This is a genomic window from Vibrio cyclitrophicus, from assembly GCA_023206055.1.
Lineage (GTDB): Bacteria > Pseudomonadota > Gammaproteobacteria > Enterobacterales > Vibrionaceae > Vibrio > Vibrio cyclitrophicus_A.
On record CP065366.1, the window covers coordinates 2,249,184 to 2,364,526 of the forward strand.

Genomic DNA, 115,343 nt, shown 5'->3' on the forward strand with positions numbered 1-115,343 from the left:
CGCCATACCACCAAATACTGACATCCAGATGATAGTCACTGTCGTCGGTACAATCAGTACTGCTGTGATGAACTCACGAACTGTACGACCTTTAGAAACACGTGCGATAAACATACCTACGAATGGTGACCATGAGATCCACCAAGCCCAGTAGAATACTGTCCAACCGTGCATCCACGTTTCATCTTCACGACCATGAGGGTTACTCAATGGAATGATGTTTTCGATGTACGCCATCAATGTTGTTGGGATAGAACCTAAAGTCACCGCGTAGCCGATTAGAGCCACTAATATAAGCAGCAGGAAAGCAACCAACATGTTGATGTTACTGATAACTTTAACGCCGCCATCAATACCACGAAGTACTGATACTACCGCTAATAAAGTCACCGCTGTAATCACAATAACTTGCAGCCCTAAGCCTGCTTCAATGCCGAATACATGTTGAATACCACTCGCGGCTTGCTGTGCACCTAAGCCTAGCGATGTTGCCAAACCAAACAGGGTTGCAAGAACAGCAAGAATATCAACAATGTGACCTGCCCAGCCCCAAGCTCTATCACCTAAAATTGGGTAAAATATAGAACGGATAGAAAGAGGCAATCCCTTGTTGTAAGAGAAAAACGCAAGTGACAATGCTACTACGCCATAAATCGCCCAAGGGTGTAGACCCCAGTGATACATGGTTGCACCTAATGCCAGTTTTGCAGCTTCTGGTGTGTTTGGCTCTACGCCAAGTGGCGTTTCAAACCAACCCGTGAAGTAAGCAGCTGGTTCAGCCACACTCCAGAACATTAAGCCGATACCCATACCTGCGGCAAACAACATTGATAGCCAAGAGATGAATGAGTAATCTGCCGTCGCATCAACACCACCAAGACGGATTTTGCCGTATGGAGAAACAATCAAGCCCAAGCAGAAAATTACGAAAATATTACCCGACCAGATGAAAAGCCAATCAAACGAATTGATAATCTGGCCTTTAACGCCATCTAGTGCAGCCTTTGCTGAAGCGGTATCTGTAATAAGAACACCGATCAGGAACAAAGCGATAAGTCCCGCACTGATACCAAATACTGGGTTATGAACATCAAAACCCCATTTTTGGACGTTATCTTGACCGACAGTGTAATCCGTACTGTCGATACTGTATTTATCTATACCTTTAGTCATTATCCCTCTCTACGGAATACTAATAGGGTCTATTGACCTCGTATTCCTTACTTACCTGCGACTTAATTGCAAACTCGAACCTACAATCCAAGTAGTACAAGCTGTTGTCACAATAATTCAAATACTTGGATGTCTGAAGTTTAGCAGGTTAACTTGTTGTTTTCAGTAAAGCAGAATCGGTTCGGTGGAATTTCAAACAAAATTCACGTAATTACTCAAGCTTGTGACGAAAAAAAGGTCGACCCTGTCGACCTTTTTATCAAAGATAATTTTAGCTCAAAGTATTTTGATGCCTAACCAATTGATTTTCTGTTCGTAAACCTAGCAATAAGCTTAGGCACATAAGCAATAATATGAAGGCAAATGGTAGCGCCATTGATACCGTTCCGGCTTGCAGTGCTTGGATAGATTCCGTACCACCAACCCACAATAGAACCGCTGCAATCGCACCGCCCATCAACGCCCAAAATACGCGTTGTGGAACAGGTGCATCGACTTTACCACCAGAGGTAATGCTATCGATAACCAGTGAACCAGAATCAGACGAAGTGATAAAGAACACCATAATCAAACCAATTGATACCACTGAAAGCACAGAGCTCATTGGCAGTGCATCGTAAGTATGGAAAAGAGAAAGGGTAATATCTTGCAAACCATTCACACCAATCTCACCGACCTTGTTCGCCACCTGATCAATCGCGATGCCACCGAAAATAGCCATCCAGATAATGATCACTGTCGTCGGGATGAACAGTACAGCCACGATGAATTCACGAATTGTACGACCTTTAGAGATACGAGCAATAAACATGCCCACGAACGGAGACCAAGACATCCACCATGCCCAGTAGAATACCGTCCAGCCTTGCATCCAAGTTTCATCATCACGACCATGTGGATTACTTAGAGGAATAAAGTTTTCAATGTAGCCCATCAGTGCTGTTGGGATGGCTTTAATGCCCGCCATACCACCCGCGATCGTTACGAAGATCAGCAGACCCAAAGCCACCAGCATGTTGACGTTACTTAGAACCTTAACACCACCGTTAATACCACGAATAACCGACATTGTTGCCAATAGCGTTACTACTGCGATAACGATAAGCTGCATGCCAATACCACCATCGGTACCAAACACATGATTAATACCACTTGCTGCTTGCTGAGCACCTAAGCCAAGTGACGTTGCAAGGCCAAACAGTGTTGCCAGTACCGCGACGATGTCGACAATGTGGCCAAACCAACCCCAAGTTCTATCACCCAAAATAGGGTAGAAAATAGAACGGATTGAAAGAGGCAGACCTTTGTTGAAAGTGAAGAAGGCAAGTGCTAGAGCAACAACAGCGTAGATAGACCAGCCGTGTAAACCCCAGTTGTAGATGGTTGCCCCCAGTGCCAACTTAGCCGCTTCAGGTGAGTAAGCTTCGACACCTAATGGCGTTTCATACCAACCGGTGAAGTAAGCCACTGGCTCAGCAACACCCCAGAACATCAAACCAATACCCATTCCCGCGGCGAATAACATCGACATCCAAGATAGGTTGGAGTGCTCTGCTTTGGCATCATTGCCACCAATACGTATCTTGCCATACGGGGAGACAATGAGGGCAAAACAGAAAATAACAAAGATGTTGGCTGCCCACATGAAGAAACCATCGAAGTTACCGATGACCTTCCATTTAATTCCATCAAGAGCCGCTTTTGCGGTGTCCGGATCTGCGACTAGAAGTGCAACCAGGAAGATAATGATCGCCCCTGCACTGATTCCAAATACTGGGTTATGAACATCAAAACCCCATTTCTGAACGTTATCTTGTCCTACTGTATAATCGGTATTTTCAATACTATACCTATCTTTTACAGGCTCCATGCTTCCTCTCTAATTTGCAGCGCACAGTTTGCAACATTACATTCGGCGCTTAAATTTCGAAAAGAAGAATATCAACCTGTCGCAAAAATACTAAAAAAACCTCCATAAAGGAGGCCTAAATTACACATTTAGTAATTAAATTACACATTTAATGTAATTTAGCGTAAGATCAGTCCACAAGCCCGGAGCTGACTGCGTACTTAGCAAGCTCAGCTGTAGAATGAATATCGAGCTTATGCTTTATATTTTGTCGATGGGTTTCTACCGTTCGATAGCTGATATTCAGTGCCTTCGCGACCTCTTTACTACTCTCCCCTTTCGCGACTAATTTCAATACCGCTTCTTCACGTCGGCTCAATGGATTCTTCACAGATTGCGTCGGAGTAATTGGCTGAGTAAACAAATTCTGCGTCACTTTTTCACAGAAATAGGTCGAGCCTTGATTGACCGTTTTGATTGCCTGCACCATTTTTTCAGCCGAGATCTCTTTCAACATGTAGCCGACTGCACCCGACTGCATTACCTTCATAATGTATTCACGGTTGTTATGCATTGTCAGCATCAGCACCTTGGCTTCGGGGTCTTCTTCTTTAATCAGATGGGTGGCGTCAATTCCGTTCATGATAGGCATGCTGATATCCATCAACACCACATCAGGGCGCATAGACTTAACGACCTCTACCGCTTCTAGCCCATTGCTAGCCGTACCGATCACGCTAATATCTGGCTCGAGTTCCAATCTCGCCATAAAGCCATCCAGTACCACTTGGTGATCATCAGCAATCACAACTCGAATAACTTCACTCATTCATTAATCCCTCTAGTGTCAGTAACACTGTAATTTCCGTTCCGAGGCCAATCTCACTCATCAATTCAAAGTCACCACCGATGAACTCCACTCGCTCTCTCATGTTACGCAGCCCGATCCCTCGTTTTTCCATCGCTTTATAGGTGTTGAAACCGACACCGTTATCTTGAATCAGTAACTGCAACACATTACCAATTTGCTGCGCGATAACCGTCACTTTGGTTGCTTGCGCGTGTTTCTCTATGTTATTCAGCGATTCTTGCACCACTCGATACAAGGTAGTCGCAGCCTCGGATTTCAACTTGCCGGGTTGAGTGCTAAACAAGGTTTCCACTTCAATACCCGAGTGCGCCTGAAAATCTAATAACAATGAAGACAGCGCTGCCTCTAAGCCTATGTCATCCAATGAACTTGGACGAAGTTGATGCGAGATGTGCCTCACCTCTTCGATCGCTCGCATCAGTGAATGCTGCGACTTATTCAAATGTGCTTTAAGATCTTCATTTTGTAGCTTATTACCGAGCAATTCTAAGTGGCAACGACTCGACACTAATAATTGGTTAATACCATCATGTAGCTCACGCGCTAGATGCTTCTTCTCGTCTTCTTGGAACATCACCGTCTTATGCGCGAGTTCCTTCAAATTGTTATCCGCAATTCGATGCTCATGCATGTTAATGGCTAGGGTCAGTACAATAATAACCGCGACCGTCACGCTCAGAATCACCACAATCGAAAAGAACGTGGTTTCAATATTCTTGTTTATTGCGGCCTGCATCGAGGCCACTTCTTGGTGTACGTCTTCAATATACAAGCCTGTGCCAATCATCCAGTCCCAACGTTCTAACCAAGCGGCGTAGCTCAACTTAGATACCACCTCTCCCGTCGAAGGCTTTTGCCACAAATACTGGTGAAACCCGCCTCCGGTTTGCGCCTCTCTTAGCAGAGCTTCTATCAGAAAGTCTCCATCTTCGTCTTGCAGTTCAAGTAGGTTTTTGCCTATCAATTCTGGCTGGATGGGATGAACCAAGTTAGTCCCATGGCGATCGTATGCAAAAAAATACCCATCGGAGCCATATCTAAGTTTAGACAATATGGTTCGAACTTCTTTTTTGGCTTGGGATTCTTGGATATTTGGATCGTTGTAGATGTGCTCTATGGCGTCGAATGCGAGGTCAACCGTGTCTTTGAGGGCGTTTTCACGCGACTTAATTAAGCTATCTCTAAAGATCTCGACTTCTTTAGCGCCTAACGTCTTAGTCTGGTAAAGCGAGATCCAGCTAATACTCGCCGTTACGAGCAACAACGGGAGTAGCGTCAGCAAAATCAGCTTGGCTTTTAGAGGCATTCCTTTCCCTCACAAAAAACGGCTTACTGAACATCAATAAGCCGTTTTACTTTATCAATTTATAGATAGCCGTTGAAACATATCATTCACATTCTAGGCTTCACTCACATTCCATAGAAGGATGGGAAAGCGAGAAGTGATCCAAGTACGAGGATTTGAATCAGAATGAACGGCATCACGCCTCGGTAGATGTCCTTAGTTGTCACACCTTTAGGTGCTACGCCTTTTAGATAGAACAGACTAAAACCAAATGGCGGCGTTAAGAATGAGGTTTGTAGGTTCATCGCGATAAGGATAGCGAACCATGTCATGTTGATACCCATCAGCTCGGCGACTGGCGCAATGATCGGCACGATGATGAAACAGATCTCTACGAAGTCGATGAAGAAACCCAGAATCAAAATCACCAACATGGTAATGATTAGGAAGCCCCACTTCTCACCTGGCAGCTGCAACATCCACTCTTCAACCAGATAATCACCACCGGTATAAGTAAACGCCATCGAGAATGCCGTCGCACCAAGCAAGATAGCAAACACCATCGCGGTCACTTTAACTGTCTCTTTCGACGCAGCAAACACCATCGACCAACTAAATTGACCGTATAGAAGTGCCAGAACCAATGCACCTGCACCACCTAGCGCTGCCGATTCTGTTGGCGTTGCCACACCCGCAAAGATAGAGCCCAGTACAACAATGATCAGCGCTAATGGGGGAAGAATCGCTTTAAGCGCATTAAACACTTCTTGCTTACGGCTAATGGAGTCATCGCGTTCAATAGGTTGAGCCGATTCAGGGTTGAGCTTTGCGTATATCAAGATATAAACGATGTACGCGCCGACCAGCATCACGCCCGGCCAAATCGCCGCTTGGAACAAGTCCCCTACTGGCACACCTAATACATCACCTAACAAAATCAATACGATGGATGGCGGGATGATCTGCCCTAACGTACCAGAGGCACAAATGGTGCCGCAGGCTAAACCTTTGTCGTAGTTGTACTTAAGCATTACTGGCAACGAGATTAGACCCATCGCCACTACCGAAGCACCTACCACACCTGTTGAAGCAGCAAGCAGTGAACCTACGAGTACTGTCGAGATTGCGATACCACCACGCACACCACCAAACAGTCTTCCCATAGACTCAAGCAACTGCTCAGCAAGCTTGGTCTTTTGTAGAACAAGCCCCATGAAAACAAACAATGGAACGGCCATCAGCACCGTGTTTTCCATAATTGATTGAATTCGATATGGCATGAAGGCAAACATTTCAATGCCCTCAGCCCAAACACCAAAGATTAACGCGATACCACCAAAGGTGAACGCTACTGGGAAGCCAAGTAAAAGCGCAAACAAGGCTACGAAAAACATTACTATTCCAATCATGTTCAGCCTCTACTTGTTGTTTGTATGAATATTGTTTGCATGGATAAGATGCGGGTTAAAAATCTTGTTCAGTGAATGCAGGATCAAACCTACGCCACTGAGTGCCATTAAGAAAAATGACAGTGGGATCATGGCTTTGATGATCCAGCGATACGGCAGACCACCGGGATCGCCTGAGGTTTCACCCAGTTCATAGCTCTCTTTGGCAACATCGATACCAAACCAAGCTACCAGCAAACAAAACGGCAGTAGAAAGATAAGCGTGCCAAGCAGATCAATAATCGCTTGTACCTTAAAGCTCAGTTGCTCGTAGAACACATCCACTCGCACATGACCACCAGCCTTGATGGCATAAGGAACACCGAGTAGGAAAACAGCTGAGAAAAGGTGCCATTCCATCTCTTGGAAGGCGATAGACACGTCGTTAAAGGCGTATCGCATCACAACGTCATACACTACGTTAGCAACAAGAAGGATAAACAACATACTGGAAAGCCATCCCAGTGCATCACCGATACGATTAAATAGGCGTTCAATATAAATTAGACTTCGCATTCCCGACTCCATGGAATTTGAAAAGACATCGCGTATTAGAGTTAGCGCAGCTACAACGAGTAGCGCTAACAAGATGCACGACGTAGAAAGGGTTCTTGAGCGTATTACAGGATTTATCCTGCTTAATTATTATGGTTAAAATGAACCCGCCGCTTATCTGCTTAGATACTTAAGCCCTTAGGCACAAGTGATATAACAGTGCATCTGCTTTGGGTTCATTTAACTTTTAAGTCAATCGCTGTCGACTATTTCGCTTGGCTATTTAAATAAGCTCTGTGTGAAATATCCGTCCATGAGCGCACTTGCTCTAGGTAGCTTGCTTGTGAAGCTTGGATCTCTTTTGCTAACTCATCTTTCTCAGCATGTGCAGCAAGTAGGCGATCGTTCGCTTCCTTCAGTGCCGACATTACTTCAGGCGGGAAATCTTTAACTTGTACATCTGGGTATTCTGTTTTCATTGAAACCCAGTTCTTACCACTTTCGTGCGTTGCTTGTGTGTACATATCGTAAGCCGCAGTGCGCATTGCAACACGCAAGATCTCTTGTAGGTCTTCCGGAAGCTTGTTCCATGTGCGTTTGTTTACTAGGAATTGAAGCTCTGAACCCGGCTCATGCCAACCTGTGTAGTAGTAAGGCGCGATTTTATGGAAACCCATACGCAGATCAAGTGATGGACCAACCCACTCCAGTGCATCGATCGTGCGACGCTCTAAAGAGGTGTAAAGCTCACCCGGGGCAATGTTCGTAGGCTTAGCACCTAGCTCCGCAAGAATCTCACCCGCAAAGCCTGGGATGCGCATTTTCAGACCTTGTAGATCTTCAACGCTGTTGATCTCTTTTTGAAACCAACCGCCCATCTGGATATCCGTGTTACCACCCGGGAAAGACATCAAGTTATGTGGAGAGTAAACCTGCTCCATCAACTCCATACCACCACCGTGATAGAACCACGCGTATTGTTCTGCTGGCGTCATACCGAAAGGCATAGAAGTGAAGTAAAGAGTGTTTGGAACTTTACCTTTCCAGTAGTAAGAGCCTGAATGACCCATGTCGTATTGACCAGACTTAACCATGTCAAAAACGCCAAGAGGGGCTTTGTGTTTGTTTGCTGAATCGATTCTGATTTGCAGTCGACCGTTCGACATCTTCTCAGCCATCGCCGCCATGTTTTTGGTTGCATCACCGAAAACTGGGAAGTTAGGTCCCCAAGTTTCCGCAAGTTTTAAACGGTAAACCTTATCCGCGGCTGTAGCACCAGTAGCGACTAAAGCTAAACAAGCTGCAGCAGTTACTGCAACGTTTTTAAAAACTCGTGTGAGGGAGTTAGAGATGAGACTCATGTTCACGTCCTTTGTTGGGTTAACACTCTTTCTATGAGCATTTTTTATGATTCAACATAAGAGTGCACCGTGATGAGGCAACAAGATATCAGGGAGAGCACGCACGACGGACGTAAACAAACTGCGCATTAGACCAAAGGATTACGTAAAACTACGTAGGAGATAAATGAGCGGTGTCGATTTAAAAGGACTTATATCATTCACTATGAAAATGCTTATTGATAAATACCTAAGTATTAATAATTAAATACTATTAACAATTGATTGCCATTTCGTGATGGAGCTCTATTCATTGCTGCATTTTGAGGAAACCAATCAATACTTTGCTCTCTTATTCTACCTAGCTAACGCCCTACTTTAGTGCTTACTAATTCGAAGCTCTGACACAAACAACACTAGTCAGTTAAGACGTATAACGGATCGGAAATGAGATGATAGAACCGAGGTTTAGACTTGGGTTTGGGTTTGGCACAATGTGCCAGATACAAAAAAGCCTCGAAAATCGAGGCTTAAAAACTTAACGAAGCGAATGTAATCCCCCAGGATTAGATAGCTTTGTAGATAACCTTGTTACCTGCTAGCTGCTCTTTCGCTACTAGGTTTTCTTCAAGAAGTTTTTTCAATGCGCCTGTTGCCCATGAAGCTGCTTTCGCGTCTTCTTGACCAGCTTCTAAGCCGATACCTTTAGGGTTAATGCCTTCAGCATTGCTAACAACGATGTCTAGAACTTGTTGTTGCTTAGGAGTCAGTGCTACGGCAACTTCTTTAGTTGCTGCTACTGTTTTCTCTACCGCTGGTTTTGCTGCTACAGTTTTTTCTGCTACAACTTTCTCTGCGACAGGCTTCGCTTTTTTCGGCGTTGCCACTGCTTTAACTACAGCCGCTTTAGTGCGTTTCTGCAGTTTAGCCTGCACCTTACGCTTATGAGCAAGTCTCATTGAATATTTCTCCAGTTCACTGCTCTTTTCGCAGTGGTGAAAATTTGAAGCGCGATTTATACCAAAAAACAGGAGCTATTTGTAGAGTGAAGCGTCGAAAGTCGACGAAAAATACCGATATTGTCCACTAGCGTCTATTATTTAAACATCGACTTATCAATTCAGGGTCATATACACTGGTTATCCATCCAGACAAAAATATGAAAACTTGGTGTTGCCTATGGACACTCGTCACCTTACTAATTTCTCTTTGCCTTCATTCACTCGCTCGTACCGTATCCTCGCCGTTGTTTTAGGCTTCATTTGCTTGATTGTTGCGCTTTACAGTGACAATCCAAAGTTACTGATCGTGGGTGCATTTTGCAGTATTACCCTTCTAGGAACCGGTTACTATTTGATGCTGCGCAGTCGAGTGATGTTCACATTCACCCCAACTCATTTTCAGCAGCATTTTTATAAAGGTGGGTGGGTTTTAAAATGGAACAATATTGAAAAGATTGGTCTTTGCACTTATGAACAAGATGGTTGGCATCAGCCCCTGCCTTGGGTTGGGATTAAGGTAAAAGACTACTCGCCCTACCTCGATTCGATTTGCCCTAAAATCACTTGTGAATTATTGCTCAGCCAACGAGCACTTTTGTACTTGGGAGCCAAGCAAGCAGGCAAAGAGTCGAACTTTGAAGACATGGTTCTCGACTCATCGCATTACCACGCTCGCTGTACTGAAAGTGGCTGCGTGGAACTGAGCCAATACAAAGAGTCGCAGAATACCGACAACGTTAATTTCAACGATAACCAATCGCAGGACAACCTGAATTCACCAAATGAAACAAACAGTCAAAAGGCGGTGATTAAAGACTATTCTGGATTACAGGCGATGCTTGCTAACAGAATGAAGTATCAAAGGGGTTTCCATGGTTATGACATTTTCATATCAACCCATGATTTGAATATTAGTGGAGAAGAGTTTGTGGGGTTGGCTCGACGCTACTTGGCTGCCGCTGAACGACTTTCTGATTAAGATTTACCAGTAAGTTCACACGCAATAAAAAAGCTTAGCTTTCAGAATAAAAGCTAAGCTTCATTTTCAATCAATCGACACGAATAATCCGTCGTTTAATCAAAGCTTTAATTAGTACAGAGGCATTTCATCTGCTACAAACGGGTTTGATGCGCGCTCGCGACCAAATGTCGATTCAGGGCCATGGCCGGGAACGAATGTCACATCACTGCCCAGCGGCCAAAGCTTAGTCTTGATTGAAGAGATAAGCGTATTGAAGTCACCTTGTGGGAAGTCAGTACGGCCAATTGCGCCATTGAACAACACATCACCCACAAACGCTAAACGAGCTTGCTCACTGAACAGTACAACGTGACCTGGTGTATGGCCCGGCGTATGAATCACATCGATAACTTGATTACCAAAAGTGACTTTGTCGCCCTCTTCTAACCAAGTGTTTGGTTCAAAAGCTTTACACAGTGGGAAACCAAACATCTGGCTTTGATTCTCTAAACCTTGAAGCCAAAAGTTGTCTGCCTTGTGTGGGCCAACAACATTCACCTTCAAGATTTCAGCAAGGGGTACTGTTCCACCCACATGATCTAGATGACCGTGCGTCAGTACCAAGTTCACCACTTTAACACCTAACTCTTCGATGATCGCAGCCAGTTGCTGAACATCACCGCCCGGATCGACAACGATGCCTTCCATTGTCTCATCACACCACACAATTGAGCAATTTTGAGAGAAAGAGGTAACAGGGACAACTTGATACTTAAGAGACATATACAAACCTTAGAGGGCAAACTGAAATTTGGGCAAACTATGACATTGGATGTCTACTTTGACAAGTACCTAGCATTCGCTCGCAAATTCAGGTCAACGTTACCAACTGCGGACTGGACCAGTATCAATATGGATAAAATTGCTACGTGCATAATAACCGACACCACCCGCTTTCAAGCTTTTAGCTACGTCTCTCAACTCTTTAAGGTCAACACCATCGATACGGAAATCGATCGCTTTACCGAGCATGTGGTAACTCTTCTTAGCCACACCACTCGACTGAGAACGAAGGGCTTCATTGGTCGCCGGAGAACGATAACCAGAGATCACCTGAACTTCTTTTTGAATACCCAACACGTTTTGAATCTGAGTGATCTGATCAAACAAGTTCTTATCCATTGGGTGGATTTCATTGCGACGGAAATCGCGACATAGTTTGCTAAGGCGTGCCATCTCGTCACCAACATAGTTAGTGCCATCGAAATAACAAGTCTCTAATCGTTCACCAGTGTGAAGATTATTCATGCTAATCGTTCTTGGTTGATCCGGGTATGAAGCAAAAGCAATAGAAGGAGTAATAGAGGCGACAACAGCAGTACCACCAGCGTAAGTCAGAAACTGACGGCGTGAAAATAAACTTTGAGACATACAGCAAACAAACCAATTGTATCGAACGAAAAATGCACGATACATAATGGGGTTTGCTGCGTCAACGTACAAAAACCGCTCAAAACGTTAGTATTTGTAACCTTTGCAGGGTTAGTTGTTGATACTCATTATAATTTTATCAATAGAAGCTTGGTCGTTATTTTCCGGTCAAGATCACCTTTCTTGGTCATATTTCAATCAACCGCCCTCTTTGTCATATTGATAGATGTCGCCACGGTACTGTATGCCTCCTTCTTCAAACAACACGGTTTGATAAATGATATGCACTGGAATTCTCTTCTTGAGACGAACCTTTGTGTTCGGGGCAAGGGCGCTATTTTGGTTCGGTACTTTCCTGACCTTGGTGGCAAACAACAACTCAGCCAATTCTTCTGCATGCTCCACACGTATGCAACCTGAGCTATAAGCTCGGAAGTCGTTATTAAACAGGCCTTTACTTGGTGTATCGTGCAGATAGATCGCGCGCTTATTCGGGGTGTTGAACTTGTACAAGCCTAATGCGTTGCGTGAACCTGCTTGCTGACGCATTCGATATGGAAAAGAATTAAAGTTGATGGTCTGCCAATCGATCTCGGTGGTGTCGACGGTTTCCATTGAACGCCAACCGTCAATCACTTGGAAATTGTTTGTTTCAAGGTAGCTTTCGTCGGCTTTTACCTTTGGCAATATGTCTTTGACCATGATTTTCCATGGTACGTTCCAAGTCGGATTTAGAATGACCGAATCTAGGTTTATCTCTAAAAGCGGCGTTTTTCGCGATTTTCTGCCTACCACAACTTTCGACTCAAACACCTCTTCGCCACCCTCCCAATACTTCATGTCAAAGCTGGGTACATTGACCACGATGAGAGAGTCTCGGTCTCTTGGCCACATACGAACGCGCTCCGCATTCAGAGCCAAGGAGTTCAACCGATCGTCAAAACCCATATTGATCCATTTGATCGTGTCTGGCCCAATGATCCCATCATCCGTAAGACCATGCATGCGTTGGAAAGATTTAATCGCCGTTTTCAGGTCTCGATCAAACTCAGGGAAATCAACCGCGATCATCGAGGTATCAACGCCGACCAATGCAATACGCTCAACCAAAGTGGCTTTGTCCGAGAGCGAGTCTCCCAAGCGTTTCAATCCTTTCTGTCTGTATCGTTCGATATTGAGTTCAGACGCGGTTTCCAACACGGAATAGGTCGCTTTAAATTGGTCAAAGTCCCCTACAGGGGGTGCGTAAGACAACACCATCTCTAATAAGTAATCATTAGCCACACTGCTTTTCAGTCTCATCAGAATATGCGGCGAAGGTGCAGGTAATTTGGAATGCAGCTTACCCGAGAAGTACCACTCTTTACCGGCAAGCGGCGCGTTTTCAACGTAGCTTAGGTAATAAATAAAAGTATCAGTGAGTAAGATGTCTAGCTCTTGCCATTGGCGACGAGATTGATACTGTCGGATTTGCTTGAGTTGTCGTTCAAAAAGCGGTGCCATTTGCGCTTGTTCGAGAAGCGACAATTGGAACTCAAACGCTTTAACCAGCTCCGGAGAATCCCAAAGGGTAGGAAGAGAAGTCTCTTGATAGATACTCTGGGTAAGCTCTGGATATATAAGTATGAAAGAGAGTTCTGAATCAGCCGGAATGAAACGGCTCTCGTCAGAACTCTCAAAGCTCCATGCATGCACGGAAACTAACACCAATAATCCACAGAAGTATTTTGCTAACATGCTTAACTCCGTCACCAGTAATTCCATAAGTATGGCAAAGAAACAGGATAAGCATGTTATTTTTTAAGGGGCTTTATGAATTAGATTGCACTCCAGTGATTGTCCCACTGGATGGATGATTGCTGACTGGATTTCTCATAAGGCTTGCGTTGGCTCACCACACTACCCGCTCCAGAGCTAAGTCGAAACTCACCATCAAGCAACACAGCACCAGAAGCATCAGATAACGCAGAGAGTTCAACTAACTCTTTGGTCTCTTTAGACCAAATACCGTAGCAATTGCCTCTTGGCGACGTCGCAATAATCCAATTATCTGATGCTGCGATACTCGCAATATAGTGATTGAACCTTGCCCATTGCTCAGGCTCTGCGTTCAGTGATTCAAACTGTCCGCCTTTAGTATGCATCGCCAATAACGAAGGATACTCGTCTGGCTCACCACGATATTGCTGACCACAAAGTACGGTTTCAGTACCATCATGGGCTAAGTGTCGAATACTCAGCTTCTTGTCTAGCAATTCCATCTGATCAAGCAACACTCCTTCAGGAGAAACATAACTCAAACTAGGCTGCATTGAATCGAGATTTTTCGGTGTTCTGCCATCAGTATGAACGCCACCAACGCCAATCGCGAGATTACCATCAGGCATGATAATCACTTCATGTGGTCCGATACCGAAGCCAGTTAACTCCTCAACCTTACGATAACCTTGTGCGACATCGTAAACGCCAATTACGCCTTGGCTGGTGTCCGTTTTCCCTTGAGTGGCATACAGTAACTTACCATCCAATGAGTAAACGCCATGACCATAGAAGTGGCGGTTGTTACCTTTGACGACCATTTTGATCTGCTGACCACTTTTATAGTCAAACACCATAAAATAGTCACCAGGACGACGAGCAAAAACCACGGCATGCGATGAGGTTGGGCAAATCGCGACGCCATGACCACGATCGGGGATTGGAAGTTGGCTCAATGGCATACCAAATTCGTCAGCCACAACCGCAGAATATTGACCACGACCATTCAGCGCACAACCAATCAGTTGGGGATCATTAGATGTGCTCATGCCATCCTTTCGAGTTGCCCCATCCTTTCGACTCGCACACCCAAATGGAAGTACTGGAACAGCTGCACAACCCAGTGCAGCCTTGAGTAGCGATCTTCGTGTAGTATCAGTCACCATCGGTAGCATTAAATCCTATTACCACGCCAAGCTCTATCGCCACTTCTTCATGAATCAGGTACTTCAAACGTTCTAGTTTGTTGTATTGAGTCAACACATCTCGGTAGCCTTCTTTACTCTGCAGCAGCGTAAACAAGCTCGAATCCGTCGGCCAAGTATCTAACGTTAGCGTGAACTGGGCTGCAACGCGATCAGCAAGGTCGTTTAAGCCCTTCTCTCTCAATAAGCCATCTAGGCCATTACCATCAGCCAGATAAAGCTTTTGAAGTGCTGCTACATTCGCTTTTAGTTGAGTCATCGAGGTTTGTGCACGCCATGATTCTGAGAAGTAAGGGCGCGGATGACCGATTTTCGCCATCGGACGACTCAGCTTTTTCATGCTGTAATCAAGTTGGTTAGTTAGTAAAGCGATGTATTCAGACTCCCAACGAGTCTCGTCTAACGCTAACCAAGGGTTAACCTGCCATGCCTGTGCAATCGAAGATGACTTAATCGCTAAGTTTTCAGTAATCGCTTGTGACGATTGGCAACCGAATGCTTTGTCTTGAAGCAGTGGCGATTGCTCGTCATAAAGCGACCACTCCAACGCACCAAGCCCTTGAACAGTCACACTCTGCTGAGCAATTTCATCTTGAGACCAAACTTTATCTTGCTGAGTCAGCTGGCGCATTTTTAGGCCGGTAGTGTTCTTTTTGTCTGGCCAAAACTGAACATTCCAGCTCTCTTCCAGTGCTGCTGTTGGGCCTCTTTCTTGACCTTGTAGTGCCATCCAGCTGTTCATGGTGAGCTGCCACTGATTTTTCACAGCATCCAGTTCAACATTGTTGGTTTCACAGTAACCCTGCATCAAAGCTTCTAGCTCATTGGCTTGCTTAGCGAATAGGACGGCTGAATCAAACTCTTGTTGATATACGCTACGGCTGATATGAGCAGTCGTGTCTGCTTGATAAGAAACACCATTAACCTCAGATGAAGCTGTTTGCTCACCCGATGATTGGCAGCCTGCCATGATTAATACCGACAAAGGCATTAACAAAAATTTATGTGTCATGCTGTTACCTTACTTCCTAGTTTTTCTTTTAATTATATGAGTTCATTAAATATGAAACGACCGCTAAGCTCGTATTGCTACAAGTTCAACGGTTGTGTGCTTTAAGTTAACTTTTTATTGGTGCTAACTTAGTCGTTGAAGCGCTTAGCTTCAGACTGCCTATAGCGAGTTCAAAAATGCCAGCAGTGCTTCGCGCTCGGTCGCATTCAAAGATAGAACCTTCTGTTTCGCCATTTCAGCTTCACCACCGTGCCAAAGCACCGCTTCCATAACGTTTCTTGCGCGACCATCATGAAGCAAGAAGGTGTGACCATTAACTTCTTTGGTATAGCCTAATCCCCACAATGGCGTGGTGCGCCACTCTTGACCATTGGCAAGATATTCAGGGCGATTGTCCGCTAAGCCTTCACCCATGTCGTGTAGCAACATGTCGGTATATGGGCTAATTAACTGATTAGATAATGCAGGCAGACCTTCTCGCTCTGCCGTGCGGAATTCGGCTTGGTGACAACTTTGACAACCAACGTCTTTGAACAGTTTTTTACCTTGTACGACAGCTGGGTTATCTACGTTGCGACGAATTGGAACCGCCAAATGCTGCGAATAGAACTCAACAAAATCTAGGATGTTGTCGCTAACTTCTGGCTTACCACCATTTGGAAAATCATCACAAGTAGATTGTGCAGATGTGCAGTTTTCGTTCGGGAACAAGCTGCTTGTTAGGCCTAAGTCACCGTTAAATGCCGCCGCGTTTTGCTGCATTAGGTTTGGCTGTCCGGCTTTCCAACCGAAACGACCGAGCGCCATTTCATTGGTTTGGACATCAAGAACATAGTTGGCTTTACCCGACACGCCCTGTTTGTCTGCCAATTGTTGCTCGGCAAATCCTAAAATCGTTTCTTTTGGAATGCTCTCAAGCAAGCCAAGGCCGATCATTGGCGGGGCAACACGAGCTGAAAATTCAGTTTTAGGGTGCATCTCACCGAAAGCAAGTTCAGTAATCTTTAAAGTAGGTTTACGCAGAGTAACGACGGTGCCGTCTTTGAATTCAACAGGTACATCGGTGTAGCTGATGTTCACTTTACCCTCTGGTTTAACACCTTGAAGTGCGAAATCTTGTAGCTGACCGCCGTAAGTCGGTTCTGGAATACCACCATCGCGAATGAAGGCTTGTCTCTGTTCTGGCGTTTCAGCCGGAATGCTTAAACGAACCAACATGGATACTGCGTTCTCATCGCCTTTTTCTGGCGCGTGGCCACGACCATCTTTGATGTGGCAGTTTTGACAACCGTTGGTGTTGAATAGTGGACCAAGGCCATCACGAGCATCGGTTGACGAAGGTGCTGGAACCCAAGGGTTTCTAAAAAAGCTGTTACCTACGCTGAAATCTAAGCGTTTACTCATTGGCAAATTGGCTGCAGGAAGGGAAAAAGCATTCGCTCCCTCTTTCTTCACGGTAGTCTTGCCACCAGAGTAGGTTTCATGCGCGTGTAATGGAGATACGAAAAACAGTGCGGTTAATAGTGAGGCTGAAAGATACGACTTCATACATTGCCTTGCTGTGTTTTTGATTTTAGTTTTTATTTGGAGTGACTTTCTTGAGTAGCAAACAATTAAGGGCTCAATGAGAGCCCTTATATTAGATTTGGACTCGGGTTCTTAGAACTCGTGATCAGCCGTGTCTGGGTTTAGGCTATCAATACCAATCACACCAGCAGCACGCTCAATTGCAGCAGTTTGAGACACTAGCGCAACAATTGTTTTGTTTACTAGCGCGTTACCTGCAGCGTTGTCAGCAGCGATTAGCTGATCGAAGTGCTGGTTGTTTTTTTCTGCAGACGTTACTAACTCGCCGACTTGTGCACGTGCTAGGTCAAACTGCTTTTGGATCTCTTTCGCAGCTTGCTCATCTTTTTGCTCTACTAGGTCAAACAGGCTTGGACCTGAAAGTAGAGTACCGTCTTCGCGCTTGTACAGACCCGTGTAAACGTTGTAGATGCCTTGCTCGTTGTAGTAGTGAGAGTTGTGCGTGTTATCAGAGAAACAATCGTGCTCGTCTTCCGTTGAGTTAGCTTCTAGTGCCACCTTCATACGCTCGCCCGCTAGCTCACCTAGAGACAGTGAACCCATGCCGAATAGCATTTTACGTAGGCCGTTCTCGCTAGATTCAGAAAGAAGCTCTTGACGGTAGTTGCCTTTCTCGCCTTCAGCCCACTGCTTTTCCATCCACTCTAGATCTTGGATAAGTAGCTCAGCTGATGCTTTTAGGTATGCGCCACGACGGTCACAGTTACCATTAGTACACTCAGCGCCAACAACGAAGTCAGTGTAAGCACGCTCACCTGCACCGCTGTTTGTGCCGTTTAAATCTTGGCCCCAAAGTAGGAATTCAATCGCGTGGTAACCAGATGCTACGTTTGCTTCAGAACCGCCGATCTCGTTAAGGTCTGCGATTAGCTCAGGGGTGATGTTTGTTGCATCAACAGTCGTCTGACCAATTTGGAACGTTTTGTTAGCAACGATGTTTGCGCTAGCGCCTTCGTTACCAAGCTCATATTGGTAATCAGAAGAAACATAGTCGATAAGGCCTTCATCTAGTGGCCATGCGTTTAGTTGGCCTTCCCAATCATCAACAACAACGTTACCAAAGCGGAACACTTCAGATTGTTGGTAAGGAACACGAGACTCAAGCCAAGCTTGTTTTACTTGTTCGAAGTTGCCAGCAGAAGGAGAAGCTAAGAAGGTATCAATAGAAGAGTTCAACGCTTTTGCTGTGATTACTGAATCGGCAAACACTGCATGAGCAATATCTGCGTAATGTTCTACAACTTGATCTTGAGTTACGGCTGCGAAAGAAGAAGCAGAGGCAAAAATGAGTGACGAAGTTACGGCTTTGGTCACTAAAGATTTAATGGTCATGAAGCATCCTTGTTGAGCTTTAAATTATTATTCGTAGTAATAGTGCAAACCATTATCATTTACACTATGGATTTGAATAATACAAACTTACAATTTTATTGCAAGATAAATACAAAAAAACCTCACATTTGTGAGGTCTTTAAACATTTCTGTGTTAATCGCAACAGTGGGGGCTAATCAGATGTCCAGATTATGCTTACCGTGTGAGACTTTGGCCTTCAAGTAGCTTTCGTTACCCGATTTAATGTGGGCCGAAGTGTTAACCACTTCTGCAATCTCAATACCAAACTCTTTAAGTTCTTTGATTTTCTTAGGGTTGTTGGTCACCAAGCGGATTTTTGTGGTACCCAAAGCGCGCAGCATTTCTGCCGCTTCAGTAAAATCACGCAAGTCATCGCCAAAACCTAAATGGTTATTCGCTTCATAGGTGTTCATGCCTTCGCTTTGCAGTCGGTACGCATCAATCTTGTTATATAGACCAATACCACGACCTTCTTGGCGTAGATAAAGAATCACGCCACCCGTCTCACCCATAATTCTAATGGTTTCGTCTAGCTGCTCGCCACAATCACATCGAGAAGAATGGAAAACATCACCAGTAAGACACTCAGAGTGCATACGAACAAGAGGTATGTCTTGTGTTTTATCTGCTGATTTAAATATCACAGCAACATGCTCTTTATCTGTTTTCAATCCATGAAAAGACAGAAGTTCAGCATCAATACTGCTTGTTACCCCTACTTTGAAATCTATTCTGGCACGCACTTCCGCCATAGCTATACTCACTTGAAAATTCGATGTATTTAACAACACTACATGATATGTCTAGGCAATATTTTGTAGTGGACTATCTAATGATAGACACTATGAGGCTGTTAACAATTTTTTTCAAGGTCGACCTAGTACAAATTGTTATAATATAACAATTAATTTTCAAGTAAGAAAAAACCCCACATTAGCATGACCAACATGGGGTTATAAATTAGACAGTTGCGGCTAAAACGACACTTTTTTACAGAACGCTCAACTTACTTGAGTTTGCTTCCATATGACAAGTTGCACCCAAGCATTCTCTAATTCGGTTAACTCTTCTTGAGTTAGTGTAGAAATGCTCGACTTAGCACTGTATTTCTCTGCCCATTTATCTGACTGGACATGAGTATGGAACTCTTTCTTTAAATTTGAGATTACGTTATCCACAGATACATCCTTATATAGCAGTGCTTAGCCTTTATAATCGGTTAATGTTACAAAATACAGTTCAATTGGTAAACACTAATACACAATTTTTATGAGCCCTTCCTAACACTTTTTACTGATAGATATATAAATAAGAGAAATAATACGCTCGGTAGCAGCCAAAGTAATAGATTTGAAACCTTCATCGCCGGTTTATAAAGTACAAACTCACCAAACCTTTCCGTCATATATTGAGTAATTTCACTATTACTCTGCCCTGCTTTCACCATATTGAACACAACAAGGCGTAAGTCTTTTGCTATCGGTGAGTTTGATTCAATCAGATTTTGGTTTTGACATTGTGGACAGCGCAACGTTTTTGCCAAGCTGATAGCACGTCGCTGTTGCTCTGGGTTTTCAAACTCAAACAGTTCAACTTGAATACTCGTATCTTTATTACTGGCAGTAAACAGATCTTCAGCCATGGTAGGAAGGCTAATCACTACAAGAGCTGACAACATAAACAACGTTTGTATTAGAAACTTCATCATCCATTCACGCCATCAAAATACATCGCAAGTTCATCTTTCCATACCGTTTCATTAATCACGCCCAATAGCTTTTTAATAATCTGGCCATCGGCATCGACTAAATACGTTTCAGGCGTCCCGATTACGCCCAACTCTAATGCTAACTTACCTTGGGGGTCACTGATCACGGTTGAGTACGGGTTGCCATCATTCGATAACACATTAATCGCAGCCCCAGAGCTATCTCGATAATTAAGTCCGACGATTGGAATGCCTTTATCGCGAAGTTGAAGCAAAAATGCATGTTCGGTTTTACATATCCCACACCAAGAAGCCCAAACATTAACCAGTTGATAAGGATGTTGAGTGACATCGGTAAGCGTAATTTCTTGCTGACCACTAGCGCCTTCATTATTCACTAACACGGTCGATGCAAATTCTGGAAATGCCCTTTGTTGTTCAGACACAATGGTCGACTGCTGCTTATTATCAAGCGCAAAGACAAACCCGAGCACCACAATTAATGCTAAGGCAATGAGACTAATTAGCTTGTTACGAACGCTGGTATGCATACTGAGACGCCTTAACAGTTTTCTTTTTACGATGAATCAATGAGAGTAAAGCGCCGATAATGGAGAACAGCCCACCAAACCAGATCCAGCGCGCATACGCCTTATACTGAACACGAAATGCGTAAGCGGTGGAATCGACTTTCTCGCCCATGGTGATATACACGTCGCCATGCCAGAACCACTTCATTGCAGGCTCACTCATGTTCATGACTCGAACTTGGTAATGCCTTCTTTCTGGCGCAATGGAAAAGCTTCGTTCATTAGCCTCTAGGTCAAGCACTGCCCTTTCGGCTGTAAAGTTCGATGCAACATAAAGCTCAGTATCACGATGAGACAGCGTCCAATCCATAAACTCAACCTGTTCACCGGGGCTCAATTTATAGCTGCGCTCAAACGAATGGTAGCTGTTCATCGCCGCACCTACGGCTAATACTGCGAGACCCACGTGTGCGAACGTCATCACCCATACTTTACGTTGGAACTTGGAACTGCGCGTGACCACTAAGCCATAAACATGAGTCAGTACAATCCAAAACGCGAGTGACCATGTCATCAGTGCCATCACTTGAATCTTCTCTACCTGCACAACATAGCAGGTAAAACCGAGAGCAATAGATAGCATAACGATTATCACCGTAACGCCTTTCGACGCTTGGGGTTTGATACTGAGTAATGGAGCAAGACCAACAACGCCCATTGCGAGCAAAGCCAAAGGAGCAATCAGTAGGTTAAAGTATGGCGCGCCCACCGATATGTTCCCCAACCCAAGCAGCTCAAAGACCATTGGATAAAACGTACCAAACACCACAACAGCGGTCGCCAGTACAAAAATGAGCACTGCGACCAAGCTTAAAAAGCTCTTACTGGCGAAGCTGGTAATCGGGCTCGACTCGAAAGATTCACCTCGCACGATAAGAAGAGAAAACGAACTCACCAACACGACGACCAAGATCAGCAACAGTGCGATGCCTTTACTTGGGTCAACCGCAAAAGCGTGTACCGATGTAAGAACGCCAGAACGAACAATAAAGGTGCCTAAGATACTCAAACAAAACGTAATGAAAGCAAGGCTCAAAGACCACTTCAACAGTTGCTGTTTTCCCTTGGCAACACCCAAGGTATGTAACAAAGCGGTAGAAGTGAGCCACGGTAATAAGCTCGCATTCTCAACAGGATCCCAGAACCACCAACCGCCCCAGCCCAATTCGTAATATGCCCACCAAGAACCAAGAATGATCCCTGCGGTTAAAAAGATCCAAGCAAATAAACACCAGCTTCGACAATGAGCGACCCAATCAAACTCTATCGGATCCACTAATAGCGCTGCGACTGCAAAGGCCAGTACAACCGAAAACCCTACATAACCTAGATAAAGTAACGGCGGATGGAATATCAAACCGACATCTTGCAGCATTGGATTAAGGTCTCGTCCTTCAAGCGGCAAGGTTGAATTCAATTCAAATGGGTTGGATGCGAATAGCGTGAACCAAGCGAATATCGCGAGCAGCAGATTCATCACCCACAGTACACGGCTTTGATATTCACTTGAGTAGCGTTTTTGCAAAGCGATAACACCGGACCAACAGCTAATGGTCAACACCCAAAATAGCAATGAGCCTTCATGCCCTGCCCACACGGCAGCCATTTTAAAAAAGGGAGGTAACTGTGTATTAGAATGTTCTGCGACATACAGAATCGAGAAATCGTCACAGATAAAGGCATAACCAAGCAGAACAATAGCACCCAATGAAAATAGCGCGCTTGAAAGAGAGAAACTGCGAATTAAACCAAGATTCGGTGATTGCTTGGCGAGCATTGGGTAAATCGAATGCACGGCGATAATGCTGCTAAGCACAGCGACCAAAACTAAACTAAACAGCCCCAAAGAACCGACCATATCACCTCAATAAGGCTCCACCTAAGCAGAGCCAAGTAAAACCGTTGTTAGCTTCATTACGCAAAGAAACAGAGAATTAGTAAGCAAATGCTCAGTATCCAACATCTACTCACTAACAAACTTGAGCAGAATTAAGCGAGCGTTAATTGTCCTGCATAAAGCACAAAGGTTCTTAGCATTAATACGCCCATTAAGCTCAAAGACGTCACGGAAAAGATATACACCGAACTATGACGAATAGAGTCTGGCGTGACAGCATTGAGTAACAAGGGTAAAACCATGCCTACCCCAATAACACCGTACCAGAACCAACTTGCCCAGAAGCCGCTGCCAATCGCGTTCCAAACTGCTTGTTCACTTTGGCCACCAGCGAAGATCAGCCCAGTAAAGAAAGTAATAAGAACAAACAACTCAAACATCACGACCGGGCGTTCGAATCCGTGGATCCATGAAATACTCGGGCTATGAGGTGATTCTTTAAAGACCAACACACCAAATAAAATACACGCCGCCGCACCCGAAGATAAACTCGAGAACAAGAACAAAATCGGCAGTACTGGGTTATTCAATAGTGGGAAGGTATTTAAAGCTGACAGCAAGAAGCCCGTATAAGCGGCAAGCATTAGAGCAAGAACGGCTAAGAATATTTCCAAAGCATTCTCAAACACTTCTAATTTGCCAATCCAATTTCCGACAAAGTCGAGTCGTCCTTTTAACCAAGCTTGGTCATTCAAGAACACAACGATTTGATCTCGGAATATAATGCCGATCCAAAGGAATAGGATCACCATATACACTTGGAATAAGATCACACCCATCGACATCACAGACGTTGGATTATAGAAGATCATGATCTTCCAAAAGGATAACGGTTTTGTTAGGTGGAAGACCAAGATCAACAAGCCTAAAATGATCCCAAATGGCGCAAGAAAAGCGGTCGCCTTTAACACACCATTATGAGCAGGATCGCCTTCAATGACCTTTCGTTTAAGGTAAATGGAGATCATGACGGCACCCGCCGACATCCCCGCCAGAAATAGATAAATAGCTATAATCCAGTCCCATACCACGGTACCAGACTGAAAAGCTGTGTCCCATGCACTCATAATCAAATCTCCCCTTTTTGGTGTGGCACTTTATAGAGTTTTGGCTGAGTCCCTAGGTAGGCTTTATCCCTATAAACCACTTCCGATTGAAGCACTTGGTTTATCTCACTCTTAGGGTCGTTCAGGTCGCCAAATATCAGCGCGTTAGTTGGGCAAGATTCAACACAAGCAGGTAACTTCCCTTCAGCCAAGTTAGTATCACGACAGAAATTACACTTATCAGCGGATTTATTCTCTGGGTGGAAAAAGCGCACTTGATACGGACAAGCTAATAAGCAGTAACCACAACCCACACACTTCTCTTTGTGCACATCAACAATGCCGGTTTTCTCATCTTTATAGGCTGCACCCGTTGGGCAAACCATCACACACGGAGCATTATCACAATGTTGGCAAGAGTTACGGGTAAAACGGTAATCAACATTTGGATATTCGCCTTGAGGTTCGCTCTTAATGATCTCTAAACGCGATACACCCTCAGGCACTTTGTTTACTTCACGACATGCTTCAGTACAGGCTGTACAACCGATACACGCGGTTTCATCATGAACCATCCCGTAGCGCTTAGTGCCATCTTCCTGAACATTGGCCAACGTTTTACGGCTTGTTACCGCCGCCGTTCCTGCAACCCCAGTCGTAAAGATCACAGCGCCTGCGCCAGCTAAAAAGTTTCTTCTTGAGCAGCTCATAGATTACTCCCCTTCTTTCTTCTGGTTGAAGTCTGAATGGCAATCCACGCACAGCTTAATGGTTTGCTTTTTATCTAAGCTCAGCACCTTAGCTTCGGTCGCATGAACATCATGGCAGTTTGAACACGTTAAGTTCTGTGCGTGAACATCGTGAGTCCAGCTCGCTTCACGCAGATCATCCGGTTTATGACAATCTATACACTGGCTATTGGCGTCTAAAATTAAGCTAGGATCGAGGAAGACCTTTTCAGTTCCCTGCTGTGATTGGGCCGCGCGATACTTCACCACCTCGGGTGCACCTTCACGGTGATCGGGGCCAATAGAGGTATGACAATCGGTACAATTCACTTCACGACCAAGTAAAGCGTGTGCGCTCTTACCGTGTGAACCCAATATCGTTTCTTTGGAGTCTTTGTGGCATTGAACACACTTGTAGTCTTTGTCGCGGATTAATTCGACTTCATGTCTTGTTGATTCTCCTACTGGCGTAACAGCAGGCTCAGCAACAGCATGAATGGAATAACCATAGAGGCAGAATGCTAGAAGGGATTTAAGCATTATGACTATGGCCAATTTAATATTGCCCATTTTATCCTTTCCTTATACCGGCATTATTTAACTCTCAACTAAATAATATTCCGGTTAAACAAAAGTACCCTTAAACGATATTATTAACGTTTAAATGATATCAATTCTTATTTTGGATAAGCCACAACGCTTTCTATATTTAGAATATACCTCTAATTAGGTAATGCGAAATTTACAAAGGTTAATATGTGAACATAATCACCCTATTTATCACAAGGTCATAGTATGTAATTGCTTGTTATATTTGATAATAATTATCACTTAAATTTCTCTCCCCACATTAACACATACCCCTTTAGGGTTATATAAACTTCAACGTGATTAAAGTCACTGCCATTAATTGATCTAAAACAAGCAAACTTCCGACACGTAACAAAATGTGTTTATTTATGAATTAATATAAACAGGAATTCTCCAGTTCTTAATTTGAATAGCAAACTCACAACGCTTGGTATAAAAATCAGTATATTGGAGATATCACTGTGAAAAAGCACTGGATACGTAATTCCGTCACAGCACTATTAATGGTTAGCGCATCACTAGCAAGCGCGACCAGTTTTGCTGCGTCTGAACAAAAAGAAATTGGTGATCCTCGTAACGACCAGTTCGAGCAAAACCACCCTGATCAATATCACTCATGGAGACTAACGTCAGAAAGTGAAACTATTGAAGATGCGTTAAAAGAAGATCCAAACATGGTGATCATGTGGGCTGGCTACGGCTTCGCAAAAGATTACAACAAAGCACGCGGCCACTTCTATGCGATTGACGATGTAAGACAAACCTTGCGTACTGGCGGTCCGACTGACGAAAGCTCAGGTCCAATGCCAATGGCGTGTTGGAGCTGTAAGAGCCCAGACGTTGCACGTGTTATTGAAGAACGCGGTGAAGACGGCTACTTCGAAGGTAAATGGGCACGCCTTGGTAACGAGATCGTCAACCCTATAGGTTGTGCCGACTGTCATGACACCCAAAGCGATGAGTTCAAAAACGGCGAGCCAGCACTGAAAGTGACGCGCCCTTATGTTGAACGCGCTTTCGAAGCGATTGGTAAAAAGTTTGATGAGCAGAGCCGTTTAGACCAACAAGCTTCAGTTTGTGCGCAATGCCACGTGGAATACTACTTCACAGGCCCAACCAAAGGCGTGAAATTCCCTTGGGACAAAGGGACACGTGTTGAGCAAATGGAAGAGTACTACGATGACATCAACTTTAAGGATTGGACGCACAAGGTATCTAAAGCGCCAATGCTAAAAGCGCAGCACCCTGGCTATGAAACATGGCGTGAAGGTATTCACGGTAAGAACAAAGTCGTTTGTGCTGACTGTCATATGCCTAAAGTCACCAAAGAAGACGGCACGGTTTACACCGACCATAAAGTGGGTAACCCGTTTGACCGCTTCGAAGATACGTGTGCCAACTGTCATACTCAATCTAAAGAGACCATGCGTAACATCGTTTCAAGCCGTAAAGCTCAAGTGCTAAACATGAAGCTGACTGCTGAGAAACAAATCGTTGCTGCTCACTTTGAAGCTGGCGCGGCATGGGAAGCCGGTGCAACAGAGCAAGAGATGGAGCCAATCCTATTGGATATTCGTCACGCTCAATGGCGTTGGGACTACGCAATTGCCTCTCATGGTGTTCACATGCATGCGCCAGAAGTTGCGCTTGAAGTTCTAGGTACTGCCGTTGACCGTGCAGCCGATGCTCGTACGAAGATCATTCGTCTATTAGCGAAGAAAGGCATCACCGACCCTATCGAAATTCCTGATATCTCGACCAAAGAAGCGGCTCAAAAAGCGCTAGGAATGGACATGGATAAGATGAACGCTGAGAAACAACACTTCCTAGACACGGTTGTTCCTAAGTGGGAAGAGCAAGCTGAAAAACGTGAAGCGAACTACGAATACTAGTTTCTTCAAATAGACCATAACAATAAAACCAGTCACACTATTAAGTGTGTGGCTGGTTTTTCTATTTTGAATATTTAGCGTTAGGCTTTGGCGCATTCAAATCGATATCTACCTTTAAATACCCAATATCCAGTCACCTTTAAATACCTAGTTGCTAATTCAAGGAATCGAGAATGAGAACCCTACTTTCACTTTCAGCATTGTGCGTTGCACTGTTAAGTTCTGGCGTTCATGCGTCTGAGCGCGCCGACATAGGTTGGAATTTAATTGAGAAAGGTGCACTAGTGGTTGATGTCAGAACACCTGAGGAGTTCAAGCAAGGGCATCTAGACAACGCCATTAACTACCCACTATCTGAGGTCGCAACACACTTTGCCAACATAAATAAAGACCAACCTATTGTCTTGTATTGCCCCAGTGGTAACCGCTCAGGACAAGCCTATCAATTCTTGCAAGCTCAAGGGTTTACTCAAATCCACAACGCAGGTGGCCTGATTGAAATGCAGGAAAGTAAATAGCTAAAAACAAACGATTAACGACTAGCGATTATACCAAGCTTAACGGATCATCTGTTTGGCTTGATTGATCGAATGAATAATCGAAACGCGATCAATCCCCTTTTGATTGGAATCGAGAATTCGAGTCCACGCATCAATCGCTTGTTGATAGCGCATACTAATGAAGTGATCGGTCGCAATCAGCATCAATGCCGTACGATCATTGGGATCAAGATCCATAGATTGTTCTAGCAGTCTGTTTACTTCATCACTCATCGCTTGTGAACTGAGGTAATAAAGTGCGGTGGCTTTAGCGGCATACAAGCCTGAAGGCGCTTGAGGGTTTAAACGAATCGCGTAATCGTAACAGGTGAACGCCGCATCAAACTCCCCTTTCTGCATATACACACCACCAAGCTTAAACCATAAATCAGATTGATTCGGGTCTTGCTTAAGGCTTTGTTGCAGCTCGTCTTCGAAATCTGTTGCCGTGTAACTATTGTTATCATCTAAAGGAAGTTGAGGTATCTCTTGTTTCAGTTGGGACCAAACAAGCACGCTCAAAGCTACCGCAGTAATTGAAATCGCTACATTACTTTTGAGATGACCGCCGTTTTTGTTCGCTGCGGTGACGATCACAATCAAAAACAAGCTCATTAGTACCAACGCAACCAACAACCAGATGTCCATTCAACACTCCTTTATATTCACTCCCTACTCTATCGTTTTCACCTCTCCTCTATATTGATCAAGGTTTAGCTATCGAGATTTTAGCGATCACAGCTCTGTTATAAATTCACACCAAGCTTCACAAATAACAGGTAAATAAAAAACCGAGCACTTAGGCTCGGTTTTTTCAATGGTAAGCTTAATTACTTAGCGTAATCGAGATTACTCAGTGTCTTGCTCGCTATCACTTTCAGAGTCAGAAGCATCGGATGCTTGCTCTTCACTTGATTCAGCAACTTCAGCGTTGATAGTTTCAGCACCAGCTTCTTCAGCTTCGCCTTCTACAATCTCAGCTTCTTCTACTTCGTCGATACGTTGTAGACCTACAACATTCTCGTCTTCAGCAGTACGAATCAGTGTTACACCTTGAGTGTTACGACCAACTTGGCTAACTTCCGCTACGCGAGTACGTACTAGTGTACCTGCGTCGGTGATCATCATCATTTCATCGCCTTCTTCAACTTGAACAGCGCCAACTACTGGGCCATTACGTTCAGAGACTTTGATAGATACTACACCTTGCGTTGCACGGCCTTTCGTTGGGTATTCAGCCAACTCAGTACGCTTACCGTAACCGTTTTGAGTCACAGTTAGGATATCGCCTTCGTTAGAAGGAACAATCAGTGAAACCACTTGATCGTCTTCTGGAAGCTTCATACCACGAACACCAGAGGCAGTACGGCCCATTGCACGTACTTTGTCCTCGTTAAAGCGAACAACTTTGCCCGACTTCGAGAACAGCATGATGTCGCTATTACCATCAGTAATATCAACGCCAATCAGTGAATCATCGTCACGTAGGTTAACTGCGATTAGGCCGTTAGCACGTACGTTTGCGAATTGATCCAGTGATGTCTTCTTAACGGTACCGTCGCCTGTTGCCATGAAGATGAATTTCTCGTTAGAGAACTCAGAAACAGGCAGGATAGCCGTAATACGCTCACCTTCTTCTAGAGGAAGAATGTTAACGATAGGCTTACCACGAGCGGTGCGGCTTGCTTGAGGCAGTTGGTAAACTTTCAAACGGTACGTCTTACCACGAGTAGAGAAACATAAGATGTTATCGTGAGTATTAGCAACAAGCAGACGCTCAATGTAATCCTCATCTTTCATCTTAGTTGCACTCTTACCTTTACCACCACGACGCTGAGCTTCGTAGTCGCTTAGGATTTGGTACTTAACGTAACCTGCGTTAGAAAGCGTTACTACAACGTCTTCTTGAGCAATCAGCTCTTCCATGTCGATGTCATGAACCGCTGCTGTGATTTCTGTACGACGAGCGTCGCCATAGATTTCACGTACCGCTTCAAGTTCTTCACGGATCACTTCCATCAAACGCTCAGTGCTTGCAAGAATGTGCATTAGCTCAGCGATTTCTTCTAGAAGCGCTTTGTACTCGTCTAGAATCTTCTCATGTTCAAGGCCAGTTAAGCGGTGAAGACGAAGCTCTAGAATAGCTTGTGCTTGTGTTTCCGTTAGAAAGTATTGGCCATCGCGGATGCCGTATTGGTCTTCCAACCAATCAGGACGAGCCGCATCAGTACCTGCACGCTCAAGCATTGCTGCAACGTTACCGAGTTCCCAACCGCGAGCTACTAAACCAGCTTTTGCTTCAGCAGGCGTTGGAGCGTTACGGATAAGCTCGATGATTTCGTCAATGTTAGCAAGTGCTAAAGACAATGCTTCAAGGATGTGTGCACGGTCGCGTGCTTTCTTCAGTTCAAAGATAGTACGACGAGTCACAACTTCGCGACGGTGGTCTACGAAGCACTTAAGCATGTCTTTAATGTTGAACAACTGTGGTTGACCGTTGTTCAGCGCAACCATGTTGATACCGAAAGTTGTTTGCAGTTGAGTTTGTGAGTAAAGGTTGTTCAATACAACTTCACCAACAGCGTCACGCTTACATTCAATAACAATACGCATACCATCTTTATCAGATTCGTCACGCAGTGCACTGATGCCTTCAACTTTCTTATCTTTAACCAGTTCAGCAATCTTCTCGATCAGGCGAGCTTTGTTTACTTGGTAAGGAATCTCAGTAACGATAATGGTTTCTTTACCATTTTTCTCTACTTCAATATTCGCTTTTGAACGCATGTAAACTTTACCGCGGCCAGTCTTATAAGCATCTACGATGCCTTTACGACCACTGATAAGTGCTGCTGTCGGGAAGTCAGGACCAGGGATATAGTCCATTAGCTCATCAATAGTAATATCTTCATTATTGATAAATGCTAAACAGCCATCAACAACTTCACCAAGGTTATGTGGTGGGATGTTGGTAGCCATACCTACTGCGATACCAGAAGCACCGTTTACCAATAGGTTAGGAATTTTTGTAGGAAGTACTGCTGGAATTTGTTCTGTACCATCGTAGTTCGGTACGTAGTCCACAGTTTCCTTATCAAGGTCAGCCAGGAGCTCGTGAGCAATTTTCGCCATACGAACTTCGGTATAACGCATTGCAGCCGCGGAGTCGCCATCGATAGAACCAAAGTTACCTTGGCCATCAACTAGCATGTAACGCAGTGAGAACGGTTGAGCCATACGAACAATAGTATCGTATACAGCACTATCACCATGCGGGTGGTATTTACCGATTACATCACCTACTACACGAGCAGACTTTTTATATGGTTTGTTCCAATCATTACCCAGTACATTCATCGCGAACAAAACGCGGCGGTGTACAGGTTTTAGGCCATCACGCACATCTGGAAGGGCACGACCAACGATGACGGACATCGCGTAGTCTAGGTATGAACCTCTAAGCTCATCTTCAATATTTACGGGCGTGATCTCTTTCGCTAGATCGCTCATAGAGCCATTTTCCCTCTATAGTCAGATCGTATTTTTGAATACGTATAAGACCGAAAAATATAACACAAATTTACCTACGGAGGCATCACTTTCCCTCTCCTTTTACCATCTTGTGACCCTTGTAGCCAATCAATTGATAAGAAATTGCACCTCCGCATCATATCTCGCTGAAACATGGTCACTTTACACCCAATAAGTTCGCAAAATTGTAGATCTTCTGGTCAAGGCGAAAAGGCAAGTTATAATGCCTGCAATTTCATGGATGCCGTATTTAACTTGGAAATGCCGATTATGACTAAATCACAGAATGTAGACCCAGCAGAAATCAAGAAATTTGAAGACATGGCGTCACGCTGGTGGGATCTAGAAGGCGAATTTAAGCCTCTACATCAAATCAACCCACTACGCCTAAACTACGTGCTAGAAAAAACTGAAGGTTTGTTTGGTAAGAAAGTGCTCGATGTTGGTTGCGGTGGTGGCATTTTAGCGGAAAGTATGGCAATTGAAGGTGCTGTAGTGACAGGGCTAGACATGGGCAAAGAACCACTTGAAGTGGCACGCTTGCACGCACTAGAAACTGGCACCAAGCTCGATTACATCCAAAGCACCATTGAAGACCACGCAGAAGAGAATCCACAAACTTACGACGTGGTGACTTGCATGGAAATGCTAGAGCACGTGCCTGATCCACAATCAGTGATCACCGCATGCTCTAAATTGGTCAAACCGGGTGGCCACGTTTTCTTCTCTACGTTGAACCGAAATTTTAAATCTTACTTGTTTGCGATTGTTGGTGCAGAGAAGCTTCTTAAGATTGTGCCTGAAGGTACTCACGAGCATGACAAGTTCATTCGCCCTGCTGAACTTATCAAGATGATTGATAATACGCCTCTACAAGAACTCGGCATCACCGGACTGCACTATAATCCACTGACAGACACTTACCGATTAGGTCGCAGTGTTGAAGTCAATTACATCGTGCATACGCAAAATTTCTCTTAAAAAATATCAGCTATCCTACCGTAAAATTTTTTCTAAAAAAGACTAATGAAAAAGGTTGCAATTAACATAAGTTTGCGACTTTTTTCAGTCTAAATTTCGTGCGCTAGCTTCCATTTTGACCACCTAGATTTAAATTTAATCGCCTAAAATCCATCGCCCATTTTGCCTAAAGATCAAGATATTTTTTTTTATGGGCGTGCAAAAATAAAGCATCATTAAAAGCCGACTTTTATACAATCAAGTCACATCTAACCTCATCAGTTAGTGGTCACTTACAGTTTTTTTTCAATCCACCACTTATCCACAAGCAACCCAATTTCTTTACCTTGAAAAATATCAGTTGTAGCACTATCTTGTAACCCAACAAACAAATGACCCCTATATGTTGTGTTTGAACTACAATATATGGGTAGACCAAGATCACAAAGCCGAAACGTAATTTACAAAAATTGCACAGAAATACACAAAAACACGGCCTTGTTCAGTTTTGTTAGGGAAATTAAGCAGAATGAACCAACAACTTACTGTTACCAAGCGTAACGGGCGCAAAGAAACGATCGATCTAGAGAAGATCCATCGCGTGATTACATGGGCAGCTGAAGGCTTGCACAATGTTTCTGTATCACAAGTAGAATTGAAAGCTCACATTCAGTTTTACGATGGCATCACCACTACTGACATTCATGAAACTATCATCAAGTCAGCAGCGGATTTAATCTCTGAAGAGACTCCTGATTACCAATATCTAGCAGCACGTCTGTCTGTATTCCACCTACGTAAAAAAGCGTACGGCGAATACGAGCCGCCTGCACTGTATGACCACGTTGCAAAACTGGTTGATATGGGTAAATACGATAGTCACCTTATGGAAGACTACACGAAAGCTGAATTCGAAGAGCTTGACGAGTACATCGACCACAAACGTGACTTAGACTTCTCTTACGCGGCGGTTAAGCAACTCGAAGGTAAATACTTCGTGCAAAACCGTGTAACGAAAGAAATCTACGAGAGTGCTCAGTTCCTTTACATCCTAGTTGCTGCGTGTTTATTCGGTAAATACCCGAAATCAACTCGTCTGGATTACATCAAACGTTTTTACGACGCCTCGTCTACGTTTAAGATTTCTCTACCTACACCAATTATGTCTGGTGTACGTACGCCTACTCGTCAATTCAGTTCATGTGTACTGATTGAGTGTGGTGACAGCCTAGATTCAATCAACGCAACAGCAAGCTCAATTGTTCGTTACGTATCTCAACGTGCTGGTATTGGTATCAACGCAGGTCGTATCCGTGCGCTGGGTTCTGAAATCCGTAATGGTGAAGCGTTCCACACTGGCTGTATCCCTTTCTACAAATACTTCCAAACAGCAGTAAAATGTTGTTCTCAAGGTGGTGTTCGTGGCGGCGCAGCAACCGTGTTCTACCCACTATGGCACGGTGAAGTTCAGTCTCTATTGGTTCTGAAAAACAACCGCGGCGTTGAAGAGAACCGTGTTCGTCACATGGACTACGGCGTACAGCTGAACAAACTTATGTACTCTCGTCTTGTTCAAGGTGGCAACATCAGCCTGTTCTCACCTTCTGACGTACCTGGCCTTTACGATGCGTTCTTCGAAAACCAAGACCGTTTTGAAGAACTATATGTTAAGTACGAAAACGATCCTTCAGTGAAGCGTGAAACGGTTAAAGCCGTTGAGCTGTTCTCTTTGCTAATGCAAGAGCGAGCTTCTACTGGTCGTATCTACATTCAGAACGTTGACCACTGTAATACACACAGCCCGTTTGACTCTGAAGTAGCTCCTGTTCGTCAGTCGAACCTATGTCTAGAAATCGCGCTACCAACTAAGCCACTTTCTAACGTAGAAGATGACGAAGGCGAAATTGCACTATGTACGCTTTCAGCATTCAACCTTGGCGCAATCAATGAACTAGATGACCTAGCAGAGCTTTCTGAACTGGTTGTTCGTGCACTTGATGCACTGCTTGATTACCAAGACTACCCGCTTCCAGCTGCATATAAGTCGACAATGAATCGTCGTACTTTAGGTGTGGGTGTAATCAACTACGCATACTACCTAGCGAAGAATGGTGTTAAGTACTCTGATGGCAGCGCAAATAGCCTGACTCACCGTACTTTTGAAGCAATTCAATACCACTTGCTAAAAGCGTCTGTTGAACTAGCGAAAGAACAAGGCCGCTGCCCATCTTTCCATGAGACCAACTATGCAAAAGGCCTACTGCCAATCGATACTTACAAGAAAGATATCGACTTAGTATGTGAAGAGCCACTGCATTATGATTGGGACACGCTACGTGAAGAGATCATGGAGCACGGTCTGCGTAACTCTACGCTAACTGCGCTTATGCCTTCTGAGACTTCGTCTCAAATCTCGAACGCGACTAACGGTATCGAGCCACCTCGTGGTTACGTATCAGTTAAAGCATCGAAAGACGGCATCCTGAAGCAAGTAGTTCCAGATTTCCTAAATCTTAAAGAGAACTACGAGCTACTTTGGAACATTGGTTCTAACGACGGTTACCTACACCTAGTGGGTATCATGCAAAAATTCGTTGACCAAGCTATCTCTGCAAACACTAACTATGATCCAAGTGTTTACGACAGCGGTAAAGTACCAATGAAGCAACTGCTCAAAGACTTACTAACAGCATACAAGTACGGTGTTAAGACGCTTTACTACCATAACACTCGTGATGGTGCTAAAGACGACCAAGGCGATGCAGTTCAAGTGCCGGAAGAAGATTGTGAAGGCGGCGGTTGTAAGATCTAAACCGCAATAAACATTAAGACCCCAGAGAAGAGTTATCTTCTCTGGGTTTAAAGCATTAACAGGGTCCGTTTTATTACGGGTCTTTAAAGGATTTGAGGCATTTATGGCTTACAGTACTTTTTCTCAGCAAAAAAATGACCAACTAAAAGAACCAATGTTCTTGGGTCAGTCGGTAAACGTTGCACGTTACGACCAACAAAAATTCGAAATCTTCGAAAAGTTGATCGAGAAGCAGCTTTCTTTCTTCTGGCGTCCAGAAGAAGTAGACGTGTCTAGCGACCGTATCGACTACAACAAGCTTCCTGAGCATGAAAAGCACATCTTCATCTCTAACTTGAAGTACCAAACACTTCTAGATTCTATCCAAGGCCGCAGCCCTAACGTTGCCCTACTTCCATTAGTATCTTTACCAGAAGTAGAAACTTGGATTGAGACTTGGTCTTTCTCTGAAACGATTCACTCTCGTTCTTACACGCACATCATCCGTAACATCGTGAATGATCCAGGTGTAGTATTTGACGACATCGTTGAAAACGAAGAGATCCTGAAACGTGCGAAAGACATCGCGTTTTACTACGACGATTTGATCAAGCTGACGGCTGACTACCACCGCTACGGCGAAGGCAATCACAACATCAACGGCGAAGACGTTAAGATTTCACTTCACGACCTGAAGAAGAAGCTTTACGTGTGTCTAATGTCTGTAAACGCACTGGAAGCGATCCGTTTCTACGTGAGTTTTGCATGTTCATTCGCATTTGCTGAACGTGAGCTAATGGAAGGTAACGCGAAGATCATCAAGCTAATCGCTCGTGATGAAGCACTTCACCTTACTGGTACACAGCACATGATCAACTTGCTGCGTAATGGCCAAGATGACTTCGAATTCATGCAGATCGCTGAAGAGTGTAAGCAAGAGTGTTTCGATCTCTTCAAAGAAGCGGCCGAGCAGGAAAAAGAGTGGGCAGAATACCTATTCAAAGATGGCTCTATGATTGGTCTAAACAAAGACATTCTTTGCCAATACGTTGAGTACATTACCAATATCCGTATGCAGGCTGTTGGTCTAGGTACTGCTTACCCAGAAGCAACGTCGAACCCAATCCCATGGATCAACGCTTGGTTGTCTTCAGATAACGTTCAAGTTGCTCCACAAGAAGCTGAAATCAGTTCTTACCTAGTTGGCCAAATCGACAACGAAGTAAAAGCTGACGACTTTGAAGGATTTGAGCTGTAATGCCAACAATCAAAATCAACAAGCTGACTTCAATTGAATCGAACCCTTCAAATACTCTGTTGGAAACAATGGAACAAGCAGGGTTAGAGCCAGAATACAACTGCCGAGATGGCCACTGTGGCGCTTGCCGTTGTACGTTGGATTCTGGTGAGGTCGAGTACGTTGGTTTTGCTATGGCTTACACGCAAGGCAATGAAATATTGCCTTGTATCTGTAAAGCAAAGACTGAGCTATCGCTGAGTAACGTTATTCATAGAAACAAACAAAAACGCGCATAAGCCAACTGGCTTTAGGTCGCTTTGTTCGAATATCGTCAATAAGAATCAAAAAAGGGTCCGCTTCCTTTAGGAATGCGGACCCTTTTCTATTTATATCTTTAGGTAAGACGACTCGTCTATCACTCTACCAAAATCTTCCTATTGGTTTGTGCCATAGGAAGCCAAACGTTTATTGCTGAGTCAGGTTCAGAGTCACAGAGCCAATGTAACAAGCGCTTCGGCACTCTCCGCAGCCGTTACACTTATCTTTATCCACCGTAGGCAACTCCCCTGCCACGATTTGAATCGCACCCGCTGAACAAGCGGTTTGGCACGCATTGCAATCCATTTGCATGTAGTTATTGCAACTATCAGCAAAGCTGGGCTTGAGGTTAATATAAGGAGTCACGGTTTGATGAAGTGCGCCAGTCGAACACACTTCAGTGCATTTGTTACACATAGAACAACTGTTGTAATCCAAATTCAGCAGCGCACTGCCCTCTAGCATCTCAATAACGCTATTCGGACACGCTTGTTCACACAACCCACAACCGTCGCAAAGACGCTCAAACAGCACCTCATCAACCGCTCTTGGCGGCCTTGCGTGAAAGCGCTGTGATATCTCTTCATAATTCGCGGCTGCTTTAACCGGTTTAGAAAGTCGAGTTAAGAAACCACGTCTATTTGAATTTATTTGTTCAGACATTACTCGATATATAACTTTTTAGTAGCAACGTTTAAATTATATTCAGATGTTAATTGCTTAAGCCAATCTATTACATCGCTTGATAGCTTCTTATAAAAAGATAACTCTGATGCTGAATTAAATTTTTCCAAATAAAAAGAAGACCAAGTTAATAAATGAGACTCTAATAATTCACGAGCTGAATCGGTATTATTGTTTTCTAACAAATACGCATGTGCGAGCAGCATTAAACCAAATTGGTCTTCTGGCTCTCTTAAGCCTGTATCTAACTCTATATGATTTAATTCTAAAAACTGTCGATATTCTACAGTAGAAGCGCCGAACACAACGCGGTCTTTATCTAGGTACACAGAACCCCAAGGCGGAGCTGGCATGTCCCCAACGCCTTCAAACAGGCGGCTGAACTCTGATGCGAGCAAATCTTCGTCTTCACTTCTCAATGCCAGCAAGCACTCTTCAGAGAGTACTTCGCTTTCAACCAAAGCTGCGACAATGGTGATTAACTGTTCTTTACTTGTCGCTTGATAAAATAGCGAACCCAATAATTTATGCGTATCGATAATCATTATTATTCATACTGTTATAGGTTTAAAGATAATTATATAAATAACAGGGGTTAATTCTTTGATCTATTTTATACATTCGATTCATAATATTTAAATCTCGCTCTTATTTGATGCCAATCAATCAATATTTCGAAATAAAAACATAAAGGGCAAACTACCTATAAAGTGCTAGTCATCAATAACAAAAGGCATCTTAGAATGACGAATAAGAAAGAATCTGGGGTAATGAATCTTACTCGAAGAGGCTTCATGAAAGCTTCTTCTGCAGTAGGTAGTGCAGCTGCACTCGCGGGCGGTATCGCTTTACCTTTCAAATCCAAACCAGTAGCGGCTGCAGTTGCTGAAAATGTGGATGAGAAAGTCGTATGGAGTGCATGTACAGTAAACTGTGGCTCTCGCTGCCCGTTACGTATGCATGTGCAAAACGGTGAAATCAAATACGTAGAAACAGACAACACAGGTACTGACGAATACGGTCATCACCAAGTTCGTGCGTGTCTACGTGGCCGCTCGATGCGCCGCCGTGTTTACAACCCAGATCGCCTGAAATACCCAATGAAACGTATTGGCAAACGTGGTGAAGGTAAATTCAAACGTATCAGCTGGGAAGAAGCTTACGATGAAGTTGCTGGCACCATGCAACGCCTAATCAAAGACTACGGCAACGACACCATTTACCTAAACTACGGTACAGGCACACTTGGTGGTACGGTGACTAAATCTTGGCCACCAGCTCAAACGCTGATTGCGCGTCTAATGAACCTCAGTGGTGGTTACCTAAACCATTACGGTGACTACTCAACAGCGCAAATCGCGAAAGGCTTGAGCTACACCTACGGCGGTTGGGCAAACAACAACTCTTTCTCTGATTTAGAGAACACGAAACTTAACATCCAATTTGGTAACAACCCTGCTGAGACACGTATGTCTGGCGGCGGTCTGATCCACCATTACGTTGAAAGCAAAAACAAATCGAACGCAAGAACGATCATCATCGACCCTCGCTACACCGATACTGCCGGTGGTCGCGAAGATCAATGGATCCCAATTCGTCCTTCTACTGATGCTGCGTTGGTTGCCGGCCTTGCACACGTGATGATCACGGAAAACCTTGTCGACCAGCCGTTCCTAGACAAATACTGTGTCGGTTACGATGAGAAGACCCTTCCTGCATCAGCACCTAAAAACAGCGACTACAAATCTTACATCCTAGGTTTAGGTGAAGATGGCGTAGAGAAGACACCTGAGTGGGCCTCTAAGATCACAGGTATTCCAGTTGATACCATCGTTAAGCTTGGCCGTGAAATGGGCACAGCAAAACCGTGTGCTATACACCAAGGTTGGGGCTTACAACGTACTGCGAACGGTGAGCTAGCTTGTCGTGCAATCGCAATGCTGTCGCTACTCACCGGCTCTGTTGGTGTATCAGGTGGTTCTACAGGTGCTCGTGAAAGTGACATCAACATTCCATTTGTTCGCTTCCCTACTGTGCCAAACCCAGTTGAAACTTCTATCTCGATGTTCATGTGGACAGATGCGATTTACCGTCACGATGAAATGACTGACATCACTGATGGTGTTCGCGGTGCAGAGCGCCTTAAGAACCCAATCAAGATGATCTGGAACTATGCAGGTAACTGTATTATCAACCAGCACTCAGACATCAACAAAACCCACGAAATTCTTCAAGACGATACCGCGTGTGAAATGATTGTTGTAGTCGATAATCACATGACGTCTTCTGCGAAATACGCCGATATCATCCTGCCTGATTTAACGACATCAGAGCAAGACGACTGGTGTATGGACGGTAAAGCGGCGAACATGCCTTACTTCATCTTCGCACAGAAAGCGATCGAGCCTCAGTTCGAAGCGAAATCTATCTACGAGATGTGTTCTCAACTGGCGAAGCGCATGGGCGTAGAAAAAGAGTTCACAGAAGGCCGTACTCAAGAGCAATGGGTTGAACACCTGTACGCAGAAACTCGTAAGAACGATCCAACACTGCCAACCTTCGAAGAGATGAAAGAGCTGGGTATCTACAAACGTAGCTACGACCACCACTACATCGCTTACGAAGACTTCCGCAAAGATCCTGAAGCGAACCCACTGACCACACCAAGTGGCAAGATCGAGATCTATTCAGAACAACTGGCTGATATCGCGAAAACTTGGAAGCTAAAAGAAGACGAAGTGATTCACCCACTTCCCGTTTACGCAGACTCTTTTGAAGGTCACAACGACCCACTGGCTGCGAAGTACCCACTTCAGCTAACCGGTTTCCACTACAAGGCTCGTACTCACTCGACTTACGGCAACGTTGCAGAGATCAAAGCTGCGGCACCGCAAGAGTTGTGGATCAACCCAATCGATGCAAAAGAACGTGGTATCGAAAACGGCGACATGGTGAGTATTTTCAACGACCGTGGCGAAGTACACATTCCAGCGAAAGTGACACCAAGGATTCTTCCTCGAGTTGTCGCACTAGGCGAAGGTGCATGGTACGCACCGGATGGTCAGAAGATCGATCATGCTGGCTCTATTAACGTGCTGACCACTCAGCGCCCGAGCCCACTTGCTAAGGGTAACCCTCAGCATACAAACCTAGTTCAAATCAAAGCGCTAAACAAAGCATAAGGTAGGTTGGAATGAAACAATACGGCTTTTACATTGATTCAAGTAAATGCACGGGTTGTAAAACCTGTCAGCTTGCTTGTAAAGATTATAACGATCTAGACATCAAAACGAACTACCGTCGCGTATACGAATACGCAGGTGGTGGCTTCACTCAAGATGGCGATACCTGGGTTCAGAAAGATGTCTTTTCTTACTACCTATCTATCGCTTGTAACCACTGCACTAACCCTGCGTGTGTGAAAGTGTGTCCTTCGGGCGCGATGCACAAACGTGATGAAGACGGTTTGGTTGTGGTTGATGAGAGTGTGTGTATTGGTTGTCAGCACTGTAGCAATGCTTGTCCTTACGGCGCACCACAATACAATGCGAAAAAAGGTCACATGACGAAATGCGATGGTTGTTACCAACGTATTTCTGAAGGCAAACAGCCTATCTGTGTTGAGTCTTGCCCACTTCGTGCATTGGAGTTTGGTGAAATCAATACACTTCGCGAGAAGTACGGCTCTGGTGCGGATGTGGCGCCACTGCCATCTTCAACAGAAACGCTACCGAACATCGTGATTAAGCTAAACAAAAACGCGAAGCCGACTGGCGATACCAGCGGTCACCTAGCAAACACGAAGGAGGTGTAAGATGATTTTTCATGAGTGGTCTTTAATCTTCTTTACGGTGCTAGCGCAAACTGCGGTTGGTGGTTACTTACTAATTGGCGCACGTGCACTGGTACTTGGTCATGACGAAGAAAAGCTGAACAGCTACAAGGTTCCAATGTTCATTCTATGGGCACTAATGGGTCTTGGCTTCATGTTCTCGACAACGCACCTTGGCTCTCCACTGCGCGCGTTTAATGCTTTTAATCAGCTAGGTTCGGCTTGGTTGTCTAACGAAGTGTTCTTCGGTGCTGCATTCTTCGCTGTCGGTGGCCTGCAATGGTTATTGTCTGTGCTTAAGAAAGGTGGCGTAGCTATCCAGAAAGCACTGATGGTTGGCGCGATGGTACTGGGTGTTATCTTCATGTACGCGATGATCAACGTATACATGATCAACACCGTACCCACGTGGGACAACATCTATACACCACTGAGCTTCATCATGACGATGGTTGTGGGTGGCTTGCTGCTATCTCAGTTCGTGATTGTATTCGCAAACGACAGTCGCTTTACGGTTGACCGTAACATCACCATGCTAGCTGTTATTGCCGTAGCGATCAGCTTGCTTGTGACAGTAGGAAAACTGAACCTAATCGGTGATATCCAAACTTCAGTAGCTAAAGCGTCTGAGTTAGTCGATGGTTTAGGTAACTATGTGATTCTTCAAGTAGCACTGCTAATGGCAAGCTTGTTGATTTGGATTCTACCTATGCTGAATAAAGCAAAAGTGAACCCAGTTAACCTAGGCTTAGCATTAGTTTTGTTCTTGGCTTCAGAGTTAATCGGCCGTGGTTTGTTCTACAGCCTACATATGACAAGCGGTTTGTAATCAAGTTCTTAGAGACATGAGTTACGTGTAAACATCGCAGCTTGTCTGGTTATCTAGAAGGCTAGATAAACAAAAGGCCCAACATCTATTTAGATGTTGGGCCTTTTTATTTGTTCTGATTTAACCTGAGTTCAAGAGGTCTTGGCTCAAGAGAGCTTGGTTAGCGACAAGAGCTGATTACTTGATGATCGCCGAAGGGATAAACATATCCTTCACACGTTTTAGTGAAGAATAGTCACCAAACATAGGTTTGTTGTCTAGATGCCTTCTCAACATATCGGCGGCGACGGTCTTAATCACGTTGCGTTGGTCTTCACGGGAGTACTGACGATAAAACTCAAGTACCTGACCCCACTCGCCTGCTTCAGTCGACAATGCAACGCTGAATGTGTTGCCTTCCAACTTGCCCGTCACCAAAGCCAATTCAGTTCCGCACTTCTCTCTTGTTGCTCCAGCCAGAGCAAAGGTTGCGGCTAATGGATCGCTCTTTTCCAGTTCGCTCTCTTTTGGCTCAGCCATCACCCACGAATGTCCAAAACAATCTTCAACCTGCTCATTCAATTGCAGCCACGCTGACAGTGCACCTTTGGTCGACACTTCAGACACAGATAGCGTCTTCTTTTTTTCCGCCATGATGTGACCAATATGGTCAATCATCGGCTCATCGACACTGACGACATTACTCTCTAACAGCTTGTAAACCATTTGTAGAAGCTTAACGCGAGTTTCTAAGTTTGCCTTAGGACCAAACAGTTTCACCTCAATAAACGGCAGATAAGAGCGATAACCCAACTCATAACCTTCTGGCAGCTTTAGTTGGTCCAAAACATCAGAGATACCGGACTCAGATAAGCCAAAGGTAAATAGTCGACTACATTCAGAGGCAACCACTTGAGGATAAGCGCGCGACAAATCAGGCAGGATTTCAAAGGTCACCATGCGCTTGAATTCACTCGGCACACCCGGCGTAAAATAGAAAGTCGCATCGTTGATTTTCAGCTTGAAGCCACACGCAGTACCGACTGGGTTATCGACAATCTCAGAGCTTGCTGGCAATAAAGCTTGTTTAAGGTTGCTGTCAGGCATCGGCATGCCACGCCCAGAAAACATCTCTTCCATACGGTCTAGCCATTCAGGGAACATGACTAATTTCTGCTCTGACGCTGCTGCAGCGGCGGCGGCACTCATATCATCAGTTGTTGGCCCTAAACCGCCGTTAACGATAACCACATCATAGTTAAAGCTCAGCATCAGCAGTTCTTCAATGAGAGCATTCATCTGGTCACCCACAGTAGAACGTTTGGCGAGAGCAAAGCCGTGTTGGTAGAACTCTCCAGACATCCAAGCTGCGTTTGTATCTACAATGTCCCCATGAAGAACTTCTTCACCTGTACTTAACATTGCGATTTTCGTCATATTTCTATCCCTTGTGGTCATAAAAAGACACTGCATTATTTACAAACTGGTCTATGGTTGAATTTGAAGCAATTCGCATTTTCACTAATATTAATAATGTTAAACCTAAGGTTTTCTTAGGAAAAACGATAAATTATTAGTTCCCTAAATCAGACATTTAATGGATAATTGTGATCCTGATCAATTCCAAATTTTCTCATGGAGACCCTTGTGGCCAAATCACCGTTACTAGCAAAGGTTACTGCTGCATTTTCAATGCTAATGTCAGTTAACTCGGTTGCAAGCCAATACGACTTCGACCAGCCAATCAACCTTTCTTATTCGGATGAATGTGCTCAAGACTACTGTGTTAATGATAGCTTGTACACCTACAAGCCAAGTGCCAATTACGCACTTAGCGAATCAAGTGACGAGTATGACTTCTCAATCCAGCAACCAAAACACATGTTGGTGAGTCAAGAAAAGGATTGGGATTATCTAATGGGCCAAACCTACACCATTCTCGGTTTAAGTGTCGCGACAGTGGGTCTAATGACTCTACTACCAGAAAGTATCACTAAGTGGGATGATGACCAACGTGATATCAGCTCATTAGGTAAAAAGTGGAAAGATAACGTGTCTGATGGCCCGGTATGGGACCGCGACGAGCACTTCCTAAACTACGTAATGCACCCATATTTTGGTGGTGTTTACTACACCGCAGCTCGACACGCGGGTTACGACGAGTTTGAGTCTTTCTTATACTCTTGGACCATGTCGACGTTCTTCTGGGAATACGGCGTAGAAGCGTTTGCTGAAGTACCATCATGGCAAGATCTGTTCATCACTCCATTCTTCGGTGCGGTTGTGGGTGAAATGATGCTAGAAGCAGAGCAAGACATCATTGCCTCAGGCGGTGAAGTGATGGGATCACAAACCATGGGTGATGTGTCGCTATTCTTCCTTAACCCTGTAGGCCATATCCACTACTGGGTAAGTGATGCATGGGGCGGTGACGCAGAAGTGAATCTGAATACTAACCCTTGGTGGGATAACCAAGACGCCGCGCGATTCGCTTACGACGCTGGCGCACCATACGACTCTCAGTTTGTTGGTATGAACTTCAAAGTAACCTTCTAATACAGCGACCTAATTACTTTCGGTAAAAACAAAACTCTTCTAAAAAGCGGCTCTCTAGCCGCTTTTTTTGTGCCCTACTCTTCATTCTCTTTTTTTGCATCACAGCTTAGTTTCAAAAATTGACACAGGTCAAACATTGTTCGATGTAACCTTCTACACTGAAATTAAAGAACTTTATCGCGTGATATCAAACATTTAATTAGCAACGATTTATTGAGACTTTGGGGGCTGATATGAACAGTACATTTATCGTAAACTTTATCGGAAAAGCATCACCAGCAACAATCAAACAACTTGCTGCGGTTACTCACGAAAACGACGGGAAATGGCTCATCAGTAAAGTGAACTTTATTGAAGACCAAGTCGCAGGCGTACTCAAGGTTCAACTCCCAGCTATCAACGAATCCATTGTCAAAGAAGCATTCAACGCCAACGCTGACCTGATCGTGCAGTTTGTTGATTCAGACCATATTCACAATGCACAAGACACAATACATCACCTACGACTCGACTCGAACGACCGCGCAGGTATCGTCAACGAAGTAACACATGTATTGGATAGACAAGGGATCAGCATTCTTGATATGGATTGCCACCGAGTCTTCATTGCTGGCGGCGGTGGTGTTAGCTCAAGTTTATTCACCTCTAAGATCGCCGTGAAACTACCAATTGAAGTTTTGATTGATGACGTAGTGAATGAACTCGAAACGCTCAGTGAAGATACTCGAGTGATGATTGAGAGCTAACGGATAGTACTTTACTTCTATCCTTACTCTTTCTCTAACAGTTATCTAACAACAAAAAAGAGCAGCTCATTGGCTGCTCTTTGTTTTATTGCTCTGAAACTATGAATCAACTACTTAACCGACCATTGCGATAATGAACGCTTGAAGTCTTCATAACCAAATTCATTCAGCTTTTGAATTTCGCCATTGCTGCGCTCGCAATAGATAGATGGCATTTTTAAGCCATTGAACCAGTTCAGTTTCACCATGGTGTAACCTGCACTATCCAACAGGTGAAGTTTTTGACCTATCTTCAACGGCTCATCAAAGCTTGTTTCACAGAACTGATCGCCCGCCAGACACGAACACGAACCAATCACGTAGTCATGACTGCCGTTTTCAGAGGCTTCTAATACCGATGCTGGTTCATTGTAGATAAGCGTATCAAGACGGTGGGCTTCAGTTGCTGAATCCACAATTGCCGTTTTCTTCACGTTCTCAACAATATCAACCACAGTCACAACCAAGTCAGTTGTTTTAGTGATGATGGCTTCACCCGGCTCAAGGTACATCTGCACGCCGTGCTTTTCAGAGAAAGCTTTTAGCGCAAGACCCAGTTTCTCGATGTCATAGCCCGGCCATGTGAAGAACACACCGCCACCCATGCTCACCCAATCTAACTTATCTAAGTGCTCGCCAAACTGTTCTGAGATTGAATCAAGCAGGCCGATAAAGGCATCGACATCTTTGTTCTCACAGTTCATGTGGAACATCACGCCATTGATCTCATCAAAGATCTCCGGCTTAATGTGGTCAGCTTGAACACCTAAGCGAGAAAATTGACGCGCAGGGTTTGCTAAGTCTTGTCCTGCGTAGCTCACGCCCGGATTTAGACGTAAACCCAACGACGCTTTACCTTCAACAATATGACGGTACGCTTCGAATTGGCTTTGTGAGTTGAAGATCATCTTGTCGCAAATATCCGCGACTTCTCTCACGTCATCTTCACTGTAACCCACACTGTAAGCGTGCGTTTCACCACCAAAGGTTTCGTGGCCAAGTTTCACTTCGTATGGACCAGAGCTTGTCGTGCCATCGAGGTAAGGTTTGATGATGTCAAACACACCCCATGTCGAGAAACACTTCAGTGCCAATACCAACTTCACACCTGAAATCTCTTTCAGCTGCTTAGCTATCTCTAAATTCGCAATCAACTTGTCTTCGTTGATCATGAAATAAGGCGTTTTTAGTTCATTGTTTTGCATGTTAATACCTTGCGGCCCTCGAGTTCACGAAGGCACATGATAATCGAACAAAGCCGACGCTAATGCATCGGCTTGTAATTATACGTTCTTGTCATTCCGAAGACTTTGAATCGAATTCGCAGAACTTTTCCCTTGTAGCTAGGACATCGCGCGGAGTTTACGAATGTAAATGAGCACGATGGACAACGCAACGAGGGCAAAGAGCCAGAATTACTTCAAAGTGTGGATCAGAGGTAGACCGGCTGTAGGCTCTAGCTCTTGAACGTGCCAATCTAGACCGATTTCCGGCATGGTTGCTAGGAACGGGTCTGGGTTTAGCTGTTCCATGTTGAACACGCCTTTATCAGCCCATTCGCCACGGAAGAACTGAAGTGCAGCCGTAATAGCTGGAACACCTGTTGTGTAAGAGATCGCTTGGTGCTCTACGTCTTCGTAAGCCAATTCGTGGTCTGCGTTATTGTAAATGAATACGCTGCGCTCTTTACCGTCTTTCTTACCTTGAACCCAAGTACCGATACACGTTAAGCCTGTGTAACCCGGAGCCAAAGATGTTGGATCGGGTAGTAGTGCTTTAAGAACATGTAGAGGCTGAACCACAGTGCCATCGTGCAGTGTTAGCGGATCTGGGCTAAGAAGACCGATATCACGCATACAGTTGAAGTAGTTCAAGTATGCATCACCAAAGCCCATCCAGAATTCGATACGCTTAGCTGGGATGAACTCTTTCATTGAACGAACTTCATCATGCGCCATTGAGTACACTTTATGAGAACCACAGTTCGGGAATTCAAATTCAAGCATACGAGAGTGACAAGGGACTTGTTTCCACTCTTCATTTTCCCAGTAGAAAGAATCGCCTTGGATCTCAAGCATGTTGGTTTCTGGGTCAAAGTTTGTCGCAAACTTCTTACCGTGGTCGCCAGCATTTACGTCCATTACGTCGATTGAATCAATTTCATCGAACAAGTGCTTAACCGCGTACGCAGCAAAGATTGATACCACGCCCGGATCGAAACCAGCACCAAGAATACCGGTGATACCTGCTTCTGCGAACTTCTCACGATAACCCCATTGCCAATCGTAAGCTTGTGGTACTTGTTGGCCTTCAGAACATAGGTCAACGGCTACCGATGTATCTAGGTAAGAGACTTTCGATTGGTAACACGCTTCCATGATCGCCATGTTTACCCAAGGAGGACCAGCGTTGATCACTAGATCCGGCTTAACTTCTTTAATCAAAGCAACAAGCGCATCAACATCGTCAGCGTCTACTGAACGTGCTTCTAGTTTCTTAGTTGAATCCTTAAGGTTGTTCTTACCTTTGATCGATTCGATGATTTTTTCACACTTCGCGATTGTGCGCGAAGCGATTGTGATATCACCCAGTACTTCGTTATTTTGTGCTGCTTTATGTGCAACAACCCAACCAACGCCGCCTGCACCAATTTGTAGAATAGCCATAGTTTTAATTACCCTTGTTGTTCTGCTAACTCAATAGCTAAAGTTTGAATTTTGTTAATTAGAGATTTGAAATCTGATGTCGTTAAGCACGGATTCAAGATAGTAAACTTCAGCGCGCTTTTACCATCGACGACCGTTTCGCCAAGCACGGCAACACCACGAGTCAGCGCCTCCAGTCTTAACGTCTGGTTCAGTTTGTCTAAATCTAGCTCGCCATTTGCTGATTGCCCATTGCTAGGCAGTGAGCGGAACAGCACAGTCGACAGTGACGGCTCAGCAAGTAGCTCAAAATCGTCATGCTTCTGGATCAGATCAGCAACTTGAAGCGTCTGTTCTAAAAGATGATCGTACATATCACCCAACTGCTTTGGCCCAACACTTTGCATCGTCATGAAGACTTTCAATGCATCGAAACGTTTAGTCGTCGCAATAGACTTATCGACTAGATTTGGCAGCTCATCGTGTTCACGATTCAAGTAGTCTGCGTGATGCAGTAGGTACTTAAAGTTCGCTTTGTCTTTCAGCAGCACAGCACCACAACTGATCGTTTGGAAGAACAACTTGTGGAAATCAACGCTGACAGAATCCGCTTTTTCGATGCCTTTCAGACGAGCTTTATGGCTACTTAAGATAAGAGCGCCGCCATAAGCACTGTCGACATGGAACCAAAGGTCTTGTTGGCTTGCGATGTCTGCAATCGCTTCAAGGTCATCGATAGCACCATGGTCGGTTGTACCCGCCGTACCAACCACAGCAAAAGGAATCAGACCTTTAGCTTTAAGTGCTTTCACTTCTGCATCTAGCAAGTCAGCTTTGATGGTGCCGTTGGCATTGGTATCGACACAACACACTGCAGCTTCGCCTAATCCCATTAATGATGCGGATTTTTGAACCGTGAAGTGAGATTTCTTTGAACATAAGATACGCAGTTTGCTCGCGCATTCTGGCAAGCCAAGCTTTTGGATAGAGTGACCATTGTGCTTATCCGCAACCCAGTCTCTTGCTAGCAACAAGCCCATTAGGTTGCTTTGCGTACCGCCGCTGGTGAAAACACCGTCAGCTTGCTCACCAAGTTGGTATTTGTCACACATCCAATCCACTACGCGCTGCTCAACATAAGTCGCAGCCGATGCTTGATCCCAAGAATCCATTGATTGATTCAACGCCGCGATAATCGATTCCGCGGCAACCGAAGCCATAAGAGGAGGAGTGTGAAGGTGTGCAATACAGTCTGGGTGTTGCACGAAGATGGAGTTTGCAGCGACAAGGTCTGCAGTGCTACCTACAACATCAACCAAAGCGTGTTGATTGTTATCGAGGTCGACAGCATTGATAGCTGCTTCTAGCACTTTTGGTTCTAAACCCGAATAAGGGGTTTCAACCTGTTCAAAAACCGCTTTCATCGCTTGAGTGGTTTGGTTCATCACGTTAGCAAATTCGTCGCTACCGCCTAAACCTGTTTGGATGAAATGCTTGTTCCACTCTTGATTTGATTGTTCAGTTGAAGCTTGTTTTTCTTGAACACCTCCGCCAGCAGCAATGATGGCTTCTTCCATCACTCGCAATGCAAAGTCAATCTGATCAAAAGAGATAATCATTGGCGGGAGGAAACGAATTACCGAACCATCACGACCACCCTTTTCAACCATCAAGCCGCGCTCTAACGCTGCTCGTTGAATCGCTAGGGTTAGCTCGCCGTCCGATTGTGGTTCGCCAAACTTGTTAAGCTCACCATTTGGTTGCTTGATCTCAGCGCCGAGCATCAGGCCTTTACCACGAACTTCAGCAATACAGTTCACACGCGATTGAATCTTCTCAAGCCCATGACGTAAATATTGTCCTGCGATGTTTGCGTGCTCAACCAAACCATCACGTTCGATGATTTCCAACGCCTTAGCGCCAGACACCATTGCTAATTGGTTACCACGGAAGGTACCGGTGTGTTCACCCGCTTTCCAAGTATCAATGCTCTTATCGAATACAAGCAGCGACATCGGCAGTCCGCCGCCAATCGCTTTAGACAAGCATAAGATATCAGGGTTAACACCTGACTCTTCAAACGCAAAGCGATGGCCTGTTTTACCCACACCACATTGAATTTCATCAAAGATAAGTAGGATGCCGTGTTCATCACAGATGCGACGCAAGCCTTGTAGCCAAGATGCCGGAGCTGGAATCACACCGCCCTCACCTTGCACGGGCTCTACGATCATCGCAGCCGGTTTCATGATGCCAGATTCGTCGTCATTCAACATACGTTCGATGTAACGGATACTTGCGTTAGCACCCGCTTCACCACCAATGCCAAACGGGCAGCGTAGGTTGTATGGGAAAGGCATAAAGTGCACATCAGACATCAAGCCACTACGACGCTCTTTAGTGCCTAGGTTACCCATCATGCCCATGGTGCCGTTCGTCATGCCATGGTAAGCACCACGGAAGGCAAACATGGTGTTGCGACCTGTGGTTTGCTTGGCTAACTTGATCGCGGCTTCCACAGCGTCAGCACCGGATGGGCCACAAAATTGAAGAACCGAGTTATTTGAAAAGTCTTGAGGAAGAAAAGCTTTAACTCGCTTGATAAACGTCTCTTTTGCTTGAGTCGTGATATCAAGAGTTTGGTATGGCAAGCCAGAATCGAGCTGGTCTTTGAGTGCTTGGTTAATCTCAGGGTGGTTGTAACCCAGAGAAAGTGTACCTGCACCAGCTAAGCAATCGAGAAAGAGTTGGCCACGAGTATCTTCAACTAAGGCACCACATGCTCGCTTAATAGCGATAGGAAGGCGTCTTGGGTAAGAGCGAACATCCGACTCATGCTGTTCTTGCTCTAGCAAAATAGCGTCAGGTGTTAGGTCGTACGTCCCCTCTAAGATAGGAACCATAGTTGAAAATGAATTTGCGATAGTATTAATATCGACTTCAAAGGCGGTAGTCATAAAAGTCCCCTTGAATGTGTTCATACTCACCTCCATCAGACGCAATTACCCACCAACCCTCTTTAAATTTGGAGAGAGTTCATAGTGAAGCACGCGTATTGTCTAGAAATGAGATATAGCTGTACGCTCGCATAAGTCAAATGACGAATACGAAATTAAGCCGTCTTAAGACAGCGATAAATTGTTAGCGTGAGCTCAAGGTTCAGTAATGCTACTGTTTTGAAGAATTGGACATTTTTGCAGGATCGGGCAGCTATGAGGAGCTGGTCCCTTTGGAAATGCAGAGCTGATTAGCAATGTTGTAATTAGTGTGTTCAATGTTGGGTTTCCCATTAACATGGCGAACTGCGCCATAAGTATCCCGTCTATCGGCTAAAGAACTAGCCAATACCTACCCTACGTAATGTCCCAATCAGCAAGAATGGTCACTACGCGTATCCCCCAGAAGCAATCGTTGCTCTTTTTGAACATTGTTCATTCCGAGATTGCGCGGGAAAATAACATAAAGTGAAATGAACGATCAATAGTTTTTAATAATAGCTTGATAAATAGCAGCGGTAGCTAAGAAATTGCTGTAAATATCGTCAACACTATCGTTTAGGAAAGAGATCCCCGGTTCGCTCGTCCCTCACGCCCGAGGATGACGACGTGGAGTTGCAAACGTTACTAGAGAGGCTTTGAGGTCATGGCGTCTTTCCATCATTCCCTGGAGCGAGGAACGAGTCCATAGGGAACCCCTTACAACATATCGTTGCATTACTTTATTCAAGAAGCTATCTGATGCGATGAATTAAACACAAGTTAATCAGCAGGCCGTAAGTAAATCCCCGGTTCGCTCGTCCCTCATGCCCGAGATGACGACATGGAGTTACAAACGTTGCTAGAGAAGCTTTGAGGTCTTGGCGTCATTCCCTAGTACGAGGAACGAGTTCATAGGGAATCTCGCTTTTTAAAACTAACTTGTCGAAACAAACTTGATTGCGAAATTTTGAGATAGATATAGATATAGATATAGAGATAGAGATAGAGATAAATTTTGAGCTCGAGCTCGAACAAGAAGAGTTCTTAAACGTAAAAGCTAAACGCCAGAAACCAAAAAGCCCGAACATTTCTGTTCGGGCTTTTTAATTTGGAGCGATACATCGGGTTCGAACCGATGACCTCAACCTTGGCAAGGTTGCGCTCTACCAACTGAGCTAGTATCGCATTTGCTACTTCCGTTAAGATGTAGACTTTAATAGATGGTGCCCCGGGCCGGACTTGAACCGGCACAGCGCGAACGCCGAGGGATTTTAAATCCCTTGTGTCTACCAATTCCACCACCAGGGCACGCAATTCTTTATTGCGATGCCGATTACTGAAAAGTAAAACACCATCTTAATGCTGACGCCAATCAGCATTACAAAATTTGGAGCGATACATCGGGTTCGAACCGATGACCTCAACCTTGGCAAGGTTGCGCTCTACCAACTGAGCTAGTATCGCATTTTCATTCATATTCTTTCTACAAAAAAGATAGAATGGAGGCGCCTCCCGGAGTCGAACCGAGGTCCACGGATTTGCAATCCGCTGCATAGCCACTCTGCCAAGGCGCCTTAGTAACTCCAATCGAATCGCTTATTGCCATCCTCTTGGGTACGGGATGCATTCTACGGATTCAGACGATTGAGTCAATATTATTTTTGTATTTTTAATTCGTTTGAATAGATTTCATACGAAACAGGCCAAATAGCTGACTTTATGTTCAAAACACACTGTGAGCGGGTTATTCAAAGGAGATCTATATCACATTAGATATCCACTATTGATAACTTAACCTTAGGTTAAAGATCAAAAAAGCGAGCCTCAGCTCGCTTCTTCATCAATGATGTTTTTCGTCTAACAAATCGTCCTTGGCAGCCATCAAGTATTGCGCCATCGACCAGTAGGTTAGAATCGTTGCAACATAGAGCGCGATGTAACCAACCCAAACCATCCAATCATCATAGCGCCAGATAAGCACCCACAACGCGAACATCTGAGAAACCGTTTTAACCTTACCGACCCAAGATACTGCAACACTTGCGCGTTTACCGATTTCAGCCATCCATTCACGAAGCGCTGAAATAATGATCTCGCGAGCTATCATGGTCACGGCTGGGATAGTCACCCAAATCGAGTGGTAATGCTCAGTAATCAGGATAAGAGCCGTAGCGACCAGCACTTTGTCAGCCACTGGGTCAATGAAGGCACCGAAGCGAGAGGTTTGCCCTAACTTACGAGCTAGCATGCCATCTAGCCAATCAGTGAAACCTGCTACCCAAAACACCATCGCAGCAGCGAAAGGAGCCCATTGATAAGGTAGATAGAAAACGACAACGAATACTGGGATCAAAAATAGTCTCAGTAAGGACAAAATGTTAGGTATATTCAAACGCATATTATTGGGCTCTTATTAATTGCGCTTTAATGGTGCGGGATTTTTACTATTGTTTCAATGCTTGATAAATGTTTTCTGCCAAAGAATGACTAATGCCCGGCACTTTGGCTATTTCTTCGACAGTTGCGCGCTTAAGTTCTTGTAAGCCACCCATATATTTCAACAAAGATTGACGGCGTTTCGGCCCCACCCCTTCGATTCCTTCCAAAGCGCTGGTTCTTCGCGTTTTACCACGTTTCGCTCTGTGCCCTGCAATCGCATGATTATGGCTTTCATCGCGAATGTGCTGGATAAGGTGCAACGCTGGCGCATCACTTGGTAAGTTAAATTCTTCACCTTCAAGGGTTACCAAGGTTTCTAAACCCGGTTTACGCGTTACCCCTTTCGCAATACCCATCATCCTTGGTCTAAACGGCCAATCACCCCAATATTGAGAAATGATCTCATGAGCGCGGTTTAGCTGACCTTTGCCACCATCGATAAAGATGATGTCTGGGATCTTGTCGACATCGAGTTGCTTCGAGTAACGCCTCTCAAGCGCCTGACCCATCGCTGCATAATCATCACCACCTGTAATGCCTGTGATGTTGTAACGACGGTACTCCGGTTTAACCGGGCCTTCTTGATTGAACACCACACACGACGCAATCGTGCTTTCACCCATGGTATGACTGATATCGAAACATTCCATGCGCTTGATAGCATCCATCGACAGCACTTCTTGAAGCTCTTTGAAGCGCTGATTAATCGTCATCTTGTGATTAATCTTGGTGGTAATAGCCGTCAATGCATTGGTGTTCGACAATTTAAGGTAACGACCTCGAGTACCTGAAGGGTTGGTATTGAAGTGAATCTTACGACCCGCCACTTCACACAAGGCTTCTTGAATCGGTGTGACATCTTCCAGCAAATCGGCATTGAGAATCAAACGAGTTGGGATGGTTCTCGCTTCATTATGCGCAAGATAGTATTGGCTTAAAAAGCTCGAAAATACCTCTTCTCGCACCGTATTGTTTGGAATTTTCGGGAAATGGCTTCTACTGCCTAAAACCTTGCCTTGGCGAATCATCAAGATATGAATACAAGCTACGCCATTCTCTTGAGCAAAGCCCAACACGTCCATATCTTCCATTGAATCGTCGGATACGTATTGTTGTTCTTGCACGCGTCGAATCGCTTGGATTTGGTCACGGAAAGCAGCAGCTTGTTCAAAACGAAGCTCACGGCTTGCTGTGTCCATCTTATCGATAAGCGTCTCAAGGACGAGCTTATCTTTCCCTTGCAGGAATAGACGAACGTAATCGATAAGTTCACTGTACTCTTCATCAGAGATGATGGAGCTGACACATGGCGCGGCACATCGGCCAATCTGATACATCAAACACGGGCGTGTTCTGTTGGCATAAACCGTATCTTCACACTGGCGGGCAGGGAAAATCTTTTGGATTAGGTGTAGCGTCTCACGCACAGCGCCGGAATCAGGGTAAGGACCAAAGTATTCGCCCTTTTTCTTCTTAGCACCACGATGCATCGACAAACGAGGATGCTTGTGACCGCTAATAAAAATATAAGGGTACGACTTATCATCACGCAAAAGTACGTTGTATTTAGGCAAGTACTGCTTGATGTAGTTGTGCTCAAGAATGAGCGCTTCTGTTTCCGTGTGCGTTACAGTGACATCGATCTTGTCAATATTACTGACTAGAGCGCGTGTTTTTTCACTGTCGACTTTTTTACGGAAATAACTGGAAAGGCGTTTTTTGAGGTTCTTAGCTTTACCGACGTAAATAACGACAGCCTCGGCGTTATACATTCGATAAACGCCGGGCTGCTCTGTTACTGTTTTTAGGAATGAGACTGAGTCAAACAAGTTGGTCACTATACGATCTCAGTGTTAAAGGGTCTCAGTGTCTAACATTCCATGTCTAATCGCTAAATGCGTCAGCTCTACATCGCCACTGATATCCAGCTTACTGAACAAGCGGTAGCGGTAACTGTTGACTGTTTTAGGACTTAGATTGAGTTGCTCTGAAATATCCGTCACTTTCTGACCTTTAGTAATCATCATCATGATTTGAAGTTCACGTTCAGATAAGTCTGCGAATGGATTTTCAGACGCAGGCGAGAATTGGCTCAAAGCCATCTGCTGCGCAATTTCTGGTGAAATGTATCGTTGGCCACTATTAACCACTCGAATTGCATTTACCATTTCATCCGGACCTGCCCCTTTAGTAAGGTAACCAGCAGCTCCAGCTTGCATCACTTTAGTTGGAAACGGATTTTCCGTATGAACAGTTAAAACGATGATTTTAACATCAGGGTTGAAACGCAAGATTTTCTTGGTTGCTTCTAAGCCACCAATACCAGGCATATTCATATCCATCAAAATAACGTCAGTATTGTTAGTACGACACCATTTTGCAGCATCTTCACCGCTTTCAGCTTCCCCTGCTACGTTCATTCCACGGACGTCTTCAATAATACGTCGTATCCCTGTGCGAACCAGCTCGTGATCATCTACAAGGAAAACATTTATCAAACTTGTATCTCCACACTATTAATTGGCTCTGCAACCACTGTGTCGTTTCATCTGTTTGAAACAATTGAACAAAGGAACAGTGGATCGCAGCATTGAGTACATCTTAACTTAATTACTAAAAAAAAGCTCTGTTGAATATGTGCTGAAACACGAACTTTAGCAAGTACTTATTAACAAATAAGCTAACTAAAACAACAAGCTTTTTCTAAAAATCAACCAGTTAAAACAACACCCAATAAAATTACATAAGATAAAGATATTTTCAATACCATTGAATAACCATTCGCGACAATTTCACTTATTTGCCTATAGAGTCCCGTTATTTGCCTCTACTAACTAGAATTTAGTTAGTATTTTTACTGCCTGTTGTACGCAGAGGGTCGCTAGATGGTAGTATTCGATTCCCCATTTCAATAGGTTACTACATTGGATATTCAGCAAGGCTTTGTACTCACAAGACAAGCAAGAGATTTTTCAGGGCGCACGCAAATCGACTTGTGGTTAAGCACCCCTCAAGGCCCTACTCTGCTGACAATTCAAAATGAAAAACCTGTATTTTTTGTTGCTCAATCTGATGTAGAAGCATGTCAGGCAATCGCAGCGAAAGAGTCGATCGATTGCCAATTTAAGCCTCTAGAATTAGCCACCTTCGAGCAAACACCTCTCGCCGCATGTTACACCTCACTGTCGAGAAGTAGCTTTGGTTTAGCGCAAGCCTTTCACAACGAAGAAATCCAAACCTTTGAAAGCGATATTCGACTCGCCGATCGATTCTTAATGGAACGTTTTATCAAGGGAAGTATTGAGTTCACTGGATCTGCTGTGCAAAAAAGTCAGCACCGTCGAGTCTCAAACGCAAAATGCCGTTCAGGTGATTACTTACCCAACCTATCAGTGGTCTCGCTTGATATTGAGTGTTCGGAAAAAGGCGTGCTTTATTCAATTGGCCTAGACAGCCCGATGGACAGCCGAGTGATCATGGTCGGCGAACCACAACAAGCAGACACCAACATCCAATGGGTTGCCAACGAGAAAGCGCTACTCGAAGCAATGATAGCTTGGTTCTCTAAATTTGATCCTGACATCATCATTGGTTGGAACGTTATCGACTTCGATTTCAGGCTGCTGCACAAACGTTCAGAATGGAACGAAGTGAAGCTCAACATCGGCAGAGACAACCAACCGAGCTTTTTCCGTAGTTCCGCTCAAAATCAGCAAGGCTTTATCACGATTCCAGGCCGCGTTGTCTTGGATGGTATCGATATGCTCAAGACAGCGACCTACCACTTCCGTTCTTGGTCACTCGAATCGGTATCACAAGAACTTCTTGGGGAAGGTAAAGACATTCATAATGTTCACGATCGCATGGACGAGATCAACCGAATGTTTAAGTTCGATAAACCATCGCTCGCCAAATATAACCTGCAAGATTGTGTGCTAGTAAACCGCATCTTCGAACGCACTCACCTACTCGACTTCGCGATTGAGCGCTCTCGATTAACCGGTGTAGAGCTGGACCGCGTTGGTGGCTCTGTTGCCGCCTTTACCAATTTATACATGCCTCAGATACACCGAGCAGGTTACGTGGCACCGAACTTAGAGCCTGAAAACTGGATCGCTAGCCCCGGTGGCTATGTAATGGATTCAATTCCCAACCTGTATGACTCGGTGTTGGTACTCGATTTTAAGAGTCTGTATCCATCGATCATTCGCTCATTTCTGATTGACCCTATGGGGCTTATAGAAGGGTTGAAGCTGGAACTAGGGCCTGCAGAAGACCAAGCAGTAGAAGGCTTTCGCGGTGGTCAATTCCATAGATCTAAACACTTCTTGCCTGAAATGATTGAAAACCTCTGGGCTGCACGAGATGTTGCGAAGAAGAACAACGAAAAGGCCTTCTCTCAGGCGATCAAGATCATCATGAACTCATTCTATGGTGTGTTAGGTTCATCTGGTTGTCGTTTCTTCGATACCCGCTTGGCATCCTCTATCACCATGCGTGGGCATGAGATCATGAAGCAAACAAAGGTTCTGATCGAAGACAAAGGCTATCAAGTGATTTACGGCGATACCGATTCAACCTTCGTGTCTCTGAACGGCAGTTATGATCAGCAAAAAGCAGACGAGATAGGGAATGAACTGGTCGCTTACATCAACGATTGGTGGACGAATCATTTAAAAGAGACCCACAATCTAACCTCAATACTTGAACTGGAGTACGAAACTCACTATCGCAAGTTTCTAATGCCAACGATTCGAGGCTCTGAAACAGGATCAAAGAAACGTTATGCTGGCTTAATCAATCAAGGTGACCAAGAGAAGATCATCTTTAAAGGACTTGAAAGTGCTCGTACCGATTGGACACCTCTCGCACAGCAATTCCAACAAACCTTGTATGAGATGGTGTTTCACGATCAAGACCCGACCGACTATGTCAGACAGTTTGTCGATGAAACCTCTGCTGGCAAGCATGATGATTTATTAGTGTATCAAAAGCGCTTACGCCGCAAATTGCACGAATACCAAAAGAACATTCCGCCACAGGTGCGCGCTGCAAGATTAGCAGACGAAATCAATGCCCAGCTTGGTCGCCCGCTTCAATACCAAAACAAAGGACGTATTGAATATTTGATTACGCTGAGTGGCCCAGAGCCCAAGGAGTACTTGAAGAGTGGCATCGATTATCAACATTACATCGATAAGCAGATTAAACCGGTCGCAGAAGCGATTTTGCCATTTATAGGGTTAGATTTTGAAAGAGTCAGCGGCCAGCAACTAGGCCTGTTCTAGATTGAATTCTCTTTTCTAGGCGACATTAGACTCGAGATATCGATTAAAACTCGGGCCAAACATCAAAACAAAAAAAGCAGAGGAGTGCTTAACTCGTTCTGCTTTTTCATATCAATGGATAGCTTACGAACCTCTATCCGATTCTGAACTCAGTTTTCTGATACTGCTTAATCAACCACTCACCAAAACCATCAAGAATACCGATCACCGAACGTTTAGGGATTGGTCTACCAGAAAGTAAAATACCCAACCTTTGGATTTCGACTTCTCGATCTGGATGATACTTCAAAAATTGCTGGCCACACTCTATTGGATCATCGAACCAATATTTATCGCGGTACATCACCAAAGAGTAACTCGCTCTTAGCAGCTTTTTAGCAATGACTACTTGCGCGGCCACTTGTTGCTCTGGCGTTGTTGCTCGGGCTATTTTATTGCGATACACCGCCAACCAGTTTTCCGCATCCATATTCCAATGCTTAGCAATTTCCCAGCTTGTTTCAAAATCACCATAACAATCTGACAAATCTTCACCATGCACACACACGGCTAAATGCTTGAGCATAAAACCCCATGTGAAGATGTTGTCGAAATCAACTATCTCGCTCACCAAGGTGGTTTTGATCGCCACTTGAGTGACCTGAGGGAAGCTCTTTTGGAAGCGCCATTTGATGGTATTCAGCAGCGTAGTTCGTTGATCTGGAAACGGTCGATGAGTCACCACAACCACATCTAAATTGGATCGACCGACAACGGCTTGCTTACGTGCCACACTGCCATAAACATAGACACTGTGCAGATTAGAACCTAATCCGCCTTTTAAAGAGGTAATCAGATCGTTAACCACAGGTTGAAATTCAGGTTGAAAAGGCTGTGTTGGGTCAATAACAGGTAGCTGCATAGGTCGTTTCGGTAAATAAAATAATGATTTAACTATAACTCTATGATCGCCTAGGTGACTTTATGATTCAAGCTATTCCTATTTATAGCATCTCCGAGATATAATCAGTGGATAGACCCACTAAGGACAAACACAAAATGCCTAGAGCAAGTGAAATTAAAAAAGGTTTTGCTATCACAGTAGAAAGCAAAACAGTAATCGTTAAAGATATCGAAGTGACTACACCAGGTGGCCGTGGCGGCCAAAAGATTTACCGCTTCCGTGGTAACGATGTAGCAACTGGCGTTAAGACAGAAGTTCGTCACAAGGCTGACGAAATCGTTGAAACTATCGATGTTACTAAGCGTGCAGTGATGTTCTCTTACGTTGATGGCAACGAGTACATCTTTATGGATAACGAAGATTACACACAATTCATCTTCAACGGTGAAATGATCGAAGACGAACTGCTGTTCATCAACGAAGAAACTCAAGGCGTGTACGCAATTCTTATCGATGGCACAGCGGCAACTCTTGAACTGCCTTCTTCGGTTGAGCTTGTTATCGAAGAAACAGACCCTTCAATCAAAGGTGCTTCTGCTTCTGCTCGTACTAAACCAGCTCGTTTATCTACCGGCCTTACTGTTCAAGTTCCTGAGTACATCGCAACTGGCGATAAAGTAGTAGTGAACACGACTGAACGTAAATACATGAACCGCGCAAGCTAAGATACTTATTATGACCGAAGCTAACGACCTAATGTCTTACGACGATGCAATTGATACTGCATACGACATCTTTCTTGAGATGGCACCTGATAATCTTGAACCTGCAGACGTGATTCTATTCACAGCTCAGTTTGAAGATCGTGGCGCTGCAGAACTTGTTGAAACTGGCGATGATTGGGTTGAACATGTTGGCTTTGAAGTCGACAAAGAAATCTACGCTGAAGTGCGCATTGGTCTTGTGAATGAAGCTGATGACGTTCTAGACGACGTATTTGCTCGCATGTTAATCAGCCGTGACCCAGAACATAAGTTCTGTCACATGCTGTGGAAACGCGACTAATACCGCTGTTGACGCTCATCTGCATGAGTAAACAAGTATTCATGTAAGCGAGTTAAAAGTTAGCCGAGCCGATTGCTCGGCTATTTTTATCACGCAATTTTTCATCGTGATTACTCACTTTCATCATCAACTTTAGATTCACTGATTATGACCAAAGCAAAAACAGACACACAATCAAAAGGCTATGCCTGCATTGGCCTAGTTAACCCAAAGACGCCTGAAAACGTAGGCTCTGTGATGCGAGCTGCTGGCTGCTACGGCGCCAACTCTGTTTTTTACACTGGCACACGCTACGACCATGCGCGAAAATTCCATACCGACACCAAAGAAAAGCACTTAGCCCTACCTTTAATTGGTGTTGAAGAGTTGAAAGACATTATTCCAGTAGGCTGCGTGCCTGTAGCTGTTGATCTGATTGAAGGTGCTAAGCCTCTACCTGATTACAAGCACCCACCACGCGCGTTTTACATTTTTGGCCCTGAAGATGGCACGCTAAAGAAAGAGATCACAGATTTCTGTCGTGAGACGATTTACGTTCCGACCAACGGCTGTATGAATCTAGCGGCATCAGTGAATGTTGTGCTTTACGACCGACTGGCGAAGGGCGATAACTTTTCGAATCATAAGTAAAAGGAACGAGATACGAGATGCGAAAAGCTCGCTTACTGCGTTTATGGCAGTATGTTTTCGATACTCGATTACTCGCATCCCGCATCTTTTATTTCTTTTAGACGTAAAAAAACCTGCTCAATGAGCAGGTTTTTAGTATTCAGTGCTTTCAGCTAATGAAGCTTTAAGCTTGAGAACAGAAGCAATTACCGGCGTAATTACTGACGTGTTCTTGGCTTAGCTGGTTTAGCCGGACGACCGTTGTTCAGTTTAGGCTTACTTTTGTTAGCCTGAGGGTTGCCTTTGTTTGCAGCTGGAGCGCTACGACCTGAATCAGGTGTTGTAGTACCGCGAGTTGCAGGCTTCTTACGCTTAGTCTGGTTGCTACGGCCTTTAGGAGCATTTGCACGCTCTTCGTGACGCTTAACAGCACGACGAATTTTCTGGCTACGAGAACGCTCACGCTTACGAGAAGTGTTTGAAGGATCAAGATCCAAAAGTGTCTCTTTCTCAGGCTTAAGCTCAACAAGCTCACGTAGGTAGTTAACTTCTTGAAGATCTAGCTCTTTCCAACCGCCACGAGGCAGTTTCTTATCAAGGTAGATATCACCGTAACGTACACGCTTCAGGCGGCTTACTGTCGTTTCTTGAGATTCCCAAAGGCGACGAACCTCACGGTTACGACCTTCGTTAATCGCAACGTAGAAGGTATGGTTCATACCTTCACCACCAGCGTAAACCACATCTTCAAAACGAGCCATGCCGTCTTCTAGTTGTACGCCACGAGTCACGTTTTTAACTTTCTGTTCAGTCACTTCACCGAATACACGTACTAGGTACTCACGCTCAACCTGACGGCTTGGGTGCATTAGACGGTTTGCAAGCTCACCATCAGTAGTGAAAAGCAAAAGGCCTGATGTGTTTGCGTCAAGACGACCAACTGAAATCCAACGAGAACCACGGATCTTAGGTAGACGATCGAAAACAGTACGGCGGCCTTCAGGATCGTGACGAGTACAAAGCTCACCTTCAGGTTTGTAGTAAGCAAGTACACGACAAACCACTTCTTCAGAAGCCTTGCCTGAAACAGTATGGCCATCGATACGGATCACTGAGTTCTCGTCTTCAAGACGCTCGCCCAGTTTCGCAACTTGACCGTTAACACTTACACGACCAGATTTGATTAAACCTTCTAGTTCACGACGAGAACCGTGACCAGCTCGCGCTAAAACCTTCTGTAATTTTTCGCTCATTTACTCTTTTCTACCTAATTGTCGTCTTCACAGACGTCGAATGAATTTTTCGCGACCAAATCGCGGTCGCGTATTATCGCAAATAACCTGCCAAAAAGCACTTGTTATTTACTGTGGCAGGTTTGCTGTATCGTTACAGACTGTTAATCAGTAAAGCGATTATTCAAACGGCGCAGGATCGCCGGCACCACGACGTAGAACCACGGCATCATCGTCACTAAAGTCAATAACCGTCGTCGGTTGTTCACCTAAGTAACCACCATTCAAAATAACATCAACCGCATGCTCTAGGCTGTCACGAATTTCTTCTGGATCTGACTCTGTAGTCTCGTTACCCGGAAGGATCAGAGACGTCGACATCAGTGGTTCGCCCATCGCTTCCAACAGGTCGAGTGCAATCTTGTTGTCTGGGACACGAATACCAATCGTTTTACGCTTAGCGTTCATCAAACGCTTTGGCACTTCTTTTGTTGCTTTGAAAATAAACGTGTAAGCACCTGGCGTGTGCGCCTTAAGCAGACGGAAAGCCACGTTATCTACTCGTGCATACAGTGACAACTCAGAAAGGTCACGGCATAACAAAGTGAAATTGTGCTTGTCATCGATGCGACGAATTTTACAGATGCGTTCGAGTGCTTGTTTATTCTCAAGCTGACAACCCAGTGCATAACCGGAATCTGTTGGATAAACCACAACGCCGCCATTGCGAATAATCGCAACCGCTTGAGTAATTAAGCGTGCTTGTGGGTTATCTGGATGTACATAAAAAAACTGGCTCATTGTTGATCCTCGTTATCGAATCTCTCGACTCTATCATCAGAAGGAGCTGGTTCACCTAAAGACTATTCAGATGGTGAAACCGTTTGAAACTCCCAATCTTTCCATACTTCTTCGACCCCAGAAGGTAGCCAGAGATTACGTCCAAGTTCCATCCATGGGGATGGGTAATGGAAATCACTGCCTTGGGAGGCTAATAGTTTGTATTGTATAGCATAATCCGCGAGCGTGCGTCTTTCTTGTTGCGCTTGCTGAGGTTGAGCGACTTCCATCGCATCCCCTTTCGCTTCAACAAATGCAGCTAGCAGACGCTTAACCCACTTGGCTGTAAGGCCATATCGCCCAGGGTGAGCAAGTACGGCTTGTCCACCAGCAGCATGAATAGCCGTGACAGCATCACTCATTGAACACCACGTTGGCGGCACATAACCTGGATTATTGCGAGTAAGAAACTTTTTAAACACCTGTTGCATGGTTTTTGCGTAGCCGTTGTCGACTAACCACTTCGCAAAGTGAGCGCGAGTAATAGGCGCATCACCCGCAATCAATTTAACTTCTTCTAACACCCCTTCACGAGTCGCTTTCTCAAGACGTTGAGCAATCATTTCTGCACGTCCGATACGGTGTTGCTTCTGTTGCTCAATGAGCGCTTTAAGCTCTGGTGACTCAGGGTCAACGTTTAACCCAACAATATGGATATCTTTGTTTTGCCAAACAGTCGAAATCTCAATACCGTTGATCAGCTGAATAGGAAGGTTGTTATCAGCAATATAGTTACGTGCTTCAGCAAGCCCATCAGTCGTGTCATGATCTGTAATCGCTAGCGCTTCGATGTTAAAGCCAAGCGCTCGGTCAATTAGCTCAGGTGGAGTAAGTCGGCCATCTGAGGCTGTTGTATGACTATGTAGATCAATTCTCATATATTCTTTTTCATTGTTTTCAATTTTTATCGTTATATTTGTGTCAACACACTTGACCCGCAAGCAGAAAACTAGTTAACTAGTACACAAATACGAAGTATCACATTTGATAGGTTCACCATGTTACAAGAATTTAACCAAAACCATAAAGATAAAGTTTTAGAACTTTCTTCAGTAGAAGCAAGTTCAGAGCTTAATTGGTGGCGCACTTGGACAAGTTCTTGGTGGGCTAACGTGTACTTCTAGTTAAACAGTTTGTTTATAAAAAAGTTATCACTAAGCCCGCTTTAATAGCGGGCTTTTTAATTTGTCGAACATCTCACATTCAACTGACTAACAAATCAACGAATTGACCATATTCTAGATTGGGTGAAAGGTATCTTTATGCGACTATGTACGGCAGGAAATTTAAAGAATCATAAAGGAGGTCTTGTGAACAAGGCCATTGAAATCAAAAAGCTGGGAACCATTGAGGTCATCAATTCTTCAGTTCCTTACTCGCAAGATCCAACCAGCGTTTTTCATACTTTGTGTGAAAACAAAACAGACAGTCTGTTGTTGGAATCTGCTGAGATTGAATCTAAACAGAACCTGACAAGCCTACTCCTTATCGACTCTGCTGTTCGTATTGTATGCCGCGGACATGAAGTAACCTTTCAAGCGTTGACTCAAAACGGTCAAGCGCTTATCGAACATCTGACTCAAAACGTTAAAGCAGAGATTAAATCTGATCTGACAGATAACTTACTGACGCTGACTTTTGTTGAGCCGAGCAACGAATTAGACGAAGACTCACGCTTAAGAGAAGCTTCTTCTTTCGATGCACTGCGTTTGGTTCAGCACAGTTTTGAGCAAGACGCTGATAATAAGCATGCATTGTTCATGGCAGGCCTATTCGCTTACGACATCGTGGCGAACTTTGAACCGCTAGGCGATGCTGAAGCAACCAACAATTGTCCTGACTTTGTTTTCTACGTGGCTGAAACCCTGTTACGTTTCGATCACCAAGAGAACGAAGGCCTGCTACACGCAAGCTTGTTCGCTCAAGACGAAAGCATCAAAGCACAGCTAACTGAGCGCTTAGCCGACATTCAAACACAATGCCAGTCATTGAAAGCCATTACAGAAGTTACGCCACTAAACAACGTTGACGCTGTACCAAGCGTTTCAGATGAAGACTTCTGCCAAACGGTTCGTGACCTAAAAGAGTACGTAGTAAAAGGCGATGTATTCCAAGTAGTACCTTCACGCCGCTTTACGCTGCCTTGCCCTGCTCCACTGGCAGCTTACAAAGAGCTTAAGCAAAGCAACCCAAGCCCTTACATGTTCTACATGCAAGATGAACTGTTTACTCTGTTCGGCGCTTCTCCAGAAAGTGCGCTGAAATACGAAACCGAAACCAACCAAATTGAGATTTACCCAATTGCGGGGACTCGTCGTCGCGGTAAGCGTCCTGATGGTCAAATAGATTTCGACCTCGATAGCCGTATCGAACTTGAACTGCGTACCGACAAGAAAGAAAACGCTGAACACATGATGCTTGTTGACCTAGCGCGTAACGATGTAGCGCGTATTGCGGAAGCAGGCACTCGCCACGTGGCAGACTTGCTAAAAGTTGACCGCTACAGCCATGTGATGCATTTAGTTTCTCGTGTTGTTGGTCAACTACGTGAAGACTTAGATGCCCTGCACGCTTACCAAGCTTGTATGAACATGGGAACGCTAACGGGCGCACCAAAAATCCGCGCAATGCAGCTTATCCGTGACGTAGAAAAAACTCGTCGTGGTAGCTATGGCGGTGCGGTGGGTTACCTAACCGGTGAAGGCACGTTAGATACGTGTATCGTAATTCGTTCTGCTTACGTTGAAGATGGTGTGGCACAAGTACAAGCTGGCGCTGGTGTGGTATTCGATTCGGACCCACAAGCAGAAGCGGATGAAACTCGCGGCAAAGCACAAGCGGTCATCTCAGCGATTCAAGCTGCACATACTAAAACCATTTCTAACAAGAAGGAGTCGTAATCATGGCTGATATTGTATTCATCGATAACTTCGACTCGTTCACTTACAACCTTGTAGACCAGTTCCGTTCATTAGGTCACAGCGTAAAAATTTACCGTAACAATATCTCTGCAAAGGTAGTTGAAGCGGCGATTAACGAATTAGATAACCCTGTTGCACTGCTTTCGCCAGGCCCTGGCGCTCCGGCTGATGCGGGCTGCATGCCTGAGCTGATTCAGCTACTAAAAGGCAAAGTGCCAATGATTGGTATTTGTTTAGGCCACCAAGCGATTGTTGAAGCCTATGGTGGCACCGTTGCAGGCGCAGGCGAAATCATTCATGGTAAGGTGTCGATGATGGAACACCAAAATCATGCGACTTACCAAGGCTTACCTTCGCCACTGGCTATTGCTCGCTACCACTCTTTAGTAGCAACGCATGTCTCTGATAGCCTAACGGTGACAGCTGAAGTCGATGATTTGGTGATGTCTGTGGTTCAAGAACAAGACAAGGTGTGTGGATTCCAATTCCACCCTGAATCAATTATGACAACTTACGGTGCAACGCTTCTTGCGAACGCTATCGAATGGGCTCTTGAGAAAAAGACGATATAGGAAACGATCATGGAACAGATTAATAAACTTTACGAACAGCAGTCTCTTACTCAAGAAGAAAGCCAACAATTATTTGATGTCATCATCAAGGGCGAACTAGACCCAATCCTGATGGCTTCTGCACTGACTGCACTTAAAATCAAAGGCGAGACGCCAGACGAAATTGCTGGCGCGGCGAAAGCACTGCTTGCCAATGCAAACCCGTTCCCACGCCCTGATTACGATTTTGCAGACATCGTAGGTACAGGTGGCGACGGTCATAACACCATTAACATTTCGACGACTTCAGCATTCGTTGCAGCCGCTTGTGGCCTAAAAGTCGCGAAGCACGGTAACCGCAGTGTATCGAGCAAATCAGGCTCTTCTGACCTACTGGATTCGTTTGGCATCAACCTAGCAATGACTGCGGAAGACACGCGTACGGCTGTCGATGAACTTGGCGTCGCATTCCTATTTGCTCCGCAATACCACGGTGGCGTGCGTCACGCGATGCCTGTTCGCCAAACCATGAAAACACGTACTATCTTCAACATCCTTGGCCCACTGATTAACCCTGCTCGCCCTAACATCGAGCTAATGGGTGTTTACAGCAAAGAGCTTGTACGCCCTATCGCGGAAACCATGCTGCAAATGGGCATGAAGCGCGCGGCGGTTGTTCACGGTAGCGGACTTGATGAAGTAGCGATTCACGGCGAAACCATGATTGCTGAAATCAAAGATGGTGCAATTCACGAATACACAGTGACACCGGCAGATTTTGGTTTAAACACTCACCCTCTTGAAGCTATCAAGGGCGGCGAGCCAGAAAAGAACAAAGCCATCACAACAGATATCCTGACGGGTAAAGGCACTGAAGCTCAAGTTGGCGCAGTAGCCGTGAACGTTGCTCTACTGATGCGCCTATTTGGTCACGAAGATCTAAAAGCTAATGCACAGCAAGCGATTGACGCAATGAACTCTGGCAAAGCATACGAGCTTGTACAAAAGCTTGCTGCACACGCCTAATGAACGACGGAGTTGAGACAAAGAACATGACACAGACTACCGATAAATTGTCGACCCACGTTTCAGTCAAAGAAGCTGAAATGGCGGAAGTATTAGCAAAAATCGTTCGTGATAAATACCTATGGGTTGAAGCGCGTAAGCAGACTCAACCATTGGACGAGTTTAAAGCGTCACTAACTGCAACAGACCGCAGCTTTTATGACGCTCTGAGCGGCGAGCAAACTGTTTTCATCACTGAATGTAAGAAGGCATCACCGTCAAAAGGTTTAATCCGTGACGAGTTTGATTTGGACTACATTGCATCGGTTTACAACAACCACGCAAACGCAATTTCAGTGCTGACAGACGAGAAATACTTCCAAGGTGACTTCGAGTTTTTACCTAAGGTTCGTAGCATTGCTAAGCAACCTATCCTGTGTAAAGACTTCATGGTTGATACCTACCAAGTCTACTTAGCTCGTCACTACTCAGCTGACGCAATTTTGCTAATGCTTTCGGTATTAGATGACGAAGAGTACAAAGCGCTGGCTGAAGTCGCTCACTCACTCAACATGGGTGTGCTTACTGAAGTCAGTAACGAAGAAGAACTTCACCGTGCTGTGGCTCTAAACGCTAAGGTGATCGGCATTAATAACCGTAACCTACGTGACCTTTCGACGGATCTGAACCGTACTAAAGATTTGGCTCCGCTGATTCGCGAACTGGCTCCAAACGCAGTCGTGATTTCAGAGTCTGGCATCTACACACATCAACAAGTTCGTGACCTTTCAACATTTGCAGACGGCTTCCTAATCGGCAGCTCTCTAATGGCTGAAAAGAACCTAGAATTAGCGGTTCGTAAAGTAACACTGGGTGAAAACAAGGTCTGTGGTCTAACGCATTCAGATGACGCGGCGAAAGCGTATCAAGCGGGTGCAGTATTCGGTGGTTTGATTTTCGTTGAAGCGTCTAAGCGTCATGTTGATATCGAAGCAGCTCGTTTAACCATGAGCGGCGCACCTTTGAACTACGTGGGCGTGTTCCAAAATCATAGCGTTACTGACGTTGCGAAAACGGTTTCTGAGCTAGGCCTGTTCGCTGTGCAATTGCACGGTGATGAGTCTCAAGCATATGTCGATGAGCTAAAACAATCATTACCTGAAAGCGTTGAGATTTGGAAAGCTTACGGTGTGGCTTCTGGTGATGAAAACGGTGCTAAAAGCTCGCTGCCAGAATTGCTGGAAAGCAACGTGACTCGTCATCTGCTAGATACTAAAGTGGGTTCTCAAACAGGTGGCACAGGCCAAGTGTTCGATTGGAGCCTAATCAACAACCAAAACGCAATCATGTTGGCGGGTGGCCTAAACCCAGAAAATGCTAACCAAGCGGCTAAGTTGGGCTGTTTAGGATTAGACCTCAACTCTGGCGTTGAATCCGCTCCAGGTAAAAAAGACGCAGACAAGCTGCAGCGTGCTTTTGCAGCGATTCGCAATTACTAGTCCAAACTCGGCGCTAGAAATTAGAAAGCAGAAACTAAAAACATATTTGTGGGCTTTGCCTTTTGCGAAGCTCAAGCAAGATTAAATGACTTGGTGTGAAGACACATCAATAGAATTGAAGGAATAACACAATGGCTAAACTCGATGCCTACTTCGGTGAATACGGTGGTCAATACGTACCGCAGATCCTAGTGCCAGCACTAGACCAACTAGAACAAGCATTTATCGATGCACAAGCCGATCCTGAGTTCCGCAGTGAATTCATGACGCTTCTGCAAGAGTACGCAGGTCGTCCAACGGCACTAACGCTAACGCGTAACCTGACTAAAGGTACAAAAACTAAACTGTACCTAAAGCGTGAAGATCTACTTCACGGCGGTGCTCACAAGACAAACCAAGTACTTGGTCAAGCGCTGCTAGCAAAACGTATGGGTAAGCAAGAAATCATCGCTGAAACTGGCGCGGGCCAACACGGCGTAGCTACTGCTCTAGCGTGTGCTCTATTGGGCCTTAAGTGTCGTGTTTACATGGGTGCAAAAGACGTTGAACGTCAAAGCCCGAACGTGTTCCGTATGAAGCTAATGGGCGCAGAGGTTATCCCTGTTCATTCTGGCTCTTCAACGCTAAAAGACGCATGTAATGAAGCACTACGTGACTGGTCTGCAACTTATGAAGACGCGCACTACCTTCTGGGTACTGCGGCTGGCCCTCACCCATTCCCAACGATTGTTCGTGATTTCCAACGCATGATCGGTGAAGAAACGAAAAACCAAATTCTAGCTCGTGAAGGTCGCCTTCCTGATGCCGTTATCGCTTGTGTTGGCGGTGGTTCAAACGCTATTGGTATGTTCGCTGATTTCATTGAAGAAGAGTCTGTTCGCCTAATCGGTGTAGAGCCTGCTGGTAAAGGTATTGATACCGACCAACACGGCGCGCCGCTTAAACACGGTAAAACCGGTATTTTCTTCGGTATGAAAGCCCCACTGATGCAAGATGAGAACGGCCAAGTAGAAGAGTCTTACTCTGTATCTGCGGGTCTAGATTTCCCATCAGTTGGTCCTCAACACGCGCACCTAAATGCGATTGGCCGTGCTGAATACGACAACGTGACCGATGATGAAGCGCTAGAAGCGTTCCAATTGATTGCACGTAAAGAAGGTATTATTGCAGCGCTAGAGTCATCTCATGCTTTGGCTCATGCTGTTAAAATGGCTCACGACGACCCAGAGAAAGAACAGCTATTAGTCGTTAACTTATCTGGTCGTGGTGACAAAGACATTTTCTCTGTACACGACATTCTTAAAGAGAAAGGAGCATTATAATGGATCGCTATCAATCACTCTTCACTCGCTTAGCTGAAAAAAATCAGGGCGCATTTGTACCATTCGTAACGGTTGGCGATCCTAACCCAGAGCAATCTCTTAAGATCATGGAAACGCTAGTTGAAGCGGGTGCTGACGCACTTGAGCTTGGTATCCCATTCTCAGATCCGCTTGCAGATGGCCCAACAATCCAAGGCGCAAACATTCGTGCTTTAGATTCTAAAGTAACGCCAGATGTATGTTTTGATCTTATTGGTCAAATTCGCGCTAAATACCCAGAACTACCAATCGGCCTACTGATGTACGCAAACTTGGTTTACGCACGTGGTATCGAGAACTTCTACGAGCGTTGTGCTAATGCAGGTATCGATTCAGTATTGATTGCTGATGTACCAACCAATGAAAGCGGCGAATTTGTTGCTGCTGCGAAGAAGTTTGGTGTTCACCCAATATTTATTGCCCCACCAACAGCAAGCGATGAAACACTTCAATCAGTTTCTGAGCTAGGTGGCGGTTACACTTACCTACTTTCTCGCTCAGGCGTAACGGGGGCTGAAACAAAGGCAAATATGCCAGTAACAGCGCTGCTTGACCGCTTGAACAAGTTCGACGCGCCACCAGCATTGCTTGGTTTCGGTATCTCGGCACCAGAGCAAGTAAAAGAAGCAATCGAAGCTGGCGCTGCAGGAGCTATCTCTGGTTCAGCCGTTGTCAAAATCATTGAAAACAACGTTGAACAGCCAGAAGCAATGCTTAAAGCACTTGCTGAGTTTGTTACGCCAATGAAAGCTGCAACACAAAAATAGTTATAAACTCCCATTAGTATAAAGATTAACACTAATGGGAGTTTTCTCCTTACACATGCCCAAGCCCTCTAGATTGTTAATTTTCTGATACAAACAACACTTCATTAATACCTAAAGCACTCATTATAAAACCCCTCGAAACATCACCAAAACATATAAGAAAAATAGAAAAACAAATAGCAAACGTTTGCTTTAGATTAAAAAAGCATCAACTGACATTAAATTGCTGCTTTTTGATAGCCTTTCACATTCGCTCATATTGATAAATGTAAAGGATACGTGTAAAACTCTTCGCGAAATATTTATCCAATGGTATATCGTACATTGGTAGGTAGTTCTGGGATTTTTATATTTAGTAGCACAGAGGTTATGGAAGTGTTAAAAGAAAAGAGTTTACTAAGCAACATCGGCGTTCAAGTCGTTATTGCAATGATCATCGGTACCGTAGTCGGCGCGATGATGGGTGAAAGCGCAACAATGTTCGCTCCACTGGGTGCTATCTTCATCAACTTGATCAAGATGCTGGTTATCCCTCTAGTCGCAGTTGCCCTAATTTCAGGTGCTGCTGGTCTAGGCAACAGCTCATCGGCCGGCAAAGTCGGTGTAACTACACTGGGTTACTTTGCACTAACGTCTGCACTTGCTGTAGCACTAGCGCTAATAATGGGTGAACTATTCGAACCAGGTCGTGGTATCGATGTTTCTGGCGTTGAAGGCATGTTCTCTTCTGAATACGCTGCGAAAGGTGAACTTCCGACGTTCTGGGCAACCATCACGGGCATGATCCCGACCAACGTTTTCCAATCACTGAATGAAGCAAACATTCTGCAAATTCTCGTTTTCTGCTTATTCTTTGGTATTGCGATTTCTAAACAAGCAAAAGAGAAACGTGACCCAATCATCAATGGCGTAAACGCGATTGTTGACGCTATGGTTTGGATGATCAACATAGTAAAAAGAAAAACACAGCACACCACTCCCCTTCTCGCATAAGTCTTTGTAATAAATATAAAAACAAAAGGGTTCTATTCAAAAATCCTTCTCTTTTTGTGTTTATTAAAACACCTATCTTTTTTATTCACCACTTAATATGAGGTAAGGACGTGTCTCAATCTAAGTCACTTATGGGTAATATCGGCTTTCAAGTCGTAATTGCTATGATCGTTGGTACTGCAGTTGGCGCAATGATGGGCGAATCTGCTGCTATGTTTGCTCCACTTGGTGCAATTTTTATCAACCTAATCAAAATGCTTGTAATACCACTGGTAGCAGTGGCACTAATTTCTGGTGCTGCTGGTCTTGGTAATAGCACTAATGCAGGTAAAGTTGGTCTTTCAACTCTTGCATTTTTCGGTCTTACTTCTGCTCTTGCTGTCGCTCTTGCATTAGTAATGGGTGAAGTTTTCGAGCCGGGTCGTGGTATTGATGTTTCTGGCGTGGAAGGTATGTTCTCTTCTGAATATGCTTCTAAAGGTGAATTGCCATCTTTCTGGGCTACCATCACTGGTATGATCCCAACTAACGTTTTCCAATCTCTGAATGAAGCAAATATCCTACAAATTCTTGTGTTCTGCCTATTCTTTGGTATTGCTCTATCTAAACAACCAAAAGAAAGGCGTGAACCACTAATCAACGGTGTAAATACTATCGTTGATAGCATGGTCTACATGATCAATTGTGTAATGATTATTGCTCCAATCGGTGTTTTCGGTCTAATGGCAGAAGCGGTTGGTACGTTTGGTTTTGGCGCACTAATGGTTGTGTTTAAATTATTCGTGGTTTACGTAGCCGCTATTCTTATCTTTGGTTTCGTTGCATACCCTCTAATGGTACAAATCTTCACTAAAACCTCAGCGAAGAAATTCCTTGTTGCAATGAAAAAACCACAAGCTGTTGCACTTTCAACTGCGTCATCTATGGCTACATTACCTGTAACAATGGATACGGTAGAGCACGAACTTGGCGTGAAGAACTCAACGGCTTCTTTTGTTCTTCCGTTAGGTGCAACTATCAACATGTCTGGTAATGCAATTTACTACGGTCTGGTTGCTATCTTCTTTGCACAGCTATTTAATATCGACCTATCTATGGGCGCTTACATAGCGATTATCCTAACCTCTACTCTTGGGGCTATCGGTCAAGCAGGTGTTCCCGGTCCTTCTTTCCTTGTTGTAGCAGTTCTACTTGCTGCTGGTATTCCAATCGAAGGTCTACCACTACTATTCGCTCTTGACCGTATCTTTGACATGATTCGTACTGCTCTAAACATCACTGGTGATGCAGCTTGTGCTGTAATCATTGATGCAATTGCTAAAGAAGAAACAGAAGTCGAGATAAAACAACAAGAAGTTTAATTAGTTTCGATGTTCAGCTACTAGAAAGTCACACAACCGTGTGGCTTTTTAGTATCTACTCTACAACCTTATGCACTAACTCATCATCAATCTTTGTGATAGACAATAAACCTCTTGTTACAGCCCTTGCGCAAACCTTTTTAGCTCTCAAATTTAACCAAAGTAGATTGCTCTGAACTTTGCTACAGAAGAAGACTTGTTCCATTTATTCTCTTTGATGGAATTAACAAGCATCAAATCATCATCACTCTTAACCATTTCAATTGCGTTCTGTACCAACATGTCGTTTACCGCATGACCATAACTGCCATAAGGAGGGTGAATCAGAAAGCAAACTTGAATTCCTTCTGGGATTGTTGGTAGGTTATCAACTACCTCCTTACCAAGAACTACGATTATATGAGGTTCAAGCCTTTCAATTACTTCTTGAAATACTATCTCTGACTTCTTCCACATTTCACCAGAAGGTCTAATTCTTAACCCTTCACCACGATAGCTTGCACATAATTGTAGAAACTTACGTTTTCCCACAGCGCACATCGCTCGTGCTCATTTAGATAATCTGAACTATCAAAGTTGAGCAATGTTTTAACGATTTTTGTAACAAAGGCTAATCAGTTTTCATGTCCCCACATTTTTACAACATTAACTGTTTAATCTTCATACACATCTTCTCGTGAACCTTAGTGAGATTCACCAAGAACTAAGATTCTTGCATCGAACTCGTTTGTTGTGTGATTACTGCCAATTTAAGGTTTAAATACGATATGACACGGGGAACTGCCCCCCGACACAACAAGGGGGGTAAAGAGCGAGACTAGGGCAAATGAGATATATAGATTGATCACACTATTGAAGCGATTCCCGCTTTTATCTTTGATAGGTGAAAGCAATAGATTGATAAATAAATGTATTTTTTTGTTCTCAACGACGATATGCAGATGCTACCCCCTATCATTGCCAATATGCAGCGCCTTCATCAGCTAAAATTTTATGCCACGTAGCAGGACTGATCGTTATTTTCTTTGAGTAAAGGGCGAACGCCAGTTCACCGATAAAATCGTAAGTTGCAAATCTCTGTTATTGTCATATTCATTATCCTTTAAGTATGACATCACGATGTAAAGCGATACATTGTTGATGCTCTTTATTCATTTCTGAATCTAACTTGATCGCCAATGATAGGTACACTTTGGAGTTTCTGACTAACTTGATTAGTGTAAATAATCGACCTTAAATAAACGTTTGACGTTGAAGATAGTTTGTACAAAGTTTAGCATTTCGGTATTCAAGTCGTAATTGCGATGATTATTGGTACTGCATTTTGCGTAATGATGGGTTAATCTCCAACGATGTTTGCTCCATTAGGTGCAATTTTTATCAAACTAATAAACATGCTTGTTATCCCACGAGTCGCCATAGCCATTATTTCCGTCGCTGCTGGTTTAGGTAATAGCATTAATACAGGTAAAGTCGGTGGTTACACTCTCGGATTTTTTGCAGTAACTTCTGCATTCGCTGTCACTCTTGCCCTATTAATAGGTGAAATATTTAGACATGGCATTGGTATTGGTATTGGTATTGACCTTTCAGGTATAGAAGGAGTGTTCTCAACTGAGTATGTATCGAAAAGTAAAACCCCAACTTTCTAGGTAACTTAAACGCCTTACTATCTAATTAGATTAGATTAGATTCTTATACTCGAGACAAGAGTCTATATACAATCATTTACGTAGCCTTAGTATTTATGTAAATCATAGACCCTTTAGACAACTGATTGTACTTAATACACGAAAAATTAGTTTATTAGCTCTTAATTGCAATTATGAAAGACAATATTAAAAATACCACTACCTAAAAAATCAATTAACAGACTAATTAAACCTCTCCACGTCCCCCTCTTTATAATTCAACTTTTAAAAAGTAATTTAATGCTCATTAATTTTTAAACAAACCAATTAAATAGTGATAAATCTATCAAAAACATGGTCGAAAATTGATATTTGTGGGGGTCATCACGATCTGTACGCTTATTGCACAATTGAGATTGTTGTCTGGAAACTTTATAATTATTCATTACATTAATACAAAATACACACAACCATAAAGAATACTAATACATGAAAAAAGCAATATTCAAAACTACTCTTATCGCTGCAATGACTCTTTCGCCATTCGCTACACAAGCTGCTGTCGATTTTCACCCTATCACTTGTGCTGATGAGCAACTATGGATCGAAAAACTTGGTACAACAGAGCTCACTGGCCTAACGCTTGTTCCTGAAGGCAGTGGTAAAACCAAATTTACTATGGTCGATTTTTCTCCTTACCACAACAACAGTATTACAGTGGCAGGTCGTCAAGTTTACCCAATGATAGACACGACTGTTGACGATAAAGGCAACTTCTTTTTTTACACTAAGCCTTACGTTAAAACTCGTTATGACCGTGGTGGCATGATGTTTAAATTCGTAAAAGTTGAAGATAACGTTTACGACATGTCTATGTGGCTTGAAAGTGGTAAACCTGTTAATGGCCACTACGAATTTGGTCATCAACAACCACTTACTCGTGCAACTGAGACAGGTACTCTTCGAATGAAGATCACGGAAGATTCATTGAAAGCTCGTGCGGCAGCAACTTGTAAGTAATGTCCACTAACTGGAATGAAAGCCTTGAATCATCCCAAGGCTTTTTTATGATTCATTGAAAATAAAAAACGTTGGTTGAAACTGGCATATTCAGTGCTGACATTCAGATCTCAAACCACTTTCTGAGTGAAAATTTCAATCATGCCTACACCGTAAAAACCTCTCATAGTCAACAAAAAATATCACCCGCTTGTCATAAGTTAATAATCTCATTGGCAGAAGAGCTTTAGTTGGGATAGCCCGATATTGCACAGGTTTATACCAAACTTTAGTCGCAACTTTGAACCTGATAAAGTACTTGAAATCAAATAAGTATACTGTCCTTCTACCCTTGACATTACCCATAACGGGGATATAACATTTTTCATGCATTTTGCTCACCATTAACTCTCATAGTCCAAAGTTACATTTAGCACATGTTAAAATCACTATAACATTGATTTTATTATAGTTTTAAGTGCTAAACTTTACTTTGAATATACATCATTTTTCAGTGAAATTTTTTGGATGATCAATAAGGTTATGATCATTGCACCACTTGGCGTATTCGGCCTAATGGCAGAAGCAGTTGGTACATTCGGTTTTGGCGCACTAATGGTTGTGTTCAAACTGTTCGTCGTATACATCGCTGCGATTCTGATCTTCGGCTTTGTTGCTTATCCACTAATGATTCAAATCTTCACTAAGACTTCTGCGAAGAAATTCCTAGTGGCAATGAAGAAGCCTCAAGCGGTTGCACTATCAACAGCCTCTTCAATGGCGACGCTGCCGGTAACAATGGAAACGGTAGAGAAAGAACTTGGCGTTCGTAACTCTACGGCTTCATTCGTTCTGCCTCTTGGTGCGACGATCAACATGTCTGGTAACGCAATATACTACGGCCTAGTTGCTATCTTCTTTGCACAGCTGTTCAACATCGACCTGTCTATGGGTGCTTACGTTGCTATCATCGTAACGTCTACGTTAGGCGCAGTTGGTCAAGCAGGCGTTCCAGGGCCTTCTTTCCTAGTGGTTGCGGTTCTTCTAGCGGCTGGTATCCCTATCGAAGGTCTACCTCTGTTGTTCGCTCTAGACCGTATCTTCGACATGATCCGTACTGCTCTAAACATCACTGGTGATGCAGCATGTGCAGTCATCGTTGATTCTCTAATCGAAGACGAAGCGAAAGAAGCTGAGCTACAAAAACAGCAAGCGTAATATTAAGCTTCAGTTCTGATTGATAAATAAAACCGCCTTCATGTAGGCGGTTTTTTATTAGATGATGATCAATATTGAGTCGGTAAATCTACCCTTGTAAGGCTAATTGATTAATCCAAACGCACGAGGCAGCGCCAAACTAATTTCAGGAATAAAAGTAATGGCCAACAGTGTGACGATCAATACAGCACAAAACGGCATGATACTTCTTATAACATTCTCAATTTTAGAGCCACTGACACTACAACCTACAAATAGCGCCGTGCCAACGGGTGGCGTTGCAATACCAATACATAAGTTGAAGATGATCATCATCGCGAAGTGAATTGGATGCATGCCTAAATGCTCAGCAATCGGCATAAAGATTGGGGTAAAGATCAATACGGCTGGCGTAAGGTCCATAAACATACCCACGATCAGTAGAATCAGGTTCATCAAAATAAAGATGATAATTGGATTATCAGAAATAGAGAGCATCCAATCGCTGATCATGGTTGGTAGACCGGTAAACGCCATTGCCCATGACATAATGGTAGAAGCACCAATCAAGAACAGCATAATGCCAGTGACCTGAACGGTTTCTCTACAAATTATCGGGAAGTGTGCCCATTTGAGGGTTCGGTAACAAAGTGACAGTATAAAAGAGTAAAGAACCGCTATACATGCCCCTTCTGTTGCGGTGAAAATACCACCAATAATACCGCCAATAACAACAACAATAAGCCCTAAGCTTGGCGTTGCTTGCCAAACAATATTCAACACATCTTTCGTTGTGAAGCCGTCATTCGCGCTTGTTTTGTAGCCTTTCTTTTTAGCAATGAAATAGGCTACGACCATACAACTTAAACCCATTAAAATACCTGGGACATAACCTGCGATAAACAGCGCCGCCACGGATGTTCCACCCGACACTACTGAAAATACGATCAGTGAATTACTTGGTGGTATTAGTAAGCCTGCCGGGCAGGATGCAACGTTTACTGCTGTTGCTAAGTTTTTATCATAACCATCTTTTTCTAATTCAGGGCCTAAGGTTTTACCCACTGCTGCTGCAGCGGCAACAGCTGATCCTGATACAGCGCCAAACATCATATTTGCAAAGATGTTCACGTGAAAAAGTGAGCCTGGGATCCAACCAACCAAGAGCTTTGCAAGATTGATAAGTCGACTCGCGATGCCACCCACATTCATTATATTCCCAGCAAGAATAAAGAAAGGGATGGCTAATAAACTGAAACTATCAATACCGGTAATGATTTTTTGACCCGCAGTAATACTCGCGACTTCAAACGGTAAAATGAAATACATGATCGTTAAAGATGACATGGCAATTGCAATCGCAATCGGCATGCTTATCGCGATCATGAATAAGAATAGGCCTAGCAGCCAAACACCAATGGACAAATCCATAATATAGAGTCCTTTTAAAACTTACTTTTTGTTGGGTTCACAAAAAAGATCAAACGTATTCATGACCAAATAGATGAGGATAATAACGGCTGATATCGGCAATATTGAATAAACCGTCGACATCGGTAATTGCAATGCTGGAGAGAGTTGTTGTGTGGTTCTTCCCATTAAAGCGATGCCACCTTGAAGCATTGCTAAAAATACAAATGAACCAGAGATCACATTGATAAGTACGTGTAATGCTATATGTGCTTTACCCTTAAGATAACCATCCAATAACGTTATTGCTAAGTGTCCTTTGATACCGAATAGGTAGCTTGCTCCTAATAATCCAAGCCATACCATCGCATAACGAGCAAGTTCATCAGTCCAGTTACTTGGGTCATTCAAAACATAACGACTAAAAACCTGCCAAGTGACAGTAACGACAAGTAACATTAATGCAAAAGAAGAGACAAAAAGAATCAACCTATCAAGTAGGTTTCTGAAAGTTGCTAACATGGTGTGATACCTCAAAAAATTTTGCCTTAGCAAAGCCAAGGCAAAATTATATTTTCACTAATACAGATTAAAGAGCTTCAATTTTTTCAATGAATGGAGCTAGTTTTGGATCTTTTTTCGCTTCATCAATCATAGGTTTAACAGCAGCGCGGAAAGGGGCTTTATCAACTTCAACAAACGTTACGCCTTCTTTCATTCCTTTCTCCTTGTTCATGTCATCTGTTGCGTCCCAGATTTTAATCTGCTCTTCAAGAGACTCTGCTGCTGCTTCTTTTAAGATTTTCTGCTCTTCTGCCGTTAATGAACCCCATTTATATTCTGAAATAATGATCACATCAGGTGTCATCATGTGCTGATCCATAGAATAAAATTTAGCTACTTCACTGTGCTTCATTTCAACTAAGCTAGAAATATTATTTTCAGCACCATCAATGACACCTTGCTGAAGTGCTGTGTAAACCTCATTGAAAGGGACAGGTGTTGCTTTACCACCTAATAGGTTGACCATTTCCATCATGGTTGGAGAACCAGGGACTCGAACTTTCATACCAGCAAGATCGGCCGGTGAGTTAATTGCTTTTTTAGCGTAGAAGCTACGTGTACCTGAATCATAGAATGTAAGACCAATGAAGCCTTTACCTTCACTTGAAAGCAACATCTCTTGTGCAGCTTCACTTCGCATGAACGTTCTCATATGTGGAACGTCACGGAATAAGAAAGGCAGTGCATTAACTTTAAAAGTTGGTTCAAAAGATTCTGCTAATCCACCGTTGATTTTAGCCATATCAATCGCACCGGTAACAACTTGCTCAGCTTGGTCACGTTCAGAGCCTAGTTGACCGTTTGGAAAAATCTTAATCGTAAGGTCACCATTCGATTTTTCTTTAACCTTATCAGCCATGATCACCATCCCTTGGTGAGCTGCGCTTTCTAATGACATTGCATGCCCTAAAGTCAACGTTTTTGCTTGAACGCCAAATGCCATAAGAATTGATGCCGCTGTAATCGTCAGTAGGTGTTTTTTCATGTTCTTCTCCAGAATCCATTTTTGTAAGAGGTACAGTTTGTATATGACACGTTATAGCTGAGCTTGAAATCTAACGTTCAATTGCATATCGCTCATAACTGTAACGCTTCATTACAATATTCTTACCCTTATGATTTTTGTATTACAATAATATGTGTATATTTTGTGAGCTAAGGTTTATCTATTGGCCTGAGAACCGAATTGATTGTGATACCAATCATATTTGGGACTAATTAGACCATTAATCAGCCCTACTTTGGATTTATTGGGAATTTCGATTACTTTTAACTGCTTTAAGAACAATCTCTTAGCAAAAAAGCACCGATATATTTATGTTATTTTAAGACATTAAGTTCAATTATGGAGCACGATCAAGAAGGTCTCATCGTTCGAAAACGCGAGTCGTGAACAGTGCTTTGTGAGGTGGTGAAGGCGAGGCTTTAGGCTGGACTTAGACGATAAGAATGGACAAAGGCAATAGAGAGAAACTTGATAGGGCGAATTATTTGTAACAAAAATCCGAGAACTTCACAGCCCTCGGATTTTTGTTTCTGGTGTTCTAGTTTTAGGCGTGAGACGAATTACAAATCAGCGCCATAGATATCAAACGTAAAGTACTTAGCGGCAATCTTGTCGTAAGTGCCGTTGGCTCTGATCTCTTCAATCGCGGCATTGAATTGTTTCGCCAGTTTTGAATCCTGCTTTCTTAACGCTAGTGCCGTGCCTTCGCCAATGTAGGCTTTATCGGTCACTGCTTTACCTTTGAACTCAAAGCCCTCGCCTTCTTTCTTGTCTAAGAAAGCCAATGACAGTTGATCTGAGTTGCCGAAGGTTAGATCTAGACGACCGTTTTGCAGATCCAGATACACTTCATCTTGACCGGTATAACGCTTAATATTTGCCACATCGCCAAACTTGTCGGTTACGTAGCGATCGTGGATCGTACCTTGTTGAACACCGATGGTTTTGCCGACTAGGCCTGCCTCATCGACACTGAACTCTGCGCTTTTAGCAGCAACAAATACGGCTGGTGTTTGGTAGTACTTATCAGTAAACAAAATCTTACGCTTACGCTCTTCGGTGATACGCATTGACGCCATGATCACATCTGACTTTCTTGCCAACAAACTTGGAATTAGTGAGTCCCAGCTTTGAGAAACCCAAGTACAATCGAGTTTAGCTTGCTCACACAAGGCATCAGCTATCTCAATATCAAACCCGACAGGCACACCGTCGCTGTTTTTATAGTTGAATGGCGGATACGTAAAGTCCGACGCCAAACGGATTTCTTTCGCTTGTACCGTTGTACCAAGTAAAGCGGCCGCACAAGCGAGTCCTAGTATTATCTTTTTCATCATTGCCATCCTAGATATGATCTTTATCGAGTTGAGATTGAGTTTCATTATGTTGAGATTGTTGAATTTGTTTGCCTTGTTGATTCTTTTCTAATTCTGTTTGGTAGCGTGTCAGTGACGTTATCACTTCTAGCATGCTCTCTTGGCTACCAATACTGATTCGAACACAGTTACGTAAAGCAGGTTCGTGGTTTTGATTCCTTGTCACAATGCCATCCTTCGCCAATACACTGAACACTTGATGCCCAGGTTTTTGACGCAGCAAAATGAAGTTTGTCGATGAAGGGTAAACAGATTCGATGAAATCAAACTGCGTTAACTCACAAGCAAACCAGTTACGTAGTTCGACCAACGTTTTCGTGGCGTCTTGCATCACTGAGACTCGTTCATCAGACAAAGCGTCTAACACGATTTGAGATGAACAATCTGGCATCGGATAAGGTGGAATCAGCTTCGAGACATACTGCATCACATTTTGACTCGCTAAGATAAAGCCGCAACGAACCGCAGCTAATCCAAACGCCTTCGACAAAGTGCGAATCACAACCAAATTCGGATAACGCTCAATAAGGCTCACCGCTGACGTTTGTGGTTCAAACTCGATATACGCTTCATCGACTACCACTAGAGATTTTCCAACCGTGCCTTCCAGTACCTGAATCAAGTCCGATTTAGGAATCACGTTACCGGTTGGGTTGTTTGGTGAGCAAAGAAAGACGATATTAACCAATTCCGCTTTATTCACGATATCAGCAACGTTCAGGCTGAAGTCTTCCTGCAATGGAGAGTTCAAAGTATTAATCGCCAATGCATCGGCGCAAAACTCATACATCGCATACGTTGGAGAACAGATAAGTATGCTGTCGCTCGCAGGTTTACAGAATGTTCTGATCAGCAAATCAATCGCTTCATCTGCACCCCGAATCGCAACGGTTGCAGCGTCAGTTCCACAATAGGCTTGATAAGCCTTGGCAATGTCTTGGGGTAAAAAGTCTGGGTAACGATTATGACTGACTTCCCCTTGAAACAGAGAGCTTTCCAATTCATTGGCGTTTAGCCAGACACGTCCATCACCACCAATTCTTCTTGCTGATTGATAAGGTATTAATTTTTTTACAGCCTGAGGCACTAAGTTATCAATAAAAGATGTCAAGAAGCTATCCCTTTCACAAAATCACAATGTCTTCATCATTGCCTTTATATTCAAAAAATGTGACTTATACACATATTGAATCAAAAATGATGAGTAAGTATTTACATTCAAACAGAACACTATTGATAAATGAATCGAAATAATCACATAATAGCCATGATAAAAAGTCATAGGTAAAGATATGAATCGCACACTTCCCTCAACCAAAACCTTGCTCACATTTTTGTCTACGGCAAGGCATCTCAACTTTACTCGCGCGGCACATGAGCTCAATGTTACGCAAGGTGCAGTGAGTCGTCAGGTATTGTCGTTTGAAGAAAGCCTTGGCTGTGACCTCTTCTATCGCCATGCTCGCGGATTGTCTTTAACGCCGAAAGGAGAAGAACTGGTTCCCCTGATACAAGGAACGATTCATCAACTGCAATCGGCTCTCAATCAAGTGGCAAGTTCTCCCTCTAAGATCAAACTCAACGCCCCCAGCTGTATTACCTCTTGGCTGCTACCCAAGTTGATGTCTTTTCAACAAGCCTACCCTGAAATTGATGTCGAGCTCACGTCGACCATCAAGCACGTTTTTGAGCCAAGCTTTGATCCCTTCGATGCGGTGATTACCTATGGCAAGAAACCAAGCCAACACTCAATTGTTAGCCAACTCCTGTTCAACGAACAACTCGCACCCATCTGCCAAGCGCAGAGTATTGCTCCAAGCCACCTAATTGACAGCACTTCAACCGTCATCAAGCCACACAAGCTTGCTCATTACACTTGGTTACACGCCAACAATGAACAAAGTGACTGGCGACTTTGGTTAGAGCACATAGGAAGCCATGATCTTTCGAGTAAGAACAACCAACAATTCGCCACGCTTGATCAGGCCATGAATGCGGCCATTCAAGGGTTTGGAATAGCGATAGGCGATATCACGCTTGCTAAGCAAGATATCGATTTGGGTAGATTGGTGAAAGTGAGTGAAGGCAGTGTGTTCTCCGGCAACGGTTACTTCTTACTGCAACCTAAGAATCGCCAAAATGCGTCATTATCGACTCTGGTAGATTGGCTCGTTGATTAAGAATTAATTAGCAACAATCCAATAAAATCCCAACGTAACAAGCCTTTAGAACAGAAAGCAGCCCTCACTCGTCAGAATGAGAATAGAGTGATTCCCAAATTGATGTAGGAAATCGATTCTCAAAATAAAACTATTCCTCTTTCACAACGTATTGTTTGGGTGAGAACAGGCGAAACCTTCTTTTAGCTCAATGAAAATACAAATCAAATCATTTCGTTAGGTTAAAAGATCTGACCTCATAGAGAAAATGGCATTCGAATTGCTTTGTCATAGACAACCCAACCAATATACAGCAGATTGCATTTTATTCATCATGCAGCTTGTTACGGAGGATAGGCTATGACCTTACAAAGACATACGTATTACGGCTTGATTCACCACGGAATTAAGACCCTATTAATAGACAGAATTGGCCACTTCACAGAGCGTGAGTACCACGAGTATCTCGACTTAACAACTGGTAAATCGACATGCTTTGCCATGAGCGAACAAGAACTCGAAAACACCTTAGACAGCTTGAAAAGCGAAGGTTATCTAGAAGACATCAAGCAGTTGATACCGCGCTACCAAACCTCGTCAATGCGATAATCTGCTTAAACTCTTTAAACACGATGAGTGGCTAGATTGAATTAATTGGCACCCAATTGTCTCGGGCTATTTAGCATCGAGACAGTTTTCGTTAGACTGTCAGCAACTCAACTAACTGGATAGTCAGTGTCTCATGAAACAAATTCTTGATTTCATTCCTCTCATTATTTTCTTTGCGCTTTATAAGATGTACGACATCTATACCGCGACCGGTGCTTTGATCGTTGCCTCTGCAGTTCAAATTATTTTGACGTACTTCATCTACAAGAAAGTAGAAAAAATGCAGATCATCACCTTTCTAATGGTTGCCGTATTTGGTGGCATGACCATCTTCTTACACGATGACAACTTCATTAAATGGAAAGTCACCATCGTTTACGCTCTGTTCGCTATCGGCCTGACAGTCAGCCACCTAATGGGCAAATCAGCAATTAAAGGCATGTTGGGTAAAGAGATCACACTGCCTGATGCGGTATGGGGCAAGATCAACTGGGCTTGGACTCTGTTCTTTACCCTATGCGCCATTCTCAACGTTTACGTTGCTTTCAGCCTACCGTTGGATGTTTGGGTGAACTTCAAAGTGTTTGGTTTGCTCATCGCGACCTTGCTCTTCACCTTGCTCACTGGTGTTTATATCTATAAGCATCTACCAAAAGACCAGCAGAAAGAGTTAACGGATAAAAATACCGACGAGAAATAATCCTTAGGGATGAGTCCTCATACTCTATTTGATACAATTATTATCAATATGCGATTGGCCAATGATACTCGTGATCATTGGCCACTGATTATTTGTGTTCGGTGAAGACGTTAAAAATTCGACCAACGCGAGTCTCGTAAACACATCTATTTTTATATAAAACAATCAATACCATTAAGAGTACGACAATGACTATTCAATCAACTTTGAACCCGATTGGTTCTTTACTTCTTCGCACATTAGCGATGCCTTCTGATACAAATGCAGCAGGCCAGATTTTCGGTGGTTGGATAATGTCTCAGCTTGACCTTGCTGGCGGCATACTGGCAAAAGAGATCTCTAACGGCAAGATAGTCACGGTTTCAGTATCGAGTATCGAGTTCAAACAGCCGGTTTCAGTGGGTGATGTTGTGTGTGTTTATGGTGACTGCACTAAGATTGGTCGCAGCTCGATGAATATCGACCTAGAAGTATGGGTTAAACCTGTACTTGATCACGGTATCGGCGACCGCTACAAGGTATGTGGCGCGACATTCAACTACGTTGCGGTTGATGAAAGTGGTAAGCCTCGTCCAATCAACAAATAACACCTTTTATTAAGCGTGTTGCATCGATGGTCTTTAGTTTTTATAAATGAAATTACTAGGGCGTGTTGATCTTTCGAGCTGATTTTTGCAGCGAGTTGCTGGGTATTTATACAAGGCAGAGGCGTCGATGTGTAGCTAGCCTACATGAGAAGCCGATAACGTAGTAGAAATGACCAGCAAACGCTGCCCGAAGGGTTCGGCTAAAAGCGTTTTACTCTTTGTTGAGGGAGATTTGCTTAGAATGACTAGGCGATTTCCCCCCTCACCGCGATTAAAACGCTTTTGACTAGGCGTCCCCACCCGAACAAAATTTAACCACGAAAGGTCAACACGCCCTAACGACCATACAACTCTCTCGCACCAATTCACAATTTCTTATCATTAGCCCTTCCAATACCCATTAGTTCGCGTAAATTAGCAAGATAGCGAATTTAAACGCCCCAAACTTAGTGAAGTAAAATAAGGATATCTCAATATGTGGTACGTGATTTTTTCTCAAGACGTCGAAAATTCATTAGAAAAACGCCTAAGTGTTCGCCCACAACATCTAGAACGCCTACAAACACTTCACGATGAAGGCCGACTCTTAACAGCAGGCCCAATGCCAGCTATTGACTCAGATAACCCTGGCGAAGCGGGCTTCACAGGTTCAACTGTAATTGCCGAATTTAACTCTTTGGAAGACGCTCAAGCATGGGCAGACGCTGACCCGTACATTGATGCTGGCGTTTACAAAAATGTGATTGTAAAACCATTCAAGAAAGTATTTTAACGTGAAAAAATGGATTATTGGCTCACTGGCTTTAGCTCTGCTTGCAGGCTGTGCTTCAAGTGAGCAAGACGAACAAAGACAGCTAGAGATGATGGCGCAGCACCGAGCTGGCGTTTTATCCGCCGGCTTGCCGATTGAGTATGGCCCGCTATCGGTCATGCGCGTGCTAGCAAAAAACACGGTTATCGAAATCATGATGATCTACAACCAAGATGCGAAAGGTGCTAAACCTTTAAACCAAGTTGTAGACATGAGTGTGAATAGCTATTGCACCAACTCTGAAGTAAGAGCAAACCTCGACATGGGCTTGGCTTACAACATCAAGATTCGCAACACTCGCGGACAACTGATCGTTGAGAAGCTGATCAGCAAAGAGACTTGCCAAAGCAGCAGCTAGATTCAACATTCGAACAAGCATTAAACAGAAAGGCCTCGCATTTGCGAGGCCTTTGTTTTTTTTGAGAGCAACCAGACCCTAGCGTTAGCTAAGCTTAAACTCCTACCGATTCCCACTCTTTACGCAGTGTCTTAGTCGCCGATACAAGATTGGTCAGTGCGGCTTCTGTCTCAGCCCAGTTACGCGTCTTAAGCCCACAATCTGGGTTTGCCCACAAACGTTCTGCCGGGATTTTCTCTGCCGCTTTTTTCAGCAAATCAACAATCCAATCTTCTGATGGAATGTTTGGTGAGTGAATATCGTAAACACCGGGGCCAATCGCATTCGGGTAATTGAACTCTTCAAACGCTTTCAGCAATTCCATGTTCGAACGCGAAGTCTCAATGGTAATCACATCGGCATCTAGCGCAGCCACTGAATCAATGATCTCGTTGAACTCGCTGTAACACATGTGTGTATGGATCTGAGTCTCTGGCTTGGCACTCGCTGCTGAAATCTTAAAAGCATCGACCGCCCACTCTAAGTATTCGGCATGGTCGCGTTTTTTCAGCGGCAGGCCTTCACGAATAGCAGGCTCATCGATTTGAATAATGTTGATACCCGCGTCTTGCAAATCCGACACCTCATCACGCAGCGCAAACGCCAATTGATTGGTGATCTCTTTGCGTGAGATGTCTTCACGTGGGAATGTCCAACAAAGAATAGTGACTGGTCCTGTCAGCATCCCTTTCATTTGCTTTGAAGTCAGAGATTGAGCGTAGGTCGACCATTCCACCGTCATCGGTTTCTCACGTTCGATATCCGCGACCACAATCGCTGGTTTCACGCAGCGAGAACCATAGCTTTGTACCCAACCAAACTTTGTGGTTTGAAAGCCTGCTAGGTTTTCTGCAAAGTACTCCACCATGTCATTACGTTCCGCTTCACCATGCACAAGCACATCCAAATCTAAAGCTTCTTGTCGCTTGACCGCATCCGCAATATGGCCTTTCAATGCGGTTGTGTATTCAGCTTCACTCAATTGACCAGTTCGGTAGGCGCTACGTTGAACGCGAATCTCGCCTGTCTGTGGGAACGAACCAATGGTTGTAGTTGGCAATAACGGTAAACCCAAAACCTCAGACTGGTGCGCGGCACGTTCTGCGTAAGGTGCACTGCGCTCTGCTAATGCTTTAGTAATAGTATTGAGTCGAGCTTGAACTTGCGGCTTGTTCACATGAGTCGCGCTCTTGCGTGCAACAATCGGTTGGCTGTAAGTACCACACGCTAAAATAGCATTTTGGTCGCCATCTAACGCTGCCCCCAATAAGCTCACCTCAGTGACTTTTTGTTTTGCAAAGGCAAACCAACTCTTCACTTCTTCGCTAAGCGTGTCTTCTAACTCAAGGTCGACTGGGCTATGCAGCAATGAACATGAACTTGCGATCCAAAGCTTATCTCCTAACTTATCTTTTACTGGTTGCAGTAACTCAAGCTGCGCGGCTAGGTCAGATCGCCAAACATTGCGTCCATTAATTACACCTGCAGAAAGCACCCAATCTTCAGGTAGCTTATTCACCACTTCATCAAGTTGCTGCGGTGCGGCAGCCAAATCGATGTGCAAGCCGTTGACGGGCAGTTCTACAATTTTATCTAAAGTATCAGTCACCGAATCAAAGTAAGTGGTAAGCAATAGTTTCACATCGCCTTGAATCACTTGATACGCCAATTTGAATGAATCTGCCCACTTAGTCTCAAGTTCCAGAGATAGAATGGGCTCATCGATTTGCACCCACTCAACACCCAACTTGGCAAGTTTCGCCAGAATCGCTTGGTAAGCGGTAAGCAAACGTGGAAGCAAGGTTAAACGGTCAAAGCCCTCTTCCACTTCTTTGCCGAGATATAAGTAAGATAATGGGCCAAGAAGGACTGGCTTAACCTTATGCCCAGCTTGAATGGCTTCATTCACTTCATCAAACAGTTGTGGCCAGCTCACTTCAAAGGTGTCGTCTTTACTGAACTCAGGAACGATGTAGTGATAGTTAGTGTTGAACCACTTCGTCATATCTGATGCTGCTGCACTGTCTTTAGTGCCATCATTCGACGTATGCGTGCCACCGCAGCAAGTCGACTGAACTTGAGACTGACCGCGACCTACACGGAACAAGGTATCCAGATCTAGGAAAACTTTTTCATCATTTGCTCCACCTGCATGACGTTTTGGCACATGATCTAGAAGTAACGTCGTTGTTAGAACATGGTCGTACCATGCGAAGTCACCCGCAGTTGCAAAGCTTAGGTTCGCGTCGGCTTGTACATTCCAGTTACGATTTCTCAATTCACTGCCGAGTTGCTTGAGCTCAGATTGACCAATCTCACCACGCCAGTACTTCTCTAGTGTGAATTTGAGTTCGCGTTTTTCGCCGATACGTGGGTAGCCAAGAATATGTGTTGTTGTAGTCATGAACCTGTTCCTTATTCAATAATTGTTAGTATCTGTTCAGATTGCCTGTCGTGTTTTTCACTTTCACAAAAAGGCGTCTAGATGGCTAAACTATCTACCTAATCGGTTCGATGAACAACGTCCAAATTTTCATCTTGTTTATTAAAAATATTCATATTCAATAAACCAAAGATGAGGTTCTTATATCCATCTGGACATCTAGACGTTTACAAATGATAAAAAAACCCGTAGGGTGATTATTAAGAAATATTGAATTGGCTTAGGGAATATGAGGGATACTCATGATAGAGCTTAAACACCTTCGAACATTGACCACCTTGAGAGACAGCGGCTCATTGACAGCTACTGCAACCTCTCTTCATCTGACGCAGTCAGCGCTTTCTCACCAATTGAAAGACCTTGAGGCGCGTATTGGCGGTCAGCTTTTCCTTCGTAAAACTAGGCCAGTTAAATTTACCTCTGAAGGTGAAATTTTGCTTAAGCTCGCCGATGAGATACAACCTAGAATCGCTAAAGCAGAGAACGAACTCGCAAGCCTTAAAGAGGATGTGAATGGTCGATTGCACATGGCGATCGAATGTCACTCATGCTTTCAATGGCTAATGCCCGCTTTGAAGGAGTACCAAGTTGCTTGGCCAAGCGTGACATTAGATTTCTCATCAGGCTTTGGTTTTGAACCTCTACCTGCATTAATGGCAGGTGAATTAGACTTAGTGATCACTTCTGATATCCAACCTCGTTCTGAAGTTCACTACGAACCTCTTTTCGATTTTGAGATGCGCCTCATCACCGCGATCAACTCGCCTTTGGCTGAAAAGCCAAGTATTGATCCGCAAGATCTTAGCGATCTCACCATGCTCTCCTACCCAGTTCAAAAGCAGCGTTTAGACGTCGTGAAGCACTTTTTGCAACCTGCAGGTGTAGAACCGAAAAAGTGGAAACAAGCAGACAACACATTGATGTTGGTGCAAATGGTATCGGCGGGTTTAGGAGTCGCTGCATTACCAAACTGGGCGATCAGTGAATTCTCAAGACAAGGTTTGATAGCCAGCAAGCCGTTAGGTAAAGGGCTTTCAAGAAGACTGTTTGCAGCGGTAAGAAACTCAGAAAAAGATAAACGTTACCTGCAAGCTTTCTTTAGTACGGCAAGGCAGCAAAGTAAGAGTCACCTTGATGGTATTGAGGTCGTTTAACGATAGTTGTCGTCAGTGAACTCTGTTTATACAAACCACAAGAGACAAATGCCAGAAACAAAAAAAGTCACAGATAATCTGTGACTTTTTAGTTTCAGTACCGATGATTTTCGATATCTGTTGATTCGCGAAAAATAGACTATCTTGCGTAAGATTTAAACTGGTTAGTCAGTGGGTCGTATTGATAGCCAAGCATATCAAGCTTACCGACGACACTTTCTATATCCATTTCATACATACTGATCAGCTCTTCAAAGCTATCGCATTCTAGGCGAAGTTTTTCATTCACGATTCCCAGCAAAATAATGCTATCGAAACCTTTGACGTTGCTTAAATCCATCCCGTACTCCTAACGAACACACCGACTAGAATTAAGTTTAGAACGCTTACCAACGCCATGCTAAAAAACTGATCACACTTCTAACAAGAATACGTGATTAATGAGCGTACGTAATAAATGAAAGTGCGCGATTAAAGCGCCCAAACTGGCGTTAACCCCACAGCCGCCGCCAATAACATCAGCAACGAAATCGTCAGTTGCAGTTTTTCCGGGGTTTTAACGAACAGTAAATGCCAACACCACACCACGATAGCTGAGATTAACAAAGCAAAGCTGAATAGTAGCGTTGAAATCACAGGCTCTAGTTGAGCTTCAGAAAGAGAATAAACACTCACGACCGTTGCTAAAACCACCAACATGCCCGTCAATACACCCACCACAGGAAGAACACGGTGGAATGCTTGCAAACGCGTTCTTGCAATCGTCAGCAGTAAATGTCCGAAAGAAGCACCCAGTAAAGCCACCAACAACACAGTAGCGATAATACCTACTGGGTTTACCTGTTCGCTTGCTTGAATAGCAACGTATGACAATGCCAAACCACAAGCTAAGTACATCACCCAAATGGGGCCAGAATCGCGTGTCTTCTTGGTTTGAACTTGAGAATAGAAATAAAAGATCGCAAACACGACCAGAAAGGCTTCAATTTTTACTGAAGCTACGGCAAGCCACAGCACGCCAATCGCAGGTAACATCTTGTGGATACGACCACGTTGCCCCGGGCAAATATCCCCTTTCACCAAGATGAGGGTTAAGATCAGTTGAGCTCCTAAAAGCATCGGAGCAAATTGTACTAGTAACGTTTCGACCATTGTGGATCTACTTCTTCAGACTTATTTTCGCGAATAATATCAAAAACTGCTGCGAACACTAATCAAAATCACAAATTAGCGACGTTACTCAAGGCTTCAACTATGCTGTTCTATGGCTCTTTTGTCGCCATTTACCGTAAAAAGACGAAAGACACCAGAACTAACAGGGGCATGTTCTACTGGCTAGTCTAGGCTCATGCCGCTATAATTCCCGCCTCAAAAATCAGAGGTTGAAATATGTACAGCGATATCACTCCTATTCACGAACACAAAAAATACTGGGCCGAGTGCTACGGAACAGCACCCTTTTTGCCTACCAGTAGAAAGGAGATGGATGCTCTTGGATGGGATAGCTGTGACATTATTATTGTAACTGGTGACGCGTATGTCGATCACCCAAGCTTTGGTATGGCTATCATTGGCCGTCTACTTGAAGCTCAAGGTTTCCGCGTGGGCATTATTGCTCAACCAAAGTGGGACAATAAAGATGCCTTCATGAAGCTAGGTAAACCTAACCTATTCTTCGGCATCACAGCGGGTAACATGGACTCCATGATCAACCGCTACACCTCTGATCGCAAATTACGTCACGATGATGCTTACACACCGAACAATGAAGGTGGCAAGCGTCCTGACCGTGCAACTCTGGTTTATTCTCAACGTTGTCGTGAAGCTTACAAAGGTACGCCAATCGTGCTTGGTGGTATTGAAGCGAGCTTGCGTCGTGTGGCTCACTACGACTACTGGTCAGATAAAGTTCGCCGCTCTGTATTGTTTGATGCAAAAGCTGACATTCTTCTTTTTGGTAACGCTGAGCGTGCACTGGTTGAAGTAGCACACCGCATTGCTGATGGTGAAGACATGTCAACGCTGACAGACATTCGTGGTACAGCAATCAACCTTGCTGCAGCGCCTGAAGGCTTCAAAATCATCGACTCTTCTCGTATCGAAAAGCCGAACAAAGCTTACGTGCCGGTAAACCCGTACGAAGTGGAAACGCAATGTGATACTAAGAAAGATGAGAAAGAAGAAGTTAAAGCGCAGCCGATTACGATTCGCCCTTCTCGTCACGATGCAAAAACAACCGCGGTTCGTATCCCAGGCTACGAAAAGCTAAACAATGACCGCATTCTTTACGCTCACGCTAGCCGTATTCTGCACCTTGAAACAAACCCGTATTCGGGCCGAGCTCTGATTCAACGTCACGGTGACCGTGAACTTTGGGTTAACCAAGCGCCAATTCCATTGACCACAGAAGAGATGGATTACGTGTTTGGTCTTTCGTACAAACGTGTTCCACACCCTATGTATGGCAAAGCGAAGATTCCTGCATACGACATGATCAAAACCTCGGTTAACATCATGCGTGGTTGTTTTGGTGGTTGTTCTTTCTGTTCAATCACAGAGCATGAAGGTCGTATCATTCAAAACCGTTCGAAAGAATCTATCTTGGATGAGATCGAAGACATTAAAGATAAAGTACCTGGCTTCACGGGTACTATTTCTGACTTGGGCGGCCCTACGGCGAACATGTACCGTTTAGGTTGTTCAGATCCGAAAGCAGAAATTAACTGTCGTCGCCCATCATGTGTGTTCCCGAAAATCTGTGAAAAGCTAAACACAGACCATCAACACACCATCGACCTGTACCGCTCTGCGAGAAAAGTACCGGGCGTTAAGAAGATCATGATCGCTTCTGGTGTACGTTACGACCTAGCGATTGAATCTCCAGAATACGTTCGTGAGCTTGTAACTCACCACGTTGGTGGTTACTTGAAGATTGCTCCAGAGCATACTGAAAAAGGCCCGCTGGATCTGATGATGAAGCCGGGCATGGGCACTTACGATCGTTTCAAAGAGATGTTCGAGAAGTACAGCGCTGAAGCCGGTAAGAAACAGTACCTAATTCCTTACTTCATCTCTGCTCACCCGGGCACAGAAGATGAAGACATGCTTAACCTTGCGTTGTGGCTGAAAAAGCACAACTACGAGTGTGACCAAGTACAGAACTTCTACCCATCGCCAATGTGTAATGCTACGTCGATGTACTACTCAGAGACCAACCCTTTGAAACGCGTGAAATATAAGAAGCGTGAAGATGTTCCTGTGCCTAAAGGTGATCGTCAACGTCGTCTGCATAAAGCATTACTTCGTTACCACGATCCAGAAAACTGGAAAATCATCCGTGAAGCACTGATCAGCATGGGCAAAAAACACCTAATTGGTGACAAAGCGAACTGCTTAGTACCAGAAGAAGATTTTGAAGCTCAGACACCAGCACAACGTCGTAAGTCTGGTCGTCACGGCTCACAACGTTTCGCAACTAAGCACAGTAAAGCTCAACCGGGTCTTGGTGGCGAAAGCCCACGTAACCATTCTAAGCCAGGTGGCAATAAGCCTAAACCGGGTGGTAAGAAGCCAACAGGTAGCCAAAGCAACGGCAATCAGGGCAACGGAAAGCAGAACGGTAATGGTAATAAACCAGCGACTGGCTTCATCAAAAAAGCCCCTGCTAGTCAGCAATCACAAGGCAACGGCGGCGGAAATGGCAAGCCAAACCGCAGCAAAGCAGGCAATGGTCAAGGTGGTAAACCTGCAAGTAACGGAAAAAATCGCCAGCGCGCAACACAGCGTTAATATAGCGACCCCATTTACTTGGTTATCATAAAAATACAAAGCGCAGCTATTTAGCTGCGCTTTTTTGTGTCTGGAAGATTTTCCACATGGTTTCAATCAATAAACCTATCAACCTATCACCTATGAACGCTGCCATTGGTCGGGGTAATGAATAATGTCGTGGAAAACCGCTTTCTCTGTGCCGATGTTTTTATAGCCATGGGGCTGTTCAGCATTAAAACGCACCGCTTGTCCCGGGCTCAATTCATACCAGATATCGTCAAAGAACACCGCCATACGACCTGAGATACACAATATATGTTCAATCACTCCGGTACTGTGTGGTTCAGAAAAGTGCTCATAGTTCTCTGCTAGCCCAAGCTCATAAACTTCAAAGCCTAACGATGGTTCAAAAGGAAAAACAACACTGACGGAGAAGCCCTTATTCAGACTTTCATCACGCAGCTCATTCGCGTCTCGGAACAAACTCACCAGCTCATTACTGGAGCAAGACATAATCAAACTCGAAAATGAAACGTTCAAGCCAGTGGCGATTTGCCACAGCTTCGCGACGGTTGGGCTCGATTCACCACGTTCAATCTGCCCTAACATCGCTTTGCTGACACCAGTCGCTTTGGCAGTCGCGTCGAGGCTCCACCCTTTCTCTTTACGAATCCGTTTTAGGTTGTGGCTGACTTGCACGTCGTTTTGGTCACTCAAACTCTCTTTTACATTAGAGCTAGTTTCCACATTCATGTTCTTCGGCATGTTTTCGTTCATCTACCTATTTAAGTTTGCTCGTGACTAAAATCATGACGAACAAATTTTATACAAACAACACTTGTGCGCTATAACGCACAGATGTTAAGTTGAGTCCTATGTATGTTATAACGCACAACGAGAGTGGTTAGTATGGGTCAGATTAAGTTTTCTCACATCAGTACTGGTTTTATTGCAGTATTTATCGGTTATGCGAGTGCGGCGGCGATCATCTTCCAAGCTGCAACCAGTGCAGGAGCAAGCCAGCAACAGATCGCTTCATGGTTTTGGGCGCTCGGAATTGGCATGGGTGTATCGACAATTTTGCTTTCATGGCGATATAAACAGCCAGTCGTGACCGCGTGGTCTACGCCGGGTGCTGCGCTACTTATCACCTCATTGGATGGGCTCACCGTAGAGCAGGCCGTGGCTATCTTCCTATTCAGCTCACTGCTGATCACCATTACGGGTCTAACTGGCATCTTTGATACGCTGCTCAAGCGAATACCAACATCGATTGCCTCTGCAATGCTGGCTGGTGTGTTGTGGATGTTTGGAATTGGAATTTTCACCTCTCTGTCCCAAGAGGCTATTATCATCGGCACCATGTTAGCTGCGTATATTTTTGCTAAGCCTAAGTTTGGTAATCTGTTGATTCCTTTTATCTTACTGCTTGCCGTCATAATGAGTGGCGTTGCCGGAAAGCTCGATTTGTCAGATGTGAACTTAACGCTGACTCAGCCTATGTTCATCACGCCCGATTTTGATTTGGCGTCTCTGATGAGTGTTGGGATTCCGTTATTTGTGGTGACAATGGCATCTCAAAACCTGCCTGGGTTCGCCGTATTGAAAGCCAATGGTTATAACCCACCAGCATCACGAATTATCACCACTACAGGCGTTACCGGTTTGTTGCTCGCTCCCTTTGGTGGCTTTGCCTTTAACTTGGCAGCGCTAACAGGGGCAATATGCATGAGCCCAAATGCCGACCCCAATCCGAAAAGTCGTTACAAGGCAGCACTAGCGATGGGCAGTTTCTATCTGTTGGCAGGAATATTAGGCACAACCTTTGTGTCTTTGTTCTCATCGGTTCCGCAAGCCATCATTATAACCATTGCGGGATTAGCCTTATTGCCAACACTTGCGAACAGCCTCACGACGGCACTTGCCGATGACACACATAGAGAGGCTGCACTCCTCACCTTTTTACTTACTGCTTCTGGGATTAATTTTGTGGGAGTTGGCAGCGCATTTTGGGGGTTATGTTTAGGGTTAATTTGCTACGCAATAAAGAACTGGCAGTTAAAAGCGGCTAAAGCACAGCAGACTCAAGCAAAGCAGGCTCAACCTACACAAGCGAACGAAAGCAAAGAACAGAGTTAGAATTACCAATCGTCTAAACAGTCAATGTTCAATAAAAAGGCAAGTCATTGGATGACTTGCCTTTCTCTTTCTTGTCTAACGGGTAAAGACCCAATACTGACTAAACAAGTAGTTAGTCACCATGCCGACCAAAATACCCACGGCCATCGCGATAAACACAGCGCCAGTAAACGCTGGTAGTAATTCAGTCATGAACTTAAAGCACAATAGATTAGGTACTGCTGATATCGACGCTGAGAACATGAACTTTTGCCACTGAATCAGCTTTTCAGACAGACTACCCTGCCCTTTGAACCCAAAGGTCAGCACACGATTACCAAACCAGGTTGCCGTTGCAGCAGCAATAAAGGAGCCAATTCGCGCTGTCATTAAAGGCAAACCAACAATGTAATGCAGCAACACAAATACCGCACAATCAACAACAAACCCACCAACACCAACCACAGCAAACCGAACTATCTTGTGATGGGACTGAAGCCTTTGGCTCTGTGTCTGAAGCTTGTAATTGATCATTCGCAGCCCCGAGTTAACGCTGGACATCACTTTCACTTCGAATATGGCTCAACGACAAATTTGGTTTGATGTTTTGGCTATGACAACTGAACAAAGCGCGCTTTATTTTCACCGTCGGCTCTAAAATACAGGTTAACGCGTTGTCCTTAATTTTGGTTTCCACTTCCGCTCTTTTACCAATCAGATAAAACTTGTCGATACCATCTAACTGTCCAACATCGAGTAACTTTTTCGCTTGTCCATGACTGTAAAACTGCCCGGAGAAAGGTCGTTTACCTACGTAAAAGCTCGGTGCTTCATCCGTAATCTGTTCAAAGATAATACGGTCACTTTTCTCGTTCGCTTTGCCTAGGTTAAGGTAGACCATCGCAATCATTAACAGCACAGGCAGAACTAAAGCCACACTCGAGAACCACTTCTTATCTTTTTCTACCACAAGCATTGCCACCAGCAAACCAAGGGCTGGAATACCCGGTAATACATACGCAGGAAGAATATTACCCGCCATAGTGAAAAGGATTAGAGGAGAGACTAACCAACACACAAGGAATGAAAACAACCCACTATGTTCAGCGTTAACTTCTGCGATTTTCTTACGACGGGCAAAAGTCAAAATAGGCAACACAATCGACCACGGCGCAGCCGCTTGAATCCAGAAAACCCAAATCATTCCTCTTGTTTGATCATGGGCCGAACCATAAAGATCCCCTTCCCAACCACTCACAACAAAACGCTTAAAGTGCTCGCCAACAATAAAGTAATCAATAAAACCCGGTGTTGCCATTTCAGCCATGATGTACCAAGGCAAAGCAATCGCCAACATGACACCTAAACCAGATAGCAGTGGAAAGCGTTGCCATAGCACTTTGAAAGCGCCAAAGAAGCCATGTTGTAATACTAACCAAGGGAAAATAGCGATACCCATGATCACAATCGCTACAGGCCCTTTTGCAAGCAAGCCTAGTGCTAAACCAATGAAACCGACATAGCCCCAAGATCGATTAGTCTTCGCACTACCTTCTCTCTTAGAACCCTCTCCTCCTAACCAACATAGATAGAAACCTAACATGGCAATAGTCATCGATAACGTTAACGCCATGTCGGTCATCACAGCACCCGCAGCGATAGAGAAAATCCCACATGTCGCCAATACCACGGCCGCCACCAAGGCACTTTGTCCTGTGCGCTTGGCCATGTATGCAACCAACAGAATCGTCGCGAAACCTGCTAGCCAGTGTGGCGCACGCACAGCAAATTCACTCAAACCAAACAACTCAATCCCAGCTGCGCTCATCCATGTGAACAATGGTGGCTTGCCCCAAAAAGGAATGCCGTAATCAAATTGAGGCGTTAACCAATTCCCTGTTTCCACCATCAGACGTGCCATTTCTCCATAACGCGCTTCTGTGGTGTCCATTAACGGGTAAGTCGCCAGAGATAAAAGCCTTAGAATCAATGCAAAAGCCAACAAATACCATAGGTGCGTTCTGTTCAGGCTCATGCTGACTCCTCTAATTTAAAATGTGTTTTTAATGCCGGTGTATCGACCACCGATTGGATCAGATACAAAGGACGACTCTTGGTTTCAATGAAAATACGACCTATGTACTCTCCCATTAAACCGATACTCAACAGTTGGATGCCGCCAAGGGCAAGCTGTACGACCATCATTGACGGATAGCCAGTGATGGGCTCACCAAACATCATGGTTTTGAAAACGATGACCATGCCATACACAAAAGCAGTCAGCGCGACTAAGCCACCCAGTGCGGTAGCGATGCGCAGCGGACGAATCGAGAACGAGGTAATGCCATCCATCGCCAATCCGATGAGCTTGAGATAGTTCCACTTGGTCTCACCACAGAAACGAGCGTCACGCTTAAATTGGAGTGTCGCTTGTCGGAAACCCGGCCATGAAAAAATGCCTTTCATGTAACGGTTACGTTCTGGAAGTTGGTTGATATGGTCGACAACCTCTCGGCTTAATAGTCGAAAATCACCAACATTTTCTGGTACATCGATCTTCGCCGCCACGTTCATGACTTTGTAAAAGCTCGCGGCTGAAAACTTCTTAAACCAGGTTTCACCGTCACGTTGGCTGCGCTGCATATTGACGACGTCATAACCTTCGCGCCACTTGGCAACCATTTGAGGAATCAGCTCGGGTGGATCTTGCAGATCGGCATCTAACAGGATCACAGCTTGTCCGCGACAATGCTCAAGGCCAGCACTCATGGCTGACTCTTTACCAAAGTTGCGGCTTAAACCAATAACAGAAATTGAGCTATTGATTGAAGTGAATGAACTCACCAAGTCCAAGCTGTTGTCTTTGCTGCCATCGTCGACATAAACAATCTCACTCGTGATCGGTAAGCTATCGAGAACCTTAGTGAGGCGCGAGTGAAACTCTTCCAACACCTCTTGTTCATCGTAGAAAGGCACAATGATAGACAGAGAGACCGCAGGGTTTATCTGCGATGTAGATATCTTGGGGCGGCTAATATGAAGTTCAGACATAATACGTTCTTCTATTTTTTAATCTGAAGCCAATCTACCCCCTCATAAGTGAAAGTTATGTTATTGACATATTTTTCACGCTCACTCAGGATAATGTTACCGTCTATTTCTGTATGAGAATCAAAATGAAACGAGTTCTATTAGTCGAAGATAACCGCGAAATTGCAGGCGTATTGTTTGATTATTTTGAGTGTATTGGCATGGAACTCGATTACGCGGACAACGGTGAGCTTGGCTTGCAACTCGCGATGGATAACTCTTTTGATATCATCATATTAGATCTGATGCTTCCTAGAATGGACGGCCTAACGGTTTGTAACAAGCTAAGAGATCAAGGCAATACAGCTCCAATACTGATGCTTACCGCATTGGATAGCCGTGAAGACATGTTAAAAGGGTTTAAACACGGTGCCGATGATTACCTGACCAAGCCTTTCGATTTGGATATTTTAGAAGCAAGAATGAACGCACTAGTTCGTCGTTACCGCGGAAAAGTTGCGTCTTCTAAATTGCAGTTTGACGAACTCACCATCGACCAAAAAACGCGTAAAGCTTACCGCCAAGATAAGCCGCTCGCACTCAACCCAACCACTTACACCATCCTTGAGATGTTGTGCCAAAAAGCACCTGAAGTGGTTACTCGCGAAGATATCTCCTACAAACTCTGGGAAGAAGACGAACCCAACAATGATGTGTTGCGCAGTCACATCTATCAATTGCGAAACCAACTCGACAAACCTTTTGACACTCAGATGTTGATTACCGTCCCTAAAGTTGGATTCCGTCTGGAGTCATCGAATTGATTTTAAATTTCCTCACGAGCACTAAAACCCTGACCGGCCGCTTAGCGGTTTTCTTTGGGCTAATGGCCGTGATTGTATCAGCCTTTGTCTATTTAGTTTTTGTTGCTGCACTCTACATGTCAGAAGATCGCGTCGGTGAAAGACGCATCCTGATTGACCGTAACCATGCGGTTGGTTTATTCCAAGCAGGCGAAAGCGGTGAGTTAAGAATTGATGATTTGACAATCGCCTACAATGACCCAGCGTTGATACCTGCCAAATACCTAAACTACATTAAAGGCAAAAGAAGCTTCATCGGTGAGGTTGGTGAAGAACCTGAATCACGAATGGTGTATGTAGGTGAGTATTCAGATGAAGGTGAAACCTACCCAATCATCCTGCTTTCTGAGATCGACCGCGTCGAGTTTGATATTTACGAACTGGTTTATGCGACCACCTTTGTACTGACTCTGCTCTCTATTCTAATTTTTAGCTTTGGTGCTTTACTTTATCGATTGTCCAAACGACTGATTGAACCCTTTAACGCTTTATCTGAGCAACTTGAGTCTAACAAACTCAACCTCAACGAAGAGTTTGGTGTGAGTGATGATGCGGCGGTAGAGTTTCGCCAACTGACCGATCAGCTTAATCAATATCGAAGAGAAATCAATTCACTACTCAAGCGTGAACAAGCCTTTGCTCGCTATTCAAGCCATGAATTGAGAACACCGCTGACTGTTGCTCGCGGGGCAAATAAGTTACTCCTTCGCAGTGAAACAACTGAATTTCAATCTCGCCAGGTTGAGCGTATCGATGACGCCATTGTTCAGATGTCAGAGATGGTCGATGCACTACTAGGCCTCGTACGTTATGAAAGAAATAGTGACGATGCGCCACCGCGACTGTTTAGCCAACAAGAGTTAGAGACTATCGTCTCCAAAAACTCCGCACAGGCGGATGAGAAAGATGTCGAAATCTCAATGCACGTTCAATCAGAACCCACCATTCAAGCCACCAGCGCGATAATGAATATGCTGGTCGGAAACTTGTTGAGAAATGCCATTGCAGCAACCAATAGCGGCACTGTAACCATCACCCTCTCCCAAGACAGTCTTGTGATTGAAGACCAAGGCGAAGGCCTGCAGGAACAATACAACCCGAATGGGCATGGATTGGGTTTATTGATTGTCGAGGACTTATGTCAACGCTTCCAATGGGGCTTTGAATTGGTCAATCGCAGCTGTGGTGGCTGCACCGCGAGAATCGACTTTCAAACCGATTCTCCCTTGTCCAGACCAGAGTAAATAAACTCGTAGTACTAAGTACAATATCCAACGAAAACTTGATTTAGTTGGTTTACAGCGCTCGCTCGCTACTAGATACTCGTTGGCCCTATTTGATTTAAAAATGCTGGCTATTTAGTCAGCATTTTTCCTAAGTGCGATGAAACTAAATAATAGCCCTGTAACTCAGCATCAATTTAACGACCACACCTTTTTCTTAAAGCGTGACGATCAGCTTCACTCCCACTTTTGCGGTAACAAAGCCAGAAAGTTCATGAAGCTACTGGAAGATGAGCACCCAAACACCACCACTCTAATAAGTTATGGTTCCGCGCAGGCGAACTCTCTGTTTTCACTCGCAGCACTTGCAAAGATCAAAGGTTGGACGCTTGAGTTTTACGTTGACCACCTTCCTCAGTGGCTACAAGAACGCCCTATAGGAAATTACCGCGGCGCGATTGATCTTGGGGCTAAGGTTATTTCAACCCAAGAGATGGGCTCGAAACTTCATCCACAAGAGTATATTGAGCAACTAAGACAGCCAGATTCACAATGCATCCTGTTACCAGAAGGTGGAAGATCTCAGCTTTCTGAATACGGCGTGAAGCAACTGGCGATGGAAATACTCAGCTGGACTCGTTTTGAAAACAAACACGATTTTGTGGTGGCACTGCCAGCTGGCACAGGAAGCACGGCTCTGTATCTGCATAAGCATTTAAAAATGCACAATATCCCAGTGTTAACCTGCGCTTGTGTTGGTGGCAGTGAGTACTTAACACAGCAGTTCAATGAACTTGGCGAAACCGATCACCCACAGATCTTACCGCTAAAAACCAAGCACCACTTTGGTAAGCTGTATCAGCAGGATTACCAAACTTGGTTAGATCTGCAAGAACAAACTGATATTGAATTCGACCTGCTCTACGACCCACTGATGTGGCAATGCTTAGAACAATGGCAAGAAGACAACCCAGCCAAAACCATTATCTATATCCATCAAGGCGGCATCCTAGGCAACGAGTCGATGTTGCCCCGCTATCAGCGTAAATATCCAAAGATGTGCAGCAGCACGACCAACGCTTCCTGGTAATTGTTCTTCTTACTTCTAACTCAAGCAATTTAAATTCTCGTGTTCTGAAAACATCGCCAAACAGCCATCACACTTCATAAGTGATGGTTGTTTAACATATTTCACCTTCATTTTTCCCCTCTACTATTACACTTCAAATTAGAGACAGAAATCTGGCGAGAATCATCGCGTTATCTATACTTTCGATTGGAACGTCAATTGTCATCGAAAGGAATAACGCATGCGAAAACTCACTACGCTCGGCCTGTTTTCAGTTTTACTGCCCTTCTCAGCGATTTCAGGAGAAAACGTCACTTATCAAGTCGATGGGATGGATTACGAAGGTTATTGGAGTGAAGCCAGTGACCAAGCGCCTTTGGTACTGCTTATACACGATTGGGATGGCTTAACCGATTACGAAAAAAAGCGTTCTGAGATGCTCAACGAACTGGGTTACAACGTGTTCGCCATAGACCTATTTGGTAAAGGCATTCGCCCGACGGAAGTGAAAGACAAAAAACAACACACAGGCGAACTGTATAAAGACCGAGAGAAAATGCGTGCGCTACTCAACGCTGGTGCTATGGAAGCGAAAAGACTTGGCGGCAACTTAGATAACAACGTAATGATGGGATACTGTTTCGGCGGAGCCGCTGTATTGGAAGCCGCTCGTGCGGGCATTCCTTCGAAGGCTTACGTCACCTTCCATGGCGGTTTGTCAACACCAAAAGGCCAAGACTACTCTCAGACTAAAGCCCCAGTTGTCGTATTCCACGGCACAGCTGATGCCATGATCTCAATGGAAGATTTTGGCAACCTCGCCGCTCAACTTGAAACGACCAAGGTTCCACATGAAATGATCACCTACAGTGGCGCTCCACATGCGTTTACTGTGTTTGGCTCAAATAACTATCAAAATGAAGCCGACCAAAAATCCTGGGATCGCTTCACTCATGTGTTAGAAACCACCACCAGATAAGCAGCAACACTCAAACCAAATCAGCCCATGCTTAATGATAAACATGGGCTGATTCGTATGACCAAGTATTTGGATGAACTACATGTATCGATGAATACTCAAGTCGTCTGTTTTTATATCGCAATCAGAACCACTAACCACACTCGCTAACAGCTTTCCTGAACCACATGCCATCGTCCAACCCAACGTCCCGTGACCAGTATTGGTAAACAGATTCTTAATTGGCGTTTTGCCGATGATAGGCGTGCCATCTGGCGTCATCGGCCTTAACCCTGTCCAGTACTCTGCCTTAGAGAAGTCTCCCGCTTGTGGGAAAAGGTCTTTAATCACCATATCAATCGTAGCTTTGCGTTTTTCTGGAATCAGGTAATTGAAACCAGCAAGCTCTGCAGTCCCTGCAATACGAATTCGGTCATCGAAACGAGTCATCGCTACCTTATAAGTCTCATCCATAACCGTTGAAGTCGGTGACTTATCCGCACTCACAATCGGCAGTGTCAACGAATACCCCTTCACTGGATAAACAGGAATCGATAAGTCCACTTGCTTGAGCAATTCACGAGAGTAGCTTCCCGAAGCCACCACATAAGCGTCCGCTTTGAATTCACCTTGAGTTGTCGTAATGCTCTTTATGGTTTGGTTCTGATGATTCAAACTCACCACTTCAGTATCAAACACGAACTGAACGCCAAGCGCCTTTGCTTTCTCAGTTAAGGCTAAACAGAACTGGTGGCAATCACCCGTTTCATCATGAGGTAAGTATAAGCCGCCCACCAGCTTGTCTTTCACGTCAACTAATCCCGGTTCCACCGACAGACACTGATCAACACCAAACAGCGAGTATTCGATTCCACTCTCTTTTAGCAGCTTCATATCCTGCTGAATAGCGTCCAGTTGCTTCTCGCTTCTGAATACTTGCAGCGTCCCTTTCTGCCTACCTTCATAAGCCAGTTGTTCACTGGTTCTTAGGTGAGTCAAACAATCTCGGCTGTAGTTAGCGACTCGCAACATGCGCGATTTATTCTGTGCGTACTTGGCTTGATTGCAGTTGGCGAGCATCTTAGTCGCCCAAGAAACTAATTCGGGAGAAAGTGACGGTTTCACTTTTAGTGGCGCATGCTCTTGGGTGAGCCACTTCATTGCTTTCAACGGAATACCAGGAGCAGCCCATGGTGAAGAATAACCGTAAGAAATTTGCCCAGCATTCGCAAAGCTGGTTTCTTTACCACTGTTATCTTGACGATCGATAACCGTCACCGAGTGACCCTCTTTCGCCAAATACCATGCGCTGGTCAACCCAATAACACCACTACCAATAACGATAACTTCCATTGCATCCGCCTTTTATGTCACGCAACATTCTTGTAACTTTCGGACACTTTATTGAGCGAACATTGACTTAACAATACAGTTAGCGTTGATAAAAAGTCATCACTTAATAATTAAAAGAAATACCCGGGATTACAGAACGATAGCGTGGGCATCGCTACGTAAAAAAGACGTGTTCTCCATTAAAAAATCAAGGAAGGTTTCGGCTTGAATACTCAACTCTCTTCCTTTCAAAGACTGCACCTTAACGGTCGCTTTAGATAACACCTCAATCTCCGTTGGCACGACTTCTATACGGCCTGATTCTATCTCTTCCAGAACCGTTAACTTAGGCATAAAAGTGACGCCAAGCCCCGCGACGACAAAGTTAGTCAGCGCAGTCACCGAGTTAGTTTGTAATTTAGGTTGGAGATTAAAATGCGACATTTGCTCGGCGTGTTTCACTAGTCGTCCCATGCCAGTCGAAGTGTCAATCAAAGCCAGCGACACATCTTTGATTTCTTGCAGCGTCACAGGTGTCTCTTTCATTGTTAGAAAGTGACCTTTCGGAGCGATAAGTTCTAATGGGTGACTGCGTTCCACATGCGTTCGTAGTTTTGGATGCGGTGCTGCTGCGTAAGTGATGGCAAAATCGATCTGCTGATCTTCAAGCATTTTGACTGCATCAAGAGCACCGGCTATTTCTATCGACAAGTTGATGTCCGGATAACGGGTCATAAAGGTCTGCATCGGCTCAGACACTAGATTAGTGATAAACCCTTCACCTATCGCAATACTGACGCTACCACCGGTCAGATTTTTAAGCTTGGTCAATTGAGTTAATACTGCAGCCTCACCTCTTATAATGGTGCGATAGTGATTCAACAACTCGTTTCCCGCTTCCGTTAAATAGGACTGGCGGTTGTTGCGCTCCCACACCTTCATCTCAACCTGATCTTCAAGTTGGGACAACATACGACTCACTGCTGCAGGATCAACATTCAACATCTTCGACGCCTTACGTAACGACCCGTATTTCGATAAAGCATTAAGGTATTCCAGCGCGCGGATATTAAAGTGGTGCATTCAACTTCCTTGTGATTCAACTGACACTAAGAACAAGCGTCTCACAAATTTGCTGCGAACATATATTCCAATTTATCAAGATCGTGTTTGCACTTACTAACTTGTGCACCGAGTCACTTCAAGGCATTACATCAAAGGCTGATATAGATTTTTTTAGCTTGCTGTAGATAAAACAAAGGCGACAACTTTCGTTATCGCCTGTTGAGTTGATGCTTCTTCTAGGCCGAAAATATCTTTAAGGGTGGACTTAGGCGTCAAGCACAAGGTTCGGTCGAATTAAATCATAAAGGTAATCTAGTTCATCACTTTTTTGAAACTGATGGTTGATAATACCACCAGCCATATGAGGATGACCGCCACCAAAGCCAATTCCTTTGTCGTTCAGTACCTTTCGAATAATCTTCGCCACATTATTTTTTGAGCACTCGGAACGAAGAGAAATAAAAGTTTTTTCACTACTTCTAGCTGTTAGAACAACGATATCAAGCTCATCGACACCTAATAGAAAATCACCTAATACACCGAGCATATTTTTAGGGCACCCTTCGGGAAGGGCTGCAAACGCGGCATTTTTTTCACGGCGCATACCTGAAAGCATTGCGTTGAAGAGTTGTAGTTCATGAAACTCAACTTGGTTTCGACAAATCCTATTAACCATCTCATTATCAGCTCTGGCTTGAAGATACAATAATGCCTTGAGGTCTGCAGTTCCCACTGCTCGCGTAAAATTTGCGGTATCAAAACTCAAACCGACCAATAGAGCTGTGGCAACACTCTTTGGCATAAGTAGACTGAAGTAGCTGTAATATTCAACCATCATAGTTGCAGTCGAACCATAGTCAGGGCGAACATCTGCATACCATACAAAGTCAGGCGTTTTCACTTGGTGGTGGTCAATTACGCCGACTTCTAAACCTGGGAGATCAGTAATATTCTTTTCTCCAATACAGCCATCAACCACAATGATTTTATCATTAGGTTGTAGTTTTAATTCTTTTGGCTCACAAACTGGAATCTCCAGCCAGTCGATTAGATTCCTGAGTGACACTCTATCTATATAACCGTGAAACGTAATAAATGTGTGCAGGCCTTTCTTTTTTAATAAGTATGCCAGTGCGTATGCGGAAGAGATCGCATCATGATCAGGGAAGTCATGAGCTTGAATAATGATTCTGTTATCACCTTTAAGCCGATCTAGAAAGCTTTCGAACTTTAAATTTGCCATAACCCAACTGTTAATAAAGTTCTAGCTTCGCAAAAAGCTAGAACTGATGTGTGAATGGTTAACTCTTATGAATTAAACGATATTCTGTGTTAGACAAAATAGCTTCTTCTAAAGCTCCTACACCTAGAGTACTGTAACCATAGAAGTTCGGGATCGTGCTCATACGTAAAGCTCCTACGTTTTCCGCGACATTCTCATCCATGGTCAATGAATCCACAACTTCAGCAAGTAACGCCTTACTCTCCTTTGTCATTGGCGAGACAAATTCACTGACACCACTGATTGACGAATAAAGATAGCCAAATTCACCGCCATTATTTTCCTCAATGTAATAGTTGCCAGTTCTCGCAAACGATGCCCGGATCTCATTAACACTCTCAATAGCACTAAAAGAGTGAGAGAAGAAATCCGAACCACCTGCGTGCTCTAGAGTTTCTGGAGCAAAGCCTTCATTGGGGAATACGAGATAAGCAACAATGGCGTTGTCCCGCGTGATAGCCGAAAGAATGAAGTTGTCGTCTTGATAATACTTGATCACATCGTTCGTTGTTGCGCGCTTAATATAGACAGGTGCACCAAATGTTTGATCCAAAGTTTCAGCGGATGAACGAATATAAATCTTATCCAGCTTTCTATGTGATGGAATATCCGTCATTTGAGAAAGACCAAAATCAAACATCTTTTCTAATGCATCGAAGCTGTCATTAAAGCCGCCCAAAGCAATGGAGATAACCGAGACCAAACCAATGGTGCGCGCTATCCCGCCTTTCTTTTGCTCTTCTAACAGTGACTCTTGCGTATCCTGAAGTTCTTGCAGTTCTTCTTGTATATCTTTTTGAAGATCTGTGCTCTGTTCTTGAGACATTATTAACCTTTAATCTCGTCGATCTTATCCATTAAAGCATCTGTGCCGTCTTCGGCTTTTTCTTGCACTCGCTCAAACGCATCGGTATCCATGATGCTTTCTATTTCATCGCTGTAGTTAAGACCAAGGTAAATACCAATACCGATAAACGCTAACGCGAAAACTTTAAACATAGTTACTCTCTACTATTCCACTAATAGAAAAGTACATGCCAACAACATGTACTTTATTTTTGCTCTACTTATCTTATTTATGACTTAATTATCACTTATACAATGCAATACGACTGTTTACTTTCTTTAAGTAGTTCTTGGTTTCATCGTATGGCAGGTTAGCAACCAGTTGGTCATAGACTTCTTGTGGCGTGAGTTCATTAATCACCTTAGAAGCTTTACCAATACTGGTAGAGCGATCTTTATTAAATGCTCTCGCCACGTTACCCGCGCCCGTGTTATACGCCGCAATCACACAGTACAAACGACTTTCGTCATTCTTGATCTTACGTAGATATTTGCTATTCAAGATATCTAGATAAGCTGTTCCGGTTTCTACGTTAATCACAGGTTGATACAAATCAGCCACTTTCATCGGCGCATCAATATTGCGAACTTGCTTGTTCACATCATGCCCTGCACTGGTTGGTACCACTTGCATCAAGCCAAATGCTGGAACATGCGATTTCGCATCAGGACGGAAAGCCGATTCCGAGTGCATGATCGCCATGATCAATGCCGCATCAATTTCCCAGTTTTTACTCTCTTTCTCAGCTAAAGCACTGTACTTGCTTGCGCGCGCTTTTAAGCTGTTTTCAGGAAGTTTAACTTTGTAGGTCACCACCTTTTTCGGTTTCACTGGCGTAGCAGCCACTTGCACTGCAGGCACAGGTTTTACGGCAGGCTCAAGTTTCACAGCGTTAGTTTCAGATACTTTTTCAGCGGCGTTCTCTATGGTTTTTTCAACCACTTTCGAAGGCTGCTTTGGTTCTGCGACTGGCTCTAATTTAGCGACTTCCTTAGGGGATTCTACTTTTTCAACCTGTTCAACCTGAGGCTCTGGTCTTGTCACTTCAATTCCGTATTTAGCACGCATTTCGTCGTACAGCTTAGTCTGCGCTGCAATACGCTGTTGTGCTTTGCTTATGAGTGCCAGTTTTTTTTTGTGAGCACGCTGATAAATGAATGAATCTGGAATACCAGTGTTTGATTGAATAAGACGTTCAGCTTGAACATCAAGCTCATTCATTTGACTTTGCGTCTGGTCGATTACAAAGTCCTTTTCTTGTTGCTCTTTTTCCAACGAATATAGAACAGCATGGTCTTCAGCTTTCAATTCGGCCAGTTCAACACGTTGGCCTTCCACTTCAACAGGAATATCTTTTACAAGCGCTTCGATCTCTTCAGGTGTACTGCCTTCATCAACCAACACAGATACCGTCGCAGTATTACTTTCATAGTCGACGGCAGTCTTCACTTGATCATCTTGCGAATACTCGACCTGTTTGGTTTGAGATGAAACCTCACCTTCACCCCAATTCTTAATCAGATCGCTACGACGCTGATCAAGGTTATTGGTGTATTCGTCACGCCATGCTTCGTACTCATCTAAGTAAGCATTTACGTAAGCGTGGAACTCTTTGATTTTGTCTTCTTGAGACTGACTGGCTTTAACAATCGCGTTGTCTAATTGCTGCTTTTGGTCTTCTGATACCGCCAGAGCTTGAGTACTGACTGCGGCTGAGATGACTACAGCCAATACTGTCTTATTGATCATTTTGTGCATAGTTCACTCCAAGAGCGTAGAGAAACAAAAGGCCACTCAATTGGCGGCCTTTTTCACTTTTACTCACTGCAATTAAGCGGTTACTTTTTCAATGCTTCGAACGCAGTTGCAAGGTCTGCAGCCGCTTTTTCGTTGTTGAATTGATCCCACAGTGCAGAATCTTCACCAACAACTTCGTCGATAACTTTATTCATGTTTGCATCGTATGCTGCTTGGTCCATACCAACTAGAACATACAGACCACCCGTTGGGCTTGCTTGGCTCACGATGACACGACTGTTGGTTAGTGTTTTGTTGACAACCGACTTAGTGATGTTTTCGAATGTCTCTTTAACATCTTCAGTTACAACAGTTACCCCCCCAGCAGCTGAAGTTGACGTTACGCCCTCTGTCGCCGCTTGGAACAAGTTGCTCACATCCGTTTCAAATTCAGCCGCAAGGTTTACACGTGCATCATTAACGGCGATTTTGCGCATCACACTCATACCCGCTGCACTTTTCTTTGCGTAGCCCTTAGCAGCAGTAGCGATATCAGTAGGAATCACATCGCAGATCCAGCCCGGTGCTGATACAGTAGGTGCATCAGGGAAAGTACAAGGCGCAAAGTTTTGCGTTTCTTTAACGGTCGCGTTGTTGCTCTGACAGCCAGTTAGAATTGTTACTAGCGATGTAGCAATAAGTAGTTTTTTCATAAATTAGATGCTATTCATAAGGTTTTTTTCGTGACATTCTAAATCGGTAAAGTCACATTGAATGCTTGATGCATCTACCTTACCCATCGTACCCTTTTTCACTTTTAGTGAGAGTTCTTCATCGATCACGATCCAAGAATGCTTGTCAGTTACAGCGTTAATTTCGTTGTTTACAACGTAACCTTCACCGATTGGGTAAATTTCGGTTTCGCCTTCCATCGATTTCATCGCGTTCGAAAACAAAATGTCCGTACCCGGTTTAATTTTTTGTTGTTTACCCATCGCAACACGTACTTGAGTACCAGCTGCACATTGGCGCATCTCTAGAACCGGTGCACTTGCTGCCAACATCTTGCTCAAATCAGTAGAATGATCTACCGCTTCTGCTGCAGCTTTTGCTGCCATCGAACCGTAACCTGATTCGCTAACCGGGCAACGAGAATTGTTGGTTTCTGATGATGAATAGTAATCGCCTTCAAGCTTGATACGCTTCATCACTTCCATGCTTGGCAGAGCAACCACTTTTGCAATCGCCTCTACGTCAAAGTCATAGCTACATGAAGCTGGAACAACCTTAGTCTCGCCTTCATCGTTCTCGTATGTACGACGCTCGCTGAATGAAGTACTCAAATCAGCACGCGTAATTTCTGTGATAATTGCATAGTCTGCGATTGGCACGCCTTTACTGCTTAGTCGACCACTTTGTTCTGCTAGTTTGATTTCGCCTTTTACTTTGTTGGCAATTTTACGATCAACAAGGTTTGCACCAGTTTCATCAATTTGTGTTTCTAACGCATTTCGCATTGCAGCCTGCATCTTTGTCGATGCTGAGTTTTTGAACTCAAGGTCAACTGGAAGAACAACCACCTTGGTATCCTCTGAAGACGGAAGCTGAATCTCAGCCGCTTCAATTTCTACACGTGTATCAGGGGTACATACTTCACTCACTGACGCACAACCAGACAAAGTTGCAAGTACAGCGCTAGCCATTAACGTTTTCTTTAACATTTATTCGCTCCGAACATGTTCGTTTTATTTTATTTTATTTTTCTAGAATCTGAAGTTTGCTATTTGATTAAACCTAGCGCTGTCCAAATCCCTTTTTCTTTTACTTGCTCGTCGAAATGGCGAGCAGCCCCTTCGTCGGCATATGTGTAGTTAGTAACAGAATTACCCGTAGAAATAATTTCACTACGAGATACTGTATTCGAATTCATGTTGACAACTTTGATATTCGAAACCAGTGTTGAAATAAATGCGTCACCTACTTTATTTCTTCGGCGTTCTGAATCCACCTTCAGAATATGTGTTTGGTTCTTTTTCTTAGATGTCGATGTGGCAATATTAAATTCAGAAAGCTGATTGCCTAATAACTGGACTGCCTTGCTCGATTCTCGATCAGATGAAAGGCGAATATTGATTTGGCTACTTACTGTTTCGTGCGTAACAATGAGTTTCTCTATTGAACTAACGTCAGCTTGATAGTTAGGCTTTAAAGGCGCGAGCATAGCAATACGTACTGACGCGTCATGCTGCATTTGATATGCGGTGCGGTTATCCAGCCACCAAAGCAGTTTATCTTCATGCTTTAGGGCTGCGATTTCTCTCTGTGCTTTTCTGTTAATATCTTCAATTTCACGTAATAACTGCTGAGTCACTAGACTCTTCTTTATTTTAACTTCAACAAATGCCCCGAGATCGTTCTCTTCCATCTGTAAGTATTCAATACCATTTAGAGTCAGTGACTCTGTTTTGGTATTTACTTTATTGTCGACTAAGCTGTTCGAGAACCCTGAACCGTTTGTCTCTCGCACGGTATCGCGCATATAAAAACTGGATTCGACCTGAGTCCATAGTTTCTCGTTAATGTTGTTTACAGCGATTTTTTTAGCATGAGACAACGTTCGTGCTTGAGCAACAGAATAAATATATTGATCGTTATCAACTTGAGGCTTTAAATACCATTCTGGTTTCGTTGACTGGCAACCAGAAATTATCAAAACCGAAATTAGGATGATAAGAAAGTGAAAAACATTTCTGTTAAAAGACATTTGCAACCAATATCTAAATAATTTGGCGCAATCTTATATATACATTCTGAAACATTCAAATACCTCAATTAATATCTTTGACTTTTTTTTAATCGAAATGTGTTTGTTTTTTATTGCCTTTTTGATCATTATTCGATCAATTATAGATAATTTAATAATTTTAATAATACAAGACACTGTTTATAAAGAGTTTTGTCTCACTTATAAAACAGAGAGAAATTAATTATTTTTTTAATATAAAACGTGAGATAAGTCTTAAAAAAACCTCTTTAGAGATTAAAAAATGCACATGTTTTTTATCGTTTTTATGATGTTGATTCAATAAAAATAAAAATTTCGCTCAATTATCAACCAAACCAAGAGGGTTATTTTGACTTAAATAGTTATTAATTTATTTATAGTCCTAAAACACCAGGTTAATAAGCAACCAAAATACAATCATGGAAATTATAAAATAAACACACCGAAAGTGAATTACATAAATGAATTAATGGTTTATATATCACTAGATGACTTAAGAAAGGCAATGAATAGGACGGAAAACTCCCCCCTCGGAGAAGAGGAAGAACCTATTTTTCGAAAATGTTTAAAACACTTATTAATTACAAAAAATGGACCTCATCAATGAGGTCCAATAAGGGAAAGTATCAAGTCGATAGTCAATCTCGATGATTTATTTTAACGCAAGTAACTTACCGACAAACTCAGCGAAACCGTACCCACCCGACTTGCTCATAACCACTGATGGATGATGCTCAAGTCGCGCCCAGTAGTGTTGAATATTTGCTACACCAACACTGAAGGGCAAAATTTCAAACATGTATTGGTCGTTCATCGAGTCACCGACATAGCAACTACGCTCAACAATCTCTTGGTCAGATAGCCCCTTCTCCTTGAGAAAAGCGGTCGATGTCGCTTTCTTAGAGTGCTCACCATACCAAGCATTAATGTGAATAGAGCTTGCTGTGGCATGTGCGCCTAACGCGTGAATCTTAGAGACAATCTCTTCAATAATGGCATCGTCGACTTTAGGACGATTTTGACCGATATCGATCGCAACCTCACACAAGCGATAAGACTGATCCAGCGTTAAACTGAGCTCTGGGTAATCGCTCAAAATAGCTAATACTTGTTCTTTGAGCATACTCTGATTGGCACTAATTTCTGACAAAGGGATATCAGAACGCAATGTCAGATAACCATTTTTCTTTTCCATAATAAACGCACCATTCTCGCCAAGAACTGCATCAACAGGCCACAGCTGAGCAATATGATCACACCAACCAGCGCAGGCACCCGTTACAGCCACAACCTTTTTTCCCGCATCTCTTAGCGCTTTCAAGGCCACCAATGTTTCTGGTGGCAACTGTCCCTGCCAAGTTAAGGTATCATCGACATCCGTCAGAACCCAATCAATGCTTTTCCAATTTTGGTCTAAATCATTCGTTACCGAATTCATTTCTACACCCTCAAATATAAACTAACTTATTAGTGTTAAAGTAAATTCGGTAAAAACATCACTAAACTTTCAGAGAAAGTCAGCAACATCAACACCGACAATAAAGCGAGTAGCAAAGGCACTACTTCTTTTACAAAGTCGACCATACGAACCTTCAAGATGGAACATACAGTAAACATCATCGAACCGAACGGTGGCGTCACACCACCAATCATAATATTAACGATCACGATAATGCCGAAGTGAACCGGGTTTACGCCCAAGTTAAGCACGGCTGGAAGCAGTAATGGCGTTAAGATGATCATCGCGGCGCCACCTTCAATGAACATGCCAACCACTAGCAACAGTACGTTAATCAACAACAGTAAGACTAACTTGTTGTCGGTAAGCTCAATCAAAGCAGAAGCAACATTGTGTGGGATCTGCTCTAGCGTCATGTAGTAACCAAAGACCATGGCACCGATAATGATGAACATAACGCTACTGGTGCCCTGCACCGTTTCGCGCATGATGAACGGGATGTGTTTCAAACCCAGTTGACGATAAACGAAGATACCAATAATCGCGCAAAGCAATACGGCAATAGCACCCGCTTCTGTCGGCGTAAACAAACCAAAACGCATGCCTAGAATAATACCGAACGGGATCAGCAGTGCCGGGATCGCTTTCAGGAAATAATGAAAGCGCTCTTTGGCAGACGCAGGTTCAGAACGAGAAGGTTTATAACGACGTTTACGCGCGATGAACGCAATCGTCACCATCAGCGACAACGCCATCAAAAATGCAGGTACGTAACCCGCAATAAACATTTGATGAACCGAAACGTTCGCTAGCAGCGCATAGATGATTAAGTTAATACCCGGTGGAATCACTGGGCTGATACTTGAAGACGCAGCCGTCACAGCCGCCGTGAATGGCAAGTCATAGCCACGCTTGGTCATTTCAGGTGCAAGAATCTTCGACTGCATCGCCGCATCCGCATTTGCAGAACCAGAGATACCGCCCATTAAGGTACTCAGCGCCACATTTACTTGCGCCAGACCACCCGTTTTATGGCCAATCATTGAGTCTGCAAACGC

At 44.1% G+C, this 115,343-nt stretch carries 100 protein-coding genes, 4 tRNA genes, 3 pseudogenes and 1 other annotated feature (2 of these 108 cut by a window edge); of the genes and pseudogenes, 41 read left to right on the top strand and 66 right to left on the bottom strand.

The window, feature by feature from the left end; genetic code table 11:
- From ITG09_09855 to ITG09_09890, 8 genes are all read right to left on the bottom strand, one after another.
- Window positions 1–1,173, bottom strand: the 5' portion of a protein-coding gene (locus ITG09_09855) for a BCCT family transporter (GenBank protein UPR51019.1). The gene continues 399 nt to the left of window position 1, outside the view; 1,173 of the gene's 1,572 nt are visible here — the first part of the coding sequence; the start codon lies at window positions 1,171–1,173; its stop codon lies off the left edge, out of view.
- Between the two features lie 271 nt (window positions 1,174–1,444).
- Window positions 1,445–3,043: a BCCT family transporter gene (locus ITG09_09860; protein ID UPR51020.1), complete on the bottom strand. Its 1,599-nt coding sequence runs from the start codon at window positions 3,041–3,043 to the stop codon at window positions 1,445–1,447.
- 169 nt (window positions 3,044–3,212) lie between these two features.
- Window positions 3,213–3,851, bottom strand: a complete 639-nt coding sequence (locus tag ITG09_09865) for a response regulator transcription factor (GenBank protein ID UPR51021.1) — start codon at window positions 3,849–3,851, stop codon at window positions 3,213–3,215.
- Complete coding sequence (locus tag ITG09_09870) at window positions 3,844–5,199, bottom strand: cache domain-containing protein (GenBank protein UPR51022.1); 1,356 nt, start codon at window positions 5,197–5,199, stop codon at window positions 3,844–3,846. The genes ITG09_09865 and ITG09_09870 overlap by 8 nt, the downstream gene beginning before the upstream one ends.
- A gap of 104 nt (window positions 5,200–5,303) precedes the next feature.
- The gene (locus tag ITG09_09875) at window positions 5,304–6,587 is read right to left on the bottom strand and encodes a TRAP transporter large permease subunit (protein UPR51023.1); all 1,284 of its coding nucleotides are present in this window, start codon (window positions 6,585–6,587) and stop codon (window positions 5,304–5,306) included.
- 9 nt (window positions 6,588–6,596) lie between these two features.
- Complete coding sequence (locus ITG09_09880; protein UPR51024.1) at window positions 6,597–7,142, bottom strand: TRAP transporter small permease subunit; 546 nt, start codon at window positions 7,140–7,142, stop codon at window positions 6,597–6,599.
- Window positions 7,143–7,387: 245 nt separating this feature from the next.
- Window positions 7,388–8,482: a TRAP transporter substrate-binding protein gene (locus ITG09_09885; GenBank protein UPR51025.1), complete on the bottom strand. Its 1,095-nt coding sequence runs from the start codon at window positions 8,480–8,482 to the stop codon at window positions 7,388–7,390.
- Window positions 8,483–9,027: 545 nt separating this feature from the next.
- Complete coding sequence (locus ITG09_09890; GenBank protein UPR51026.1) at window positions 9,028–9,420, bottom strand: MarR family transcriptional regulator; 393 nt, start codon at window positions 9,418–9,420, stop codon at window positions 9,028–9,030.
- Between the two features lie 220 nt (window positions 9,421–9,640).
- On the opposite strand from ITG09_09890, the gene ITG09_09895 reads away from it, so the two are divergent.
- Window positions 9,641–10,441, top strand: coding sequence for a DUF2982 domain-containing protein (locus tag ITG09_09895; protein UPR51027.1), 801 nt, complete (start codon window positions 9,641–9,643; stop codon window positions 10,439–10,441).
- Between the two features lie 111 nt (window positions 10,442–10,552).
- Here ITG09_09895 and ITG09_09900 read toward each other — a convergent pair whose 3' ends face one another.
- The 15 genes from ITG09_09900 to nrfB all read right to left on the bottom strand — a co-directional run bounded on the left by ITG09_09900 (window position 10,553) and on the right by nrfB (window position 25,309).
- The gene (locus ITG09_09900) at window positions 10,553–11,206 is read right to left on the bottom strand and encodes an MBL fold metallo-hydrolase (GenBank protein ID UPR51028.1); all 654 of its coding nucleotides are present in this window, start codon (window positions 11,204–11,206) and stop codon (window positions 10,553–10,555) included.
- Window positions 11,207–11,305: 99 nt separating this feature from the next.
- Window positions 11,306–11,854, bottom strand: coding sequence for a DUF882 domain-containing protein (locus ITG09_09905; GenBank protein UPR51029.1), 549 nt, complete (start codon window positions 11,852–11,854; stop codon window positions 11,306–11,308).
- Window positions 11,855–12,052: 198 nt separating this feature from the next.
- The gene (locus ITG09_09910; protein UPR51030.1) at window positions 12,053–13,591 is read right to left on the bottom strand and encodes a L,D-transpeptidase family protein; all 1,539 of its coding nucleotides are present in this window, start codon (window positions 13,589–13,591) and stop codon (window positions 12,053–12,055) included.
- A gap of 80 nt (window positions 13,592–13,671) precedes the next feature.
- Window positions 13,672–14,778, bottom strand: coding sequence for a DUF1513 domain-containing protein (locus ITG09_09915; protein ID UPR51031.1), 1,107 nt, complete (start codon window positions 14,776–14,778; stop codon window positions 13,672–13,674).
- Window positions 14,768–15,829, bottom strand: coding sequence for an iron-regulated protein A (locus ITG09_09920; GenBank protein ID UPR51032.1), 1,062 nt, complete (start codon window positions 15,827–15,829; stop codon window positions 14,768–14,770). The genes ITG09_09915 and ITG09_09920 overlap by 11 nt, the downstream gene beginning before the upstream one ends.
- 159 nt (window positions 15,830–15,988) lie before the next feature.
- Entirely contained in the window at window positions 15,989–17,377 is a 1,389-nt protein-coding gene (locus tag ITG09_09925) for a c-type cytochrome (protein UPR51033.1), read from the bottom strand.
- 111 nt (window positions 17,378–17,488) lie between these two features.
- The gene (locus ITG09_09930) at window positions 17,489–18,748 is read right to left on the bottom strand and encodes a peptidase (protein ID UPR51034.1); all 1,260 of its coding nucleotides are present in this window, start codon (window positions 18,746–18,748) and stop codon (window positions 17,489–17,491) included.
- 177 nt (window positions 18,749–18,925) lie between these two features.
- A complete protein-coding gene (locus tag ITG09_09935; GenBank protein ID UPR51035.1) occupies window positions 18,926–19,522 on the bottom strand; it encodes a GTP cyclohydrolase II in 597 nt (198 codons plus the stop codon).
- 249 nt (window positions 19,523–19,771) lie between these two features.
- Window positions 19,772–19,948, bottom strand: a complete 177-nt coding sequence (locus ITG09_09940; GenBank protein ID UPR51036.1) for a hypothetical protein — start codon at window positions 19,946–19,948, stop codon at window positions 19,772–19,774.
- A gap of 89 nt (window positions 19,949–20,037) precedes the next feature.
- Window positions 20,038–20,478 carry a heme lyase NrfEFG subunit NrfF gene (nrfF, locus tag ITG09_09945; GenBank protein UPR51037.1) on the bottom strand — a complete coding sequence of 147 codons (441 nt, stop codon included), beginning with the start codon at window positions 20,476–20,478 and terminating at the stop codon, window positions 20,038–20,040.
- Window positions 20,475–21,029 carry a DsbE family thiol:disulfide interchange protein gene (locus tag ITG09_09950; protein UPR51038.1) on the bottom strand — a complete coding sequence of 185 codons (555 nt, stop codon included), beginning with the start codon at window positions 21,027–21,029 and terminating at the stop codon, window positions 20,475–20,477. Before ITG09_09950 ends, nrfF begins: the two co-directional genes overlap by 4 nt.
- Window positions 21,010–22,926 (bottom strand): heme lyase CcmF/NrfE family subunit, encoded by a 1,917-nt coding sequence (locus ITG09_09955; GenBank protein UPR51039.1) that lies wholly within the window; start codon window positions 22,924–22,926, stop codon window positions 21,010–21,012. The genes ITG09_09950 and ITG09_09955 overlap by 20 nt, the downstream gene beginning before the upstream one ends.
- A gap of 131 nt (window positions 22,927–23,057) precedes the next feature.
- On the bottom strand, window positions 23,058–24,032 hold the full coding sequence (nrfD, locus tag ITG09_09960) for a cytochrome c nitrite reductase subunit NrfD (GenBank protein UPR51040.1): 975 nt from the start codon (window positions 24,030–24,032) through the stop codon (window positions 23,058–23,060).
- Window positions 24,033–24,034: 2 nt separating this feature from the next.
- Window positions 24,035–24,721, bottom strand: coding sequence for a cytochrome c nitrite reductase Fe-S protein (nrfC, locus tag ITG09_09965; protein ID UPR51041.1), 687 nt, complete (start codon window positions 24,719–24,721; stop codon window positions 24,035–24,037).
- Window positions 24,722–24,724: 3 nt separating this feature from the next.
- Window positions 24,725–25,309: a cytochrome c nitrite reductase pentaheme subunit gene (nrfB, locus tag ITG09_09970; protein ID UPR51042.1), complete on the bottom strand. Its 585-nt coding sequence runs from the start codon at window positions 25,307–25,309 to the stop codon at window positions 24,725–24,727.
- A gap of 482 nt (window positions 25,310–25,791) precedes the next feature.
- On the opposite strand from nrfB, the gene nrfA reads away from it, so the two are divergent.
- Window positions 25,792–27,222, top strand: a complete 1,431-nt coding sequence (nrfA, locus tag ITG09_09975; protein UPR51043.1) for an ammonia-forming nitrite reductase cytochrome c552 subunit — start codon at window positions 25,792–25,794, stop codon at window positions 27,220–27,222.
- A 173-nt stretch (window positions 27,223–27,395) separates the two neighbouring features.
- The gene (locus tag ITG09_09980) at window positions 27,396–27,740 is read left to right on the top strand and encodes a rhodanese-like domain-containing protein (GenBank protein ID UPR51044.1); all 345 of its coding nucleotides are present in this window, start codon (window positions 27,396–27,398) and stop codon (window positions 27,738–27,740) included.
- 39 nt (window positions 27,741–27,779) lie between these two features.
- On the opposite strand, the gene ITG09_09985 is transcribed toward ITG09_09980, so the two are convergent.
- Both ITG09_09985 and gyrA read right to left on the bottom strand, forming a co-directional pair.
- Complete coding sequence (locus ITG09_09985) at window positions 27,780–28,409, bottom strand: tetratricopeptide repeat protein (GenBank protein ID UPR51045.1); 630 nt, start codon at window positions 28,407–28,409, stop codon at window positions 27,780–27,782.
- Between the two features lie 201 nt (window positions 28,410–28,610).
- Window positions 28,611–31,271 carry a DNA gyrase subunit A gene (gene gyrA, locus ITG09_09990; GenBank protein ID UPR51046.1) on the bottom strand — a complete coding sequence of 887 codons (2,661 nt, stop codon included), beginning with the start codon at window positions 31,269–31,271 and terminating at the stop codon, window positions 28,611–28,613.
- A gap of 258 nt (window positions 31,272–31,529) precedes the next feature.
- Here gyrA and ubiG point away from each other — a divergent pair, with 258 nt between their 5' ends.
- The 4 genes from ubiG to ITG09_10010 all read left to right on the top strand — a co-directional run bounded on the left by ubiG (window position 31,530) and on the right by ITG09_10010 (window position 36,579).
- The gene (ubiG, locus tag ITG09_09995) at window positions 31,530–32,273 is read left to right on the top strand and encodes a bifunctional 2-polyprenyl-6-hydroxyphenol methylase/3-demethylubiquinol 3-O-methyltransferase UbiG (protein ID UPR51047.1); all 744 of its coding nucleotides are present in this window, start codon (window positions 31,530–31,532) and stop codon (window positions 32,271–32,273) included.
- Between the two features lie 508 nt (window positions 32,274–32,781).
- Window positions 32,782–35,064, top strand: a complete 2,283-nt coding sequence (gene nrdA / locus ITG09_10000; GenBank protein ID UPR51048.1) for a ribonucleoside-diphosphate reductase subunit alpha — start codon at window positions 32,782–32,784, stop codon at window positions 35,062–35,064.
- A 103-nt stretch (window positions 35,065–35,167) separates the two neighbouring features.
- Window positions 35,168–36,301 carry a ribonucleotide-diphosphate reductase subunit beta gene (nrdB, locus tag ITG09_10005; protein UPR51049.1) on the top strand — a complete coding sequence of 378 codons (1,134 nt, stop codon included), beginning with the start codon at window positions 35,168–35,170 and terminating at the stop codon, window positions 36,299–36,301.
- Window positions 36,301–36,579 carry a 2Fe-2S iron-sulfur cluster binding domain-containing protein gene (locus ITG09_10010; protein UPR51050.1) on the top strand — a complete coding sequence of 93 codons (279 nt, stop codon included), beginning with the start codon at window positions 36,301–36,303 and terminating at the stop codon, window positions 36,577–36,579. The genes nrdB and ITG09_10010 overlap by 1 nt, the downstream gene beginning before the upstream one ends.
- 169 nt (window positions 36,580–36,748) lie before the next feature.
- Here ITG09_10010 and napF read toward each other — a convergent pair whose 3' ends face one another.
- Complete coding sequence (gene napF / locus ITG09_10015; GenBank protein UPR51051.1) at window positions 36,749–37,264, bottom strand: ferredoxin-type protein NapF; 516 nt, start codon at window positions 37,262–37,264, stop codon at window positions 36,749–36,751.
- Window positions 37,264–37,830: a molecular chaperone TorD family protein gene (locus ITG09_10020; GenBank protein ID UPR51052.1), complete on the bottom strand. Its 567-nt coding sequence runs from the start codon at window positions 37,828–37,830 to the stop codon at window positions 37,264–37,266. Before ITG09_10020 ends, napF begins: the two co-directional genes overlap by 1 nt.
- A gap of 198 nt (window positions 37,831–38,028) precedes the next feature.
- Between ITG09_10020 and ITG09_10025 the strand changes: the two genes are divergently transcribed.
- From ITG09_10025 to ITG09_10035, 3 genes are read left to right on the top strand one after another with little or no spacing between them, the layout of a single operon-like run.
- Window positions 38,029–40,467, top strand: coding sequence for a dimethyl sulfoxide reductase subunit A (locus ITG09_10025; protein UPR51053.1), 2,439 nt, complete (start codon window positions 38,029–38,031; stop codon window positions 40,465–40,467).
- 11 nt (window positions 40,468–40,478) lie between these two features.
- A complete protein-coding gene (dmsB, locus tag ITG09_10030) occupies window positions 40,479–41,099 on the top strand; it encodes a dimethylsulfoxide reductase subunit B (GenBank protein ID UPR51054.1) in 621 nt (206 codons plus the stop codon).
- Window position 41,100: 1 nt separating this feature from the next.
- On the top strand, window positions 41,101–41,946 hold the full coding sequence (locus ITG09_10035; GenBank protein UPR51055.1) for a dimethyl sulfoxide reductase anchor subunit: 846 nt from the start codon (window positions 41,101–41,103) through the stop codon (window positions 41,944–41,946).
- A 177-nt stretch (window positions 41,947–42,123) separates the two neighbouring features.
- Here ITG09_10035 and ITG09_10040 read toward each other — a convergent pair whose 3' ends face one another.
- Window positions 42,124–43,362: a CinA family nicotinamide mononucleotide deamidase-related protein gene (locus ITG09_10040; protein UPR51056.1), complete on the bottom strand. Its 1,239-nt coding sequence runs from the start codon at window positions 43,360–43,362 to the stop codon at window positions 42,124–42,126.
- Window positions 43,363–43,572: 210 nt separating this feature from the next.
- Between ITG09_10040 and ITG09_10045 the strand changes: the two genes are divergently transcribed.
- Together ITG09_10045 and ITG09_10050 are read left to right on the top strand one after the other, a co-directional pair.
- Window positions 43,573–44,481, top strand: coding sequence for a DUF3943 domain-containing protein (locus ITG09_10045; GenBank protein ID UPR51057.1), 909 nt, complete (start codon window positions 43,573–43,575; stop codon window positions 44,479–44,481).
- 233 nt (window positions 44,482–44,714) lie between these two features.
- Window positions 44,715–45,227: a transcriptional regulator gene (locus ITG09_10050; protein UPR51058.1), complete on the top strand. Its 513-nt coding sequence runs from the start codon at window positions 44,715–44,717 to the stop codon at window positions 45,225–45,227.
- A gap of 110 nt (window positions 45,228–45,337) precedes the next feature.
- Here the strand turns inward: ITG09_10050 and nspC are convergent, their stop codons facing one another.
- The 10 genes from nspC to uvrY form a co-directional block, all read right to left on the bottom strand.
- Window positions 45,338–46,471, bottom strand: coding sequence for a carboxynorspermidine decarboxylase (gene nspC / locus ITG09_10055; protein UPR51059.1), 1,134 nt, complete (start codon window positions 46,469–46,471; stop codon window positions 45,338–45,340).
- A gap of 210 nt (window positions 46,472–46,681) precedes the next feature.
- Window positions 46,682–47,932 carry a saccharopine dehydrogenase family protein gene (locus tag ITG09_10060; GenBank protein ID UPR51060.1) on the bottom strand — a complete coding sequence of 417 codons (1,251 nt, stop codon included), beginning with the start codon at window positions 47,930–47,932 and terminating at the stop codon, window positions 46,682–46,684.
- Between the two features lie 8 nt (window positions 47,933–47,940).
- Window positions 47,941–50,892, bottom strand: coding sequence for a pyridoxal phosphate-dependent class III aminotransferase (locus ITG09_10065; protein ID UPR51061.1), 2,952 nt, complete (start codon window positions 50,890–50,892; stop codon window positions 47,941–47,943).
- A 1,106-nt stretch (window positions 50,893–51,998) separates the two neighbouring features.
- Window positions 51,999–52,074, bottom strand: a tRNA-Gly gene (locus ITG09_10070).
- 36 nt (window positions 52,075–52,110) lie between these two features.
- Window positions 52,111–52,197: transfer RNA gene (locus ITG09_10075), tRNA-Leu, on the bottom strand.
- A gap of 80 nt (window positions 52,198–52,277) precedes the next feature.
- A tRNA-Gly gene (locus tag ITG09_10080) sits at window positions 52,278–52,353 on the bottom strand.
- Window positions 52,354–52,389: 36 nt separating this feature from the next.
- Window positions 52,390–52,463: transfer RNA gene (locus ITG09_10085), tRNA-Cys, on the bottom strand.
- Between the two features lie 266 nt (window positions 52,464–52,729).
- Window positions 52,730–53,287 (bottom strand): CDP-diacylglycerol--glycerol-3-phosphate 3-phosphatidyltransferase, encoded by a 558-nt coding sequence (gene pgsA / locus ITG09_10090; GenBank protein ID UPR51062.1) that lies wholly within the window; start codon window positions 53,285–53,287, stop codon window positions 52,730–52,732.
- 46 nt (window positions 53,288–53,333) lie between these two features.
- Complete coding sequence (gene uvrC, locus ITG09_10095) at window positions 53,334–55,166, bottom strand: excinuclease ABC subunit UvrC (protein UPR51063.1); 1,833 nt, start codon at window positions 55,164–55,166, stop codon at window positions 53,334–53,336.
- Between the two features lie 15 nt (window positions 55,167–55,181).
- Complete coding sequence (uvrY, locus tag ITG09_10100) at window positions 55,182–55,826, bottom strand: UvrY/SirA/GacA family response regulator transcription factor (protein ID UPR51064.1); 645 nt, start codon at window positions 55,824–55,826, stop codon at window positions 55,182–55,184.
- Between the two features lie 426 nt (window positions 55,827–56,252).
- Here uvrY and ITG09_10105 point away from each other — a divergent pair, with 426 nt between their 5' ends.
- Complete coding sequence (locus tag ITG09_10105) at window positions 56,253–58,616, top strand: DNA polymerase II (GenBank protein UPR51065.1); 2,364 nt, start codon at window positions 56,253–56,255, stop codon at window positions 58,614–58,616.
- Window positions 58,617–58,749: 133 nt separating this feature from the next.
- On the opposite strand, the gene ITG09_10110 is transcribed toward ITG09_10105, so the two are convergent.
- Window positions 58,750–59,517: a nucleotidyltransferase domain-containing protein gene (locus tag ITG09_10110; protein ID UPR51066.1), complete on the bottom strand. Its 768-nt coding sequence runs from the start codon at window positions 59,515–59,517 to the stop codon at window positions 58,750–58,752.
- Window positions 59,518–59,654: 137 nt separating this feature from the next.
- On the opposite strand from ITG09_10110, the gene yeiP reads away from it, so the two are divergent.
- From yeiP to ITG09_10125, 3 genes are all read left to right on the top strand, one after another.
- The gene (yeiP, locus tag ITG09_10115; GenBank protein ID UPR51067.1) at window positions 59,655–60,224 is read left to right on the top strand and encodes an elongation factor P-like protein YeiP; all 570 of its coding nucleotides are present in this window, start codon (window positions 59,655–59,657) and stop codon (window positions 60,222–60,224) included.
- 10 nt (window positions 60,225–60,234) lie between these two features.
- A complete protein-coding gene (locus tag ITG09_10120) occupies window positions 60,235–60,564 on the top strand; it encodes a YciU family protein (GenBank protein ID UPR51068.1) in 330 nt (109 codons plus the stop codon).
- A 147-nt stretch (window positions 60,565–60,711) separates the two neighbouring features.
- Window positions 60,712–61,194: an RNA methyltransferase gene (locus ITG09_10125; protein UPR51069.1), complete on the top strand. Its 483-nt coding sequence runs from the start codon at window positions 60,712–60,714 to the stop codon at window positions 61,192–61,194.
- A 197-nt stretch (window positions 61,195–61,391) separates the two neighbouring features.
- On the opposite strand, the gene rluB is transcribed toward ITG09_10125, so the two are convergent.
- From rluB to ITG09_10140, 3 genes are all read right to left on the bottom strand, one after another.
- Complete coding sequence (gene rluB, locus ITG09_10130) at window positions 61,392–62,426, bottom strand: 23S rRNA pseudouridine(2605) synthase RluB (GenBank protein UPR51070.1); 1,035 nt, start codon at window positions 62,424–62,426, stop codon at window positions 61,392–61,394.
- Between the two features lie 159 nt (window positions 62,427–62,585).
- On the bottom strand, window positions 62,586–63,206 hold the full coding sequence (locus ITG09_10135) for a threonylcarbamoyl-AMP synthase (GenBank protein UPR51071.1): 621 nt from the start codon (window positions 63,204–63,206) through the stop codon (window positions 62,586–62,588).
- A 62-nt stretch (window positions 63,207–63,268) separates the two neighbouring features.
- Window positions 63,269–64,123, bottom strand: coding sequence for a PHP domain-containing protein (locus ITG09_10140; protein UPR51072.1), 855 nt, complete (start codon window positions 64,121–64,123; stop codon window positions 63,269–63,271).
- 120 nt (window positions 64,124–64,243) lie between these two features.
- Here ITG09_10140 and ITG09_10145 point away from each other — a divergent pair, with 120 nt between their 5' ends.
- The 9 genes and pseudogenes from ITG09_10145 to ITG09_10185 all read left to right on the top strand — a co-directional run bounded on the left by ITG09_10145 (window position 64,244) and on the right by ITG09_10185 (window position 73,703).
- Window positions 64,244–64,369, top strand: coding sequence for a Trp operon leader peptide (locus tag ITG09_10145; GenBank protein UPR51073.1), 126 nt, complete (start codon window positions 64,244–64,246; stop codon window positions 64,367–64,369).
- Window positions 64,316–64,430: a sequence feature (Trp leader region), on the top strand. Its footprint overlaps the gene before it by 54 nt.
- Window positions 64,431–64,555: 125 nt before the next feature.
- A complete protein-coding gene (locus tag ITG09_10150) occupies window positions 64,556–66,145 on the top strand; it encodes an anthranilate synthase component 1 (protein UPR51074.1) in 1,590 nt (529 codons plus the stop codon).
- A 2-nt stretch (window positions 66,146–66,147) separates the two neighbouring features.
- Window positions 66,148–66,738, top strand: a complete 591-nt coding sequence (locus ITG09_10155; GenBank protein ID UPR51075.1) for an aminodeoxychorismate/anthranilate synthase component II — start codon at window positions 66,148–66,150, stop codon at window positions 66,736–66,738.
- Window positions 66,739–66,747: 9 nt separating this feature from the next.
- Entirely contained in the window at window positions 66,748–67,743 is a 996-nt protein-coding gene (gene trpD, locus ITG09_10160; protein UPR51076.1) for an anthranilate phosphoribosyltransferase, read from the top strand.
- Between the two features lie 26 nt (window positions 67,744–67,769).
- The gene (gene trpCF / locus ITG09_10165) at window positions 67,770–69,221 is read left to right on the top strand and encodes a bifunctional indole-3-glycerol-phosphate synthase TrpC/phosphoribosylanthranilate isomerase TrpF (protein UPR51077.1); all 1,452 of its coding nucleotides are present in this window, start codon (window positions 67,770–67,772) and stop codon (window positions 69,219–69,221) included.
- A gap of 131 nt (window positions 69,222–69,352) precedes the next feature.
- Entirely contained in the window at window positions 69,353–70,543 is a 1,191-nt protein-coding gene (trpB, locus tag ITG09_10170) for a tryptophan synthase subunit beta (GenBank protein ID UPR51078.1), read from the top strand.
- Window positions 70,543–71,349: a tryptophan synthase subunit alpha gene (trpA, locus tag ITG09_10175; protein UPR51079.1), complete on the top strand. Its 807-nt coding sequence runs from the start codon at window positions 70,543–70,545 to the stop codon at window positions 71,347–71,349. The genes trpB and trpA overlap by 1 nt, the downstream gene beginning before the upstream one ends.
- Window positions 71,350–71,718: 369 nt before the next feature.
- A pseudogene (locus tag ITG09_10180) lies at window positions 71,719–72,297 on the top strand (dicarboxylate/amino acid:cation symporter).
- Between the two features lie 176 nt (window positions 72,298–72,473).
- Window positions 72,474–73,703, top strand: coding sequence for a dicarboxylate/amino acid:cation symporter (locus tag ITG09_10185; protein ID UPR53624.1), 1,230 nt, complete (start codon window positions 72,474–72,476; stop codon window positions 73,701–73,703).
- Between the two features lie 153 nt (window positions 73,704–73,856).
- Here ITG09_10185 and ITG09_10190 read toward each other — a convergent pair whose 3' ends face one another.
- Window positions 73,857–74,243: a hypothetical protein gene (locus ITG09_10190; protein UPR51080.1), complete on the bottom strand. Its 387-nt coding sequence runs from the start codon at window positions 74,241–74,243 to the stop codon at window positions 73,857–73,859.
- Window positions 74,244–75,007: 764 nt separating this feature from the next.
- Between ITG09_10190 and ITG09_10195 the strand changes: the two are divergent.
- The 3 genes and pseudogenes from ITG09_10195 (at window position 75,008) to ITG09_10205 (ending at window position 77,551) form a co-directional block, all read left to right on the top strand.
- A pseudogene (locus tag ITG09_10195) lies at window positions 75,008–75,355 on the top strand (cation:dicarboxylase symporter family transporter).
- Between the two features lie 468 nt (window positions 75,356–75,823).
- Entirely contained in the window at window positions 75,824–76,354 is a 531-nt protein-coding gene (locus ITG09_10200; GenBank protein UPR51081.1) for a hypothetical protein, read from the top strand.
- A gap of 504 nt (window positions 76,355–76,858) precedes the next feature.
- Window positions 76,859–77,551: pseudogene (locus tag ITG09_10205) on the top strand (dicarboxylate/amino acid:cation symporter).
- A gap of 102 nt (window positions 77,552–77,653) precedes the next feature.
- Here ITG09_10205 and ITG09_10210 read toward each other — a convergent pair.
- From ITG09_10210 to hisC, 5 genes are all read right to left on the bottom strand, one after another.
- Window positions 77,654–78,961 carry a TRAP transporter large permease gene (locus ITG09_10210; protein UPR51082.1) on the bottom strand — a complete coding sequence of 436 codons (1,308 nt, stop codon included), beginning with the start codon at window positions 78,959–78,961 and terminating at the stop codon, window positions 77,654–77,656.
- Window positions 78,962–78,982: 21 nt separating this feature from the next.
- Complete coding sequence (locus tag ITG09_10215; GenBank protein UPR51083.1) at window positions 78,983–79,462, bottom strand: TRAP transporter small permease; 480 nt, start codon at window positions 79,460–79,462, stop codon at window positions 78,983–78,985.
- A 67-nt stretch (window positions 79,463–79,529) separates the two neighbouring features.
- The gene (locus ITG09_10220; GenBank protein ID UPR51084.1) at window positions 79,530–80,489 is read right to left on the bottom strand and encodes a TRAP transporter substrate-binding protein; all 960 of its coding nucleotides are present in this window, start codon (window positions 80,487–80,489) and stop codon (window positions 79,530–79,532) included.
- A gap of 581 nt (window positions 80,490–81,070) precedes the next feature.
- Window positions 81,071–81,844 carry an ABC transporter substrate-binding protein gene (locus tag ITG09_10225; GenBank protein UPR53625.1) on the bottom strand — a complete coding sequence of 258 codons (774 nt, stop codon included), beginning with the start codon at window positions 81,842–81,844 and terminating at the stop codon, window positions 81,071–81,073.
- Window positions 81,845–81,854: 10 nt separating this feature from the next.
- On the bottom strand, window positions 81,855–82,997 hold the full coding sequence (hisC, locus tag ITG09_10230; protein UPR51085.1) for a histidinol-phosphate transaminase: 1,143 nt from the start codon (window positions 82,995–82,997) through the stop codon (window positions 81,855–81,857).
- A 181-nt stretch (window positions 82,998–83,178) separates the two neighbouring features.
- Here hisC and ITG09_10235 point away from each other — a divergent pair, with 181 nt between their 5' ends.
- The 6 genes from ITG09_10235 (at window position 83,179) to ITG09_10260 (ending at window position 87,110) form a co-directional block, all read left to right on the top strand.
- Window positions 83,179–84,066, top strand: a complete 888-nt coding sequence (locus tag ITG09_10235; GenBank protein UPR51086.1) for a LysR family transcriptional regulator — start codon at window positions 83,179–83,181, stop codon at window positions 84,064–84,066.
- Between the two features lie 339 nt (window positions 84,067–84,405).
- A complete protein-coding gene (locus tag ITG09_10240) occupies window positions 84,406–84,654 on the top strand; it encodes a hypothetical protein (GenBank protein ID UPR51087.1) in 249 nt (82 codons plus the stop codon).
- 133 nt (window positions 84,655–84,787) lie between these two features.
- A complete protein-coding gene (locus tag ITG09_10245; protein ID UPR51088.1) occupies window positions 84,788–85,354 on the top strand; it encodes a septation protein A in 567 nt (188 codons plus the stop codon).
- Between the two features lie 188 nt (window positions 85,355–85,542).
- The gene (gene yciA / locus ITG09_10250; protein ID UPR51089.1) at window positions 85,543–85,941 is read left to right on the top strand and encodes an acyl-CoA thioester hydrolase YciA; all 399 of its coding nucleotides are present in this window, start codon (window positions 85,543–85,545) and stop codon (window positions 85,939–85,941) included.
- Window positions 85,942–86,416: 475 nt separating this feature from the next.
- The gene (locus tag ITG09_10255; GenBank protein UPR51090.1) at window positions 86,417–86,713 is read left to right on the top strand and encodes a YciI family protein; all 297 of its coding nucleotides are present in this window, start codon (window positions 86,417–86,419) and stop codon (window positions 86,711–86,713) included.
- 1 nt (window position 86,714) lies between these two features.
- Window positions 86,715–87,110 carry a GspS/AspS pilotin family protein gene (locus tag ITG09_10260; GenBank protein ID UPR51091.1) on the top strand — a complete coding sequence of 132 codons (396 nt, stop codon included), beginning with the start codon at window positions 86,715–86,717 and terminating at the stop codon, window positions 87,108–87,110.
- 94 nt (window positions 87,111–87,204) lie between these two features.
- Here the strand turns inward: ITG09_10260 and metE are convergent, their stop codons facing one another.
- Window positions 87,205–89,553, bottom strand: coding sequence for a 5-methyltetrahydropteroyltriglutamate--homocysteine S-methyltransferase (gene metE / locus ITG09_10265; protein UPR51092.1), 2,349 nt, complete (start codon window positions 89,551–89,553; stop codon window positions 87,205–87,207).
- 281 nt (window positions 89,554–89,834) lie between these two features.
- Here metE and ITG09_10270 point away from each other — a divergent pair, with 281 nt between their 5' ends.
- Entirely contained in the window at window positions 89,835–90,746 is a 912-nt protein-coding gene (locus tag ITG09_10270) for a LysR family transcriptional regulator (GenBank protein ID UPR51093.1), read from the top strand.
- 139 nt (window positions 90,747–90,885) lie between these two features.
- Here the strand turns inward: ITG09_10270 and ITG09_10275 are convergent, their stop codons facing one another.
- Both ITG09_10275 and ITG09_10280 read right to left on the bottom strand, forming a co-directional pair.
- The gene (locus ITG09_10275) at window positions 90,886–91,086 is read right to left on the bottom strand and encodes a DUF4250 domain-containing protein (GenBank protein UPR51094.1); all 201 of its coding nucleotides are present in this window, start codon (window positions 91,084–91,086) and stop codon (window positions 90,886–90,888) included.
- A gap of 131 nt (window positions 91,087–91,217) precedes the next feature.
- Window positions 91,218–91,898 (bottom strand): hypothetical protein, encoded by a 681-nt coding sequence (locus ITG09_10280; GenBank protein UPR51095.1) that lies wholly within the window; start codon window positions 91,896–91,898, stop codon window positions 91,218–91,220.
- 237 nt (window positions 91,899–92,135) lie between these two features.
- On the opposite strand from ITG09_10280, the gene ITG09_10285 reads away from it, so the two are divergent.
- Entirely contained in the window at window positions 92,136–94,535 is a 2,400-nt protein-coding gene (locus ITG09_10285) for a YgiQ family radical SAM protein (protein UPR51096.1), read from the top strand.
- 120 nt (window positions 94,536–94,655) lie between these two features.
- Here ITG09_10285 and ITG09_10290 read toward each other — a convergent pair whose 3' ends face one another.
- Window positions 94,656–95,294, bottom strand: coding sequence for a helix-turn-helix transcriptional regulator (locus ITG09_10290; protein UPR51097.1), 639 nt, complete (start codon window positions 95,292–95,294; stop codon window positions 94,656–94,658).
- 132 nt (window positions 95,295–95,426) lie between these two features.
- On the opposite strand from ITG09_10290, the gene ITG09_10295 reads away from it, so the two are divergent.
- Complete coding sequence (locus tag ITG09_10295; GenBank protein ID UPR51098.1) at window positions 95,427–96,656, top strand: benzoate/H(+) symporter BenE family transporter; 1,230 nt, start codon at window positions 95,427–95,429, stop codon at window positions 96,654–96,656.
- Window positions 96,657–96,731: 75 nt separating this feature from the next.
- Here ITG09_10295 and ITG09_10300 read toward each other — a convergent pair whose 3' ends face one another.
- Genes ITG09_10300 through ITG09_10310 form a run of 3 tightly spaced genes read right to left on the bottom strand, consistent with a single transcriptional unit; the run spans window position 96,732 to window position 99,686 of the window.
- Entirely contained in the window at window positions 96,732–97,196 is a 465-nt protein-coding gene (locus ITG09_10300) for a GtrA family protein (protein ID UPR51099.1), read from the bottom strand.
- Window positions 97,183–98,670 (bottom strand): glycosyltransferase family 39 protein, encoded by a 1,488-nt coding sequence (locus tag ITG09_10305; GenBank protein UPR51100.1) that lies wholly within the window; start codon window positions 98,668–98,670, stop codon window positions 97,183–97,185. Before ITG09_10305 ends, ITG09_10300 begins: the two co-directional genes overlap by 14 nt.
- On the bottom strand, window positions 98,667–99,686 hold the full coding sequence (locus ITG09_10310) for a glycosyltransferase family 2 protein (protein ID UPR51101.1): 1,020 nt from the start codon (window positions 99,684–99,686) through the stop codon (window positions 98,667–98,669). The genes ITG09_10305 and ITG09_10310 overlap by 4 nt, the downstream gene beginning before the upstream one ends.
- Window positions 99,687–99,811: 125 nt before the next feature.
- Here ITG09_10310 and ITG09_10315 point away from each other — a divergent pair, with 125 nt between their 5' ends.
- The 4 genes from ITG09_10315 to ITG09_10330 all read left to right on the top strand — a co-directional run bounded on the left by ITG09_10315 (window position 99,812) and on the right by ITG09_10330 (window position 103,799).
- On the top strand, window positions 99,812–100,489 hold the full coding sequence (locus ITG09_10315) for a response regulator transcription factor (GenBank protein ID UPR51102.1): 678 nt from the start codon (window positions 99,812–99,814) through the stop codon (window positions 100,487–100,489).
- Entirely contained in the window at window positions 100,486–101,772 is a 1,287-nt protein-coding gene (locus tag ITG09_10320; protein ID UPR51103.1) for a HAMP domain-containing histidine kinase, read from the top strand. The genes ITG09_10315 and ITG09_10320 overlap by 4 nt, the downstream gene beginning before the upstream one ends.
- A gap of 139 nt (window positions 101,773–101,911) precedes the next feature.
- Window positions 101,912–102,841: a 1-aminocyclopropane-1-carboxylate deaminase/D-cysteine desulfhydrase gene (locus ITG09_10325; protein ID UPR51104.1), complete on the top strand. Its 930-nt coding sequence runs from the start codon at window positions 101,912–101,914 to the stop codon at window positions 102,839–102,841.
- 220 nt (window positions 102,842–103,061) lie between these two features.
- Window positions 103,062–103,799, top strand: coding sequence for a dienelactone hydrolase family protein (locus ITG09_10330; protein UPR51105.1), 738 nt, complete (start codon window positions 103,062–103,064; stop codon window positions 103,797–103,799).
- A 78-nt stretch (window positions 103,800–103,877) separates the two neighbouring features.
- Here the strand turns inward: ITG09_10330 and ITG09_10335 are convergent, their stop codons facing one another.
- The 11 genes from ITG09_10335 to ITG09_10385 all read right to left on the bottom strand — a co-directional run.
- Window positions 103,878–105,131: a D-amino acid dehydrogenase gene (locus ITG09_10335; protein ID UPR51106.1), complete on the bottom strand. Its 1,254-nt coding sequence runs from the start codon at window positions 105,129–105,131 to the stop codon at window positions 103,878–103,880.
- Window positions 105,132–105,260: 129 nt separating this feature from the next.
- Complete coding sequence (locus tag ITG09_10340; protein ID UPR51107.1) at window positions 105,261–106,193, bottom strand: LysR family transcriptional regulator; 933 nt, start codon at window positions 106,191–106,193, stop codon at window positions 105,261–105,263.
- Between the two features lie 247 nt (window positions 106,194–106,440).
- The gene (locus tag ITG09_10345) at window positions 106,441–107,418 is read right to left on the bottom strand and encodes a DHH family phosphoesterase (protein ID UPR51108.1); all 978 of its coding nucleotides are present in this window, start codon (window positions 107,416–107,418) and stop codon (window positions 106,441–106,443) included.
- Between the two features lie 58 nt (window positions 107,419–107,476).
- Window positions 107,477–108,283, bottom strand: coding sequence for a hypothetical protein (locus tag ITG09_10350; protein ID UPR51109.1), 807 nt, complete (start codon window positions 108,281–108,283; stop codon window positions 107,477–107,479).
- Window positions 108,284–108,285: 2 nt separating this feature from the next.
- Window positions 108,286–108,456 (bottom strand): hypothetical protein, encoded by a 171-nt coding sequence (locus ITG09_10355; protein UPR51110.1) that lies wholly within the window; start codon window positions 108,454–108,456, stop codon window positions 108,286–108,288.
- Window positions 108,457–108,547: 91 nt separating this feature from the next.
- Window positions 108,548–110,062, bottom strand: coding sequence for a transglycosylase SLT domain-containing protein (locus ITG09_10360; GenBank protein UPR51111.1), 1,515 nt, complete (start codon window positions 110,060–110,062; stop codon window positions 108,548–108,550).
- Window positions 110,063–110,142: 80 nt separating this feature from the next.
- Window positions 110,143–110,754 carry an LPP20 family lipoprotein gene (locus ITG09_10365; protein UPR51112.1) on the bottom strand — a complete coding sequence of 204 codons (612 nt, stop codon included), beginning with the start codon at window positions 110,752–110,754 and terminating at the stop codon, window positions 110,143–110,145.
- Window positions 110,755–110,757: 3 nt separating this feature from the next.
- Window positions 110,758–111,744: a hypothetical protein gene (locus ITG09_10370; GenBank protein UPR53626.1), complete on the bottom strand. Its 987-nt coding sequence runs from the start codon at window positions 111,742–111,744 to the stop codon at window positions 110,758–110,760.
- 77 nt (window positions 111,745–111,821) lie between these two features.
- Complete coding sequence (locus ITG09_10375) at window positions 111,822–112,805, bottom strand: LPP20 family lipoprotein (GenBank protein ID UPR51113.1); 984 nt, start codon at window positions 112,803–112,805, stop codon at window positions 111,822–111,824.
- Between the two features lie 673 nt (window positions 112,806–113,478).
- Window positions 113,479–114,264, bottom strand: coding sequence for an HAD-IIB family hydrolase (locus ITG09_10380; protein ID UPR51114.1), 786 nt, complete (start codon window positions 114,262–114,264; stop codon window positions 113,479–113,481).
- Window positions 114,265–114,299: 35 nt separating this feature from the next.
- On the bottom strand, window positions 114,300–115,343 hold the 3' portion of the coding sequence (locus ITG09_10385; protein ID UPR51115.1) for a TRAP transporter large permease. The gene runs 240 nt beyond the window's last position; only the last 1,044 of its 1,284 coding nucleotides appear in the window; its start codon lies off the right edge, out of view — the gene reads right to left on this strand; its stop codon occupies window positions 114,300–114,302.

Coding starts and splice junctions, on each gene's coding strand:
- ITG09_10275 (UPR51094.1), bottom strand. CDS start 91,086: ATGGATTTAAGCAACGTCAAAGGTTTCGATAGCATTATTTTGCTGGGA.
- ITG09_09925 (UPR51033.1), bottom strand. CDS start 17,377: ATGAAGTCGTATCTTTCAGCCTCACTATTAACCGCACTGTTTTTCGTA.
- ITG09_10225 (UPR53625.1), bottom strand. CDS start 81,844: ATGAAAAAGATAATACTAGGACTCGCTTGTGCGGCCGCTTTACTTGGT.
- ITG09_09985 (UPR51045.1), bottom strand. CDS start 28,409: ATGGACATCTGGTTGTTGGTTGCGTTGGTACTAATGAGCTTGTTTTTG.
- ITG09_10185 (UPR53624.1), top strand. CDS start 72,474: ATGGGTAATATCGGCTTTCAAGTCGTAATTGCTATGATCGTTGGTACT.
- ITG09_10010 (UPR51050.1), top strand. CDS start 36,301: ATGCCAACAATCAAAATCAACAAGCTGACTTCAATTGAATCGAACCCT.
- ITG09_10315 (UPR51102.1), top strand. CDS start 99,812: ATGAAACGAGTTCTATTAGTCGAAGATAACCGCGAAATTGCAGGCGTA.
- ITG09_10310 (UPR51101.1), bottom strand. CDS start 99,686: ATGTCTGAACTTCATATTAGCCGCCCCAAGATATCTACATCGCAGATA.
- ITG09_10370 (UPR53626.1), bottom strand. CDS start 111,744: ATGGCTAGCGCTGTACTTGCAACTTTGTCTGGTTGTGCGTCAGTGAGT.
- ITG09_10245 (UPR51088.1), top strand. CDS start 84,788: ATGAAACAAATTCTTGATTTCATTCCTCTCATTATTTTCTTTGCGCTT.
- ITG09_10125 (UPR51069.1), top strand. CDS start 60,712: ATGACCAAAGCAAAAACAGACACACAATCAAAAGGCTATGCCTGCATT.
- trpD (UPR51076.1), top strand. CDS start 66,748: ATGGAACAGATTAATAAACTTTACGAACAGCAGTCTCTTACTCAAGAA.
- ITG09_10065 (UPR51061.1), bottom strand. CDS start 50,892: ATGAACACATTCAAGGGGACTTTTATGACTACCGCCTTTGAAGTCGAT.
- ITG09_10365 (UPR51112.1), bottom strand. CDS start 110,754: ATGAAAAAACTACTTATTGCTACATCGCTAGTAACAATTCTAACTGGC.
- ITG09_10290 (UPR51097.1), bottom strand. CDS start 95,294: ATGAACGAAAACATGCCGAAGAACATGAATGTGGAAACTAGCTCTAAT.
- ITG09_09865 (UPR51021.1), bottom strand. CDS start 3,851: ATGAGTGAAGTTATTCGAGTTGTGATTGCTGATGATCACCAAGTGGTA.
- ITG09_10325 (UPR51104.1), top strand. CDS start 101,912: ATGAAACTAAATAATAGCCCTGTAACTCAGCATCAATTTAACGACCAC.
- ITG09_10380 (UPR51114.1), bottom strand. CDS start 114,264: ATGAATTCGGTAACGAATGATTTAGACCAAAATTGGAAAAGCATTGAT.
- rluB (UPR51070.1), bottom strand. CDS start 62,426: ATGAGCGAAAAATTACAGAAGGTTTTAGCGCGAGCTGGTCACGGTTCT.
- ITG09_10295 (UPR51098.1), top strand. CDS start 95,427: ATGGGTCAGATTAAGTTTTCTCACATCAGTACTGGTTTTATTGCAGTA.
- ITG09_10200 (UPR51081.1), top strand. CDS start 75,824: ATGAAAAAAGCAATATTCAAAACTACTCTTATCGCTGCAATGACTCTT.
- ITG09_10255 (UPR51090.1), top strand. CDS start 86,417: ATGTGGTACGTGATTTTTTCTCAAGACGTCGAAAATTCATTAGAAAAA.
- napF (UPR51051.1), bottom strand. CDS start 37,264: ATGTCTGAACAAATAAATTCAAATAGACGTGGTTTCTTAACTCGACTT.
- ITG09_10040 (UPR51056.1), bottom strand. CDS start 43,362: ATGACGAAAATCGCAATGTTAAGTACAGGTGAAGAAGTTCTTCATGGG.
- ITG09_09880 (UPR51024.1), bottom strand. CDS start 7,142: ATGCGAAGTCTAATTTATATTGAACGCCTATTTAATCGTATCGGTGAT.
- ITG09_09905 (UPR51029.1), bottom strand. CDS start 11,854: ATGTCTCAAAGTTTATTTTCACGCCGTCAGTTTCTGACTTACGCTGGT.
- ITG09_10340 (UPR51107.1), bottom strand. CDS start 106,193: ATGCACCACTTTAATATCCGCGCGCTGGAATACCTTAATGCTTTATCG.
- ITG09_10035 (UPR51055.1), top strand. CDS start 41,101: ATGATTTTTCATGAGTGGTCTTTAATCTTCTTTACGGTGCTAGCGCAA.
- ITG09_09885 (UPR51025.1), bottom strand. CDS start 8,482: ATGAGTCTCATCTCTAACTCCCTCACACGAGTTTTTAAAAACGTTGCA.
- ITG09_10300 (UPR51099.1), bottom strand. CDS start 97,196: ATGTCCAGCGTTAACTCGGGGCTGCGAATGATCAATTACAAGCTTCAG.
- ITG09_10120 (UPR51068.1), top strand. CDS start 60,235: ATGACCGAAGCTAACGACCTAATGTCTTACGACGATGCAATTGATACT.
- ITG09_10350 (UPR51109.1), bottom strand. CDS start 108,283: ATGTCTCAAGAACAGAGCACAGATCTTCAAAAAGATATACAAGAAGAA.
- gyrA (UPR51046.1), bottom strand. CDS start 31,271: ATGAGCGATCTAGCGAAAGAGATCACGCCCGTAAATATTGAAGATGAG.
- ITG09_10050 (UPR51058.1), top strand. CDS start 44,715: ATGAACAGTACATTTATCGTAAACTTTATCGGAAAAGCATCACCAGCA.
- ITG09_10135 (UPR51071.1), bottom strand. CDS start 63,206: ATGAGCCAGTTTTTTTATGTACATCCAGATAACCCACAAGCACGCTTA.
- ITG09_09955 (UPR51039.1), bottom strand. CDS start 22,926: ATGGTCGGTTCTTTGGGGCTGTTTAGTTTAGTTTTGGTCGCTGTGCTT.
- nrfD (UPR51040.1), bottom strand. CDS start 24,032: ATGAGTGCATGGGACACAGCTTTTCAGTCTGGTACCGTGGTATGGGAC.
- yciA (UPR51089.1), top strand. CDS start 85,543: ATGACTATTCAATCAACTTTGAACCCGATTGGTTCTTTACTTCTTCGC.
- ITG09_10210 (UPR51082.1), bottom strand. CDS start 78,961: ATGGATTTGTCCATTGGTGTTTGGCTGCTAGGCCTATTCTTATTCATG.
- trpCF (UPR51077.1), top strand. CDS start 67,770: ATGACACAGACTACCGATAAATTGTCGACCCACGTTTCAGTCAAAGAA.
- nrfF (UPR51037.1), bottom strand. CDS start 20,478: ATGATGAAGTTTCTAATACAAACGTTGTTTATGTTGTCAGCTCTTGTA.
- ITG09_10235 (UPR51086.1), top strand. CDS start 83,179: ATGAATCGCACACTTCCCTCAACCAAAACCTTGCTCACATTTTTGTCT.
- ITG09_09920 (UPR51032.1), bottom strand. CDS start 15,829: ATGACACATAAATTTTTGTTAATGCCTTTGTCGGTATTAATCATGGCA.
- ITG09_10335 (UPR51106.1), bottom strand. CDS start 105,131: ATGGAAGTTATCGTTATTGGTAGTGGTGTTATTGGGTTGACCAGCGCA.
- ITG09_10270 (UPR51093.1), top strand. CDS start 89,835: ATGATAGAGCTTAAACACCTTCGAACATTGACCACCTTGAGAGACAGC.
- ITG09_09895 (UPR51027.1), top strand. CDS start 9,641: ATGGACACTCGTCACCTTACTAATTTCTCTTTGCCTTCATTCACTCGC.
- ITG09_10060 (UPR51060.1), bottom strand. CDS start 47,932: ATGGCTATTCTACAAATTGGTGCAGGCGGCGTTGGTTGGGTTGTTGCA.
- ITG09_10020 (UPR51052.1), bottom strand. CDS start 37,830: ATGATTATCGATACGCATAAATTATTGGGTTCGCTATTTTATCAAGCG.
- pgsA (UPR51062.1), bottom strand. CDS start 53,287: ATGCGTTTGAATATACCTAACATTTTGTCCTTACTGAGACTATTTTTG.
- ITG09_10215 (UPR51083.1), bottom strand. CDS start 79,462: ATGTTAGCAACTTTCAGAAACCTACTTGATAGGTTGATTCTTTTTGTC.
- ITG09_09870 (UPR51022.1), bottom strand. CDS start 5,199: ATGCCTCTAAAAGCCAAGCTGATTTTGCTGACGCTACTCCCGTTGTTG.
- nrfB (UPR51042.1), bottom strand. CDS start 25,309: ATGGGCAATATTAAATTGGCCATAGTCATAATGCTTAAATCCCTTCTA.
- ITG09_09860 (UPR51020.1), bottom strand. CDS start 3,043: ATGGAGCCTGTAAAAGATAGGTATAGTATTGAAAATACCGATTATACA.
- ITG09_10140 (UPR51072.1), bottom strand. CDS start 64,123: ATGAGAATTGATCTACATAGTCATACAACAGCCTCAGATGGCCGACTT.
- ITG09_10190 (UPR51080.1), bottom strand. CDS start 74,243: ATGTGCGCTGTGGGAAAACGTAAGTTTCTACAATTATGTGCAAGCTAT.
- ITG09_09930 (UPR51034.1), bottom strand. CDS start 18,748: ATGACCATTAAATCTTTAGTGACCAAAGCCGTAACTTCGTCACTCATT.
- ITG09_09980 (UPR51044.1), top strand. CDS start 27,396: ATGAGAACCCTACTTTCACTTTCAGCATTGTGCGTTGCACTGTTAAGT.
- nrfC (UPR51041.1), bottom strand. CDS start 24,721: ATGAGCTGCTCAAGAAGAAACTTTTTAGCTGGCGCAGGCGCTGTGATC.
- ITG09_09950 (UPR51038.1), bottom strand. CDS start 21,029: ATGCATACCAGCGTTCGTAACAAGCTAATTAGTCTCATTGCCTTAGCA.
- ITG09_10155 (UPR51075.1), top strand. CDS start 66,148: ATGGCTGATATTGTATTCATCGATAACTTCGACTCGTTCACTTACAAC.
- ITG09_10240 (UPR51087.1), top strand. CDS start 84,406: ATGACCTTACAAAGACATACGTATTACGGCTTGATTCACCACGGAATT.
- metE (UPR51092.1), bottom strand. CDS start 89,553: ATGACTACAACAACACATATTCTTGGCTACCCACGTATCGGCGAAAAA.
- ITG09_09910 (UPR51030.1), bottom strand. CDS start 13,591: ATGTTAGCAAAATACTTCTGTGGATTATTGGTGTTAGTTTCCGTGCAT.
- ITG09_10355 (UPR51110.1), bottom strand. CDS start 108,456: ATGTTTAAAGTTTTCGCGTTAGCGTTTATCGGTATTGGTATTTACCTT.
- ITG09_09915 (UPR51031.1), bottom strand. CDS start 14,778: ATGGTGACTGATACTACACGAAGATCGCTACTCAAGGCTGCACTGGGT.
- nspC (UPR51059.1), bottom strand. CDS start 46,471: ATGCAAAACAATGAACTAAAAACGCCTTATTTCATGATCAACGAAGAC.
- ITG09_10360 (UPR51111.1), bottom strand. CDS start 110,062: ATGCACAAAATGATCAATAAGACAGTATTGGCTGTAGTCATCTCAGCC.
- ubiG (UPR51047.1), top strand. CDS start 31,530: ATGGATGCCGTATTTAACTTGGAAATGCCGATTATGACTAAATCACAG.
- ITG09_10345 (UPR51108.1), bottom strand. CDS start 107,418: ATGGCAAATTTAAAGTTCGAAAGCTTTCTAGATCGGCTTAAAGGTGAT.
- ITG09_10285 (UPR51096.1), top strand. CDS start 92,136: ATGTACAGCGATATCACTCCTATTCACGAACACAAAAAATACTGGGCC.
- nrdA (UPR51048.1), top strand. CDS start 32,782: ATGAACCAACAACTTACTGTTACCAAGCGTAACGGGCGCAAAGAAACG.
- trpB (UPR51078.1), top strand. CDS start 69,353: ATGGCTAAACTCGATGCCTACTTCGGTGAATACGGTGGTCAATACGTA.
- ITG09_10110 (UPR51066.1), bottom strand. CDS start 59,517: ATGCAGCTACCTGTTATTGACCCAACACAGCCTTTTCAACCTGAATTT.
- yeiP (UPR51067.1), top strand. CDS start 59,655: ATGCCTAGAGCAAGTGAAATTAAAAAAGGTTTTGCTATCACAGTAGAA.
- ITG09_10330 (UPR51105.1), top strand. CDS start 103,062: ATGCGAAAACTCACTACGCTCGGCCTGTTTTCAGTTTTACTGCCCTTC.
- ITG09_09875 (UPR51023.1), bottom strand. CDS start 6,587: ATGATTGGAATAGTAATGTTTTTCGTAGCCTTGTTTGCGCTTTTACTT.
- ITG09_10280 (UPR51095.1), bottom strand. CDS start 91,898: ATGGTCGAAACGTTACTAGTACAATTTGCTCCGATGCTTTTAGGAGCT.
- trpA (UPR51079.1), top strand. CDS start 70,543: ATGGATCGCTATCAATCACTCTTCACTCGCTTAGCTGAAAAAAATCAG.
- ITG09_09900 (UPR51028.1), bottom strand. CDS start 11,206: ATGTCTCTTAAGTATCAAGTTGTCCCTGTTACCTCTTTCTCTCAAAAT.
- ITG09_10375 (UPR51113.1), bottom strand. CDS start 112,805: ATGTCTTTTAACAGAAATGTTTTTCACTTTCTTATCATCCTAATTTCG.
- ITG09_10145 (UPR51073.1), top strand. CDS start 64,244: ATGTTACAAGAATTTAACCAAAACCATAAAGATAAAGTTTTAGAACTT.
- nrdB (UPR51049.1), top strand. CDS start 35,168: ATGGCTTACAGTACTTTTTCTCAGCAAAAAAATGACCAACTAAAAGAA.
- dmsB (UPR51054.1), top strand. CDS start 40,479: ATGAAACAATACGGCTTTTACATTGATTCAAGTAAATGCACGGGTTGT.
- ITG09_10220 (UPR51084.1), bottom strand. CDS start 80,489: ATGAAAAAACACCTACTGACGATTACAGCGGCATCAATTCTTATGGCA.
- ITG09_09935 (UPR51035.1), bottom strand. CDS start 19,522: ATGGCGGAAGTGCGTGCCAGAATAGATTTCAAAGTAGGGGTAACAAGC.
- ITG09_10305 (UPR51100.1), bottom strand. CDS start 98,670: ATGAGCCTGAACAGAACGCACCTATGGTATTTGTTGGCTTTTGCATTG.
- ITG09_09890 (UPR51026.1), bottom strand. CDS start 9,420: ATGAGACTTGCTCATAAGCGTAAGGTGCAGGCTAAACTGCAGAAACGC.
- ITG09_10025 (UPR51053.1), top strand. CDS start 38,029: ATGACGAATAAGAAAGAATCTGGGGTAATGAATCTTACTCGAAGAGGC.